The following is a 114,937-nucleotide window of genomic DNA, read 5'->3' as shown; positions in this document are numbered from 1 at the left end:
ATGAAAATGTAACAGAAAGCAATCAAATATGTGCGGTTGCTCATACTATTACATACTCGTTACAGAAAGAGATTGATAATTCGCGTCGCGAAAAATAGTCTATTCATTGTAGTCACTGAGGTTTTCTTGGCGCTACTTTTTTTATTTTTTTCGCTGTCCGCTTTTGTCGGCAGCATTTTTATGTCAAAGAGGATTAACATATGCGTACGTTTAGTGGCAAACGTAGTACGCTGGCGCTGGCTATCGCCGGTATCACAGCAATGTCGGGTTTTGTTGTCGCTCCCCAGGTACACGCTGAAGGATTTATTGATGACTCTACCTTAACCGGCGGCATCTACTACTGGCAGCGTGAGCGTGACCGTAAAGATGTGACCGATCACGACAAATACAAAACCAACCTTTCTCACTCCACCTGGAATGCTAACCTCGACTTCCAGTCCGGTTACGCGGCTGATATGTTTGGTATTGATATCGCAGCATTCACTGCTATTGAAATGAACGAAAGTAGTGAAAGCGGTCATCCAAACGAAATTGCCTTCTCTTCCAAAAATAAAGGCTATGACGAAGATTACTCCGGCGATAAGAGCGGGATTAGCCTTTATAAAGCAGCAGCTAAATTTAAATATGGTCCAGCCTGGGCGCGTGCCGGTTACATTCAACCAACCGGACAGACTTTGCTGGCTCCGCACTGGAGCTTTATGCCAGGTACCTATCAGGGTGCTGAAGCTGGCGCCAACTTCGACTATGGCGATGCTGGTGCGCTGAGCTTCTCCTATATGTGGGCCAATGAATATAAAGCACCGTGGCACACCGAAGTTGATAAATTCTATCAGGCCGATAAAAAAACCAGCGTAGATTACCTGCACTCAATCGGTGCGAAATATGATTTCAAAAATAACCTGCTACTGGAAGCGGCATTTGGCCAGTCAGAGGGCTACGTCGATCAGTACTTCGCCAAAGCCAGCTACAAATTCGATTTAGGGGGTAATCCGTTTACCACCAGCTATCAGTTCTACGGCGCACGTGACAAAGTTGACGATCGCACCGTGAACGATATTTATGACGGTACGGCCTGGCTGCAGGCGCTGACCTTCGGTTATAAAGTAGCGGAAGTGGTTGACCTGCGTCTGGAAGGTACCTGGGTTAAAGCGGACGGGCAGCAGGGCTACTTCCTGCAGCGTATGACCCCGACCTACGCTTCATCAAACGGTCGCCTGGATATCTGGTGGGATAACCGTTCTGACTTCAACGCCAACGGCGAAAAGGCAGTTTTCTTCGGCGCAATGTATGATCTGAAGAACTGGAACCTGCCTGGCTGGGCAGTGGGCGCGTCCTACGTTTACGCATGGGATGCCAAACCAGCGACCTGGCAGCTCAACCCGGATGCGTACTACGACAAAAACCGCACTATCGAAGAGTCCTCTTACAGCCTGGATGCGGTCTACACCCTGCAAGATGGTCGTGCGAAGGGCACTATGTTTAAACTGCACTTCACCCAGTACGACAACCATTCAGACATTCCGAGCTGGGGCGGTGGTTACGGCAACATCTTCCAGGATGAGCGCGACGTGAAGTTCATTGTTATCGCTCCATTCACCATCTTCTAATGCCAATAGCGGCAGGCCGGGCGCCTGCCGCCTCGTTGAGGAAAGTGCTATGAAAAAACTGATACTCATCGCCGTTATGGCATCAGGGCTGGTGGCTTGTACGCAATCCCCTGCACCGAAAGAAGACAGCCGCCTGAAAGAAGCCTACAGCGCGTGTATTAATACCGCGCAAGGATCGCCGGAAAAAATAGAAGCCTGCCAAAGCGTGTTGAATGTACTGAAGAAAGAAAAACAGCACCAGCAGTTTGCCAATGAAGAAAGCGTACGTGTGCTGGATTATCAGCAGTGTATCCAGGCCACGCGTACGGGGAACGATCAGGCCGTTAATGCTGATTGTGACAAAGTTTGGCAGGAAATTCGCAGCAAGAATGCCGCGCAGTAATTCAAAAAATGAAAAAGACAACGGGCGGAGATTTCTCCGCCCGTTTGCATTTCAGAGTTTATGTTCGAGCGGCTGATAACCCCGGCTCAACCGGATAAACAGCATTGCTGTAGCGGCGAGTCCGCAAAGTGCCGCACACATCAGCCACCATCCTGGTGAACTTTTATCCCCGGTTAGCTGGACCAGCGCTGTGGATATAACGGGTGTAAGGCCGCCAAAAATAGCTGTGGCAAGGCTGAATGCCAGTGAAAAACCCACTGTACGGACGTAGACAGGCATCACCTCGGTGAGTGCGGCAACCATTGCCCCGTTGTACATACCAAAAAAGAACGAAAACCAAAGCAGAACCAGTGTCATGCGCGTGAAATCTGGTGCGGCGGTGAGCCAGTGCATTACCGGCCAGGTGGTGATCAGAGCGAGTATGGTAATCCCCATTAACACCGGACGACGACCAATTCGGTCAGAAATGGCCCCGCCAATGGGCAGCCAGATAAAGTTAGAAATACCGACCAGCATGGTGACCACCAGGCTGTCGCGAGCGCTCAGGTGGAGTACAGCCCTGCCGTAGGTCGGGGTGTAGACGGTGATGAAGTAAAATGTCGTTGTGGTCATCGCCACCAGCAGCGTACCTGCAGCGATAAGACGCCAGTTTTTGACGATAGTGGTGAAAATTTCCCGAGTGTCGGGGCGGTGCGTGCGTTGTAAAAATGCGTCTGTTTCCTGCAGCGAGCGGCGGAGCACGAAGATCAAAGGAATAATCATGCAACCAATAAAGAAGGGAATGCGCCAGCCCCATTCCGAGATCTCATCATGTCCCAGGGTGGCGTTCAGGCCATAACCAATCAGCGCTGCCACCACAATGGCGACCTGTTGACTGGCGGACTGCCAGCTGGTGTAGAAGCCTTTATTGCCAGGCGTGGCGATTTCAGAAAGATAAACTGAGACGCCGCCTAACTCCACGCCTGCAGAAAATCCCTGTAATAATCGTCCTAGTAATACCAGCACGGGAGCCAGCAGACCAATACTGTGATAGCCGGGTACCAGGGCAATCAGCAGAGTACCGCAGCCCATAATCGCCAGCGTTACCATCAGACCTTTACGACGACCAATTCTGTCGATGTAAGCACCCAGTACAATGGCGCCAACGGGTCGCATTAAGAAACCCGAACCAAAAACGGCGAAAGTTAACATTAGCCCGGCAAATTCACTCTCCGCGGGAAAGAAGGTCTTTGCGATATAGGTGGCGTAAAACCCGAACAGAAAAAAGTCGAACTGTTCGAGGAAATTACCGCTGGTTACCCGCAGTATTGCGCCGAAAGTTCCGGCACGCGATAGATGTTGTGTCATTGGGTTTGCTCCACTGTCTTATCATAATATTTATAGAGGTAAGAGTGTGCGGGTTAGTTGTCTGTGATCCCCGCCTGTTTGCCGCGCCGTTTCTCAATCGCCCACTTGAGTAAGGCTGCGCAGCGGTAAAATCCATGGGCAAATTTTCCGTAAGGAATGGTCAGAAAGAGCGCCATGACCACGCCGAGGTGAATGGCGAGTAAAACAGCCATCCATGACGTGTCTCTTCCCGCCAGAAGCGCTAAACCGGTCAGACTGGTCAGCAGCAGCAGTAAAATAAAACCGCGATCCATCGGTTTTTGCCGTGCGTCGCCATGCAGCGGTGAACGCTTAACGTTCAGCCATAACAAACCCGCTGGGCCGATAATCAGGCCAATACCGCCTAATGTGCCCAATATTACCGGCACGCTGAGGAACGGATAGGGCGCTTCAATACCTGCGAAATAGTGATAGCCCGTCGCCACCACTGTGGCGGCAAAACAGAGCATAAAACCGTAGAAGGTAAAGTGATGGTAACGGCGGCGCATCAGGGTGAAGGCATCATCTGCTTCGTTACACCCTTTGCCGTGCCCACCATCGAGATATTTCAGCGTCAGCGCATTGTGTGAGGCTTCAGCAATGTCGGTGGAAAGCGGTATTCCCGGAGAAATTTCGCGCCAGAATCGGATAACGCCCGCCATCAGCAGAACGATTGCCAGAATAAAGACTGAACCAAACATCCAGGCCAGCAGGTTATGCGGGAAAATTTGATAGAAATCACCGGCCAGTGGAGGATGGAGTAACGAGCCCTTTAACCCCATGGCGAGAAGTAAAAACAGGATCAGACCGAAAACCAGTGCCAGCGTCACGGTGACGCCAGCACGACGATAAAGCGCACCAAAGGCGGCGGGTTGTGCGTAGTGCTGATAGGTTTCCAGCCGGACTTCCGCCATTGCCTTCGGCACGTTGATGGCAAATTCATGAGGCGGGGCATACTGACACGCGTGCAGGCAGGCGCCGCAGTTATGGCACAGGTTCGCCAGATAGTTGATATCCGCTTTACCGAATTCCAGACGCTGCGTCATTGCCGGGAACACGGCGCAAAATCCTTCACAATAGCGGCAGGCGTTACACACCTGCATCACACGTTCAACTTCAGCTTCCGACTCGGTGATGATTTGCGCGTCGATGATCAATTTCTCAAGCTGTTTCATAACGTACCTCCTTCTGTGCTGCCAGAGCAGCCTCCTTTCCGGCAATGCGGCCAAAAGTGGTGCCGATCGACATCCCCACGCCTGCGGTGTAGCCCTTGCCCAGCACATTGCCTGCCATCATCTCTCCGGCGACGAACAGGTTGCGGCTTGGAAGCCCTGCAAAGTGTACGGCAGCGCGTTCATTCACTTTCAATCCGAGATAGGTGAAGGTGATCCCTGGCCGCAGGGCATACCCGTAGTAAGGCGGCTGGTCCAGCGGTCGCGCCCAGTGTGTCTTTGCGGGGGCTAACGCTTTCGTCGTGCAGTTATCCAGAATGGTATGGTCGAAATGGCCTGGCTGGCAGGCGTTGTTATACTGCGTTACGGTGTGGGTAAAACGTTCAGCATTGAGACCCAACTGATGCGCCAGATCCGCCAGCGTATTGGCCTGTGCGCCAGGAAAGACCGGTGGCATGAAGTGGCCGATGGCCTTACTGTCGATAATGGAGTAACCAATCTGCCCTGGCTGTTGGGCGACCAGTCGTCCCCAGATGGCGTAGCGTTTGGGCCAGAAATCTTCGCCTTCATCATAAAAACGCTCAGCGTCACGGTTGACGACAATGCCAAGCGAAACGCAGTCCACGCGGGTGCATATTCCGCCGTCATATAATGGTGCTCTGGCATCAATGGCTACACAGTGTGACTGGGAGGGGTCGCCGATGATGTCCGCCCCGGCGTCGATCATAAATTTGAGCAGTACGCCCTGATTAAAGCGTGTGCCGCGAATCAGGAAGTTATCCGCAGGCCACTCACCGCGTTCATTTTCCCCCCAGGCTTCACGTAGCCATTCGCGGTTTGATTCAAACCCGCCAGCGGCAAGCACGCAGGATTTCGCTGTAATACGCTCTTTGCCCGCCAGCGCCGCCACGAATTCGCCGTTATGCAGTTCAAGCGCCTGTACCGGGGTGTTATAGCGGATTTGCACACCTAACTTTTCTGCGCTGCGATAATAGGCATTCACGAGGGCTTTCCCGCCGCCCATAAAAAAGGCGTTGGTTCGCGCCACGTGTAAAGCGCCAGAGAGGGGAGGTTGAAAATTCACGCCGTGTCGGCGCATCCAGTCGCGGCATTGTGAAGAGGTGCGGATCACCAGACGTGCCAAGGCTTCGTTGGTATTGCCCTCCGTGACGCGCTGCAGATCCTGCCAATACTCCTCTTCAGGGTAGCTTTCCACCAGCACATCCTGCGGCGCATCATGCATACAGCGCAGATTACGCGTGTGTTGGGAGTTTCCCCCGCGCCATTCCCGGGGGGCTGCTTCGAGCAGGAGTACCGAAGCTCCTTGCTCCCGGGCGGTTAGGGCAGCACATAACGCGGCATTGCCACCGCCAATCACCAGAACGTCAACCATCGTATACTCCATTACCATTTAACTAATTGTTAAATTTGTAATTGAAATGTATACGTGCAGCTTGTGCGGGCGCTATAACGCAGTGCTAAAGGGGGTTTTAGTTATTGTAAAGGATAGCGCCAGGCCAGCGTCCCGCTTCTACCAGTTGATGCATCACTTTCGTCAGCACCACGCGGGCTGCGAGCCCCGCCGGGGTGAGTTCATCGTCAGAGAGGCTGACCAGAAAGTTGGGGCGACTCAGTATTGGATTATGGACGCCGATCACTCTTAGCGTCTCTTTATCGAGATGGGAAATTGCCGCGCCGGGCTGGAGAGTAGCGCCGATCCCACTGCGAACGGCGCGCATTAGTAGCGCCAGACCATCAATTTCTGTTGCGATCTCAATGCGTAGCGCGTGTTCCTGACAAATCGCTTCCAGTCTGCCGCGCAGACCGTGGCCTGGGCTAGGCATTATCAATGGAATATGTGCCAATTGGGCTGGAGCAATATTGTCATCAGTAATATCAGCCAGTAAAGCATGAGTGCCAATTAAAAACAGCCGCTCTTCGAGAATCGGTCTGGCGCTCCAGCGCAGGAGCTTTTCTTTTTGAAACACAACGGCCAGGTCAATCTGACGAGTGCTGATCATTCGTTCCAGGTTACCAGAGAGGCTTTCCACCACATGCAGACGGACATCACTATAGGTCTCTCGCATGGCGTTGATAAAAGGCATGCCGAGAATGGAAGCGGTACTGGGGGCCATGCCGACGCTGACGTGTCCGGAAAGGCGGGATTCTCGTGCGGCGAGGATTGCATCGTCTGCGTGACGGAGCGCCAGCTGCGCCTGGGCGTAAAATGCCAGCCCGGCGCTGGTGGGCGTCACGCCACGCGAGGTGCGTTGCAGCAGGCGAATAGCAAGTTCATTTTCCAGGCGGGACATTTGCTGGCTGAGTGCCGAAACCCCAATATTGAGATCGAGCGCCGCACTACCCATGCTGCCAGTTTCGACAATGCGAACAAAATAACGTAGCTGGCGAAGTTCCATTTCGATTCTCCGGAAGGGACAATTGATTTTTACATTAAAGCAACACAAGAGTGGAGGGAAGGGGGGAACGGGCTGAAAACGTGCATAAAAAAAGCCAACCGGATGGTTGGCTTTTCAGAAAGCATCACATTACTTGCCGTCGTGCGCGTGCTCATCTTCGCGACAATCACCTTCGGCGCAGTGACCGTAAAGATACAGGCTATGGTTGGTTAAACGAATACCATGTTTAGCCGCAATCTCACGCTGGCGCGCTTCGATGGAATCATCGCTGAACTCGACCACTTTGCCGCAGTCGAGGCAAATGAGGTGATCGTGATGATGCTGTTGAGTCAGTTCGAAGACGGATTTACCACCTTCAAAATTATGGCGGGTCACGATACCGGCATCATCAAACTGGTTCAGCACGCGATACACGGTCGCCAGACCAATTTCTTCACCCATATCGATCAGGCGTTTGTACAAGTCTTCCGCACTGACGTGATGGTTATCCGGTTCCTGAAGAACTTCCAGAATTTTTAAACGAGGAAGCGTTACTTTCAGGCCAGCCTTCTTTAATGCGGTATTGTTGTCAGTCATGCGGAATCTGTCCTGTAGCTAAACGATTCACTTCATTAACAGAAGTGACAGAAATTGCACTTGAGATAATGCGATTCATTATAGAACTGCCATGGCTAAATGAAAACTGCAAGTCTCTGGCAAATATTGTTAATCAAAACGTGGTATCGCCGACAAACACACTGTGCAACACCCGATTGGCATCCAGCCATTGTACAGGGTCAGACGGAAAAGTTACAAATTTGTAGCAATTATTTTGATTGGTTTTATCTATTGATGCGGCGCAGATAGAAATCTACGCCGTACAAAATCAGGCATTGATGATTTCGTCGAGGTGCAGCTCTTCAGAGATCTGCTTAACCCATTTTTCTACGCGCTCTGCGGTCAGCTCAGGCTGACGGTCTTCATCGATAGCCAGCCCGACAAAGTGGTCGTCGTCAGCCAGACCTTTGGACGCTTCAAAGTGATAACCTGCAGTCGGCCAGTGACCAACGATGGTTGCGCCGCGCGGTTCGATGATGTCGCGAATGGTACCTAACGCGTCGCAGAAGTATTCTGCGTAATCTTCCTGGTCGCCGCAGCCGAACAATGCAACCAGTTTACCGTTAAAATCAATGTCTTCGAGGGTAGGGAAGAAATCGTCCCAGTCACACTGTGCTTCACCGTAGTACCAGGTTGGAATGCCAAGCAGCAGAATGTCATACCCTTCGAGATCTTCTTTGCTGCTTTTTGCAATGTCATGAACGTCGGCAACGTCTTTACCAAGCTGTTTTTGAATCATTTTTGCGATATTTTCGGTGTTACCGGTGTCGCTGCCGAAAAAGATGCCAGTGATTGCCATGAGTAAAATAACCTCTTGAAACTTATTGAAATGGTGGTGGCGCATTGCCCACGGATAAGGGCAATCATAGCAGAACAGTCAGGCATGCGGAAACAGCAAACACACAGGACTGCACTCTGTGCTACACGATTTATGATTTAGAGCAGAAATTCAGACTATGCCTGATCGCGCAACGCGCTGAGTTGGGTCATCAGCATCTCTTCGATGAGTTCACTGCGACTCATGTTGCGCGCCTCGGCCAGCTCGTTCAGAGCGTCAACGGCATCAGCGTTCAGTTTCAGTTCGACACGCTTAAGCCCGCGAACTTTATCGCGTTTAAGCTGATTACGTTTGTTAATACGTAACTGTTCATCACGCGAGAACGGATTAGTTTTGGGTCGTCCCGGGCGACGCTCCTGCGCGAACAGATCTAATGTCGTACGGTCCGTTTGTTCTTTGGCCATGATCTTGGTGACTTCGGGGAAACAATCAGCCAGGCGTCTGCCCGGATGGATAGCGCGCCATAATACATCAGCAGGGGAGACACGCCAACGTCCACGCGCGTAATCGCGCACAGACGCTGAGTTTTTAATCAGTTAGCCTGTTCATTCAGATAACGACGGATGGCGCGCAGCACCGCCTCCGGTTTTTCTGCATGCACCCAATGCCCGGCACCTGCTATAACGTGCGCCCGAGCCTGCGGGAATTGCGCCAGCAGTTGGTCACGATACGCTTCGGTAACATACGGTGAATTGCCACCCGGGATAAACAGCGCCGGGTGCTCCCATGCCGGAATGGTCTCCCAACCGACGATATGAGGATATTGATCCCACAGCACAGGAACATTAAAGCGCCACTCGCCGTCAACAAAGGATTTCAGCAGAAACTGGATCACACCTTCTTCATGCAGGTGCTGACGCATAACGCTCGCCGCCTGCTGACGCGAAGAGGATTGCGCGTCAGTTACCGCGTTAATGGCAGCAAAAATCTTATCGTGGCGGCGAACATGGTAGTCAACGGGAGCAATGTCGATGGCGACCAGCCGTTCGACACGTTCAGGGGCCAACGCGGTCAGCGCCATGACGGCTTTGCCACCCATCGAGTGACCAATAAAGATCGCTTTTTCGATCTGCCGATCGTCCAGTGTATCCAGCAGATCTTGCGCCATAGCCGGATAATTCATCTCAGGTGAACGAGGGGAGAGGCCATGATTTCGCATATCAACCTGGATGATATCGTGATCGGCCACTAGATCGCGTGCCAGGATCCCGAGGTTATCCAGACTGCCAAACAGGCCGTGAACCAGGACGATGGGAGAATTATTGTGCAGGTTTTGCGCAGATTGCGCTCGGATATTCAATTTCATGGCAAAGTTCTTTTTTTCACACTGACGGGTTAGGGTATCATGTTGACCATTCTGCCACATGGCTGCAACAACTACGGTTACTCCGAGTTTTGCGTGCCACCAGGCTTGACGCTATCCGCTGTTGGGATTTGCCTTTACACTACGCGTGTTGACCCAACAACTTGTATTCAGCTAAACACTGCACTGGATTAAGATGAAAACGATTGAAGTTGATGATGAACTCTATAGCTATATTGCCAGCCACACCAAGCATATCGGCGAGAGCGCATCCGACATTTTACGGCGTATGTTGAAATTTTCCGCCGCATCACAGCCTGTCATTCCGGTAGTAAAAGAAGTCCGCGCTGTGCAAGCTGTCGTGGAAGCCAAGCCGGTTAACCCCGTAAAAGATAAAGTGCGCGCGATGCGTGAACTGCTGCTGTCCGACGAATACGCTGAACAGAAGAAAGCAGTAAATCGCTTTATGCTGGTGCTGTCTACACTCTATTCACTGGATCACAACGCGTTCGCCGAAGCAACGGAATCGTTGCACGGACGTACGCGCGTTTATTTTGCAGCGGATGAACAGACGCTGTTGAAAAATGGTAATCAAACCAAACCGAAGCACGTGCCAGGCACGCCGTACTGGGTGATCACCAATACCAATACCGGCCGTAAATGCAGCATGGTTGAGCACATCATGCAGTCAATGCAATTCCCTGCGGAATTGATTGAAAAGGTTTGCGGAACAATTTAATCCTTGCATTAGAAGGACCAGGCAATGGCAATCCACAACCGTGCAGGTCAACCTGCACAACAGAGTGATTTGATTAACGTCGCCCAACTGACGGCACAGTACTACGTACTGAAACCAACAGCAGGGAACGCTGAGCACGCCGTCAAGTTCGGTACGTCCGGACATCGCGGCAGTGCAGGTCGTCATAGTTTTAACGAGCCGCATATTCTGGCTATCGCTCAGGCGATTGCTGAAGAGCGTGCGAAAAACGGGATTACTGGCCCGTGCTATGTGGGCAAGGACACCCACGCGTTGTCTGAACCGGCTTTCATCTCTGTACTGGAAGTGCTGGCGGCGAACGGCGTTGATGTCATCGTGCAGGAAAATAACGGCTTTACGCCAACGCCTGCCGTGTCGAATGCAATCCTGGTCCATAATAAAAAAGGCGGCCCGCTGGCTGATGGCATTGTGATCACGCCGTCTCACAACCCGCCGGAAGACGGCGGTATTAAGTACAATCCGCCTAACGGTGGTCCGGCTGATACTAATGTTACCAAAGTGGTTGAAGACAGAGCCAACGCGCTGCTGGCCGACGGTCTGCAAGGCGTGAAGCGCATGTCGCTGGATGCTGCGTTGGCATCCGGTCATGTTAAAGAACAGGATCTGGTGCAGCCTTTCGTGGAAGGACTGGCTGACATCGTCGACATGGCGGCGATTCAGAAAGCGGGCCTGACGCTGGGTGTCGATCCGCTGGGCGGTTCCGGTATCGAATACTGGAAGCGTATTGCGAAGCACTACAACCTCAACCTGACTATTGTTAACGATCACGTTGATCAGACTTTCCGCTTTATGCATCTCGACAAAGACGGTGCGATCCGTATGGACTGCTCCTCCGAGTGCGCGATGGCGGGCCTGCTGGCGCTGCGCGACAAGTTCGATCTCGCTTTTGCCAACGATCCGGATTACGACCGTCATGGCATCGTCACGCCCGCTGGTCTGATGAACCCGAACCACTACCTGGCGGTGGCGATTAACTACCTGTTCCAGCACCGTCCACAGTGGGGCAAAGACGTTGCCGTCGGTAAGACGCTGGTTTCTTCGGCGATGATTGACCGCGTGGTGAATGCTTTAGGGCGTAAACTGGTTGAAGTCCCGGTTGGCTTTAAATGGTTCGTTGACGGTCTGTTTGATGGCAGCTTTGGTTTTGGCGGTGAAGAGAGCGCGGGTGCCTCTTTCCTGCGTTTCGATGGTACACCGTGGTCAACGGATAAAGACGGCATCATCATGTGTCTGTTGGCGGCTGAAATTACCGCAGTGACCGGTAAAAACCCGCAAGAGCACTACAACGAGCTGGCTGCTCGTTTTGGCGCGCCGAGCTACAACCGCCTGCAGGCCAGCGCGACCTCTGCGCAGAAAGCGGCGCTGTCTAAGCTGTCTCCGGAAATGGTGAGTGCCAGCACACTTGCGGGTGACCCGATCACCGCACGTCTGACGTCGGCACCGGGTAACGGTGCTTCTATCGGTGGTCTGAAAGTGATGACCGACAACGGCTGGTTTGCCGCACGTCCTTCCGGTACAGAAGACGCTTACAAGATCTACTGCGAAAGCTTCCTCGGTGAAGAGCACCGCAAGCAGATCGAGAAAGAGGCGGTCGAGATTGTCAGCGAAGTGTTGAAAAACGCGTAAGTACTGTTCGCACTGACGCGTTTTATAGGCCCGGTAAGCTAGCGCTACCGGGCTTTTTTGTGCCGATATTTAACTATGTTTATTTTTCAGTTCAAAACGCGGTGAGACCAGACCATACAGCGTCCAGCCGAGGAAAGTCACGATAGAACCATACAGCATTGCTTCTTCGCCAGAGGAGTAGAGTGCATAGAAGCTGTATAATGCGCCAATAAACGCGACAAAGTTTGCTGGTTTCGCTTTTGACGATGGGACATTCGCCATCTTCTGAATAATAACCAGTGCGGCCATCGACAAGATATACGGGATGATATTCGTCACGACAGCCAGGTTGACCAGCACGTTGAACTGGCTGTTCAGCGACGGGCTGATGGTCATCAGCGATAAGCCACTCTGGATTATTACGATGGTCAGCATTCCCTGAACCGGCGCATCCACTTTAGTTACACGGGAGAAGATTTTCGGGAAGTAACCTTCATCAGCCGACGATTTAAAGACCTGAGCGATAGTAAACTGCCAGCCCAGCAGTGAACCACAGCAGGACATCACCATCAACGCCATGATCACTTTACCGACTTCCGGGGTGAACATCTGCGCAAAGGCCAAACCGAAAGGCGCAGTGGAGTTAGCCAGATCCATATTTGGCACAATCCCGGCGATCACATTGGTCGAAATGATGTAAATCACTGCCGCGCCCAACGTACCGCCCAGTACAGCGATGGGTACGTTGCGCTCCGGATTTTCAACCACTTCGGCGTTAGCGCAGGCCGATTCCAGACCGAGAAAAGCCCACAGGGTCATCGCAATCGAAGAACCGACCGCCGTGAAGAACGGGACGTGGTGTGGGTTCCAGGAGTTAGCGTACAGCGTCGGACTGAACCAGAACCAGCCGATGATGCACAAACCGACAACCGGAATAATAACGCCCCAGACGGTGATACTGCTGAGCTGCCCAGTAATACGTGCCCCGCCAAAGTTAGCGACGGTGCAGATCCACAGCACGCCGATAGTGGCCAGGCCAATCTGCACGGGTGTCAATGTGGCACCAAACAGTTCGGTACCGTAGCCCACGGCGGAGATAGCGATAGCCACGTTGGCAATTAACAGCGAAACGCCATAGGTGTAGTTCGCCATAAAGTTACCGGATTTGCCAAAGGCATATTCAGCATAACCGCCCATACCACCGGATTTACGACTGAACATACCGCATTTTGCGAAGGCCCACGCCAGTGCCATTGAACCGACAGCGGTCACCAGCCACGAGATGATCGAAATGGTGCCGACTTCTGCAAGTTTGGTAGGCAACATGATGATCCCTGAGCCCATCATATTGACCATGGTCAGGATGGTGAGCTGGACGACACCCATTTTGTTGGATTTGGCTTTGCTCATAACATTTCCCCTTTCAACAGATCGTCTTGCGCGTCTTTTGGCTTAATGACATAGCACCACACCTGTTTACGCCCGTCGTGTTCTTCGATGTAGACACCCTGAAGTTCAGGCGCAAAACCCGGCAGCAGATTGATTCCCTCTTCCAGCGCGCTAAAGTAACGCAATACTGAACCACCCCAGATTTCACCCGGAACCATACACAGCACGCCAGGAGGATAAGGCAACGCACCTTCCGCGGCGATTCGGCCTTCCGCGTCCGGTAGTCGCACCAACTCAACTTCACCGCGCAGATAGGCGTAGTTGGCCTCCTGGGGATTCATGCTGACGCGCGGGAAATGATCCTTACGGAACATCTCTTTCTGTAGCTGTTTCACGTTGTGACGGGCGTACAAATCGTGCATTTCCTGACACAGCTGACGCAGGGTATAACCGTCATAACGGGCTTCATGTTGTTTGTAGAGAGAGGGCAGAACCTCAGCCAGCGGGGCATCGGCTTCCAGCAGTTTTTCGAAACGCACCAGCAGGGCGACAAGTTGCTGCATCTTCGCCATATCTTCTGCCGGGGTCATCAGGAACAGGATGGAGTTAAGGTCGCATTTTTCGGGAACTACGCCATTTTCCCGCAGGAAGTTAGCCAGAATGGTGGCCGGAACGCCGAACGTGTCATATTCGCCGTTACGCGTTTTGATCCCCGGTGTGGTGAGCAGCAGTTTGCATGGATCCACAAAGTACTGGTGTTCGGCGTAGCCTTCAAAGGCATGCCAGTGTTCACCAGGAACAAAATGGAAGAAACGTAGATCGCTGGCAATTTCAGCGGTGGAATAAGCCTGCCACGGTTTACCTTCCACCATCTCAGGCACAAATGGCCGGATATGGTGGCAGTTTTCCAGGATCAATTTACGCGTATCAATTCCGTTGACGACGCAGTCCATCCACATGTTGCGCCCGCTGATGCCTTCATGCATTTTGGCGTTGATGTCGAGCGCGGCAAAGAGCGGATAGAACGGGCTGGTGGAGGCGTGCATCATGAACGCGTTATTCATTCGTTTATGGGGCACGTAGCGAGACTGGCCTTTAATATGGCTGTCTTTTTTGTGGATCTGCGATGTCTGGGAGAAACCCGCCTGCTGTTTGTGTACCGACTGGGTGACCAGAATACCAGGATCGTTTTCATTCAGATCCAGCAACAATGGAGAACAATCGGCCATCATCGGAATGAACTGCTCATAGCCCACCCACGCGGAGTCAAACAGGATGTAGTCGCACAGGTGACCGATGTTATCCACTACCTGACGCGCGTTATAGATGGTGCCATCGTAGGTACCTAACTGAATCAAGGCCAGTCGGAATGGACGGACATCATTTTTACGTTTTGGCGCGACTTCACCGATCCTTTCTCGCAGATAGCTTTCTTCAAAGCAGTGAGCGTCAATCCCGCCGATGAAGCCGTACGGGTTGCGTGCAGTCTCCAGATAGACCGGCGTGGCCCCGGCCTGTAATAACGCGCCGTGGTGGTTTGACTTGTGGTTGTTGCGGTCAAACAACACCAGATCGCCTGGGGTGAGCAGCGCGTTAAGCACCACTTTGTTTGATGATGAGGTTCCGTTCAGGACAAAGTAGGTCTTATCCGCGTTGAACACTTTGGCCGCATGCTGTTGGGCGATGCAAGGCGCACCTTCGTGGATCAACAAATCACCCATTGCCACATCGGCATTACACAAATCAGAGCGGAAAAGCGTTTCGCCGAAGTACTCCACAAACTGATTACCCGCAGGATGGCGACGGAAAAATTCGCCCCCCTGATGACCTGGACAATCAAATGCGCTGTTACCCTGATTGACGTAATCGACCAATGCGCGGAAGAACGGGGGACGTAGTTGCGTTTCGTAGTGGCTGGCGGCGGTTTCTAACTGACGACCATAAAATGCTGAGCGGGCTTCATTGCATTCGAATACGCCGGAGATCCGTGGCAGATACTCTGCTGGAACACGCTCTTCATTTTCGGTGGCGATAAAAACGGGAATGCCGTAGCCGGTGGCGTCAATTTCATCGAGTTTTCCTCGTTCAATATCATTGATGGATAACACGATGGCAGCAACATCAATGAAATTACTTTCATCGATATTTACGCAGGAGCGCTGCGTAGAAAAACAATCAGGACAGGAACGGCTTACGGCAATTTTTAATTCAGACATTTTCATCTCTTTATTTTAGGTAATAGCAGGTCCTCAATTTCTCAAATGAGAAATTGATAACTCCGGAAAAAAAGCAAAGTAATACCGCTGATAAATAAATCAGTAAATTGCTTTTTTGAAGATGCAATAAACCCTAACCGGTCCGGTCACAGGTAATACAGGGTTATGCAGGGAGAGCACTGTGGATACAGGCATTATACCCGTCGTCTTTCAAGCTGCATCTGTGTTGGCTTTACTCGCTTATCCCAGTCACGTACTGATGTACGCTCCCGGGCTTCGCTGCATCGCCGTCTTGATGCAACTCGAAATCTATTGGGTATATATCTGCGATACAGAGAGTCAGGATGACCTGTATACTGGAGTGCCCTTAGTCGGAAGACTAACGGGCATTAAAGAAATGAAAGTCGAAACTATTGCGGTGGGCAAACATCATAATATGCGTTGTTCGCCTTATATGTGGCATTGTACGGCTATTATTTTCCATTTTGGTTACCTTTACTGGATAAGTGGAAGGTGTGGGTATTTTATCCAGGAAATGGCTATGAACTGTGAAGAAGATCAATAAAAAATGATCGTTTCCAAAATATTTAGTCGCCGATTATGCATATCGTGAGATAAGATGCTGTTTTGTTGTTTATATGTTATTTATTTGTATTTTATTATTTTGAGTATAACCTTATCGGCTGCGTAATAAATATTATGCAGCCTTAAGGATAATAGATAATATATTTGTTATTTAATCAAAATAAATGAATAAAAATTCAAGGCATAAACCGATAACCAATTCCGGTCTCGGTCAGAAAATGACGCGGGCGGGCCGGGTCCAGTTCCAGCTTCTGGCGCAAGTGTCCCATATAAATGCGCAGATAGTGACTGTGTTCGACGGCGTTTGGTCCCCAAACCTGATTCAATAACTGACGTTGCGTCAGTACCTTCCCGGCATTATTCAGCAGTACCGCCAACAGGCGAAACTCAATCGGCGTCAAGTGAATTTCTTCATCACCTCGGTGTACGAGGCGAGCAGCGATATCCACTTTAACATTAGAAAAATGTACGACCGGTTCGGGAGACGTCCCACTGGCGTGGCGACGCAATGCCACGCGCAATCGCGCCTGTAGCTCGCCAATACCAAAAGGTTTGCTGAGATAGTCATCGGCTCCGGCATCCAGCGCGGCGATTTTATCGCTTTCCTCACTGCGGGCTGAAAGCACAATCACTGGAATCGCGCTCCATTGACGCAGGTCGCGAATAAAATCAATGCCGTCGCCATCCGGCAGGCCAAGATCGAGAATGATGAGATCGGGTTTTCGCGTGGCGGCTTCCAGCAGACCGCGTTGCAGCGTTTCCGCTTCAAATACACGTAGGCCATCGGCCTCCAGCGCGGTGCGCAGAAAGCGGCGAATGGCCTGTTCATCTTCAACAATCAGTACGTTCGTCACATATCCTCATGAAAATCTTCAAGTTGAGGGGGGATTTCCTGGGGCAGTGTAACACGAAAACATGCTCCTCCCTGCGCGCGATTGTGGACAGAAATAGTCCCGCCATGCACGTCCACAATGGCCTGACAAATTGCCAGCCCCAGCCCGACGCCTGGCACCGATGACTCTTTATTCCCTCGGGAGAACTTGTCAAAAACGCGCTGTTCCATACCCGACGGAACACCCGGCCCATTATCCCAGACGTCTAATTGCAGGTGTTCTCCATTGACGCTGGCATCAATACCGATCTGCGCCTGTGGACCCGCGTATTTGACGGCGTTTTCCAGCAGGTTAATCAGCACCCGTTCAAAGAGTGGGCCATCGACGTGAATCAATGTCAACGGTTCTGGTAACGACAGATTTATTGGGGCAGAGAGACCTGGCTCCAGCATCTGCAGGGCGCTACCCACCACCTCTTCCAGCGTTAACCACTCCTTCTTAAGATTAAAGCCGCCAGACTGAATTCGCGCCATATCCAGCAGGTTATTCACCAGTCGGGTCGTGTTCAGAACGTGCTGGCGAATCTCGCTGGCCTGGCGTGCGTGCGGCGATCCCTCGCTTGCCAGATCCAGCGTTAAGATTTCTGCCTGGCCGAACAACACCGTCAATGGCGTGCGCAAATCGTGGGACAGGGCTGCGAGCAGGGCGTTGCGAATACTTTCGCGCTCGCTGGCAAAGCGAGCCTGCTCTTCGCTGGCAGTCAGCGTCAGGCGCTCCAGCGCACTGGCGACCAGCAACGTGAAGGTTTCCAGCAGGCGTTGCTGTTCAGGGATCATCAGTTGGCGTAAATTTCCCGGTTCCACGATCAGCAATCCATGCGTTTTGTCGGCGCTTTTTAACGGTAAAATTTGATACGGCACGCCGGGTAACGTATCGGTGCCTGCGCCGGCGGGTTGCCCTTTATCAAAGCTCCATTGGGCAATGGCGTCATCCCACGGTGTCATGCCCTGTTGATGAGTGAGAGGGGCCAGCTTACCGTTTTCGCCGGGCAGTAAAACCTGGCTACGGGCCTGAAACGTTGAAGCGATAAACTGTTCGCTGGTGGCGGCGATATCCGTCTGACTGCGTCCGACGGCCAACGCTTTGGACATCTCATACAAATGACGCGTACGCTGTTCACGATAACGCGCTACCCGTGCCTGATACCGCACCCCGGCGGTCAGATTACCGATAACCAGCCCTACCGTGAGCATTACGGCAAAGGTAAGCAGGTACTGGACGTCGGAAACGGCCAGCGTCCCGCGCGGAGCAATAAAGAAGAGATCGAAGCTGGCGACGTTAATAAAAGTGGCCAGAACGGACGGCCAGCGTCCGTAAAAGAGTGCGATAACCACCACGCCCAATAAATAGATCATCACCAGGTTGGCGGCGTCAAACGCCATCAGCCACTGCATGGCGATTAGCGTAATGATGGCGCATAGCGCAACAGCGACCACGCACCCCTGAATTTGTACCCGCCATTTATCCTTAAAGGTACGGCTGTCTGCGGTTTGCAGCACTGGACGTGAAGGGGGCTCATCGAGGGCGACAATCATCAGGTCGAGATCGGGTGCGCGGTGGGCCAGTTTGTCGGCAAAGGAGTCGCTGCGCCACCAGCGTCGCGTCGTTGGACGCCCGAGCACAATTTTTCCCAGATTATGCTCGCGGGCATAGCGGATTACCGCTTTGTCTTCGGCGGGATCGGAAAGGGTGGCGGTTTCTGCGCCTAACTCCTGGGCCAGTCGCAGAGCGCTTAAAATCGCGCGGCGCTGTTTTTCGGGCAGTCGGTGCAGCGCTGGCGTTTCGACATACACCGCATGCCAGACGCTACCCAGACGCGCTGCCAGACGTGCGGCGGCACGTACCAGTTTTTCGCTGCCGGTGTTGTGCCCAATGCACAGTAAAATAGCGTCGCGGGTATGCCAGACTTTTTCTTCACCCGGACGTCCCCGCCAGGCGCGCATCTGATCGTCCACCCGATCGGCCGTACGGCGCAGGGCCAGTTCACGTAGTGCAATCAGATTACCTTTGCGAAAGAAATGCTCGATGGCTCTTTCCGCCTGGCCGGCGATGTAGACCTTGCCTTCGTTCAGACGCTGGCGTAAATCGTCGGGGGGAAGATCGACCAACACCACATCGTCGGCGGCATCGAAAAAAGGATCGGGGACGGTTTCGCGAACCTGAATGCCGGTAACGCCGCTGACCACATCATTGAGACTTTCCAGATGTTGCACGTTGACGGTAGTAAAAACGTCAATGCCAGCTTCCAGCAGCTCTTCAATGTCCTGCCAACGCTTAGGATGCCGTGAGCCTGGCGCATTACTGTGCGCCAGTTCATCCATCAAAATGAGCGCCGGACGGCGGGCCAGCGCAGCGTCGAGATCGAACTCGCTGATATGACGACCATGACGTGACTGCCGCTTGAGCGGCAGGATGCTGAGACCGTCCAGCAGCGCGGCGGTCTCTTTGCGCCCGTGGGTTTCCACCACGCCAATCAGCACATCTAACCCTTGCGCCCGCAGTCGCTGGGCCTCCGCCAGCATGGCCCAGGTTTTGCCGACGCCCGCGCAGGCACCGAAGAAAATTTTCAGTTTTCCCCGGTGCGGAGCGGTGGTCTGCTCCAGCAGGCGATCGGGGTCGGGGCGTAACGGTTCGTTATGCATGTCCTTTTTCTCAGTGCTTATCCAGCGCTAAATTAAGTTCCACCAGGTTCACCACCGGCTGGCCGATAAAACTGACCAACGGCTTTTGCGTATATTGTGCAACCAACCGCGTAACCTCTTCAACGCTGAGGTTGCGAGCCTGCGCCACACGGGGAATTTGCCAGGCTACTGCGGCTGGCGTCAGGTTGTTATCCAGTCCGCTGGAAGAAGCTGTTACCAGTTCAACCGGAACCGCAGGATTTGCCTGCGGGTTGGCGGCACGCAGCGCGGCAATCCGGCTTTGTAGCTGTTTATCCAGTTCCGGGTTGCTGGCTGCCAGATTACTGCCGCCTGAAGCCATTGGATTATAGGGCATTTCCGCTGTCGCTGAGGGGCGTCCCTGAAAATAACCGGCAGCGGTAAACTGTTGCCCAATAAGCTCAGAGCCGCGAACAGTCTCACCTTCGCGCAGAAGCGAACCGTTAGCCTGGTGGGGAAACCACCATTGCCCCAACGCAGTGGTCAGCAGCGGATAAGCACCACCGGTGATAAGCATCAGGAAAATCAATGTTGATAATGCAGGACGTAATCCACTCATCTGAAACCTCACACCAGACCCAGCAGGGTCAGCAGTAAATCAATCGCTTTGATACCGATAAACGGCACAACCAAACCGCCCAGACCATAGATCCACAAATTGCGGCGCAACATCGCGGATGCGGACAACGGTTTGTAGCTCACGCCTTTCAGCGCCAGTGGGATTAGAAAGACGATGACCAGCGCGTTAAAGATGACCGCGCTGAGGATCGCCGAGTCCGGCGAATGCAGCCCCATCACGTTCAGCGCGTTGAGCTGCGGGTAGGTGGCGGCGAATGCGGCCGGGATGATGGCAAAATACTTCGCTACGTCGTTGGCGATACTGAAGGTGGTCAGCGAACCGCGCGTCATCAGCATCTGTTTACCAATGTGCACCACTTCAATCAGTTTGGTGGGATTGGAGTCGAGGTCCACCATGTTGCCCGCTTCTTTCGCTGCCTGGGTTCCGGAGTTCATGGCAACGGCAACATCGGCCTGCGCAAGGGCTGGAGCATCGTTGGTTCCGTCGCCGGTCATCGCCACCAGACGACCTTCCGCCTGATACTGACGAATTAGCGCCAGCTTGGCTTCCGGTGTGGCTTCCGCTAAGAAGTCATCCACACCGGCTTCTGCGGCGATTGCTGCGGCGGTCAGGCGGTTGTCACCGGTGATCATCACCGTTTTGATCCCCATTTTACGCAGTTGGGCAAAACGTTCTTTAATTCCGCCTTTTACGATATCTTTCAGGGCAATCACACCCAGTACGTGAGAGCCTTCGGCCACCACCAGCGGCGTTGCGCCAAGACGAGCGACGTTTTCGACCTTCTGCTCCACATCGGCAGGAAAGTGGCCGCCGTTGGCTTCAACGTGACGACGAATGGCATCAACCGAGCCTTTGCGGATCATACGGTTGTCAATGTTGATGCCGCTCATCCGGCTTTGGGCGGTAAACGGCACAAAGGTGGCGTGCAGCGATTGCACGTCGCGAATACGCAGATTAAAGCGCTGTTTAGCCAGGACAACAATGCTGCGGCCTTCCGGTGTTTCATCGGCCAGGGATGAAAGCTGCGCGGCATCGGCCAGCGTTTTGACGTCTACACCCTGAGCGGGCAGAAAATCTGAAGCCTGACGATTACCCAGCGTAATAGTGCCTGTTTTATCCAGCAGTAGTACGTCCACATCACCTGCCGCCTCTACGGCACGTCCGCTGGTGGCGATGACGTTCGCGCCCAGCATACGGCTCATCCCGGCGACGCCAATCGCGGAGAGCAGCCCGCCTATCGTCGTAGGGATTAAACACACCAGCAGCGCAACCAACACCGTGACGCTGACTGCGCTTCCTCCCCAGGCGGAAAACGGCCATAGCGTGGCGGTCGCCAACAAAAAGATAATGGTCAGGGCAATCAGCAGGATTGTCAGGGCGATTTCATTGGGCGTTTTACGCCGCTGTGCGCCTTCAACCATGGCGATCATCCGGTCGAGGAACGTTTCACCGGGGTTTACGCTGCATTCGATAACCAGCCAGTCGGAGAGAATGCGGGTGCCGCCAGTGACGGAGGCGAAATCACCACCGGATTCACGAATCACAGGTGCGGATTCACCGGTAATGGCACTTTCATCTACCGACGCGCCGCCTTCGATCACCTCGCCGTCACACGGAATAATATCGCCAGCTTCCACCAGCACGATGTCGCCTTTACGTAGATCATCTGCGGGGACGTGATCCATCGCCGCGCCGTATTTCGGTTCGCGAAGTTTGCGGGCGAAGGCGGTTTTTTTGACGCCTTTCAGGCTGTTGGCCTGAGCTTTACTGCGTCCTTCCGCCAGCGCTTCAGCAAAATTGGCGAACAGAACGGTAATCCACAGCCACAGACTTATCGCGCCGGTAAACCTCGGGCTGCCCGGCATATGGCCTGTTGCCATCGCCACGGTTAACAGGGTCGTTAACAGACTGCCCAACCAGACGATAAACATCACCGGATTACGCCACTGGGTATGTGGGCTTAATTTTTTCACGGCGTCCATCAGCGCTTGTGCGACCAGAGAGGGTTCGAACAGCGCCAGTTGCTTGCGACTCATAGTAATGTGCTCCGCATCACTTAGTGTAATGACAGGTATTCTGCGACTGGGCCAAGCGCCAGGGCAGGAACAAAGGTGAGAGCGCCAACCAGTAACACCGTACCGATTAACAACCCAACAAACAGTGCGCCATGGGTAGGTAGCGTGCCGGGGCTTGCTGGCTGGATCTTTTTACTGACCAGCGATCCGGCAATCGCCATCACGGGAATGATCACGCCGAAGCGGCCGAAGAACATGCACAAGGCCAGCAGGCAGTTCCAGAACGGGCTATTGGCGCTTAATCCGGCGAATGCGCTACCGTTATTGTTCGAGGCAGACGACACGGCATACAGCACTTCGCTAAACCCGTGTGGACCCGGGTTTAGCATGGCGCTGCGGCCAGCTTCGGACATCATCGCTATCGCCGTACCGAGCAGAACCAGCGTAGGGGTGACCAGAATCGCCAACGCGGTCATTTTCATTTCGCGCACGTCGATTTTCTTACCCAGATATTCCGGCGTGCGGCCAATCATTAACCCAGCGATAAATACCGCCAGCAACACGAATAACAGCATGCCATACAGACCTGAACCCACACCGCCGAAGACCACTTCGCCAATCTGCATTAACCACATCGGTACCATGCCGCCCAGTGCAGTGAAGGAGTCATGCATCGCATCAACAGCACCGCAGGATGCGGCTGTCGTGACGACGGCAAACAGACTCGTGGCCAGCACGCCAAAGCGGTTCTCTTTACCTTCCATGTTGATATTGCTGTCTGCACCGAATGCCATCAGGTGCGGGTTGCCCTGAACTTCGGCCCACATCACGACGGCTACGCAGACCACAAAAATCAGTGACATGGCCCACAGTAGGGTCCGCCCCTGGCGGCGATCGCCCACCACATCACCAAAGGCAAAACACAAGGCGGTGGGAATTAAGAAAATGGCCAGCATTTGGACCAGGTTGGTCAGCGCGGTTGGGTTTTCAAACGGATGTGATGAGTTTGCATTAAAGAAACCACCGCCGTTTGTACCGAGCATCTTAATCGCTTCCTGTGAGGCGACCGGCCCCATTGGCAGCAGTTGTTTCACCCCTTCAAGGGTGGTAATGGGCTGATAAGGCAATAGATTTTGCAACGTACCTTGCTGAATGAAGAACAGAGCAATGATCAACGCGATGGGAACCAGGATCCACAGCGTAATGCGAATCAAATCGACCCAGGCGTTGCCCAGCGTATTCATACTCTGGCGCGTGAAGGCGCGAGTCAGGGCAAAAATCACCGCAATACCGGTCGCCGCAGACAGGAAGTTCTGCACGGTCAACCCGGCCATCTGGCTGAAATAGCTTAAGGTGGTTTCGCCAGCATAGGATTGCCAGTTGGTATTAGTGACAAAACTCACTGCGGTGTTGAGCGCCAGATCCCACGAAAGCCCTGGCAGTTGCTGTGGATTTAACGGCAGCAGGTTTTGCGCCATCAGCATCGAAAACAGGACCAACAGGCCAAGCACATTGAGCGCGAGGATAGCCAGCAAATACTGCCGCCAGTTCATCTCCTGCTGCGAGATGCCCAGACCGCGCCAGAGCAGATGCTCCACGCCAGCCAGACCCGGCAGGGATGTATTGTTGATCAGTCGAGCCAGCCCGAACCCTAACGGTCTGGCGATGACAAACAGCACCAGCAAGAAACTGGCAATAAGTAAGAATCCTTGGGCCGCCATCAGAACGCCTCCGCATTAATCAGGGCATACACCAGGTAACCTAATAATAAAAAGACCAGCACAATGCCGGTTATCACGCCTGCACTCACAGTGCACCTCCAGTGGCATAAATGTGATAACCAGAGCGTAGATTTTTACCTGCAAAGATTTCGCAAAAATCAGCGGGCGGGGTATAAAAAAAGTATAAAAATGGCAAAAACCATTATTTAACTAATGATTAGTATTAATTTAACTTTTATGTAACTTAATTACAGTTTTAAGCTAAACGGAGCATCAATAGATAAAAATAAGTGGTCGGATGAGTAGCAAAATTACACACAAAGCGGTATTATTTTCATCAGTTAACCAAATTTATTTTTCCGGTGCGATTCACCGAACAGATATATGGGAGAGGATTATGGACTTATATAAAGAGTATCCAGCACACATTGTTTTCTTACGCCGTACCTTTGCCGTTGTGGCGGGCGTGCTGGCGCTACCGGTCATGCTTTTCTGGAAAGACCGCGCCCGTTTTTACAGCTATCTGCATCGCGTATGGTCTAAAACCAGCGATAAACCGGTGTGGATGGAGCAGGCTGAAAAAGCCACCTGCGATTTCTACTAAGTTATCGTTCTTGCTCAAAAAAACCGCTCACAGCAATGTGGCGGTTTTTTTTTATGTGCAGATGTCTACACTTGTCGGTGTAATGAACAAAGCGTGGCAATGACTAATTTATATCCGGGAGTATTATGACCACCCATCTGGTCTGGTTTCGACGTGATTTACGTCTGCATGACAACCTCGCGTTAGCGGCAGCCTGTCGCGATCCTTCCGCGCAAGTTTTAGCGCTCTATATCTCTACTCCTGAGCAGTGGAAAGCCCACGAAATGGCCCCACGTCAGGCTGCGTTTGTGAATGCGCAGTTGAATGCCTTGCAGGCGGCGTTGACGGAAAAGGGCATCCCGCTCTTGTTTGATGAAGTTGCAGATTTCGCGGCCAGCGTAGAAACCGTCAAAAACGTCTGCGCACAGCATAACGTCAGCCGGTTATTTTATAACTATCAATACGAAATAAACGAACGTCAGCGTGATGCCGCCGTCGAGAAATCATTACTCCATGTGGTGTGCGAAGGTTTTGACGACAGCGTGATCCTGCCTCCGGGGTCAGTCATGACCGGCAATCATGAGATGTATAAAGTCTTTACACCGTTTAAAAATGCCTGGCTGAAGCGAGTTAAAGAGGGGGTTCCAGAATGCGTTAGCGCGCCGAAGGTGAGAGAAAGCGGTGCGCTTGATGTTCCGTTAACATCAATAACGCTGAGCTATTCGCAGCAAGATTTTGATGCGCAGCTATTTGCGGCAGAAGAGAAATTAGCGATCGCGCAATTACGTAAGTTTTGCCAGCAGGCCGCGGGAGAATATGAGCAACTACGTGATTTTCCGGCGGTTGACGGTACCAGCCGATTGTCCGCGAACCTGGCGACAGGCGGGCTTTCGCCGCGCCAGTGCCTGAATCGACTGATCGCGGAGCAGCCGCAGGCTCTGGAGGGCGGGGCGGGCAGCGTCTGGCTGAACGAACTTATTTGGCGTGAATTTTATCGTCATCTGATGGCTTATCATCCGGCGCTGTGCCGGCATCAGCCGTTCATCCGTTGGACCGATCGTGTGCAATGGCAGAATAACCCGACACATTTGCAGGCCTGGCAAACGGGGAATACCGGATACCCTATTGTCGATGCGGCGATGCGTCAGCTCAACGCTACAGGCTGGATGCATAATCGATTACGCATGATTACGGCCAGTTTTTTAGTCAAAGATCTGCTAATCGACTGGCGTAAAGGCGAGCAATATTTTATGTCGCAGCTGATCGATGGCGATCTGGCGGCCAATAACGGTGGCTGGCAGTGGGCTGCCTCAACCGGAACCGACGCTGCGCCGTATTTCCGTATCTTTAACCCTACAACTCAGGGCGAAAAATTTGACCGTGACGGCGAGTTTATCCGCCAATGGCTGCCGGAACTGCGTGAAGTGCCGGGGAAAGCCATTCATGACCCGTGGACGTGGGCTGAAAAAGCGCAGGTGTCGCTCAACTATCCTCGTCCGATTGTCGATCACAAACAGGCAAGGCTGGCAACGCTGGCGGCCTATGAGGCGGCACGTAAAGGATAGCGTAAACCATGTTGGAGCAGGGAATAGATCGCGAAATGGTAAAACTGGTGACAGGTGTTTCTGAAACGGATTTGGCTGTAAGCCATGCATAATCGCCAAAAAACAGGCCCGAATCTTATCACATCATCGGGCCTGTACATTCAGGACTCTACTGCCAGCGGACGGTTTCTGAATTTAAGCGACTGGTATAACCAAATCAGCAGCACCAGCACCACGCAGGCCAACGCGCCCCAGGTAATTTCGCTAAAGACATCAATATACGCATTGATCGAATAGTTGATCGCCCCCGCACTGTCAAACGAGCCTTGCGACGTCTGATCGGCGATAACGCCTGCCAGATAGTTGGCGATGGCGCCGGAAAGCAGCATATAAATGCCTGTTAATACGCCGGTCACCCCAGGGATCTCGATACGCGTAATTTGCGACATCGCCACCGGGTCGATAAACAGTTCGGCAAAGCCCATGACCGCCAGCCCCAATACCATCAGCGGCATGGAAGAGTGGCCGTAGGCTGCGGACCAGCGGGCGCTTAAGGTCAGAATGCAGAACCCTGCGCTCATTAAACCGAGGCCCAGGGCGAATTTACCCCAGATACGTACGGTTCGATTGCCGCCAACGCTTTCTTTGACTACCCAGGCCAGCAAGATACCGCACAGCATAACGGCAAAGGCGTTAACCGACTGGAACATCGCGGTCGGGACGGAATACCCCAAAATATCGCGATTAACGAAGCGGTCAATATACAGGCTAATCGAGCTGCCGCCCTGTTGAGAAAAGGCCCAGAACAGCAGGCTGAAGAAGGTCAGCGTCACGATAAGCCCCAATTCTTTGCGCTGCTTCTGGTTTTGCGCCTGACGGTAAATCTTCGCCAGAACCGCCAGACCAATAACCGTGGCAACGATCAGTGCGTAAACGGACCACTCTTTCCAGAACAGGACGGTAATCAGCAACGGTGCTGCAACCAGCAGAACTAACAGCCAGGCCCAGTTTGGCAGCATATACTTTTTCGCACACAGCACGGTTTTGTTGACGCCAGTGGTATGAGCGAAATGGCGATTACCGCATAAGAAAATCACCAACCCTGCCAGCATGCCAATCGCAGCCAGCGCAAAACCCATCGCCCAACTGTACTCTTCCTGCACGTAACCGCAGGCAATGGGCGCAATGATCGAACCGATGTTACCGGCTGCGTAGAGCAGAGAGAATCCACCGTCGCGGCGCGGATCTTCAGGCTGATACAATTCGCCCAGCAGGCAACTGATATTGGATTTAAACAGACCGTAGCCGCAGACAATAATCGCCAGCGACAAATAAAGGAACGCCGGAGCCATTTCACTGGCGCCCAGGACCAGATGTCCCACCGCCATTAAAAATGCGCCGATCATTACCGCCATACGATTGCCGAGCACCTTATCGGCCAGGTACCCCCCGAGAATAGGCGTGACGTAGACCAGAGAGCAATAGGCGCTGAACAGTTCATATGCGTGATTATCGTCGTACTTCAGCTGGTTGGTGAGATAGAGGATCAGCAGTGCACGCATGCCGTAAAAACTGAAGTATTCCCAGATTTGTAGCGCGACGACGTAGTAAATCGCCCGCGGTTGAGATGCTTGTTTATTCATTATTTTCTCGAAGTCAATGCCTCGCGACTGGCCTAACGTGCTGCGCGAGTGTGTTTCCTTAAAGTTGTAACTTTGATACAGATCTGATTATTTTTGCAATATGCTGTCTGATTGCATAAATATACATGAATTAGATCGCGTGAGGGGAAGCAAATTGCCTTCAAAGATGGTGTGATTGTTTCTTGATGTGTCAGTGAAATGGCTATCGACGAATGCTGGCGGGGACGCTATTTTAACCTAAGCTGTGATGCTGATTGGGCAGGCAGAACTAATGACTACGAGGACGACGATGAAAAACACCGAACTGGAACAACTGATCAACGACAAACTGAACAGCGCCGCCATTAGCGACTATGCGCCGAATGGTTTGCAGGTTGAGGGCAAAGAAACGGTGCATAAAATCGTGACCGGCGTGACCGCAAGTCAGGCGTTACTGGACGAGGCGGTACGCCTGCAGGCGGATGCGGTCATCGTTCATCATGGTTATTTCTGGAAAGGTGAATCCCCGGTAATTCGCGGCATGAAGCGCCATCGTCTGAAAACGCTGCTGGAAAATGATATCAACTTGTATGGCTGGCACCTGCCGCTGGACGCTCATCCCGAGCTGGGGAATAACGCGCAACTGGCCGCGCTGTTGGGGATTACTGTGATGGGGGAAATCGAGCCCCTGGTGCCATGGGGAGAACTCTCCATGCCGGTTCCGGGGCTGGAACTGGCATCGTGGATTGAAGCGCGTTTAGGCCGTAAACCGTTATGGTGCGGTGATACCGGGCCGGAAACCGTTCAGCGCGTCGCCTGGTGTACGGGAGGCGGTCAAAGTTTTATTGATAGCGCAGCCCGGTTTGGCGTCGACGCTTTCATCACCGGTGAAGTTTCAGAGCAAACCATTCATTCGGCCCGCGAACAAGGGCTGCATTTTTATGCTGCCGGCCACCATGCGACCGAACGTGGCGGCATTCGCGCATTAAGTGATTGGCTCAATGAAAATACCGATCTGGACGTGACCTTTATCGATATTCCTAATCCGGCGTAATAAAGAGGGACGAAAGTGCAGCGAGCGCGTTGTTATCTGTTAGGTGAAACAGCGGTGGTTCTAGAACTGGAACCGCCCATTACGCTGGCGACTCAGAAACGCATCTGGCGTCTGGCGCAGCGTCTGGTTGATGCCCCTAATGTACTGGAAGCTATTCCGGGTATGAACAATATCACGGTGACCTTGCGCGACCCGCAAACGCTGGCTCTGGATGCGATTGAACGCCTGCAGCGCTGGTGGGAAGAGAGTGAGGCGCTGGAGCCGGACTCACGCTTTATTGAAATACCCGTTACCTATGGCGGTGAGGCCGGCCCCGATCTGGCAGAGGTCGCCCGGCACAGCGGATTAAGCGACAAGCAGGTTGTTGAGCTTCATGCGTCGGTTGATTACGTGGTGTGGTTTATCGGATTCCAGCCCGGATTTCCCTATCTGGGGAGTTTACCTGAACAGCTCCATACACCCAGGCGTGCAGAACCGCGTCTGCTTGTTCCGGCAGGTTCTGTGGGTATTGGCGGATCCCAGACGGGGGTCTATCCGCTTTCCACGCCTGGCGGGTGGCAATTGATTGGCCGTACCTCCGTTGCATTATTTGATCCAAAACGGCAAGAGCCGATTCTGTTACGGGCTGGTGATACCGTGCGGTTTGTCCCGCAGAAGGAGGGGGTATGTTAAATATTATTCGCGCTGGCATGTATACCTCAGTCCAGGACGGGGGACGCCATAGTTTTCGTCAATCCGGAATCAGCCACTGCGGCGCGCTGGATAAACCGGCACTGAACGTTGCCAACCTGCTGGTGGGCAACGATGCGAATGCCGCTGCGCTGGAAATCACGCTGGGGCAGCTGGTGGTGGAATTTGAAGCCGATGGCTGGTTTGCCCTGACCGGTACGGGATGCGAAGCGCAGCTGGATCGTACTCCCGTATGGAGCGGATGGCGGCTACCGGTGAAAGCCGGGCAGCGCCTGACGCTAAAACGTCCGCATCACGGCATGCGCAGCTATCTGGCGGTAGCGGGCGGTTTTGATGTTCCCGAAGTTATGGGTTCGCGCAGTACCGATCTCAAAGTGGGCATTGGCGGGCTGGAAGGGCGCCTGCTATGTGATGGCGATCGGCTGGCAATTGGCACTTCAACCCGGCAATTCAGCGGGCCGCAGGGCGTAAAACAGCTGATGTGGGGAAACAATATTCGTGCGCTGCCCGGGCCTGAATATCAGGAGTTCGACGAGGTATCGCAGGCTTCTTTCTGGCGTTCGCCGTGGCAGCTCAGCCCACAAAGTAACCGGATGGGGTATCGTCTGCAAGGGCAGCCGCTGACGCGCACGACCGATCGCGAGCTGCTGTCACATGGTTTGCTTCCCGGTGTGGTGCAGGTTCCGCATAACGGCCAGCCGATCGTACTGATGAACGATGCGCAGACGACAGGCGGCTATCCGCGCATCGCCTGTATCATCGAGGCGGATATGTATCATCTGGCGCAGATCCCGCTCGGCCAGCCGATTCATTTTGTGCAGTGTTCGCTGGAGGAAGCGCTCAAGGCGCGCCAGGATCGGCAGCGTTATCTGGAACAATTAGCATGGAGACTAAACAATGAAAATTGATCTCAATGCAGACCTCGGCGAGGGATGCGCTAACGATGCCGCGTTGCTGCAACTGGTCTCTTCAGCCAACATTGCCTGTGGGTTTCACGCTGGTGATGCGCAGACAATGCTCTTAAGCGTGCGTGAAGCGCTAAAAAATGGCGTGGCGATAGGTGCGCATCCGAGCTTTCCGGATCGGGAAAATTTTGGCCGTAGCGCCATGACCTTGCCTGTGGAAACGGTGTATGCGCAAACGCTGTATCAAATTGGTGCGTTGGCTGCTATTACGCGGGCTGAGGGTGGCGCAATGCGTCATGTCAAACCGCACGGTATGCTGTATAACCAGGCCGCTAAAGATCCTCAGTTAGCCGATGCGATTGCCAAAGCGGTACATGCCTGCGATCCGTCGCTGGTTCTGGTGGGCCTTGCAGGCAGTGAGCTGATCCGTGCCGGAGAACACTATGGCCTGGTAACGCGCCAGGAAGTGTTTGCCGATCGGGGTTATCAGGCTGATGGCAGTCTTGTAGCGCGCAGCCAGCCAGGCGCACTGATTGAAGATGAAGAGCTGGCGCTGGCGCAAACGTTAGAAATGGTGCAATCCGGCAGAGTAAAAAGCCAGAGTGGAACATGGGCGAGCGTGACGGCCCAAACGGTATGCATTCATGGGGATGGCGAGCACGCACTCGCTTTTACCCGTCGCTTGCGTAGCGCCTTTGAAGCATGCAATATTCAAATTAACGCATAAAATTATTCATACAAAACAATAGCATATTACACAACAACATAAGGGATTTAATTATGGGAGAGGCTATTTCTCTCTGGCCATTGACGGGGATCGCCGTCATTGTGGTCGGATTTCTTTTACGGTTTAACCCGGTATTGGTGGTTATTATTGCCGGGATCGTCACGGGACTGGCGGCGCATATGCCTATCGCTACTATTCTCGAGAAACTGGGTGAAGGTTTTCTTAACACACGTAACCTGCCGTTTATCCTGCTGATCCCACTGGCGGTAATCGGTCTGCTGGAGCGTCACGGTCTGAAAGAACGTGCACAGACGTGGATCGCAAAAATTCGCAGCGCAACCAGCGGCCGTCTGCTGATTGTTTATTTGTTCATTCGCGAAGCGACCGCTGCGTTAGGGCTGACCAGTCTGGGGGGACATCCGCAAATGGTGCGTCCGCTGCTGGCGCCGATGGCGGAAGGAGCCGCTGAGAAAAATCACGGCGAGATACCTGGGGCGGTACGCTATCGACTGCGCGCCATGTCCGCTGCGACCGATAACGTCGGGCTGTTTTTCGGTGAAGATATCTTTGTTGCTTTCGGCGCCATCATCTTCATGCACAACTTTATGCTGGAGTCCGGCGGGATCCAGACTGAACCGTTACACATTGCCCTGTGGGGGATCCCGACGGCAATTTGTGCCTTCTTGATCCATGGCGCACGTCTGTGGCGTCTGGATAGCTATTTGCAACGTGAAGTGGCGAAAGCGAATGCCGTAGCGAAAGGGGAAGCACAATGAATTTTCAACAAAGCTACCTCTACTGGCTGGCGGGCGCGGTATTACTGATTGTGGCCGTCATGTCCTGGCAGGATAAAGCGAACCCGCGTCGTTTCACCACTGGTCTGTTTTGGGGCATATACGGCGTACTGTTTCTACTTGGTGACTGGACATACTCGCTGTTTGGCGACAAACGCGCGGTACATATTGCCGTCGGTGTTGCGGTGGTCGTCCTGGCGCTGATTGCCGGTTTTGGTGGCGTGAAGCTGGGAAGCTACCATCAACGTACACAACAACAGCGTGAAGAGAGCGCCAGCCGACTGGGTAACCGCTTGTTTTTCCCTGCGCTGGCTATCCCGGTGGTGACCGTTATCGGCGTGCTGATGTTTAATCACATTCCGGGCTTACAGGATGCGCTATTTGGGCCGGGCAATCACGCCACGCTGGTGACGCTGTTTTCGATGACCGCAGGTTCATTAATTGGTCTGGCAATGGCGGTTAAAATGACCCATGAGCGGGCGCATCAACCGATCCAGGAGGCGCGTCGCCTGCTGGATTCCATTGGCTGGGCTTTCATCTTGCCGCAGATTCTGGCTACGCTCGGACTGTTGTTTACGGCAGCGGGCGTAGGCAGCGGCATTTCATATCTGACGCAGGAATATCTGGCGGTAGACAGTCGTTTTATCGCGGTGGCAGTGTACACCATCGGCATGGCATTGCTGACGATGGTGATGGGTAATGCGTTTGCAGCTTTTCCGATCGTGACCGCCGGGATTGGTATTCCGATCCTCGTGCTGCAGCACGGCGGTAATCCGGCGGTAATGGCGGCAATTGGTATGTTCTCCGGTTATTGCGGGACATTGATGACACCGATGGCGGCGAATTTTAACATTGTCCCTGCTGCGCTACTTGAGCTACCGGACAAAAACGCGGTGATTAAGGCGCAGGTGCCAACCGGCATACTGCTGCTGCTGGTCAACGTGTTCCTGATGTATTTCCTGATGTTCTTGTAAGGTGACAGGATGAAAACAGTACTCATCACGGGATTTGAACCCTTTGGCGGCGAGTCAGTTAACCCTTCCTGGGAAGTGGTCTCGGGTCTCGACAATGCTATCATCGGTGGGTGTCGCGTCGTCGCCCGCCAGTTGCCGTGCGTCTTTGGCGAGGCTCTTGTCGTACTCAATGGCGCGATTGACGCGCTGTCGCCATCGCTGGTGCTCGCAGTCGGGCAGGCCGGGGGCCGCACGGATATCACCGTGGAACGCGTGGCAATCAACGTGGACGATGCGCGTATCGCGGACAATCAAGGTCAACAGCCGGTAGATGTGCCGATTGTGGCCGATGGTCCGGCGGCATGGTTTAGTACACTGCCGATCAAAGCGATGGTTGTGGCGATGCGCAACGCGGGAGTTCCGGCCTCGGTTTCCCAGACCGCTGGCACTTTCGTGTGTAACCACGTGATGTATGGCCTGCTGCATAAACTACGCGACGCACCGGCGGTGAAGGGCGGCTTTATTCATATCCCTTATTTGCCGCAACAGGCCGCACAGCATCCCGGGGCGCCAAGTATGGCGGCTGAAACAGTGCGCCGGGCGCTGGAAGTCGCAATTGCCACAGCATTGCAGGTGGAAAATGACATCGCAGTGACGGGCGGCGCAACACATTAACAAAGGACAGTATTATGCCTGAAGGCCCGGAGATCCGCCGCGCGGCGGATAACCTGGAGGCGGCAGTCAAAGGCAAACCCCTGACCGATGTCTGGTTTGCCTTTGAGCAGCTAAAACCGTATCAATCTCAACTGATTGGGCAGCGTGTTACTCAGCTTGAAACGCGGGGGAAAGCATTACTGACCCATTTCTCTAATGGTCTGACGCTGTACAGCCACAATCAGCTCTATGGTGTGTGGCGAGTGGTGGAGACGGGCAACATCCCGCAGACCTCACGGGTACTCCGTGTCAGTTTGCAAACACAAGACAAAACTATCCTGCTCTATAGCGCGTCTGATATCGAGATGCTGACGCCAGAACAACTTACCACCCATCCGTTCCTGCTGCGGGTTGGGCCGGACGTACTGGATCTACGTTTAACGCCAGATGACGTTAAAGCACGTCTGTTATCCCCGCGTTTTCGCAACCGGCAGTTTTCTGGCCTGCTGCTTGATCAGACATTTCTCGCCGGATTAGGTAACTACTTGCGGGTAGAGATTCTCTGGCAGGTAGGGTTGACCGGGCAGCATAAAGCGTCGCAGCTTGCCGATGAACAGTTGGATGCGTTGGCGCATGCGCTGCTTGATATTCCACGTCTGTCCTATAACACCCGCGGGCTGGTGGATGAGAACAAACATCACGGCGCGCTGTTTCGCTTTAAGGTCTTTCACCGCAATGGCGAAGTCTGTGAGCGCTGTGGTGGAATCATTGAGAAAACGACGCTCTCTTCGCGACCCTTTTACTGGTGTCCGGGATGTCAAAGATAGGTCTATACCGAAGCATAGGTTTTGCGATATTGCAGCGGCGTTTTACCCATGTTTTTGCGAAAGCTGGTAATAAACCAGGCATATTCGGAGAAGCCGACCTGGGCGGCGATATCGCGTACCGAGCCGTTGGTATGTAACAGCAGTTCGCAGGCCTGACGAATACGCCGCATCATCAGGTATTCCTGAATAGTGCCCCCGGTCTCTTCGTGAAAACGGCGCGAGGCATGACCTCGTGAACACCCCATTTCACTGGCGATATCTTCCAGCGAGCAGCGCTGATGAAAGTGTGTTTCGATCCAACGGATAATGCTTACCGAAAATGTATTTTGCCCCGTGGCCTGCGCCTGATGTGGCAGTAGGCTAATAAGTTGCATCACCAGGAATGCGCTGTCACTGATGCTAAAGGTCTGGCTTTTGATCTGTTCTTCAAACCGGCTCAGCAACGTTTCAATGACCGGCTGAACGTCGCCTACGTCAAATACCCTCGCTTTCTCTCCCCTGGCGCACAGCTGGCGCAGCAGCATTTGCTGTCGAGGAAAGTCCCGCAGGTACTGCTCAATCTGCGGGGCGTTAAAGTGCAGCGTTGTGCGGTGATAAATATTGCGTGCATTCTGTTCGACAAACACTTTATGCAACTTTCCTGGCGGGAAAATAAAGATTCGCCGTGCTTTACCGGTAATTTTATCTGCTATCGATCGTAACAGCGTTTATTTTGGCTCGCGTTTTCCCGATGCGGCATGTGAGGACGGGCGTTATCCAATTATTGATAATCAGGAATGGACTACCAGTTTCTGGACTGGCCAACTGTGGCTGGCATGGGAATGGACGCGTAATGATGCCTATCGTACGTTGGCCGAACAACATGTTCGTTCTTTTGGCGAACGTATTGCCAGACGGGATCATACTAATCACCACGATCTGGGTTTTCTGTACAGCCTTTCCTGCATAGCGGCTAATAAACTGACCGGCAATCGCGAGGCAGCTTATATCGCGCAGCAGGCAGCAGAAGTGCTGATGGAACGCTATCACGAGAAATGCGGCATTATTCAGGCGTGGGGCGAACTGGATAATCCAGAGCAGCAGGGCAGGATGATTATAGACTGCAATATGAATCTGCCATTACTGTATCAGGCCAGCGCCAGCACCGGCGATCCACGTTATGCAGAAGCGGCAAAAAATCATATTGAGCAGGCACGACGTTATATTGTGCGCGAGGACGGTTCGACGTTCCATACGTACTATATGGATGTTCACACCGGGGAACCGCGATTTGGCAATACTCATCAGGGTTTTTCTGATGATTCCTGCTGGTCGCGTGGGCAGGCATGGGGCGTTTATGGCTTTTTGCTGAATTATCTCTATACCGGAGATGAACGACTACTGGAACTGAGTCAGACGCTGGCAAATTACTTTATAAATCGTTTACCGGAAGATCTTATTTGTTATTGGGATTTGGCACTCACCGATCCCCATAGTGAAAGGGATAGCTCAGCCAGCGCAATACTTGCCTGCGCCTTGCTGGAGTTGGTTAAGCAGCTCCCGGCGACTCATCCAGATCGTGAAAGCTACGAAGCGCTGGCATTACGAATGATTGCGCGAATGCTTGATGACTATCTCAATACTGTGCATAAAGCAGGCGAAGGATTATTACAGCACTCTGTATATTATTTTAAAGGTAATGTTGGCGTCGATGAATGCTGTGCGTGGGGTGATTATTTTCTGATGGAAGCATTGACCCGCGCAACATCCTGCTGGAATAGCTACTGGTAATATACCGCTCCCCCAGTTTAATAAATATGCTATTGGTTTAGCAGGGGGAGCTTTTATCTCTGTACGGCGAGGAAAGTATAATGAAAAGCAATAATATTAAGAAGGCCATATTAATGGCTATATTGGTCATGCCCTCAACTGGCGCTTTGGCTGCGGAAAATAATACGACAACGGTCCCTCAGGTAAAATCAACTCCTTTTACGACGGTTTATTTTGCGCCGCGTACGCAGTATCGTACAGCCAGCAAAGGTTTTTTACAGCGACTGATGTTAACCGGCGTGGTACAGGATCCTGACTCAATTTTCAGCAAAATGTACTGGAGTTTTGAAACCGATGCCGATCTAGGAAAAAACATGGATCAGTGGAAAAGCAGCTATCAGGAAGCTGAGTTTAACAAACCTTTTGCGCTGGGTGAGAGTGACTTCTGGCTTGAGCCTGGCGTGGTGTTTCACTGGGAGTCTGCCGGTTCACGCGTTGATCCTTATATCGGGATTGGCTATCATTTTGATCCGACGCTGGGTGCGGTTTTACGCTATCGCTATAACCACCAAAACCATGACAGCGAAACATTGCAAGGCGACTGGGATGATTCTTCGGAACACCGTGTCGATATTTATTTAACCAAATATTTTACGCCAAACTTCTGGGTGCAATACAATCCGACGTATTACAGTAAAACTCATGGCGATAAATTTGAGTATGCTAATGGCAAGAATCATACCCTGCAGCATAACTTTGTATTTAATTTCCATGCTACGCCACGTTTTTATCCGTTTTTTGAATTAGGCTATCTTGATAAATATAAAGATGGTAATGATACAAAAAATGAATATCAAATCAGGGTAGGGTTTAAATATAACTTAAACTGATCCGGGTTTATGAGGGGAATTATTTTGGCGCATGCACCGAAATAAATCTCGCCACTGCCGGACCAGTCAATAATATACTGAATAGCCGCAGGGTTTGCATCGCCATGATCAGCGCCATATCGGCGTGGCTTCCTGCGGCAATCACCGCGACAGAATCCACACCACCTGGACTGGTCGCCAGATAGGCAGTGAGAAAATCAATCTGCATGTAATGCGCCAGTCCCCAGGCCATAGCGGCGCAGATCGCCATCAGTGAAAAAATGGACAACAGGATCTGCGGCAAAGGGCGCAGCGCCATTAAAAAGATCTGCTTATCAAAGCCGAGGCCGATTTGCCAGCCGATGGACATATAGGCTATTGCCAGTAGCCACTCCGGCAGCTCGATCACCATCACCCCACCGGCATTTAACAGTGCACCAGCCAGCATCGGGAGCAACATGACGCCAGAGGGAATGCGCAGTAAACGCCCGGCTATTCCGGCAATAGCAGCCAACAAGATGGTGCTGAACAGATTGCCGCTCAGCGGTGGGAACCAGACGATTTGCTCGCTGACCGTTTGGGCCTGTTCACCCATTACCAGTCGGGTGACCAGCGCCGCAGCGCCAACCACTAATAATACCCGCAGATACTGCATAAACGCCACCAGACGGATGTCGGCACCATAATCCTGCGCCATCGCGACCATGGCCGCTGCACCGCCCGGTGATGAGCCCCATGCACCGGTGTTCCCCGGTAGACTACTGTAGCGAACAAGCAGCCAGCCGATTACCGCGCTGCTGACAAGGGTTGCTATCAGGATAACCATCACCATCGGCCAGTGGGCCGCAAGGGTTGTAAAGATTGAGCCAGTCAGGTTTTGGGCAATCATGCAACCGAGGATCGCTTGGGCACCAAGAAACGTGAAGCGGGGAGGGCGCAATGAGATGCCGCGCAGACTGAAAATGATACCGACGATCATCGAACCGAGCAGCAAGGGTCCAGGAAGATGGATAAACAGAAAGAACAGGGAAAGAAGGAGTGATAGCAGAAACAACAGGCTCCACTGCAAAACAGGCATCCCGTGCTCCTGAGTAAAATGAGGGAAATCTCAGTAAATCATAGAGAAGGCGTGATGAGAATAAAATAATATGGATCAAGAAAAACAGGCCGGATTGTAGCTTTAACGCCTTGTCCGGCCAGGGGGAGCTGATTGTTGTAAGCCGGACAGGCGCTAACGCTATCCGGCAGACAATTAACGCTTAATTTCAGACTTAAAATCGCGCTTGTCGTAGCCGGTATACAGCTGACGTGGACGTGCGATCTTCATGCCGTCGGTGTGCATTTCGTTCCAGTGTGCAATCCAGCCAACGGTACGCGCCATGGCGAAAATAACGGTGAACATAGAAGACGGAATACCCATTGCTTTCAGAATGATGCCGGAGTAGAAGTCTACGTTCGGGTAGAGTTTCTTCTCAATGAAGTACGGGTCGTTGAGCGCAATGTGCTCAAGCTCCATAGCCACTTCCAGCAGATCATCTTTGGTGCCCAGTTCTTTCAGCACTTCGTGACAGGTTTCACGCATCACGGTGGCGCGTGGGTCATAGTTTTTATAAACACGGTGACCAAAGCCCATCAGGCGGAAAGAATCATTCTTGTCTTTCGCGCGGCGAACAAATTCTGGAATGTGTTTAACGGAGCTGATTTCTTCCAGCATTTTCAGTGCAGCTTCGTTTGCACCGCCGTGTGCCGGTCCCCACAGGGAAGCAATACCGGCTGCAATGCAGGCAAACGGGTTAGCGCCAGACGAACCCGCGGTACGTACGGTAGACGTCGAGGCGTTCTGTTCGTGGTCGGCGTGCAGGATCAAGATACGGTCCATTGCGCGTTCCAGAATCGGGTTTACTTCATATTTTTCGCACGGCGTGGAGAACATCATGTTCAGGAAGTTACCGGCGTAAGAGAGATCATTACGCGGGTACACGAACGGCTGTCCGATGGAGTATTTGTAGCACATCGCGGCCATGGTCGGCATTTTGGACAGCAGACGGAAAGCGGCGATTTCGCGGTGACGCGGATTATTCACATCCAGCGAATCGTGGTAGAACGCAGCCAGCGCACCAGTAACACCGCACATAACGGCCATCGGGTGAGAGTCGCGGCGGAAACCGTGGAACAGACGGGTGATCTGCTCGTGGATCATGGTATGGCGAGTGACCGTAGTTTTGAACCCGTCGTACTCTTCCTGCGTCGGTTTTTCGCCGTACAGCAGGATATAACACACTTCCAGATAGTTGGACTCGGTCGCCAACTGGTCAATCGGGAAGCCGCGATGCAGCAAAATACCTTCGTCACCATCGATGAACGTAATTTTGGATTCGCAGGATGCGGTAGAGGTAAAACCTGGATCAAAAGTGAACATCCCTTTTGATCCGAGACTACGAATATCAATAACATCTTGACCGAGCGTACCTTTCAGCACATCCAGTTCAATAGCAGTATCACCATTTAGAGTGATTTTTGCTTTAGTATCAGCCATTTACGGTCTCCTTAGCGCCTTATTGCTTAAGACTGCCGGAACTCACATTTGCTTTCGTACATCAATGAACCGTTACCAGTTTGTTATTTGGCTCGCCGCTCTGCGAAAGAGGGGATGACCTGGGTACAGAGCTATGGGCGCTTGCAGGTAAAACGGTCTTTTCATGGCGAATAAACTGCAAATCAAGAACTTAGCAATCCGAATTATTAAACCTGTCTATCACTAATAACTGTCCTGACGGTATTGGTCAATACTTCCACACTGTTGCATAACTAAATCTCCGGTGAAAGAGTGACCCCATAACTTTTACGCATTATATGCTTTTTCTGGTGTCGTTTGTAACAACTTTGTTTAATGATTGTCAAATCAGATGATTAAAAATTAAAATAATGTTGTTATCGTGACCTATGTCACTGTTCGGGATAAAACCCGACAAACTATATGTAGGTTAATTGTAATGATTTTGTGAACGTCCTATACTGCCGCCAGGTCTCCGGAATACCCTGCAATCCCGAGCCAACCAGCGTTGTAACGTGTCGTTTTAGCATCTGGAAGCAGTGTTTTATATGACGCGTAGTTATAGTAAGGACGCTGTCTGACCCGCACGCAGACCGGAGGAAGGAAATCCCGTCGTCTTTCAGGCTACAGGTGTCTTCATCTTCTGTACCCGAAGTCCAAAGGGAATAATAAGAACAGCATGTGGGCGTTATTCATGATAAGAAATGTGAAAAAACAAAGACCTGTCAATCTGGATCTGCAAACGATCCGGTTCCCAATCACGGCGATAGCGTCCATTCTCCATCGCGTATCCGGAGTGATCACCTTCGTGGCGGTCGGGATTCTGTTGTGGTTATTGGGTACCAGCCTTTCCTCCCCTGAAGGTTTCCTCGCGGCGTCATCCATTATGAATAACTTCTTTGTGGAGTTAATTCTGTGGGGGATCCTGATTGCGCTGGCATATCACGCCGTAATGGGCATTCGCCATCTGTTGATGGATTTTGGCTATATCGAAGAAACCCTCGAAGCAGGGACACGCTCCGCCAAAATTTGTTTCGTTATCATTGTCGTGCTTTCACTTCTCGCAGGAGTCCTCGTATGGTAAGCAACGCCTCCGCATTAGGACGCAACGGCGTACATGACTTCATTCTGGTTCGTGCTACCGCTATCGTTCTGACGTTATACATCATCTATATGGTCGGCTTCTTCGCCACCAGCGGCGAGCTGACGTTTGAAGTCTGGACCGGTTTCTTCTCATCGGCATTCACCAAAGTCTTCACCCTGCTGGCACTTTTTTCCATCTTGATTCATGCCTGGATCGGCATGTGGCAGGTGTTGACCGACTACGTTAAACCTCTGGCTGTGCGCCTGATTCTGCAACTGGCTATCGTCGTTGCGCTGGTGGTTTACGTCATTTATGGATTTGTTGTGGTGTGGGGTGTGTAATGAAACTGCCAGTCAGAGAATTTGATGCTGTTGTGATTGGTGCCGGCGGCGCAGGTATGCGCGCGGCGCTGCAAATTTCCCAGAGCGGTCAGACCTGTGCGCTGCTCTCCAAGGTGTTCCCAACCCGTTCCCATACCGTATCTGCGCAAGGTGGTATCACCGTTGCGCTCGGTAATACCCATGAAGATAACTGGGAATGGCACATGTACGACACCGTAAAAGGGTCGGACTACATTGGTGATCAGGACGCTATTGAATATATGTGTAAGACCGGTCCGGAAGCGATTCTGGAGCTGGATCACATGGGGCTGCCGTTCTCTCGCCTTGATAATGGCACCATTTATCAACGTCCGTTTGGCGGCCAGTCGAAGAACTTCGGCGGTGAGCAGGCGGCACGTACCGCAGCCGCGGCAGACCGTACCGGTCATGCGCTGTTGCACACGCTGTATCAGCAGAACCTGAAAAACCATACCACCATCTTCTCAGAATGGTATGCGCTGGATCTGGTTAAAAATGCCGATGGCGCGATTGTCGGTTGTACCGCGCTGTGTATCGAAACCGGTGAAGTCGTTTACTTCAAAGCTCGCGCAACCGTGCTGGCGACTGGTGGTGCTGGCCGTATTTATCAGTCCACTACTAATGCCCACATCAACACCGGTGACGGCGTTGGTATGGCTATCCGCGCCGGTGTTCCGGTGCAGGATATGGAGATGTGGCAGTTCCACCCAACCGGTATCGCCGGTGCGGGTGTTCTGGTCACAGAAGGCTGCCGTGGTGAAGGTGGCTACCTGCTGAATAAACACGGCGAGCGCTTTATGGAGCGTTATGCGCCAAATGCGAAAGACCTGGCGGGTCGTGACGTGGTGGCGCGTTCCATCATGATCGAAATCCGTGAAGGTCGCGGCTGCGACGGCCCATGGGGCCCGCACGCCAAGCTGAAACTTGACCACCTGGGTAAAGAAGTACTGGAATCCCGTCTGCCGGGCATTCTCGAGCTGTCTCGCACCTTCGCTCACGTTGATCCGGTGAAAGAGCCGATCCCGGTTATCCCAACCTGCCACTATATGATGGGCGGTATTCCGACCAAAGTAACCGGCCAGGCGTTGACCGTAAACGAGCAGGGCGAAGATGTGGTGATCCCTGGATTGTTTGCCGTTGGTGAAATTGCCTGTGTATCGGTTCATGGTGCAAACCGTCTGGGCGGCAACTCGCTGCTGGACCTGGTGGTGTTTGGTCGTGCGGTGGGGCTGCATCTGCAAGAGTCTATCGCCGAGCAGGGCGACCTGCTGGATGCGACCGAAGATGAAATCGATGCTTCTCTGGCGCGCCTGAATCGCTGGAACGGCAACCGCAACGGTGAAGACCCGGTGGCGATTCGCAAAGCGCTGCAGGAATGTATGCAGCACAACTTCTCGGTATTCCGCGAAGGCGATGCGATGGCGAAAGGTCTGGAAGAGCTGAAAGCGATTCGCGAGCGTCTGAAAAATGCCCGTCTGGACGATACCTCCAGCGAGTTCAACACCCAGCGTGTTGAGTGCCTGGAACTGGATAACCTGATGGAGACCGCGTACGCCACCGCAGTATCTGCAAACTTCCGTACCGAAAGCCGTGGCGCGCATAGCCGCTTCGACTTCCCGGAACGTGATGATGAAAACTGGCTGTGCCATTCCCTGTACCTGCCAGAGTCGGAATCCATGACGCGACGTCAAGTCAATATGGAACCGAAGCTGCGCCCGGCATTCCCGCCGAAGATTCGTACTTATTAATGCGGAGACAGGACAATGAAACTCGAGTTTTCAGTTTATCGCTATAACCCGGATGTTGACGACGCTCCGCGCATGCAGGATTACACCCTGGAGGCGGAAGAAGGGCGCGACATGATGCTGCTGGATGCGTTGATGCAGCTGAAAGAAAAAGACCCATCGCTGTCGTTCCGCCGCTCCTGCCGTGAAGGGGTCTGCGGCTCCGACGGTCTGAATATGAACGGCAAAAATGGACTGGCCTGTATCACACCTATTTCTGCGCTGAATCAGCCGGGCAAGAAAATTGTCATTCGCCCGCTGCCGGGCTTACCGGTTGTGCGCGATTTGGTGGTAGACATGGGGCAATTCTACGCACAGTATGAGAAGATTAAGCCTTACTTGTTGAATAATGGGAAAAATCCGCCGGCTCGTGAGCATTTACAAATGCCTGAGCAGCGTGAGAAGCTCGATGGGCTGTATGAATGTATTTTGTGTGCATGCTGCTCAACGTCCTGCCCATCGTTCTGGTGGAACCCGGACAAGTTTATTGGCCCGGCTGGCCTGCTGGCCGCGTATCGCTTCTTAATTGATAGCCGCGATACCGAGACCGACAGCCGCCTGGAAGGTTTAAGTGATGCTTTCAGCGTATTCCGCTGCCATAGCATCATGAACTGCGTCAGTGTATGTCCTAAAGGGCTGAACCCGACGCGTGCCATCGGCCATATTAAGTCGATGCTGCTCAAACGTAGTGCATAAATAGTTGTTGTTGCCGGGGAAGTGATTCCCCGGTAGTGCAGGAAACCTCTAAAAACTGCCACATTGATAGCAATAATCGCAGCCTGAACAGCGAAGATTATTAGACAGTTTTTAAAGGTTCCTTAGCGGACGCAGAAAACACGACAGTCCGCAACAAGTGAACCCCGGCACGCACATCGGTGTGCGTGGTAGTATCCACGGCGAAATACTCGTCATAGATCACGTTGCATGTGCGTTGGCTGCACTTGCTCACCCTGGTCACTTACTGGATGTAAGCTCCCAGGGATTCGCAAGCTTGCCGCCTTCCTGAAACGTGATCTATTTAGAGTATTAAATAAGCAGAAAAGATGCTTAAGGGATCACGATGCAGAACAGCGCTTTGAAAGCCTGGTTGGACTCTTCTTACCTCTCTGGTTCAAACCAGAGCTGGATAGAACAGCTCTATGAAGACTTCTTAACCGACCCTGACTCGGTAGATGCTAACTGGCGTTCGACGTTCCAGCAGTTACCTGGTACCGGAGTCAAACCGGATCAACTCCACTCAAAAACACGTGATTATTTCCGTCGGCAGGCGTTGATTACCCCACGTTACTCTTCTTCTATTTCCGATCCTGATGCCAATGTGAAGCAGGTTAAAGTCCTGCAGCTCATTAACGCCTACCGTTTCCGCGGTCATCAGCATGCGAATCTCGATCCGCTGGGACTGTGGCAGCAAGAAAATGTGGCCGATCTGGATCCGTCCTTCCACGATCTGACCGATGCGGATTTCCAGGAAAGCTTTAACGTAGGTTCTTTTGCCGGCGGCAAAGACACGATGAAGCTGAGCGACCTGGTTGTCGCGCTGAAACAAACCTACTGCGGCCCGATTGGCGCCGAGTATATGCACATTACCAGCACTGAAGAAAAACGCTGGCTTCAACAGCGTATCGAGTCTGGCCGCGCCGCGTTCAGTAGTGAAGAGAAGAAACGCTTCCTCAGCGAACTGACCGCTGCGGAAGGTCTGGAACGCTACCTGGGCGCGAAGTTCCCGGGAGCGAAACGCTTCTCGTTGGAAGGCGGGGATGCGTTAATCCCAATGCTCAAAGAGATGATCCGCCACGCCGGCAACAGTGGTACCCGTGAAGTGGTGCTGGGTATGGCGCACCGTGGCCGTCTGAACGTGCTGGTCAACGTGTTGGGTAAAAAACCGCAGGACCTGTTCGACGAGTTCGCTGGCAAACATAAAGAACACCTCGGTACCGGCGACGTGAAGTATCACATGGGCTTCTCGTCGGATATCGAAACCGAAGGCGGTCTGGTTCACCTGGCGCTGGCGTTTAACCCGTCGCACCTGGAAATCGTTAGCCCGGTGGTTATCGGTTCCGTGCGCGCGCGTCTGGATCGTCTGGACGAGCCAAGCAGCAACAAGGTACTGCCAATCACCATCCACGGCGATGCGGCGGTAACCGGGCAGGGCGTGGTTCAGGAAACCCTGAACATGTCGAAAGCGCGTGGTTACGAAGTGGGCGGTACCGTTCGCATCGTGATCAACAACCAGGTGGGCTTTACTACCTCTAACCCGCTGGATGCGCGTTCTACGCCGTACTGCACCGACATCGGTAAGATGGTTCAGGCGCCAATCTTCCACGTTAACGCGGATGACCCGGAAGCGGTCGCTTTCGTGACGCGTCTGGCGCTGGACTTCCGTAATACCTTCAAACGCGATGTGTTCATCGATCTGGTGTGCTACCGCCGTCATGGCCACAACGAAGCCGACGAGCCGAGTGCAACTCAGCCGCTGATGTATCAGAAAATCAAAAAGCATCCGACCCCGCGTAAAATCTACGCTGACAAGCTGGAAGCGGATAAAGTCGCCACGCTGGAAGATGCGACCGAAATGGTCAATCTGTATCGTGACGCGCTGGATGCTGGCGAATGCGTGGTGAAAGAGTGGCGTCCAATGAACATGCACTCCTTCACCTGGTCGCCGTACCTCAACCACGAGTGGGACGAAAGCTACCCGAACAAGGTAGAAATGAAGCGTCTGCAGGAGCTGGCAAAACGCATCAGTACCGTGCCTGAAGCCGTTGAAATGCAGTCGCGCGTTGCCAAAATTTACGGTGACCGTCAGGCCATGGCCGCAGGCGAGAAGCTGTTCGACTGGGGTGGGGCAGAGAATCTGGCTTATGCCACGCTGGTTGACGAAGGCATCCCAGTTCGTCTGTCGGGTGAAGACTCCGGTCGTGGAACCTTCTTCCACCGTCACGCAGTGATCCATAACCAGGCGAACGGTTCAACCTACACGCCGCTGCAGCATGTGCATAACGGCCAGGGCACGTTCCGCGTATGGGACTCCGTGCTGTCTGAAGAAGCCGTGCTGGCGTTCGAGTATGGTTATGCCACAGCAGAACCGCGTACGCTGACCATCTGGGAAGCGCAGTTTGGCGACTTTGCCAACGGTGCTCAGGTCGTTATCGACCAGTTCATCTCTTCCGGCGAGCAGAAGTGGGGCCGTATGTGCGGTCTGGTTATGCTGCTACCACACGGCTATGAAGGTCAGGGCCCGGAGCACTCCTCCGCACGTCTGGAACGTTATTTGCAACTTTGCGCTGAGCAAAACATGCAGGTTTGCGTCCCGTCCACCCCGGCACAGGTCTACCACATGCTGCGTCGTCAGGCACTGCGCGGGATGCGTCGTCCGCTGGTGGTGATGTCACCGAAGTCGCTGCTGCGGCATCCGCTGGCAGTGTCCACGCTGGACGAACTGGCAAATGGCACCTTCCTGCCAGCCATTGGCGAAGTAGATGAACTTGATCCGAAAGGCGTGAAGCGTGTCGTGATGTGTTCTGGTAAGGTTTATTACGACCTGCTGGAGCAACGCCGCAAGAACGACCAAAAAGATGTTGCCATTGTGCGCATCGAACAGCTCTATCCGTTCCCGCATAAAGCGGTGCAGGAAGCGCTGAAACCGTTTGCTCATGTACATGATTTTGTCTGGTGCCAGGAAGAGCCGCTCAACCAGGGCGCATGGTACTGCAGCCAGCATCATTTCCGTGAAGTAATTCCATTTGGGTCCGCTCTGCGTTATGCAGGTCGCCCGGCCTCTGCCTCCCCGGCAGTAGGATATATGTCTGTTCACCAGAAGCAGCAACAAGATCTGGTTAATGACGCGCTGAACGTCGATTAAATAAAGGATAAATAATGAGTAGCGTAGATATTCTTGTTCCCGACCTGCCTGAATCCGTAGCGGATGCAACGGTTGCAACCTGGCACAAAAAACCGGGCGATGCAGTACGTCGTGATGAAGTACTGGTAGAAATCGAAACTGACAAAGTGGTACTGGAAGTACCGGCATCAGCGGACGGTATTCTTGATGCGGTTCTGGAAGATGAAGGGACAACCGTCACTTCTCGCCAGATCCTTGGTCGCCTGCGTGAAGGCAACAGCACCGGTAAAGAGACCAGTGCCAAGTCTGAAGAGAAAGATTCTACTCCTGCACAGCGCCAACAGGCGTCTCTTGCTGAGCAGAACAACGATGCCCTGAGCCCGGCGATCCGTCGCCTGCTGGGTGAGCATAACCTCGAAGCCAACGCCATTAACGGCACCGGCGTCGGTGGTCGTATCACACGTGAAGATGTTGAAAAACATCTGGCCAAAGCACCGGCGGCGAAAGCAGAATCCAAAGCGCCAGCCGCTGCACCTGCGTCACAGGCTCAACTTGGCGCGCGTGGTGAAAAACGTGTTCCGATGACCCGTCTGCGCAAACGCGTGGCTGAGCGTCTGCTGGAAGCGAAAAATTCCACCGCGATGCTGACCACATTTAACGAAGTCAACATGAAGCCAATCATGGATCTGCGTAAGCAGTACGGTGACGCGTTTGAGAAACGCCACGGTATCCGTCTGGGCTTTATGTCTTTCTACGTGAAAGCGGTGGTTGAAGCGCTGAAACGCTATCCGGAAGTCAACGCGTCCATCGATGGTGATGACGTGGTATACCACAACTACTTTGATGTCAGCATGGCGGTCTCCACGCCACGTGGTCTGGTAACGCCGGTTCTGCGCGATGTGGATCTGCTGGGTATGGCGGACATCGAGAAAAATATTAAAGAACTGGCAGTTAAAGGTCGCGACGGCAAGCTGACGGTGGAAGATCTGACGGGCGGTAACTTCACCATTACTAACGGTGGTGTATTCGGTTCCCTGATGTCTACGCCGATCATCAACCCACCGCAGAGCGCCATCCTGGGTATGCATGCCATCAAAGATCGTCCGATGGCCGTAGACGGTAAGGTTGAAATCCTGCCGATGATGTATCTGGCGCTGTCTTATGACCACCGTCTGATCGATGGTCGTGAGTCAGTCGGCTTCCTGGTAACCATTAAAGAGTTGCTGGAAGATCCAACGCGTCTGCTGCTGGACGTGTAGTTAATAAGAGTATCACCTGCCCCGTAGGCCTGGACGCTTATCAGGCCTACGGGTAAAAGATAACGATTACCTGAAGGATGGACAGAACACATGAACTTACATGAATATCAGGCAAAACAACTTTTTGCCCGCTATGGCTTACCGGCACCGGTGGGTTATGCCTGTACTACTCCGCGTGAAGCAGAAGAAGCCGCTTCAAAAATCGGCGCTGGCCCGTGGGTAGTGAAATGTCAGGTTCACGCTGGTGGCCGCGGTAAAGCGGGCGGTGTGAAAGTTGTGAACAGCAAAGAAGACATTCGCGCTTTTGCTGAACACTGGCTGGGTAAACGTCTGGTCACTTACCAGACAGACGCCCATGGTCAACCGGTAAATCAGATTCTGGTTGAAGCAGCGACCGACATCGGTAAAGAACTTTACCTCGGCGCAGTGGTTGACCGTAGCTCCCGTCGCGTGGTCTTCATGGCCTCTACTGAAGGCGGTGTGGAAATTGAAAAAGTCGCGGAAGAAACCCCGCACCTGATCCACAAAGTGGCGCTCGATCCGCTGGCAGGGCCGATGCCTTACCAGGGACGTGAGCTGGCGTTCAAACTGGGTCTGGAAGGTAAACAGGTTCAGCAGTTCACCAAGATCTTCATGGGGCTGGCGACCATTTTCCTGGAGCGCGACCTGGCGCTGATCGAAATCAACCCGCTGGTTGTAACCAAGCAGGGTGACCTGATCTGCCTCGACGGCAAGCTGGGCGCTGACGGCAACGCGCTGTTCCGCCAGGCTGATCTGCGCGAAATGCGCGACCAGTCTCAGGAAGATCCGCGTGAAGCGCAGGCTGCACAGTGGGAACTGAACTACGTTGCGCTCGACGGCAATATCGGCTGTATGGTTAACGGTGCGGGCCTGGCAATGGGCACCATGGACATCGTTAAGCTGCACGGCGGCGAACCGGCTAACTTCCTCGACGTTGGCGGCGGTGCCACCAAAGAGCGCGTGACCGAAGCGTTCAAAATTATTCTCTCTGACGACAATGTTAAAGCCGTCCTGGTTAACATCTTCGGCGGTATCGTACGTTGCGATCTGATCGCCGACGGTATCATCGGCGCGGTTGCCGAAGTCGGCGTTAACGTCCCGGTTGTGGTGCGTCTGGAAGGCAACAACGCCGAACTCGGCGCGAAAAAACTGGCTGATAGCGGCCTGAATATTATTGCAGCGAAAAGTCTGACGGATGCAGCTCAGCAGGTTGTTGCCGCAGTGGAGGGGAAATAATGTCAGTTTTAATTAATAAAGATACCAAGGTTATCTGCCAGGGCTTCACCGGTAGCCAGGGGACATTCCACTCCGAACAAGCGATTGCTTACGGTACGCAGATGGTTGGCGGTGTAACGCCAGGTAAAGGTGGCACCACGCACCTGGGCCTGCCGGTGTTCAACACCGTGCGTGAAGCCGTGGAAGCGACGGGCGCAACCGCGACCGTTATTTACGTTCCGGCACCGTTCTGCAAAGACTCCATCCTGGAAGCGATTGATGCTGGCATCAAACTGATTATCACTATCACCGAAGGCATCCCGACCCTGGATATGCTGACCGTGAAAGTGAAGCTGGATGAAGCTGGCGTGCGCATGATTGGCCCGAACTGCCCGGGTGTTATCACCCCAGGCGAATGTAAAATCGGTATCATGCCGGGTCACATTCACAAGCCGGGTAAAGTGGGTATCGTTTCCCGTTCTGGCACCCTGACCTATGAAGCGGTTAAGCAGACCACCGACTACGGTTTCGGCCAGTCTACCTGTGTGGGCATCGGCGGCGACCCGATCCCGGGGTCTAACTTTATCGATATCCTGAAACTGTTCCAGGAAGATCCGCAGACTGAAGCGATCGTTATGATCGGTGAGATCGGCGGTAGCGCGGAAGAAGAAGCCGCGGCTTATATCAAAGATCATGTGACCAAGCCGGTTGTGGGTTACATCGCGGGTGTGACTGCGCCGAAAGGTAAGCGTATGGGTCACGCGGGTGCGATCATCGCGGGCGGTAAAGGTACTGCGGACGAGAAATTCGCGGCTCTTGAAGCTGCGGGCGTGAAAACCGTTCGTAGCCTGGCCGATATCGGCGAAGCACTGAAAACCGTTATTAAGTAAGCAATAAAAAATACAGCCCTGACTTTCTGCATGGTCAAGGGCTGGTCCCGTTTCGACATGGTTGGCCATCTGATGATGGCCTTTTTTTTTGCCAGTAATTTAACTTTCAGCCAGCGTTTTCAGCCAGCGAATACCGCTTTCCGGCGAGGTCATTACCGGCACAGGCGGGGAAGGGAGCTGTTGTAGAACGCGCGCCATCGAAGCCTGCGCCAGCATCACGACATCCGCTTGGGTAAAGGCGCTCTGTAACCCTTCGCTAACGATACGGTCATGGGTCTCCATATCTCCCGCCAGTAGCGCGTGGAATGCCTCCTCCATTAATACAGGCGTAATGGTTCGCGATTTACCGCTCTGTTGAACTTTGCGCTGGACGTAATCCAGCGTTGGCTTCAGCGTGGTTGCCACGGTCGCCAGGACGGCGATTCGCTCACCTTTTTCAATCGCCTCTTCCACCATCGCGCAGTCAATGCGCGCGAGCTGGAGTGGGGTCATAAACTGACATTGCTCCACCGCAGTACCAATTGAGGAACAGGCGGTAATAAAGATATCGCAGTCCGCCTTTTCAGCAATATGTACATAGTCGGCGATGCGGGCGGCAATATCTGGAGTCACTCCCTGGGCCTTCATTACCTGCTTGATCATGGATTCTTCAACCAGGTGCATAACTTCAACATCCGGCATAATGTCGGCGATCAGCTGTTGCATCATTGCAAGTGTGGCTGCGCTGGTATGTAGCATGGCGACCTTTTTCATTGGGCTATCTCCTTAAGTAACGTTTCCGCGACGGCCAGCGCCGCATCATGATCTTCCTGTGCGGATAAACCGCCTACCGCGACGGCTCCGAGGCATTTCCCCTGGCGCAGAATCGGGATCCCACCCGGCAGCGCCGTAAAACGCGGATCGGCAAAATAGCCAATATCCAGCTGCTCTTTCTGCAGACGCTGTAAAAATGCCTGCGTGGTGCAGCCCAGGCGGCTGCTGGTACGCGCTTTACGCTGGGTTAACTCGATGGTTAACAGTTTGGCGTTATCCATTCGTGCAAAGCTAAGCAGTTCTCCATTGGCATCGCATACGGCCACGCTTAACGGGCGATTTGCGTAACATGTTTCGGCGAGCTCGAGCGCACAGGTTACGGCGCGCTGGGCGTGTTCCAGAGTGAGAGTTGTCATCGTGATTATCCTTTCGACAGATTTTCGCAAGCGGGTTGAACGGGATCTTTGGCTGCGGCTGCCTGCGCCTGTCTGGCGTCTTTTTTGCGCCAGTAGTTGGCGAGCAGCGAGCCGCTAACGTTGCCCAGTGGTGTCATCACCGCTGATGCGAGGCCTACGGTTGCCAGTTTGCCCATCGCCGCGGCAAGCCCGGACGCCATACCGCCGTTTTGCAGGCCGACTTCAAAGGCCACGGTACGGGCAGACTGTACGTCCATGCGGAAGATCCAGCGGCTCATCAGGTAACCAATCAGGAAGCCGCCGAGGTTATGCATCAGCATGGCGAAACAGAGCAGGAAGCCGACCTGTACCAGGTTGTCGCGCCCGGCTGCGGCGGCGGTGGTGGTAAAGAAAATGATCCCCATCATTGAGATGGTTGGCATGACCTTCTTCACGCCCGCCACACGGCTATACAGCCAGTTGTAGAACAATGCCCACACGAGACCGCCTGCCACGAAGTTGAGGACCACCGCGTACATCTGTGCTTCGGCGCTGGCGTGATCAAACAGCGCGTCCCAGCCGCCGGCAATCATATACAGCAGCCAAAGCGCGCCGATCCCGGCCAGCATCTGGACGACACGGCGGCCGCGCACGCCGGCATAGGTTTTCAGATAGTCATGCAGAATTGCCGCGCCGATGGGAATTAATACGATTTTCACCACGTCCATCACCATCGCGGTGAGTTGGATATCGATCATCGAGCCCGCCAGCAGGTTGACCCACAGCGGCGTCATTACCGTTGCCGCCAGCGTTGAGACTGCGGCGATTGACACCGCCAGCGCGAGGTTAGCATTGGCGATGTAAACCATTACCGTAGATGAGAGACCGCTTGGGCAAGCGCCAATCAATAAAATGCCTACTGCGACTTCAGGCGGAAAATCAAAGATCAGGGTAATGCTCAGGCCGAGCAGGGGCATGATCACGAAATGGCAGAAGGTACCGATAAACACAGCCCACGGCATTTTGGCAACATCAATAAAATCCTGGATCGTTAGCTTCGTGCCCATGCTGAACATGGTGGCCTGAATCACGAGGAACACGATCCATTTATGGGTGATATTGAAACCGCCCCAGACGATCAGATCCGTAGACCAGGTCATGGCGGCCATAAAACCGGCGATGATCCACAATGTAAACTGATAGCTGCGTAAACCAGGCCAGTAGCCCGCACCGGTGGCGAATCCGGCGGTGAACATCACCAGCCCCGGCTGCCACAGCGCCGCGGACTGGATTAGTGCGCCGATAATCGCCAGCGCCGCGCCCGCAACGCTGAGGCCAAGTCCGGTTTTATGAATAACAGTGGTCATAGTCATGTTGAAATGTCCTTGCTGTTGTTATTGCTGCCGGGGGGGAATAGATAACATACGCCGTGCAATTTCCGGCGTGGCGACTTTTTTATCCATACTGCGAATGAGCGTAGCGAGTTTGGCGACTTGCTGATAATTATGCTGCGCTTTTTCTTCGGCGCTTAAATAATAACTATCTTCAAAGCCGATTCGTACTTCACTGGCACCCATAGCGACAGCCGCAGCGATAATATCGAAATTCTTTCTACCAAAATGGGTAATTCCCCATAAGGCATCGCGTGGAATCATGCTACGCAACGCAATTAATGCATCAATGGTTGCAGGCGTACTGCCGCGGTGGCCGAGAACGATATTAAAGAGCATGGGTTTTTGAAATTTTAATTTATCCTCAAGAGTCAGGATGTTATTAATCATGCCGATTTCAAAAACTTCAAACTCTGGGATGATATTGCGTTCGGTTATTTGCCGGGAACAATATTCCACGTCCGGAGCGGGATTAAAATACACCGCATCACCGAGGTTGACGGAACCGACGTTCAGCGAAGCCATCTCTACGCCGGGACAGGCGAGTGGTGCGCAGCGTTCGGCGATGGACATCGAAGAGACGCCGCCGGTAGAAGCCTGAATAATCAGGTCTGAATGGTGCATAACGCGGTCAATGGTAGCCTGAAAGTCGATAGTATCTGGCGTCAGGCGTCCCTGTTTATCACGAACGTGTAAATGCACGATGGACGCGCCATGTTCTACGCTGGCGAGTATTTCCTGCGCCAGTTCTTCGGGTATAACTCTGGGGCAATCCGCGGCAACGGGTGCCAGCGAAATAATAACAGTATCCGACATTTTTTCCTCCGATACAGAGATAGAGATATTAAAATTATAGGTAAGGTGTCATCCAGTTTAATGCGTCTGGCCCTGATGTTGACGGTTGATATTCACAGCCAATCCAGCCCTGGTAATTCATTTTTCTTATAAAATTAAATAACCATGTTTCATTTAACTCCCCGGTTCCCGGTTCATGACGATAAGGAACAGAAGCAATTTGAAAATGTTTAATAAGGGTAAAATAGTGTTCGATATTTTTCGCCACGTTGCCATGAATTTTCTGACAGTGGTAAATATCAAACTGTAAACCGATATTTTTCTTAGCAACTTCGTGAATAATTGATTCGGCCAACGGGAAGCTGTCAATAAAATAACCGGGCATATCTTGCGAATTTAATGGTTCAATCAGTACATCGATTTCCGCGTCTGCCATCACATCACAGGCGATGCGCAGCCGATTTGTCAGGAGATCGCGCTGGGCGTGCAGCGTCAGGTCGCCGCAGCGCAAGCCCGCCATAATGTGAACCCGGCGACAGCCCAGCGCCGTGGCATAATCGCGCGCCACGTTCAGGCTATGGTGAAATTCTTTGTCGCGACCGGGCTGTGCGGCCAGTCCTCGTTCACCTTGCGCCCAGTTGCCAGCCGGCGCGTTCATCAGCACTACCGGCAGGGATGTTTCCCGCTGAGCGGCTTGCAAATGTTCCAGCGGATGCTGCCAGAGAAATAGCCCTTCTACACCGCGAAAACCGGCCGTCTGCGCCGCCGCAAATCGCGCCGCTATCGGTAAATCTGTAAACAACCAGTCGAGATTAGCCGCTAACTTCAGCATGGCGCGCACCCTCCAGGCCATCAACCAGATGCAGCTTAACGCCCTGACTGGCAATCGTTTGTTGCGCGTCTTCCGGTAGCCGGTTATCAGAAATAATGTCGGTTAACTGCTGCAGACCACAGATGTGGAACATACCGTATTTGCCAAATTTACTGCTGTCGCAGACCAACACCCGACGCCGGGAGACGGTGAGTACCGCTTCTTTGACCGAGGCTTTCCCTTCACTCGGCGTCGACATACCGCGTTCGGTATCCCACGATGAGGAGCTTAGAAACGCTACGTCAATATTAATGGTGTGCAAAAAACTGGCGGCGCTTTTTCCAAGACATGAGCGGTTACGTTGATCTACAAGGCCACCGGTGTGATAGAGCGTAATGTGCGGCATATCCATCAAATAGTGGCTGATGGAAAAATCGTTGGTGACTACCGTCAGATTGAAACAGTGGCTGGCGGCAACGGCTTTCGCCACTTCAAACAACGACGTTCCTGCATCCAGATACAGCGTTTGTCCGGGCTCAATGAGCATGGCGGCAAGCTGGCCCATTTTACGCTTTACATCATGATTCAACTCGGCTTTTTCCCGCCATGGCAGTTCAGATTTCAACAGGTTATTGAGCTTCACGCCGCCGTTAATGGCGATAACTTTGCCTTCTTCTTCCAGCAATTGAATGTCGCGACGCACGGTCATATGCGACACGCTCATTAAATCTGCCAGTTCATTAAATGAGGCGGCATTTTTTTCGTGCACGTAGCGGTAGATAAAATCACGTCGTTGCTCGGGGATCATCATGTCACCTCACGCTTGCCGGGAATGTTCAAGTTCGGCCACCGCCTCTTCTGAGAGCGGAACATAGCCGAGCGGTTTTAACGTCAGCCAGATGCGAGCACTGTCTTCCAGCTCCTCGGCGTTAAATACTGCCTCACGCAGCGAGCGACCGCTTACTACCGGCCCATGATTGGCCAGCAGCGCTGCCGAATGGTCTGCTGCAATTTCACTCAGTGCGCTGGCAATACCTTCATGGCCGGGCTTGAAATAAGGTAGCAGCGGTAACTGCCCGACCCGCATCACGTAGTACGGCGTTAATGGCGGCAGACAGTTTTCCGGCGTGGCGCACGGCAGGCAGGAGAGTGCGGTCAGCCATGGAGAATGCAGGTGTACGACTGCACCGCAGGATGGCCGATGCCGATACCACGCCAGATGCATGGGAACCTCTTTTGAGGGTTTGTCACCGCTAAGATGAACGCCGTTGGCATCAAGCCGACTTAGCGTGGCCGGATCAAGTTCGCCCAGGCAGGAGTTGGTCGGGGTCACCAGATAGCCGCCATCCGGCAATTTGGCGCTGAGATTGCCGGAACCGCCGCTGCTGTAGCCGCGCACAAACAGGGAACGGCCATAATGGACGAGTAGTTCGCGCAGTTGGTGTTCACTCACCGGATTCATAATGCGTACTCCTGGGCAGTAAAAAAGAAATCTTCGTCACCAAAGTTGCCTGACTTCAGTGCCAGCGCCAGACCTGAAGAAAATACCCACGGCACGCCTGGCGCAATGGTTTTGCCAACGGACAAACGCTTCACCTGCAGGGCTTCCACAACGGTGCCGGACGTTTCACCGCCTGCGACGATAAATGTGTTTACACCTGCAACCTGTAGCTTTGCGCTCAGTCGGGAGAAAGCGTGTTCGATTGCCTGGCTGGCAGACTGTTCGCCGTACTCCTGTTGAATGCGTTTAAGTACTTCTGGCGGCTGAGTGGCGTAAATCATCGGCGCGAATGGGTCGCTGATATGCGTCATCGCCCAGGCACACAGTTCATCGGTGTAGCGTTCTGCATCAAACAGGCAGCGAGCCACATCGAGCACTCGAGATGCTGCCGCGGCTTTGTAACGAGTAACCTGGCGATTGCTCATTGCTGAACAGCTACCGGAGAACACCACGGTTTTTGCCGGCAGTGGAAAAGCGTCCGACTGCTGGGTTTGCCGACCGCCGGCGCAGGCGGCCAGCGCACCACCAAGCCCGGATCCCCCGGCTAACAGAGGGCTGGCATGGAGTGCCTGCGCCAGCGTGTTGAGATCTGCTTCATCCAGCGTATCGACAATAACGTGACGCGTACCTTCAGCCTGAAGTTGGGCCAAAGTATGAGTGACCGCTTCCACACCTTGACGCAGCGTTCTGAGGTTGATGCAGCCAACCGACCCCGGCGTTTGTGCGCTCAGCAGGCGCGGCAGGCTGGCATCGGTCATGGGATTGAGCGGATGCTTTTCCATTCCGGACTCGTTAAGCAGTACGCCATTTACAAAAAGATGGCCATGCACCACCGTGCGCCCGTTTTGCGGCAGGGCGGGGCAGTGGACGATCACGGGAGTCTGCAGGTCGTTCATCAACGCATCGCTGACTGGTCCAATGTTGCCTGTTGGCGTGGAGTCAAACGTCGAACAATATTTAAAATAGATCTGGCGGACACCTGCCTTTTGTTTCAGCCAGCGGGCACAGGACAGAGATTGTGCGACGGCCTGTTCTGAGGGTAATGAGCGGCTTTTCAGCGAGATGACGATAGCGTCAACCTCTTCATTCCAGCATTGAGCGGCATCAGGCATTCCGGGTAGTAGCGCAACGCGCCACCCCTGCTGCGCCATAAAGCTTGCAATGTCCGTTGCGCCGGTGAAATCGTCGGCGATAACGCCTGTGGTGACGGCCATGGATCAACTCCGTTCAGATTGTTTGCTAATTGAACATATTATTCAGGAGGGCCTTTCACATTCACATGATGATTATCACAAATAAGCACATCATTGATTCATGGTAAAAATGGGTAATCTATTGAAAAGAATGGAGATAGATTATGAGCGTTGCGAAAAGAGCCTCACAAGGAAGTGTGAAGATTCGTTAATCTTTGAGAAAGCAAAGTCAGTAGTGTGCAGCCGAGTATTATCGTGTCCGCTATAATTCTCTTGCTAATTGATCATAATAATCTGCGTAAATGAGATTATTTTTTGCGGTAAACATCATTTTTTCTTGAGACTAAATTTTGCATATTACCAGCTTTAATATAATTAATGCTGGGGGATAGCGTGCAGTTGAAAATCCAGAATGACTATTTACACCATTTTTTTTCTATCGCAGAACTCTTTTCCCGTGCCACTGGGTTAGCGTCGGTAGTCGTGGATATTAACGGTATACCATTGTCTAAATATCATAATTTTAATTCGTTCTGCACATTAATGCGGGCAGATGAACGTTATCGAGTGGGGTGTCAAAAGTGCGATAAGTACTGTGCTTTTGAAGCACTAAGACAGCTTAAACCCAGAATACTCACCTGTCATGCCGGGTTAAGCTTGTTTTCTATGCCATTAATTTGTGAAGGGCAACTTTACGGTTCTATTATCTGTGGGCAGGTCCGTGTAAAGTATCAGGAGTATAAAACTATCGCCATTGATAATGATAATTTATGGATGGGTAATATTGAATTAAAAGAACAATGGTATCAGGTTGCGGAAGCAGATAATAATTCACTGGTGGCGTCGGCAAATCTGTTAAATTTTATTGTTGATAATTTTGAGAAAGAGCAACCACAATTGGAAGAAGTTGTTATTCCACCGGTCGGTCATATTCAGAATTATTTCACAGAACCTTCCCGACACGAGAAAAAACTGCTGGCGGCACTGCGTTACATTGACGAGAATTTATATGGTGAATTGTCTTTGGAATCCGTTGCGGCTCATGTTTGCTTAAGTGCAAACTACTTCAGCCGATTTTTCAAAAAACGCCAGGGCGTTAATTTTAAAACCTGGGTGAGCCAGAAAAAGATGCAGAAAGCGGGGGAGTTATTACACGATCCGGTTCATTCAATAGACAGCATTGCCCGGAAACTGCAATATGCGCAAACCAGCTATTTTTGCCGCGTTTTCCGGGCGGCGCATCAAACGTCGCCCCAGTCTTTTCGTCATGCCAGACTTTCGCAGTAAAGGTTTTCCGGCAGCGAGATGGCTTCAGGTATAAAAGAGAGCCGATCGCTCAGGGTCACCACGTCACCAATGACAATCAGCGCGGGTGGAAGGATGTTCGCTTCCTGCGCTTTGCTCAGTAATGAACCGAGCGTACAGGTCAGGCGGCGTTGATTTTCTCGGGTCGCGGACATAATTAGCGCGGCGGGCGTGTCTGCTGCTTTCCCGCCCATCAATAGTTCTTCACAAATAAACGCCAGATTAGCGATACCCATGACGATGACCAGCGTACCGTTAAGTTTCGCCAGTTGACGCCAGTCCTGCTGCTGGTTGCCTTCGCGCGTATGGCCAGTGACTACGTGAAAGCCAGAGGCAAATTCGCGATGCGTCACCGGGATCCCAGCGTAGGTCAGACCGCCAATAGTAGAACTGATCCCTGGCACAACTTCAAAAGGGATCCCGGTCTCAACGAGATCCTCAACTTCTTCAGCCCCACGGCCAAAAACATACGGATCGCCCCCCTTCAGGCGCACAATGTTGTGATGCGTTTGGGCATACTGGACAAGTAGTGCGTTAATTTCATCCTGCGGGACGCAGTGGAAGCCCGGGTTTTTGCCAACATTGATAAGCAGACAATCAGGTAATGCCCATTCCAAAATTTTAGGATTGACCAGCCGATCGTAAATAATGACGTCTGCGTGTTTAATGCACATCATCGCTTTGAGGGTGAGTAATGAAATATCACCGGGACCTGCTCCAACGAGCCAGACCTTTCCGAAAGTTTTCACATTGCGTCCTTTATCACGTCTAACAAAAATGGCAGAAACTACATCAAGGAATGATAAAAAGCAGTCGTTTGCCCGTAAGTTATAACGTGAAATTATCCGGAATTATGGCATGGATAATATTGATTAATCTCGCAAAGTTTTTTCTGCAATAAACAAGATGACTTGAAAAATTATTAAGAACTTATTGGCACGTTTTACTTAGGTTTAACCTTATTTAAATTGTGTTTATTGTTGTGCTTGAGTATTATTGGTTAATATTTATCCGTCGTCAGTGTGAGTAAATCATGGATTGGATCAATGACATCAATGGATAAAATAAAATATAACTCTCGGTGCTTATCTGGGTGCCTTGAATTATTTTTTATAAATTAAACTATTTTTGTACGCTGCATATGGAAGAGGTTATGAGAGGAAAAATACCCAAGACGGAGTTGCTGGTAACTTTTGAAGTGGTTGCGCGTCACGAAAGTTATACCCGGGCAGCTGAAGAGCTGGCATTGACTCAAAGTGCTGTTTTCCGCCAGGTAAATGCACTAGAGGATTTTCTTAATACCGCACTATTTAATCATGCCAAAAAGCGCATATTTTTAAATGCTGCGGGCAAACACTATTTAGGTATCGTTAAAGAAACGTTAAATAAACTCGAGCGCGATACGACCACAATAATGACCTGGCAGCCGACCGTACAGGTTATTGAGCTGGCGGTGAATCCGACGTTCAGCACGCACTGGTTGATCCCAAACTTGCGCGAGTTTAACAAACTCAATCCAGATATTATTGTGAACATCCATTCGCTGGCGAATATCGGTGATTTTCTCAATCGCGAGTATGACGCAGCAATTATGCGTGAAGACTTTTACTCGCCGTGGTCAGAGGTTGAGTACCTGTTTGAAGAGGAAATCCTGCCGGTATGTAGTCGCTGTCTGCTGGCTGAGCCGGAACGGAAACTGACGGTTGATGAACTGCTAAATGAATACCCGCTGTTGCATCAAAGTACGCGTATCAAAGGCTGGCAGGAATGGTTTGCACTGTCTGATGTCAGCAGTCCGCTGGTGAATAAAGGACCGAGGTTTGATCTGTTGTCGATGCTGATTGCGGCGGTCCGCTCTAATTTGGGCGTTGCGCTGCTGCCCCGTTTTGCCATTCAGCACGATTTGGACAGTGGTGATATGGTTATTCCTTGCGATGTCCCGATGCGCACCGGGAACCGTTTTATCATGACGTGGCGTGAAGAGAAATCAGAGTCCGAACATTTACAGATTTTCCGTAGTTGGCTGTTGAATAAATCCGTGGTGTCGCCCATCTGATGGCCCCAGCGCTACGTTGAATTCGGCCTACGACTCTGTGAGCTGTAGGCCGTATGACTACCAGTCGATCCCAACCTGCGCCTGAATTCCTCGGTCAAACGCGTGCCTGACCGGGCGAATTTCACTGATCGTATCGGCCATTTCCAGCAATCGTGCGTGGCATCCGCGTCCAGTGACAATTACGCTCTGCTGGGCAGGGCGATTTTCGATGGCGTTGAGAACCTCCTGGGTATCCAGGTAGTGGTAAGCCAGCATGTAGGTGAGCTCATCCAGCACCACCAGATCGTAATGCGCATCAGCCAACATGCGCTTACTTTCCTGCCAGACTGTCGTTGCTGCCTCGATATCTGCCTGTCGATTCTGCGTTTCCCAGGTAAATCCAGTCCCCATAATATGGAATTCGACGCCGAGCGGTTGCAAAGTGTTGTACTCACCATTATCCCACTGGCCCTTAATGAACTGCGCGATGCCAACGGTTTTTCCGTGACCAACCGCGCGCGTTGCCGTACCAAAGGCTGCGGTGGATTTTCCTTTACCGTTACCGGTGAAGACTATCAGGATCCCTTTCTTCTCCGTTGCCGCCGCCACGCGGGTATCAACCTGCTCTTTCAGTTTCTGCTGACGCTGGCGGTGCCTGTCATTATTGGCTCGCGCTTCCATGGTGACTCCTTAGTGTCCTGCCGGACAAGTTGCGCAGCGATGCTGCTGCTCAAACTGGCTAAAGAAGTTATTGCCTTTGTCGTCTACTAATACGAACGCAGGCATATTTTTAACTTCCATCATCCACACCGCTTCCATTCCCAGCTCTGGATATTCAAGGCACTGCAGGCTCTTCACATACTGCTGGGCCAGTAGAGCCGCCGCGCCGCCAATGCTGCCGAGGCTAAATCCACCGTGTTTGTGACAGGCATCAGTGACCTGCTGACTGCGGTTACCCTTGGTGAGCATAATGAGACTTCCGCCTTGTGCCTGGAAAGCATCGACGTATCCATCCATGCGTCCGCCGGTTGTAGGACCCAATGAACCGCAGGCCTGGTTTTCGGGGGTTTTGGCGGGGCCGGCGTAATAAACGATATGTTTTTTCATGTATTCCGGCATCGGTTCGCCGTTATCCAGGCGCGCTTTGATGTTTGCGTGGGCGATATCTCGGGCAACAACAATTGGGCCGCTTAACGACAAACGAGTGCCGATCGGTAGGGCGGACAGGTCATGCAGAATTTCGCGTAACGGACGATTCAGATCCAGTTGAACGGTCTGGGCACCGTTTTCCACACGCTGTGAATCAGGGATAAATTTGCCCGGGTTATGCTCAAGTTTCTCCAGCCAGATACCGTGTTTGTTGATTTTGGCTTTGATGTTGCGATCGGCTGAGCAAGAGAGGGCCATGGCGATAGGGCAGGAGCCGCCGTGGCGTGGCAGGCGGATCACCCGGATATCGTGGGCAAAGTATTTGCCGCCAAACTGCGCGCCGATGCCAAACTCGCGGCTGGCATTGAGCAGTTCGGCTTCCAGCGCTGTATCGCGGAACGCCTGACCCAGCTCGTTCCCGCTGGTGGGCAGGTTATCGTAATATTTGGTTGATGCCAGTTTGGCTGTCTTCAGGGCCTGATCGGCGGACAAGCCTCCAACCACAAAAGCGATGTGATACGGCGGGCAAGCAGCGGTACCCAGTGATTTCATTTTTTCGATCAGGAAAGCAGTGAGCTTTTCCGGCTGCAGAATAGATTTAGTTTCCTGGAATAGCGCCGCCTTATTGGCAGAACCGCCGCCTTTGTTGACGAACAGGAATTTATATTCGTTACCCGGCGTGGCGCTGATGTCGATTTGCGCCGGCAGGTTAGTCTGGGTATTGATCTCGGTATACATGTCCAACGGGGCATTTTGCGAGTAACGCAGATTGTTTTCGGTGAAGGTGGTGTACACGCCTTTGCTTAAGGCTTCGGCGTCATCGCCGCCTGTCCAGACATGCTGTCCTTTGCTGGCCACAATGGTTGCCGTCCCGGTGTCCTGGCAGTTAGGCAGGACACCTTTGGCCGAAACTTCAGCGTTGCGCAGCAGTTGTAATGCGACGTACTTATCGTTACCGCTGGCCTGCGGGTCGTGCAAAATGCTGGCTATCTGTTTCAAATGTCCGGCGCGCAGAAAAAATGAAGCCTCATAAAATGCCTGCTGTGCTAATAAGGTTAACGCTTCGGGCGCCACCTTGATCACTTCCTCTCCGTCTAACTCCGTTACCGTTACGTGCTGGTTACTCAGTAATTCATACTCGGTACTATCTTTACTCTGAACAAAGAGCTCCTGCCAGACAAATGGTTTAGACATGTTTACTTCTCACCTCTTCATTTTTGCCGGATGACGGCGTAAATAAGCGCGCTAATCGTAGGCCGGATAGGCGAAACGCCATCCGGCATCGTGTTATTTTGCTAAAAAGACATTGGCCTGCGTCGCTTCGGCGACATATTCGATGGTTTGCTGGGCGCGAACGCTGTTGCCAGCCTCATCCAGCGGCGGAGAGTAGACGGCAATGGCATATTCGCCAGGAACAACGGCAACCATCCCGCCGCCGACACCACTTTTCGCCGGAATACCAACGGTGTACAGCCATTTACCGCTGCCGTCGTACAGTCCGGCAATCGCCATTTCCGCCAGCACCTGCGGAACATATTTTTCATTCAGCAACTGCTTGCCGTTGAACGGTGATTTCCCTTTGTTCGCCAGCACTGCACCCATTTTGGCCAGTTGCTCAACGGTGATATCCACCGAGCACTGACGGGTATAAATTTCGACGGCGTCGTCGGTGTTGCCATAGAAGCTGTTATAGGATTCCATCAGCTTCGCCAGCGCCTGATTGTGTTGGTTGGTTTCCATCTCGGATTTGAAGACCGGCTCATTAACCGTGAGCGTGGCGTCGGCCCAGACGTTCAGGTTGTCGAGGATTTTGTTCCAGCGATCGGTTTTATCTTTGGCTTCAATCAGGCTAACGGTGCTCATGGCTCCGGCGTTTACCAGCGGGTTCTCAGGCGCACCTTTGGTCAGTTCCACCGCTAAACCGGAGTTAAAAGGCATGCCAGTGGCATTTGCCCCGAGTTTATCCAGTACCACCTGAGGACCGTGTTGTTCCATGGCGAGCGCCATGGTGAAGACTTTACTCAGGGATTCCATGGGAAAGGGTTTGTTAACATCGCCAACCTGGTAGATCTTGCCATCCACCGTAGCAATAGTGATGGCAAAATTATTTGGGCTGTAGGTCGCCAGGGCAGGGATGTAGTCGGCGACTTTTCCATCGTTATTACTTTTGAACTTTTGATGCGCCTGTTCTATCAGTCTGGCGTAGTCCGGCGAGGTTTGCGCGAATGAGGTCGCGCTAAACAAGATGCTGAAAGAAAAGAGACTCACGCCGATAATTGTTTTATTCATTGTGCATTCCTGCTGATTTGATAACTATGTTGCCGGATAGCGGCGCAAGCGCCTTATCCGGCAATCGTGTTTTATCAGGACATCGCAACTTCAGACTGTTCAGTAACCGGGCGTTCCTGTTCCGGTGACTTCACTGGCGCAGTTCCACGGCAACCCTGGCCGAAGTGTTCGCCTTCCCAACGACCCACAATGGCAGCGCCCATGGCGTTACTCATGACGTTGGTGGCAGAACGACCCATATCGAGGAACGGATCGACGCCCATCAACAGGATCAAACCGGCTTCCGGAATGTTGAATTGGTTCAGGGTGGCGGCGATAACGACCATCGAGGCACGCGGTACGCCCGCCATTCCTTTAGAGGTCAGCATCAGAATTAACAGCATGGTAATTTGCTCGCCCATGCTCAGTTCGATATTGCAGGCCTGAGCAATAAAGACGGTGGCAAAGGAGCAATAGGCCATGGAACCGACCAGGTTAAAGGAGTAACCGATAGGCAGAACGAAGCTGGCAATTTTTGAGGAAACGCCGAATTTTTCCAGCTTATCCAGCGTGCCCGGGAAGGCGGCTTCAGAACTGGAGGTCGTAAAGGCCAGTAGTGCAGGCTCGAAGATTGATTTGGTCAAACGTGCGATACAAGGCCCGACTATCATGGTTGACAGGCCAATCAGGATTGCCCACAGCATACCCAGCGTCAGGTAGAATTCACCCATGAAGATCCCGGCGCTGACCATCACTCCCAGACCACGTTCGGCAATCAAACCTGAAATAGCGGCAAAAACGGTCAGCGGCGCAAACAGCATGACGTAACCCGTCAGCTTCAGCATCACGTGCACCAGAGAATCCAGAACCTTCACGATAGGCTCGGCTTTTTCACCAATGGCGGCCAGGCTGCAACCAAGGAAAATTGAGAACACCACGATCTGCAGAATTTCGTTCCGCGCCATCGCATCGACAATACTGGTCGGTACCGCGTGCGAGATGAACACTTTCAGCGTGAATGGCTCTGACTTAACCGCGGCAACGACCCCGGCGTCATGCGGCACGAAGTTGATACCTGCGCCTGGCTGGAAAATATTAACGATAACCAGACCCAGCGCGATTGACAGCAATGATGCGCAAATAAACAGGAAGAAGGTTTTTGAAAATATACGTCCCAGCGTTTTGGCATCGCCCATTTTGGCAATACCCACAACCAGAGTTGAAATAACCAATGGCGCGATAATCATTTTCACCATACGTAAGAATATAGTGGTGAAAATGGAAATATCTGCTGCATAAGATTTTGCTGTTTCAGCCGTGACCATATTATTGATGGCTACCCCGGCAATCATGCCGAGTATCAGACCTAATATGATCATCTTCGTTAAACTTATTTTCTTCATGTGTACTCCATCGGATAAAGGTTGGTAATTGGAATTGTGTAGGGTGGCGTGCGCCTGAGCCTGGACAGCAGCTTAGACGCACGCCTGTTGTGACCAACCGCATGAATAATTCGAAGCACTGTGATACAGCTGAATTCTGTGCCCCAATGGTTGTTATTGTGTTTTTTGTTACAAGTCGAACTCAATACTTAATAATGGTGCGTGTTGCTGCGCGCCATAAACATCATTGTCACCAACGTTGCCGGAAATAATATCGCGCGGCATGACGATTTTTACGGCATTCGCCGGGTCGAACCACACAATATTGTGAATAAAGTCAGGTTCAACGTTATATAAACCGGCAATAAGCTGCGGTGTTAATTGCTCGGAACGTTTTACGCGCTGATAATCTTCCCGGGTTTTAAATAAAATATCTAAAACCAGTTCGTACGGTCCGGCGTTTTTCGAGCGAATAACTTGCGCCAGTGAACAAATTGACTGTTTCATGCCTGAACTCCTTCTGGCGTCACCTGTTCAATGTGGAAATCAAAACGCAGCGCATCGCTTGCTTCAATCAGGTGATAGATCGAGAACTCATACACCGGTCCACTTTGAATATCAGATGGCGAGAACGGGAAGGCGAGGTTGCCCGCCGTCGCAATGCGATTCTCATAGCCGTAGTGCAGCAGGGTAGAGCGCACCAGCGAGCAAACGCTGTTGGCGATATCCTGCGTCGGCGCGACGACATCCAGTAAAATCCCCAGTTCGTGACCGGCGGTTTTCATCGGTTCATGGTTGCCCATCACGCCGTTCTTCCCGTAAAGGTGGAACGTCATACGGATGCTGTCGTCATTCAGGGAGAGGTTACGTGCTACGCTTGCCTGGACCTCTTCGAGAATGGTGTCAATTCCGGCAATCATAATCGGGTCACGCGTTCCGGCGATGGTCAGGCAGCGGAAGCCAACCTGACGCGCCCCTTCCAGTTTCAACGCATACGGTGTTTCTTCATGACGTGAACCGCTGACATACACTTCACCCTCGTTAACCTGGGTAAAGGTGCACGCTTTCAGGTTCAGCACACCGCCGGGACCCGGCAGGAAGTACGGATCGGACTTCTCATACAGGGTGTGCGCCGCAGCTGACGTTTCTGTGAACTTACGCTTGGGATTGAACGCCTTCAGCGTAAAGCCGTTGTCGTCGATAATCCCCATCGCACAATCGGAGCCGGAGCCGGGGGTGGCAGCAATGGCAGCACACTCAAGGATCTTACCGCAATGCAACGCCAGACCTTCATCAAAGCCCTGCATAATTGGCAGCGCGGCAAAGCAGGCCGGATCGTAGGCGCGTCCGCCCAGCACCACTTGCGCACCGGCTTTCAGTGCGCGCTGGAAAGGCTCGATACCCATCTGCGCGACGATGTAGGTACTCTCTTCGATCGCCTCGTGAGTCAGTTCCGGCACAAAGTCGAGTGCGGTGATTTTGCCGTTATCCAGCGCCTGATGAACGATTTCTTTGTCGACATCTGACGGGATTAGCGCCATTGAGAAGGTCAGTTTTTCTTCCTGTGCGATCTCATGGATAATCTGGCGACACCACTCCAGATGCGGAGCTGCGCCAGAACCACCGGCGGTGCCGATCACGACCGGGATGTTGTTCTTAACGCCCGCCACAATCATATAGCGCAGATCGCGTTTTACCCCGGCTCTGTCGGTAAAGGGTTTACCTGCCCCCAGGTAATGGGGGCCCGGATCGGAGGAACCCGCGTCAACGGCAATAAGATCGGGTGACTCTTCCATGGCTTTGCGAAAACTTTCTTCCGGGAAGCCATAACCCAGGATAGCCGTCGGCGATAAGATCTTAAATGTGCGAGCCATCTCTTAATCCTTAGTTTGCAACAACGCGATGGTGCGATTCATCTCGTTAAACACGATGTTGAGACCTTCATCGAATCCCATTCCTGGTTTGACCAGCATGCGCATCGGACGCGCGGCAAGCGCCACGTGTACGCAGGTGCGAGCACTGATCTCGGTTTCGTTACAGGTACCGCCCTGATAGGCTTCCATGGCGTGTTTGTTGCAGTACAGCACTGCATCAACAATGTTATGAATGCCGCCAAGATCAGGGGTTTTGATCTGTACCATGTGGCAGCTGCCCGCATCGGTAAAGTCCACGATATCCTGATAGGTGTTACACCATTCGTCGGCGACAATTTTCACGCCGGAGCCCAGACGGGTCAGTTCTTTGGTGATGGCGGTCAACATGCGGATCTGATCCGGCTTGTTACCCGCATCTACTGGCCCTTCGATATACAGCGGCAGGCCTTGAGCTTCGGCTTCCAGGCTGGCGATGTATTCGGCGCAGCGCACGGGATCCATATCGAAGATCAAACCGATCGTGCCGTACACATCAATATGCAGCGTCGGGTGATAACGTTCGCTGGTGCGCAGGCTTAAGATACGGTCGGACAACCAACGTACATACTCACGCAGTTTTTCGCCTTTAAAGCCCAGCTTCTCTTCGACGTTGTTGATCAGCGCATGCGGCAGGACGTCCACACCTTTGAGGATCATCTTATCAACGGCGATATAACGGTCGTCGCCGCTCTGGCCAAATAATGGAATAGCTTCCGGTACGCACGGCAGTTGCCATTCATCGCAAACCACTTCAGTTTTCAGACGACCGGTAGCCAGCGCCGCCGCATCGAGCAGCGCCTGAGACAGACCATAGCGGACGGCAGTATGCAGCAGATGACCGTCAATACGCAGTTGGTCAAAGAAACGGGCGTTTGGCAGGAACGCATCAACGTCACGGCCTTCCAGCAGCGGTTTGATGTGATCGTTGAGGAACGGAATGAAATTTTCTGCCAGGAAAAGCGGATCACGACCACCTGCGCCTGAATATTGAACCGCTGCGCAATCGCCCACCGCTACCGCGCCATTCTCCAGAATCAGTTGCACGGAAACGCATTCACCCGCCTGACGAACAGAGGTAAATCCTGGCGTTACCGGATCGCCGGTATAGATAAACCCGTCATGACCGGCGCCATTTTTGATGGCCTGCTGATCGTCAAAATAAAATGAGGAGTAGCCAGCGGTGAAAAGGGCCTTTTTGATTTTCATTATGGTCTTCCTATTAATTTACTGTGGGATACGGCGTTGATGTCATCAATGACCATCTGGAAAGAAGGCTTGCGGCCTTCAAAATGTGCGCGCTCTGCGACATAGTCGTGGTGCAGGGCGAGAATATCTTTCGGCAGTGGAACTGCACCGGCTTCGAGAATACGGATAGCGCCTGTGTTATCGCGAACAGGGAGGATCTTACCGGCGTTGCAAGCGGCAGGCGCGAACGGCACATCCAGTACGCCAGCTTCAAAGGCCAGCACCGTGCCACGCGCAATGTCGCCATTGCCCAGTTCGAAGACTTTTTTCAGCACTGCGCGGACTTCGCTCTTGATCAGATCAACTTCCTGCTCGACGGCAGCGCATTGCGGGAATTTCTGGTCACTGACCATGTTGAGCATCTGGCGTGACGCTTTCAGACCCTGGGCGTTGGCTGCTGCCGTTGGGATACCGAACGCTTCGTGCGGGCTTTTGGTGATCACTTTCGTGGCACCGGACATACCCGCAACCGCTGCCCCCCAGGCGATAACGGAGAAGGCTTTCGCTTCATCTTCCGGGAATCCGCCCATCCACTGGTGGAAAACGGTGCTCAGTTCGTAATCGTCGAATCCGTGGTTATGGAAGTATTCGTGGGACAGTTCGCGCAGCGCCTGAATAGCGGCGATATCCTGCGTCAGGCTACCGACCTGGCCGTAGCCGACGGTAATGGACTTCACGCCCTGTTCCAGCGCCAATAGACCTTCAATAATCGCCACCGAGTGGGACATAAACGGCGGGATTAGGGTGCCAGTTAGCGGGCCGAACGGTTCACGGTTAATACGAATACCGTTCTCTTCGTACAGGCCCATCAGGCGATCGCAGTACTGCCAGTCACGGATGGATTTTTCCAGGGTGACGCGCTTAGCGTAAGGAATGTTGTAGGAGATACCGCCGCCTTCGTAGCTGGTAAAACCACTGGCCATAGCGATTTCCGCCAGCAGGCGAGCATCTGGCGTTCCGTGGCGAACCTGGATCGGTTTTTCCAGCGATTCAGTCATCCGGCGGCAGGCAGCTACCCCGTGATTGACGACCGGTAAACCATTCAGTTTGGACGTCCCAGCTTCGATGGATTTCTGGATCCCGACAGCGGCTTCTTCATAGCGATTCAGACGGGTATAGGCATCGATGGTGCTTGGCAGGAGGTCGCACTCTTCCTGCAATGTTTTGAGCAGCGCAATATGCTCATCCATTAATGCTACGCCTGCGCGCGGCTGGCTCAGGGTCCTGCCTTCCTGATCGGCCTTCAGCAGAGCAAGGGAGAAGCGTTTGTTATCTGGAATTGATTGCTGGTACTTCACGCCATCTTCGAAGTTCTCAACGTCTTTGCCGGTTTCCCAGGTTTGTAACACCTGATGCCTTTCGGTCATGAATTCGTCGTGGGTTAATTTTTTATTTCGAAGTTCCATTCGTAGCTGCCTTAAGTTTTATAGGGTTAAACACTGAATGCTGGTGCGAGCAGCGGCTTGCGGGTACAGTCTGGCGACGTTTGCCAGTAGAGGGAGCAGGCCATTTGAATCGCGGTAATACTCAAACTGGTTCGGTAACAGAATTCTTTTGCCCTGGTCGTCCAGCTCCCGATATTTGAGCCAGTTATGGATATCGAACTGGCTGGCGCGAGAGAGCCATCCCCCTGAACCGACGACTTTGCGCACGGTGGTGAGATCGCGACCCATCTGTAAATCCACGTTACCCACGCAGGTACAAACCTGCTTTTTAGTGCCCGCGTGGCGCTCAGCGGCATAGCCCACGCATAAACCTGCCAGCAGGGTGTCGAAATATTTCTCTTCCTCGCTGAGTGGCAGGTAATCCGGTTGCCCAACCAGATGACGTAGGTAGCGGTAAAACGCTTCCTCGCGCTGTGGCTGTTGGGCGAAGATGACTTTCACCATATCCTGCGTGCTTTCTCCCACCACAACGGCGGAAACGCGCATACCCAGGTCACCTTCAACGGTACGTTTGACGAACGGTTCAGGAACACCATGCAAGACGGTGTCGGGGGAGAGGGTATTCGCGCTGGCCGAATAGACATCCGTGGTGGCTCCGCCCATATCAATCAGCATGAACTCCTTCCATGCGTTGTCGTAATCGCTAATGGCTTTGACTAACTCATAGACTGTCCATGGCGTCGGCATTGGCTCTTCGCCTGTTTCGCCGACAATGACGTCCAGACCTTTACCTTTGACAATGCGTGACAAGAACACATCGCAAATCGCCTGGCGTGCGGCAAACGGATTCGGGTGATCGAGGTCAGGTAGAATGTTGTCTACCGTGGTCAGATCTTTGTCTCCCAGAATCGTTTGAATTTCGTCCTGAATGTCCCGATTTCCGGCGTAGATAATGGCGCAATCAAGCTTTGAGCCTGCCAGAGCGCGCGCATTCGCCAGGCCGTAACTTTCTTCGCCGCCGTCTGTACCGCCGGTAAACAACAGAATGTCTGGTGGTGATGATTCCAGTTCCTGGATGTCATGACGGTTCAGTTTGTACGAATAATATTGCGCGATTTTCGCTCCTGCCGAATGGGCGGTAACTTTTGCCGATTCCAGCGTAATGGAAGGCACCAGCCCCATTGCTGCTACGGCGAGCCCACCTTTGGCCGAGGAGGAGTATTTCAACTGTACTTCACCACTTTTCAGTAACGGGCGAGCATCGGCAACATTCAGCACCTGATTCAGGCTGGCAAAAAAACCGTCTGCCAGATGATGTGTGGTGGTTGGGGTCAGGACATGGTTTACCAGGGTTAATTCCTCGCCTTCATGAGCAAAGAGGGCAGCCTTGGTCCATGTCGAGCCGATATCGACAGAAACTGTTTGCATCAGATGGCCTCTTCCAGACAACGCTGCTCGAGGCCATTGTGCTGGTGAATATCATTAGTGATAAGCGCGCAGACATCTTCCAGGTCGTGGCTCGGCGCGAAGACGCGGTTAAACCCCATCTCTTTAAATTTCACTTCTACATCGGCGAAGTCATGTTTCCCGACGACCAGATTGCCGCCGACGTACAGCAGAATGTCGCCGAGGCCACGCTCGATGCAGCGCTCACGTAATCCGAGGCAGTCAATATCACCATGACCGTAGATAGACGACACCACGATGGCATCGGCACCTGTTTCAATTGCGGCATCAATATATTCATCCTGGCTCACCATCACCCCGAGGTTTATTACGTGGAAATTATGAGCCGTGAAAACGCGATCCAGAACTTTATTACCTACTGCATGGCAGTCAGCACCGATGACGCCAATAACAAGTGTAGATTTCTTCATGGGTAATCCTCTGTAGGGCTGATGGTCAATAAGTGAAAATTGTTTTCTAATATTTAGAACATGGAGTGCGACAACCTTTTAATAGGGTTGGAGTTTCTGTGGAAGCGGAAAAGGAAGCAATTGATCTATTTTCAAAATATCCTGCGCAAAATGATTGTTATATTTCTTGGTTATAAAAAGTCATTAAAATCAATGTTTTGTTTTTGTTTCTTGTTTCTTTTTTTAATTTGTTAGGGAAATGAGTAATAAATGACTTGCCATGTTTGTGATCGAAATCTTATTTTGTTGCGATGCTCATTCATGCGACGATTTTTATAATTTCAAAAATTATTTCTGCTAAATAACTTGTGAACGGCATAACGTTTTTTTATTTTTTAATCTTATATGGCACAATTATCTTTTGTTAAATTTAAGATAAAAATGATAATGAATTGTTTGTATCAGATTTAATCTTATGTCACATAAAAAAGAGGGAGCAGGTACGATAACTTTCAGTGATGAGTGAAGCGAAGCGCCAACTTTCTGCGGTAAAACCTAAAATGCAATGAGGCGGTCAATGTCAGGCTCTTTCGCTTCTGATTGAGATAGTTACATTACGGTGTTAATCATAAGTAAAATTAAAATGAAAAAATTGTATGAAATAAATATTCACTGACTTGCTAAACAAAAAACTGTGAGCTACCAGCAATAGTGACTCTTTATCTGTTGGCAAATTTGTCCGTCTGGCCGGTTAAAAGATCGTGTACATTTAAATAAATATCCTATCATTTGTAGTAACGGCAATTACTCATTGAAAAACATGTCGTTAACATGTTGTTTACTAGTCACCTGACTGCTAAACACTATTAACATTGGTTTTGGAAATTGATTTAAATCAATATTTAAAACTTGGTAAACGATCTCAAAAGAGGTTAAATTGCTGCAGATCAAATTGGTCTGAAAGTGGTAAATTAGCTATAAATTGATCACTATCGAAAAATGCAAATTTACCTCGATAAAAACCTGTTTATTGTAAGGATTTTACGGCGTAATATAATTGCGGGATCAATTTGAGTGTTTTATTAACATGTTTGTAACCTATCGTCATTGTCCTTTCTTCAAACGAGAAGAAAGAGCTGCGGCGGAGGGGAGCAGATAAATTTGTATTGGGGCATGCGTGTGACCCTTTCTAACGGGGTTCACTCTCGGAGTCTTCATGCGATGAGCAAGGAGTCATGATGTTAGATATAGTCGAACTGTCGCGCTTACAGTTTGCCTTGACCGCGATGTACCACTTCCTGTTTGTGCCACTGACGCTTGGTATGGCGTTCTTGTTGGCCATCATGGAAACGGTCTACGTCCTTTCCGGCAAACAGATTTATAAAGATATGACCAAGTTCTGGGGCAAGTTGTTTGGTATCAACTTCGCTCTGGGTGTGGCAACCGGTCTGACCATGGAGTTCCAGTTCGGGACTAACTGGTCTTACTATTCCCACTATGTAGGGGATATTTTCGGTGCGCCGCTGGCGATCGAAGGTTTGATGGCCTTCTTCCTCGAATCCACCTTTGTAGGTCTGTTCTTCTTCGGCTGGGACCGTTTGGGTAAAGTCCAGCATATGTGCGTCACCTGGCTGGTGGCTTTAGGTTCAAACCTGTCCGCACTGTGGATTCTGGTTGCGAACGGCTGGATGCAAAACCCAATCGCCGCGGATTTCAACTTTGAAACCATGCGCATGGAGATGCTGAGCTTCTCTGAACTGGTGCTCAACCCGGTAGCACAGGTGAAATTTGTTCACACTGTCGCCTCTGGTTATGTAACAGGTGCGATGTTCATCCTTGGCATTAGTGCGTATTACATGCTGAAAGGCCGCGACTTCGCTTTCGCAAAACGCTCATTCGCGATTGCTGCCAGCTTCGGTATGGCTGCTGTACTTTCTGTTATCGTTCTGGGTGATGAGTCCGGATACGAAATGGGTGACGTACAGAAAACCAAACTGGCTGCGATCGAAGCCGAGTGGGAAACTCAACCTGCTCCTGCTGCGTTTACTTTGTTCGGTATTCCCGATCAGGATAAACAAGAAAACAAATTTGCGATTCAAATTCCTTATGCGCTGGGCATCATTGCCACCCGCTCTGTTGATACACCGGTCATTGGTCTGAAAGACCTGATGGTGCAACACGAAGAGCGCATCCGTAACGGTATGAAAGCCTATCAGTTGCTGGAAGAACTGCGTGCTGGTAGTACCGATCAGGCCGTTCGCGACCAGTTCAACAGTATGAAGAAAGACCTGGGTTATGGTCTGCTGCTGAAACGCTATACCGATAAAGTCACCGACGCGACGGAAGCGCAAATTCAGCAGGCAACAAAAGATTCTATCCCACGTGTTGCACCGCTTTACTTCGCTTTCCGTATCATGGTGGCGTGCGGCTTCTTGCTGCTGGCAATTATTGCGTTGTCCTTCTGGAGCGTAATTCGTAACCGTATCGGTGAGAAAAAATGGCTGCTGCGTGCGGCGCTTTACGGTATTCCACTGCCGTGGATTGCTGTAGAAGCAGGTTGGTTTGTTGCCGAATATGGTCGTCAGCCATGGGCGATCGGTGAGGTGTTACCAACGGCGGTTGCAAACTCATCGTTAACAGTAGGTGACCTATTGTTCTCCATGATCCTGATTTGTGGCCTGTATACCCTGTTCCTGGTGGCAGAATTGTTCTTAATGTTCAAGTTTGCACGCCTCGGCCCAAGCAGCCTGAAAACCGGTCGCTATCACTTTGAGCAGTCCAATGTGACTTCTCAGCCGGCACGCTAAGACAGGAGTCGTCAAATGATCGATTATGAAGTATTGCGTTTTGTCTGGTGGCTGCTGGTCGGCATTCTGCTGATTGGTTTTGCGGTCACTGATGGCTTCGACATGGGGGTGGGCATGCTCACCCGTTTCCTCGGTCGTAATGATACCGAGCGTCGAATTATGATTAACTCCATCGCCCCGCACTGGGATGGTAACCAGGTGTGGTTGATCACCGCGGGTGGCGCATTGTTCGCTGCCTGGCCGATGGTGTATGCCGCTGCATTCTCCGGTTTCTATGTGGCGATGGTTCTGGTGCTGGCGTCCTTGTTCTTTCGTCCGGTCGGTTTTGATTACCGTTCCAAGATTGAAGACACTCGTTGGCGTAACATGTGGGACTGGGGCATCTTTATTGGTAGCTTCGTTCCACCGTTGGTGATTGGTGTGGCGTTCGGTAACCTGCTGCAAGGGGTTCCGTTCCACATTGATGAGTACCTGCGCCTTTACTACACAGGTAACTTCTTCCAGTTGCTGAATCCGTTTGGTCTGCTGGCGGGTGTCGTGAGCGTTGGGATGATCATCACCCAGGGCGCGACTTATCTGCAGATGCGTACTGTGGGTGAGTTACATCTGCGTACCCGCACCACCGCTCAGGTAGCGGCGCTGGTGACTCTGGTCTGCTTCGCGCTGGCGGGTGTATGGGTGATGTACGGTATTGACGGTTATGTTGTGACTTCTGCAGTTGATCATCATGCGGCGTCTAACCCGCTGACCAAAGAAGTCGCGCGTGAAGCAGGCGCATGGTTGGTGAACTTTAATAATGCACCGATCCTGTGGTTGATTCCGGCACTGGGTGTGGTTCTGCCGCTGTTGACTATCCTGACCTCTCGTATGGAGAAAGGAGCATGGGCGTTCGTCTTCTCCTCACTGACGTTAGCCTGCATCATCCTGACTGCTGGTATTGCAATGTTCCCGTTTGTAATGCCATCCAGCACCATGATGAACGCGAGTCTGACCATGTGGGATGCAACGTCCAGCCAGCTGACGCTGAACGTGATGACCTATGTGGCATGTGTGTTCGTGCCAATTATTCTCCTCTACACCACATGGTGCTACTGGAAGATGTTTGGTCGTATCACCAAAGAAGATATTGAACGTAACACACACTCTCTGTACTAAGTAAGGAGCTTAAAATGTGGTATTTCGCATGGATTTTGGGAACGCTTCTTGCCTGTGCATTTGGGATAATCACAGCGCTGGCGCTTGAGCACGTTGAATCAGGCAAGGCCGGACAAGAAGATAGCTGATGACCAACATTATCGCGATAGTATATGCGGTAATGGACAAGCGCCCCTTGCGGGCGCTTTCCTTTGTGCTGGCAATCGTGTTGGCCGGCTGCATATTCTGGGAACCGTCACGTTTCGCGGCCAAAACCAGTACGCTTGAAATCTGGCATGGCTTTCTGCTGATGTGGGCGGTCTGCGCAGGCATCATTCATGGCGTTGGCTTTCGTCCTCGCGCCGTACACTGGCAGGGCATCTTCTGCCCGCTGATCGCAGATATCGTCCTCGTGGTTGGTCTGATTTTCTTCTTCTTTTGAATAAGAAACATCCTTAAATATTTATGGGCTTGCATAAGCCCATAATTTTTTACTCTCCGTTTACTTTCCCCCATTCCAAAGCACCATTCCCGCGCGTATAGTAGCGAAGTTTGAAAGCACTAACCTAATTGCATTACCGGGATGTAAAGTGAAGACAGCGCGATATACAACGACATTCTTGATGCATCGCGGCGGCAAGAACGCGAGTCACCAGGGGCTTACAAAGTTAAGCGACCGGTGTGAGTGGGCAAAGCCAACAAAGAGGCAGTAAGAATGAATAAGTATATTTTCCGATGGCCGGTTCGTGTCTATTATGAAGACACCGATGCCGGTGGGGTGGTTTATCACGCCAGTTACGTCGCTTTTTATGAAAGAGCACGCACAGAGATGCTGCGTCATCATCACTTCAGTCAGCAGGTTCTGTTGGCCGAACGTGTAGCCTTTGTGGTGCGCAAGATGACCCTTGAGTATTTTGCGCCTGCCCGGCTCGACGATATGCTCGAAGTCCAAACCGAAATTACGTCAATGCGTGGCACCTCATTGGTTTTCACGCAACGCATTGTCAACGCAGAGAACACCGTGCTGAATGAAGCCGAAGTTCTGATTGTTTGCGTTGATCCACTCAAAATGAAGCCTCGTGCGCTTCCCAAGTCTATTGTCGCGGAGTTTAAGCAGTGACTGACATGAATATCCTTGATTTGTTCCTGAAGGCAAGCCTTCTGGTTAAACTTATCATGTTGATTTTGATTGGTTTCTCAATCGCATCCTGGGCTATTATTATCCAGCGGACCCGTATTCTTAATGCTGCTTCACGTGAAGCCGAAGCATTTGAAGACAAGTTCTGGTCCGGCATTGAGTTGTCGCGCCTGTACCAGGAAAGTCAGGGGCGTCGTGATAATCTGGCGGGTTCAGAGCAAATTTTTTATAGCGGGTTCAAAGAATTTGCGCGTCTGCATAGGGCGAATAGCCATGCGCCTGAAGCGGTCGTTGAGGGGGCATCCCGTGCGATGCGTATCTCGATGAACCGTGAACTGGAAACGCTGGAAACGCATATTCCATTCCTCGGCACTGTCGGCTCCATCAGCCCGTATATCGGTCTGTTCGGTACCGTTTGGGGGATCATGCACGCCTTTATCGCGCTGGGCGCGGTAAAACAGGCGACGCTGCAAATGGTTGCGCCGGGTATCGCGGAAGCGTTGATTGCAACGGCTATCGGCCTGTTTGCGGCAATTCCGGCGGTTATGGCTTACAACCGACTGAATCAGCGCGTGAACAAGCTGGAACTGAATTACGACAACTTTATGGAAGAGTTCACCGCGATTCTGCACCGCCAGGCGTTTACCGTTAGCGAGAGCAACAAGGGGTAAACCATGGCCAGAACGCGTGGACGAGGTCGTCGCGAACTTAAGTCCGAAATCAATATTGTCCCGCTGCTCGACGTACTGCTGGTGCTGTTGCTGATCTTTATGGCAACCGCGCCGATCATTACGCAGAGTGTGGAAGTTGACCTGCCGGATGCGACCGAATCGCAAGCCGTCAGCAGTAACGACGAGCCACCGGTCATTATTGAAGTTTCCGGTATTGGGCAATACAGCGTGGTCGTTGAGAAAGACAGGATGGATCAACTGCCGCCGGAGCAGGTTATCGCGGAAGCGAAAAGCCGCCTGCAGACCAATCCGAAAACAGTATTTTTAATCGGTGGTGCGAAAGACGTGCCTTATGATGAAATAATTAAAGCGCTGAACTTGTTACACAGTGCAGGCGTAAAATCGGTTGGCCTGATGACGCAGCCAATCTGATGACTGCATATTGCTGGCTTGAAAGATAGCGCGTAACAGGCGAACAGTTTTTGGGAACCGAGAGTGTCAAAGGCAACCGAACAAAACGACAAGCTCAAAAGGGCGATAATTATTTCAGCGGTGCTGCATGTCATTTTATTTGCAGCGCTGATCTGGAGTTCGTTCGATGAGCACATTGATGCTTCAGCCGGCGGCGGCGGCGGTTCGTCTATCGACGCCGTTATGGTCGATCCTGGTGCCGTTGTTCAACAGTACGATCGCCAGCAGCAACAGCAGGCAAGTGCGAAACGTGCAGAAGAACAGCGCGAAAAACAGGCGCAACAGCAAGCAGAGGAACTTCGTGAGAAGCAAGCTGCTGAGCAAGAACGACTGAAGCAACTGGAAAAAGAACGTTTAGCTGCGCAGGAAAAAGTGCGCGAGCAGGCGGAACAGCAGAAGCAAGCAGAGGCCGCCGCCGCGAAAGCGCAAGAACAACAGAAACAGGCTGAAGAGGCTGCGGCGAAGGCTGCTGCAGACGCGAAGGCCAAGGCTGATGCTCAGGCGAAACAAGCGGCAGATGCCGCGAAGAAAGCTGCTGCGGACGCACAGAAAAAAGCTGAGGCAGAAGCCGCTAAAGCCGCTGCTGATGCGAAGAAAGCTGCCGAAGCACAAGCTGCTAAGGCTGCCGCAGATGCTGCGAAGAAAGCGCAGGCTGAAGCCGCTAAGCAAGCAGCAGCCGAGAAAGCTGCCGCTGAGAAAGCAGAAAAAGCCGCCGCCGCGAAAGCAGCCGCTGCTGAAAAGGCTGCCGCTGACAAAAAAGCAGCTGCTGAAAAAGCTGCGGCAGATAAAAAGGCTGCAGCTGAGAAAGCCGCTGCCGATAAGAAAGCTGCAGCAGATAAAGCTGCTGCTGCGAAAAAGGCTGCCGCCGAAAAAGCCGCCGCAGCATCTGGCGTTGACGACTTGTTGGGCGACCTAAGCTCCGGTAAGAATGCACCGAAATCGGGTGGTGGAGCGAAAGGAAACGGCCAACCGGCGAAAGATAGTGGTACAAGTGGTGCAAATGGCGGTGCATCTGGCGCTGATATCAGTGCTTACGCATCTCAAATTCGTAATGCGATTCAGAGCCGTCTGTATGGTGCCGATTTGTATGCGGGAAAATCCTGCGTATTACATATCAAGTTAGCGCCTGATGGTCTGTTACTGGATGTGACCGAAGAGGGCGGGGATCCGGCATTGTGCCAGGCTGCGCTGACGGCTGCGAAAACAGCCAGAATTCCTAAACCGCCTAGCCAGGCTGTTTATGAAAAAGTAAAAGATGCCAAACTGGACTTTAAACTGTAATAACGACCCCTGAGAAATCGGGGGAAACGGTCTAAGGTTGAGACAGTGTTCTGGTAGTTTTGTGTATTTGAGTTTGTTAACATTCTGCTAAATTATCGTGGGCTTTCCGTCCAGATAAGGGAGATATGATGAAGCAGGCATTACGAGTTGCATTTGGTTTTCTGATGCTGTGGGCAGCGGTGCTGCACGCAGAAGTACGTATCGAGATCACCCAAGGGGTGGACTCGGCACGCCCGATTGGTGTTGTCCCCTTCCAGTGGGCAGGACCGGGTGCTGCACCTGAAGATATCGGTGGTATCGTGGGTGCTGACCTGCGAAACAGCGGTAAATTTAACCCATTAGACCGTTCTCGCCTGCCGCAGCAGCCGGGTACCGCGCAGGAAGTTCAACCTGCCGCATGGTCTGCTCTGGGTATTGATGCCGTAGTGGTTGGCCAGGTCACACCGAATCCAGATGGTTCCTACAGTGTTGCTTATCAACTGGTTGATACCGGTGGCGCACCGGGTACCGTACTGGCACAGAACACGTATAAAGTGAACAAGCAGTGGTTGCGTTACGCAGGCCATACCGCAAGTGACGAAGTGTTTGAAAAACTGACCGGTATTAAAGGTGCATTCCGTACCCGTATCGCTTATGTTGTTCAGACTAACGGCGGTCAGTTCCCGTACGAGTTACGCGTGTCCGACTACGATGGCTACAACCAGTTTGTGGTACACCGTTCTCCGCAACCGCTGATGTCTCCGGCGTGGTCTCCGGACGGTTCAAAACTGGCGTACGTAACCTTCGAGAGCGGTCGTTCTGCACTGGTTATTCAGACATTGTCTAATGGCGCAGTTCGTCAGGTAGCGTCGTTCCCACGTCACAACGGTGCACCTGCGTTTTCTCCGGATGGCAGCAAGCTGGCGTTTGCCCTGTCTAAAACCGGTAGCCTGAACTTGTATGTCATGGACATTGGTTCCGGTCAGATTCGTCAGGTGACGGATGGTCGCAGCAACAACACGGAACCGACCTGGTTCCCGGACAGCCAAAACCTGGCCTTTACGTCTGACCAGGCTGGTCGTCCGCAGGTATACAAAGTTAACGTTAACGGCGGTGCTCCGCAGCGTATTACCTGGGAAGGTTCGCAAAACCAGGATGCGGATGTGAGCAGCGACGGTAAATTTATGGTAATGGTAAGCTCGGCAAATGGTCAGCAGCACATTGCCAAACAAGATCTGGTAGCGGGTGGCGTACAAGTTCTGTCGTCAACGTTCCTGGACGAAACGCCAAGTCTGGCACCTAACGGCACTATGGTAATCTACAGCTCTTCTCAGGGGATGGGATCCGTGCTGAATTTGGTTTCTACAGATGGGCGTTTCAAAGCGCGTCTTCCGGCAACTGATGGTCAGGTAAAATTCCCTGCCTGGTCGCCGTATCTGTGATAATAAATAATTGATTAATAAAGGAATCATTGAAATGCAACTGAACAAAGTGCTGAAAGGGCTGATGATTGCTCTGCCTGTTATGGCTATTGCGGCATGTTCTTCTAACAAGAACGCCAGCAATGACGGCAGCGAAGGCATGCTGGGTGCCGGCACTGGTATGGATGCAAACGGCAGCGGCAACATGTCTTCTGAAGAGCAAGCGCGTCTTCAGATGCAACAGCTGCAGCAGAACAACATCGTTTACTTCGATCTGGACAAGTACGATATCCGTTCTGACTTCGCTGCAATGCTGGATGCTCACGCTAACTTCCTGCGTAGCAACCCGTCTTACAAAGTCACCGTAGAAGGTCATGCGGACGAACGTGGTACTCCTGAGTACAACATCTCCTTGGGTGAGCGTCGTGCAAACGCCGTTAAGATGTACCTGCAGGGTAAAGGCGTTTCTGCTGACCAGATCTCCATCGTTTCTTACGGTAAAGAAAAACCTGCAGTACTGGGTCATGACGAAGCGGCTTACGCCAAAAACCGTCGCGCCGTACTGGTTTACTAAGAGAATTGCATGAGCAGTAACTTCAGACATCACGTGTTGAGTCTGTCGTTACTGGTTGGCATAGCGGCCCCTTGGGCCGCTTTTGCTCAGGCGCCAATCAGTAGTGTCGGCTCAGGCTCGGTCGAAGACCGTGTCACTCAACTCGAGCGTATTTCTAACGCTCACAGTCAGCTTTTAACCCAACTCCAGCAACAACTCTCCGATAATCAGTCCGATATTGATTCCCTGCGCGGTCAAATTCAGGAAAATCAGTACCAGCTGAATCAGGTTGTTGAGCGCCAGAAGCAAATATTGCTGCAGATGAATAATCTTGGCAGCGGTAGCGCGCCTGCTGCGCAATCTGCAGGTGGCGATCAGAGTGGGGCGGCAACCCCAGCACCTGATGCAGGCGCTGCGACAACGTCAGGGGCGCCCGCGCAAACTGGCGATGCGAATACCGATTACAATGCGGCAATTGCTCTGGTGCAGGATAAATCTCGCCAGGATGACGCGATTGAAGCATTTCAGAACTTCATCAAAAAATACCCGGACTCAACTTACCTGCCCAATGCGAATTATTGGCTGGGTCAGTTGAATTACAATAAGGGTAAAAAAGATGATGCAGCGTTCTATTTTGCTTCGGTAGTAAAAAACTTCCCGAAATCACCGAAGGCTGCAGACGCGATGTACAAAGTCGGCGTCATCATGCAGGACAAAGGTGACACAGCAAAAGCTAAAGCGGTTTATCAGCAGGTTATCACTAAATACCCTGGCACTGATGGCGCGAAACAAGCGCAAAAACGCCTTGGCGCGATGTAATGACCACGACACGACCAGAAATCGTGTTATTTCTGGTCGTGTCGTGTGATTCCTAAGCAGTTGAGTTATTTACATCGAAATTTTTGTTGCGCTAAAATCTGAAATCAGTAATATATGCCGCCGTTGCCAAGGGATATCAAACAAACCAAAAGCAGCGCAAAAGCGGGTCGTTAGCTCAGTTGGTAGAGCAGTTGACTTTTAATCAATTGGTCGCAGGTTCGAATCCTGCACGACCCACCAATCGCTAAGGTGGAACGCGATTGTAAAACGTGAAGGATAACGTTGCGTAAGCAACGGCCCGTAGGGCGAGACGAAGTCAAGTCATCCTGCACGACCCACCACTAACTCAGTTAGTAAGTAGTATCCAGCGTAGTATCGGGTGATTAGCTCAGCTGGGAGAGCACCTCCCTTACAAGGAGGGGGTCGGCGGTTCGATCCCGTCATCACCCACCACTCGGGGCGTTAGCTCAGTTGGTAGAGCAGTTGACTTTTAATCAATTGGTCGCAGGTTCGAATCCTGCACGCCCCACCAACTTTAACATCGTACTCAGATGTTAAACGTGAAGGATAACGTTGCGTAAGCAACGGCCCGTTAGGGCGAGACGAAGTCGAGTCATCCTGCACGCCCCACCAATTTATTGGTGGTACCGAGTAAAAATTTTCAGGTTATTCCCGAGCGGGTCGTTAGCTCAGTTGGTAGAGCAGTTGACTTTTAATCAATTGGTCGCAGGTTCGAATCCTGCACGACCCACCATCCTGGAAGTATAAAGAAGTAAACCCCATAAGGGGGCGTTAGCTCAGTTGGTAGAGCAGTTGACTTTTAATCAATTGGTCGCAGGTTCGAATCCTGCACGCCCCACCAGTGTAAAAAAGCGCCCTAAAGGCGCTTTTTTGCTATGCGCAGGATTTCATGATTCGAACCTGCAGCAGGTTCGGGTCGAACGAAGTGAGACAACGGAGCCGTTTACGGCGATGGCCCGAAGGGCGAGCGTAGCGAGTCATCCTGCACGCCCCACCAGTGTAAAAAAGCGCCCTAAAGGCGCTTTTTTGCTATCTGCGATTTAAAAGATTTGAACCTGCAGGCCCGCAGGTCGCCATCCGGCACTCATCACTCGCAATTATTGTGACTTTTCTGCGCGAATCCGCTATCTTGTTTAGCATATAAAACAATTCAAACCGAATATGGCGTGCGTCACGCTTTTAATCGGTTAATTCGTTAAGCCAGTAAAACGAGAAAGCAAGATGAGCGTGATGTTTGATCCAGAAGCAGCAATTTATCCGTTTCCGCCGAAGCCAGGGCCGCTGAGTGTGGATGAAAAGCAATTTTATCGTGAAAAAATCAAGCGCCTGTTGAAAGAGCGTGATGCCGTTATGGTCGCGCACTATTACACCGATCCTGAAATTCAGCAATTGGCCGAAGAGACCGGTGGCTGTATTTCTGATTCTCTGGAGATGGCGCGGTTCGGTGCAAAACACCCAGCTTCTACGCTGCTGGTTGCGGGCGTGAGGTTTATGGGAGAAACCGCCAAAATTCTCAGCCCGGAAAAGACTATCCTGATGCCAACTTTACAGGCGGAATGTTCATTAGATCTGGGCTGTCCGATAGACGCGTTCAGCGCATTCTGCGACGCGCATCCGGATCGTACCGTGGTGGTTTACGCCAATACTTCAGCCGCCGTTAAAGCTCGTGCTGACTGGGTCGTGACCTCCAGTATCGCGGTTGAACTTATTGAGCATCTTGATAGTTTAGGTGAAAAAATCATCTGGGCTCCGGACAGACATCTGGGTAACTACGTGCAGAAACAAACCGGCGCAGATGTGCTCTGCTGGCAGGGGGACTGTATTGTCCACGACGAGTTTAAAACCCAGGCTTTAACGCGCATGAAAGGACTGTACCCTGATGCTGCGGTGCTGGTGCACCCGGAGTCACCTCAGTCTATCGTTGATATGGCCGATGCGGTTGGCTCAACCAGTCAGCTCATCACCGCAGCTAAATCGTTACCGCATAAGCAGCTGATTGTGGCGACTGACCGGGGCATTTTTTACAAAATGCAGCAGGCCGTTCCGGATAAAGAGCTGCTTGAAGCTCCAACGGCTGGCGAGGGGGCAACCTGTCGTAGCTGCGCGCATTGTCCATGGATGGCGATGAACGGCCTCAAGGCGATTGCTGAGGGGCTGGAGCATGGCGGCGCGGCGCATGAAATACATGTTGATCACGCACTGCGAGAAGGGGCATTGTTGCCATTAAATCGTATGTTGGAATTTGCGGCTACACTACGAGCTTAATACTTTATTTTTGCTCTGGGGGAAAAGATGGACTTTTTTAGCACGCAGAACATTCTGGTACATATTCCGATTGGCGCAGGTGGTTACGATCTATCGTGGATCGAAGCCGTGGGGACGATCGCCGGGTTGCTGTGTATTGGCCTGGCGAGTCTTGAGAAAATCAGCAATTACGTTTTCGGTCTGATAAACGTCACGCTGTTTGCGATTATCTTCTTTCAGATCCAGCTTTATGCCAGCCTGTTGCTGCAAGTCTTTTTCTTTGCCGCCAACATCTACGGCTGGTATGCCTGGTCCCGGCAAACCAACCAGCATGAAGCGGAACTGAAAATTCGCTGGCTGCCGTTGCCAAAAGCGATCGGCTGGCTGGCGGCTTGTGTGGTGGCGATCGGCCTGATGTCGGTCTATATCGATCCGGTCTTTGCGTTGCTGACTCGTATTGCGGTCAACATAATGCAGGCATTGGGACTGCAGGTTGCTGTGCCTGAACTGCAACCCGATGCATTCCCGTTCTGGGACTCCTGCATGATGGTGCTTTCGATTGCGGCGATGATCCTGATGACGCGCAAATACGTTGAAAACTGGCTGCTGTGGGTGATCATCAACGTAATCAGCGTGGTGATCTTTGCCCTGCAAGGCGTATATGCCATGTCGCTGGAATATATGATCCTGACGGTTATCGCCCTCAACGGGAGCAGGATGTGGATCAACAGTGCGCGTGAGCGAGGTTCCCACGCGCTGTCTCATTAATGGTGATGATGTGAATGGCCGGACACGCCCTGATACAGGTGGCAGTCCGGTCCATTGCACGGCTGATACTCCATCTGAATCGTCGCGTGTTCAATCTGGTAATGATGGATAAGGAAATGCTGAATACGCTCCAGCAGCGCATCATGATCGTGCGGCGGGATCACCTGCACATGCAGCGTCATTACCGGCTTTTCTCCCACCATCCAGACGTGGACATGGTGCACATTGCGGACTTCGGGAATATCCCGGCTGAGATGGCGCTGCAGTGCGGCGATATCCAGCGCCAGCGGAGCCCCTTCCAGTAATTCGTTGACGCTATCTTTTAATAATCGCCAGGCGCTGCGCAGCACCAGTACGGATACCAAAATTGAGAGGATCGGGTCCGCAGGCGTCCAGCCCGTCCAGATAATAATCAACGCAGCGATGATTGCCCCGACCGAGCCGAGTAAATCGCCCATCACATGCAGCGCTGCGGCACGGACGTTCAAATTTTTCTCTTCGCTGCCGCGATGTAAAACCCAAAAAGCAAGCACGTTGGCCAGTAAACCCGCGACAGCAATAACCATCATCATGCCGCCCGCCACGGGACGAGGTGTCTGGAAGCGCTCAATCGCCTCCCAGACGATTAAAATGGTGATAACGACCAATGCGATGGCATTAACGAATGCGGCCAGCGTCGTGAGCCTCAGCCAGCCGAAGGTGTGGCGTATTGTAGGTGGGCGACGGGAAAACTGAACGGCCAACAGCGCGAAAAGCAGCGCTGCCGCATCCGTAAGCATATGCCCGGCGTCGGCCAGCAAGGCCAGTGAGCCTGAAAGTATTCCGCCCACCACTTCGACCAACATAAATCCGGCGGTAATGCAGAATGCGAACATCAGTCGGCGGGCGTTATTGTCTTTGGGTTGCTCAGAGGAAGTATGAGTATGTGCGTGCGCCATTATGCCATCCCTTTGTTATTCTCATCTTTACTGTATGCCATCATACCGTTTTTGGGACGATAAAATTAAAAAGGAGAGCTATTGCTCTCCCGTTATTAGCTTTATTTTCAGCGTTACTGCGTGGTGCCGTCAGTTTTGGTATCAACATCATTGTTGATGCCGTTTCCAGTCTCAACCTTCTTGTTCACATCAGGACAGCGACCGTCCTTACACATGGTGTTTTTGTGCATCTCGTCTTTGGTCATCCCCTCATGGTTCATTGATGAACCGTTCGGGTGCAGCATCGTGCCACCTGAATTCACGTTACTGTTGTCGACATTATTCGGCGCTACGTTTTCGCGAGCGTCTGGTGCGACCTGACCGGCATCTGCCGAGGAATTTGCCTGGCCATTATTGGACTGCGAGTTGGTTTCAGCGGCCAGCGCCGCACTGCTGGCGAGGCTGAGGGTAGCAGTAAGAAAGAGTGAAGCCAGCTTAGTCATATGCATAATATGCTCCTGTTAAGGTCGATATGTCGGATAACGTCTTCCAACAGTGCATGTGCCAGTTACATCATCAATACGTGGTTAATCGTTTTGCTTTGGAAATTAAAACCAGCATACAATCTTGAAATCTATGAAAATTTAAGATGTTACAGTTAGAAATTGTAGTCTGGATCTCATTTTTCGCTACATTATTGCGTTTTTTTACCAGATTCCAGGATTAATCCGTCCAAAGTGTAAAACCCCGTTTACACCTTATGACTGAAGATATAGATTGGATGGATTGCATTCATTTATATAAGTATGGCAACGCTGGAATAATCATGAATTATCAGAACGACGATTTACGCATCAAAGAGATCAACGAGTTATTACCGCCAGTCGCACTGCTGGAAAAATTCCCCGCTACTGAAAATGCCGCAAATACGGTGGCTCATGCCCGTAAGGCAATTCATAAAATTCTGAAAGGGAACGACGATCGCCTGTTAGTGGTGATTGGGCCGTGCTCTATTCATGATCCGGCTGCCGCCAAAGAGTACGCCACTCGCCTGCTGGCGCTGCGCGAAGAGTTAAAAGGCGAGCTTGAAATTGTCATGCGAGTCTATTTCGAAAAGCCGCGTACCACCGTCGGCTGGAAGGGGCTTATCAACGATCCGCACATGGACAATAGCTTCCAGATCAACGATGGACTGCGCATTGCGCGTAAACTGCTGTTGGATATCAACGACAGCGGATTGCCAGCTGCAGGTGAATTCCTCGATATGATCACGCCGCAATATCTTGCCGACCTGATGAGTTGGGGCGCTATTGGAGCACGTACCACTGAGTCTCAGGTGCACCGCGAACTGGCATCTGGTCTGTCCTGCCCGGTTGGCTTTAAAAACGGTACTGATGGCACGATCAAAGTTGCGATTGATGCAATCAACGCCGCAGGGGCACCACACTGCTTCCTGTCTGTGACCAAATGGGGTCATTCGGCGATCGTGAATACCAGCGGTAATGGTGATTGCCATATCATTCTGCGCGGTGGCAAAGAGCCGAACTACAGCGCTCAGCATGTTGCCGACGTGAAAGAAGGTCTGATTAAAGCAGGGCTCTCTGCGCAAGTGATGATCGACTTTAGCCATGCCAACTCCAGCAAGCAGTTCAAAAAGCAGATGGATGTTGCGAAAGATGTTTGCGGGCAAGTTGCTGGTGGTGAAAAAGCGATTATTGGCGTGATGATCGAAAGCCATCTGGTCGAGGGTAATCAGAACCCGGATAGCGGCGAACCGCTGACCTACGGTAAGAGCATCACCGACGCCTGCATTGGCTGGGAAGATACTGATGCGGTGTTACGTCAACTGGCGGATGCGGTAAAAGCGCGCCGCGGTTAAACGTTAGCCTACCAGAAAGATAAAAAAAGCGCGGATAGTCCGCGCTTTTTTATGCGACACGCAGAAATTACTTCGCTTTACCCTGGTTCGCAACGGCAGCTGCTTTTGCGGCGATCTCGTCAGCGTTACCCAGATAATAGTGTTTGATTGGTTTGAAGTTTTCGTCGAACTCATACACCAGTGGTACACCCGTCGGGATGTTCAGTTCGAGGATCTCATCTTCGCCCATGTTATCCAGGTATTTCACCAGCGCACGCAGGGAGTTACCGTGAGCGGCGATAATCACTCGCTCACCGCTTTTCATGCGCGGCAGGATGGTTTCATTCCAGTAAGGGATAACGCGATCGATGGTCAGCGCCAGGCTTTCGGTAACCGGTAACTCGTTGTCGGTCAGCGTCGCATAACGCGGATCATGACCCGGATAGCGTTCGTCATCTTTAGTCAGTTCCGGTGGGGTGACCGCAAAGCCGCGACGCCATTGCTTAACCTGCTCGTCACCGTATTTTTCCGCAGTTTCCGCTTTGTTCAGCCCCTGCAGCGCGCCGTAATGACGTTCATTCAGTTTCCAGGATTTCTCAACTGGCAGCCAGGCCTGATCCAGTTCATCCAGTACGTTCCACAGGGTGTGGATGGCACGTTTCAGCACAGAGGTATATGCAAAATCGAAGCTATAGCCTTCCTCTTTCAACAGTTTACCTGCTGCTTTCGCTTCGCCCACGCCTTTCTCGGACAGATCAACGTCATACCAACCGGTAAAACGGTTCTCCTTGTTCCACTGACTTTCACCGTGACGTACCAGAACCAGCTTAGTTACAGCCATACACTCACTCCTATAAATCATATTGAATGATAATAATTCTCATTATATTGCCGTAATGCGTCAGCGGCAATCCTTACGCATAACCATAGCGAAAATAGCGCCACAGTGTAAGGTTCTTGTGAACTCAAGGTTGCAATTTTGTCTTTGAACGGTGGGGATTTGAACGGTTCTACTGTGATAAACAAGCAACAGGCCCGATTCGTTACGTCATCGGGCCTGGGAGGGGGAACGATTAAGCTGGTATAAACCGGTATTCCGTCACGCTGGTGTACTCTTCGCCAGGACGCAGGAAGCAGTCTGGCTGCGGCCATTCCGGATGGTTCGGGCTGTCCGGCAGGAACTCGCTTTCCAGCGCCAGACCTTGCCAGTCGGCGTAGGCGTCAGGACCACGGGATGGCGTACCGCCGAGGAAATTTCCGGAATAAAACTGCAAAGCCGGGGCAGAGGTGTAGACCTCCATCTGCAGTTTTTCATCCTGTGACCACAGATTCGCGATCGGTTTGCGGCTATCGCCTTGCGCCTGTAGCAAGAAAGCGTGATCGTAACCTTTTACTTTCCGCTGATCGTCATCGGCCAAAAATTCGCTGTCGATAACTTTCGCCACACGGAAATCGAACGAGGTACCAGCCACCGGCTTCAGTCCGTCGTGTGGGATACCCATTTCATCCACCGGCAAGTACTCGTCAGCGAAGATCTGCAGCTTATGTTGACGGACATCGGTTGTATCACCGTCGAGGTTGAAATAAACGTGGTTGGTAAGATTCACCGGACAGGGCTTATCGACCGTGGCGCGGTAGGTGATCGAAATACGATTATCGTCAGTAAGGCGATACTGCGCGGTCGCGCAAAGATGGCCAGGAAAGCCCTGGTCGCCATCTTCAGACGTTAGGGCGAACAGCACCTGACGGTCATTCTGATTGACTATCTGCCAGCGACGTTTGTCGAAACCGTCCGGCCCGCCGTGCAGCTGGTTGTTGCCCTGGCTTGGTATTAATTCAACGGTTTCACCGGCAAAAGTATAGCGGCTGTTGGCGATACGGTTAGCGTAGCGACCAATCGACGCCCCCAGAAATGCAGCCTGTTCCGGATATTGTTCCGGGCTGGCGCACCCGAGTAATGCTTCGCGCACGCTACCATCACTCAGCGGAATACGCGCAGAGAGCAGGGTCGCGCCCCAGTCCATCAGCGTGACCACCATCCCTGCGTCATTGCGCAGGGTAATCAGGCGAAACGGCTGACCGTCCGGAGCCTGCACAGGGATTTCGTTTAACATTGTCCGGCTCCTTGTGAAGGTTTGCAGACGTAGAATGTTTCTTTGATACCGGTTTTTGCTTCGTATTGCTCAGCGACAGCTTGTTGCACGGCAGGCACCAAATCTTGCGGGATCAGCGCCACGATGCAGCCGCCGAAGCCGCCGCCAGTCATACGTACACCGCCTTTATCGCCGATGGTCGCTTTGACAATTTCAACCAGCGTATCAATTTGTGGCACGGTGATTTCAAAGTCATCGCGCATTGAGGCGTGAGATTCCGCCATCAATTGTCCCATACGCAGCAGGTCGCCTTTTTCCAACGCCTGCGCGGCTTCAACGGTACGCGCATTTTCCGTGATGACGTGGCGGACGCGTTTGGCGACAATCGGATCCAGCTCGTGGGCGACAGCGTTAAACGCTTCAAGACTGACATCACGCAGCGCCGGTTGCTGGAAGAAACGAGCGCCGGTTTCACACTGTTCGCGACGGGTGTTGTACTCGCTGCCGACCAACGTGCGTTTAAAGTTGCTATTGATGATCACCACCGCCACACCTTCCGGCATGGAGACAGCTTTGGTGCCCAACGTACGGCAGTCGATCAGTAGCGCATGATCTTTCTTGCCAAGCGCGGAGATCAGCTGATCCATAATGCCGCAGTTACAGCCGACAAACTGGTTTTCAGCTTCCTGGCCATTCAGGGCGATTTGTGCGCCGTCGAGCGGCAGGTGATAGAGCTGTTGGAATACCGTACCCACAGCGACTTCCAGCGAGGCGGAAGAGCTAAGACCTGCGCCTTGCGGGACATTACCGCTGATCACCAGATCCGCACCGCCAAAGGCGTTACTGCGTTTTTGTAGATGCTTCACCACGCCACGCACGTAGTTCGACCACTGCTGGCTGTCGTGGGCGATAATCGGCGCATCGAGAGAGAACTCATCAATCTGATTGTCGTAATCAGCGGCGATCACGCGAACTTTTCGATCGTCGCGCGCGGCACAACTGATGACAGTTTGATAGTCGATGGCGCAGGGCAGAACGAAGCCGTCATTATAATCGGTGTGTTCGCCGATCAGGTTTACGCGACCCGGTGCCTGAATAGTATGGGTGGCTGGGTAGCCAAACGTTTCTGCAAACAGAGATTGTGTTTTTTCTTTCAGACTCATTATTTAAACTCCGGATTCGCGAAAATGGATGTCGCTGACCGCACGCAGTCGTTCAGCCGCTTGTTCTGCCGTCAGGTCACGCTGGGTTTCCGCCAGCATTTCATAACCGACCATAAATTTACGCACGGTCGCGGAACGCAGCAGCGGCGGGTAAAAGTGCGCGTGTAACTGCCAGTGTTCGTTTTCTTCACCGTTGAACGGCGCGCCGTGCCAGCCCATAGAGTAGGGGAATGAGCACTGGAACAGGTTGTCGTAACGACTGGTCAGTTTTTTCAGCGCCAGCGCCAGGTCAGCACGCTGTTCATTGGTCAAATCAGTGATACGCAGCACATGCGCTTTCGGCAGCAGCAGCGTTTCGAACGGCCACGCGGCCCAGTAAGGCACAACCGCCAGCCAGTGCTCAGTTTCTACGACCGTACGACTGCCGTCCGCCAGTTCGCGCTGGACGTAATCAACGAGCATCGGTGCGCCCTGTTCAGCGAAGTACGCTTTCTGCAGGCGATCTTCACGTTCGGCTTCGTTGGGCAAAAAGCTGTTGGCCCAAATTTGACCGTGCGGGTGCGGGTTAGAGCAGCCCATCGCCGCGCCTTTATTCTCAAATACCTGCACCCAGGGATAGGTTTTTCCTAACTCTTCAGTCTGTTCCTGCCACGTCTGTACAATTTCTGTCAGCGCAGGGACGCTGAGTTCCGGCAGCGTTTTGCTGTGATCGGGCGAGAAGCAAATCACGCGACTGGTACCGCGTGCGCTCTGGCAACGCATCAACGGATCGTGACTGTCCGGCGCGTCCGGGGTATCTGACATGAGGGCCGCAAAGTCATTAGTGAAGACATAGGTCCCGGTGTAATCCGGGTTTTTGTCGCCGGTAACGCGCGTATTGCCAGCGCACAGAAAGCAGTCCGGGTCATGCACAGGCAGTACCTGCTTAGAAGGAGTTTCCTGCGCCCCTTGCCACGGACGTTTGGCGCGATGCGGTGAAACAAGGATCCACTGCCCGGTGAGCGGGTTAAAACGGCGATGTGGGTGATCGACAGGATTGAATTGCGTCATGATTGGTCCTTAATCCGAATATCCCTGTGGGTGGCGTGACTGCCAGTGCCATGTGTCTTGTGCCATTTCATCCAGCGTGCGGGTCACGCGCCAGTTGAGCTCGCGATCGGCTTTGCTGGCATCAGCCCAGTAGGCCGGAAGATCGCCATCACGGCGCGGGGCGAAATGGTAATTAATCGGTTTACCGCAGGCTTTGCTGAAGGCATTGACCACGTCCAGCACGCTGCTGCCGATGCCTGCGCCAAGGTTGTAAATATGCACACCCTGTTTGTCCGCCAGTTTTTCCATTGCGACAACGTGACCGTCGGCGAGATCCATCACGTGGATGTAGTCGCGAACGCCGGTGCCATCTTCAGTAGGATAGTCGTTGCCAAATACGGCAAGGGACTCGCGGCGACCCACGGCAACCTGTGCGATGTAAGGCATCAGGTTGTTGGGAATACCCTGAGGATCTTCCCCCATATCCCCTGATGGATGCGCGCCAACCGGGTTAAAGTAGCGCAACAAAGCAATGCTCCAGTCGGGTTGGGCTTTTTGCAGATCGGTCAGGATCTGTTCCACCATCAGCTTACTTTTGCCGTACGGACTCTGCGGCGTGCCGGTGGGGAAGCTTTCAACATAAGGAATTTGCGGCTGATCGCCATAGACGGTCGCGGAGGAGCTGAAAATGAAGTTTTTCACGTTGGCGGCGCGCATGGCGTTTACCAGACGCAGAGTTCCATTGACGTTGTTGTCATAGTACTCCAGCGGCTTGGCCACGGATTCTCCAACGGCTTTTAACCCGGCAAAATGGATGACCGTGTCAATGGCATGATCGTGCAGAATTTCGGTTATCAGCGCTTCGTTACGGATATCTCCTTCCACAAAAGTCGGATGCTTACCACCTAAACGCTCAATGACGGGCAGAACGCTGCGCTTGCTGTTGCAGAGATTATCCAGGATCACCACCTCGTGACCGTTTTTCAACAACTGCACGCAAGTGTGGCTTCCGATGTAACCGCTACCACCTGTAACCAATACTCTCATAATTCGCTCCGTTAAGCCTATGGTATGCAATAACCATAGCATAACAAAGATGCGAAAAGTGTGACATGGAATAAATTAGTGGAATCGTTTACACACTGGCGTTTTCACATATTTGCAGTGGTTATTTTATTTTAAATCATTACGTTAGGTTGTTATCTCAGCGTTTGTCTGAAAAAAAGACAGAAAAAAGGGCGTATTCAAACGCCCTGGTATGAAAATTAACGCAGTGATGTTTGTTGATAGGTGTAGATATCGCCCTCGGGCACAAACTCCAGACGGTGGGTAATGCAGGCTGGGGCATCTTCGGCGTGATGAGAGACGAACAACAGCTGAGTTTCGCCTTGACCGATCAGCACATCTACAAAACGACGAATCAGTTGGCGATTGAGCGGATCTAACCCTTGCAAAGGCTCGTCAAGAATCAACAAGGTAGGGTGTTTAACCAGCGCGCGAACAATCAGCGCCAGCCGCTGTTGACCCCAGGAAAGACTATGGAATGGCGCATCCGCAGTACGTTTATCGATGCCAAGGATCTCCAGCCACTGTTGTACCAGTTTGTGCTGCCTGTCGGAGACGGCCTGGTAAATGCCAATTGAATCAAAATAACCGGAGAGAATAACGTTGCGTACGGTCGTACTCACCCGATAATCCAGATGCAGACTGCTGCTGACGTAGCCGATGTGTTTTTTGATATCCCAGATAGTTTCACCGCTACCCCGACGGCGGCCAAACAGCGTCAGATCGTTACTGTAGCCCTGGGGATGATCGCCGGTGATTAAACTGAGCAGGGTTGATTTTCCCGCACCGTTGGGGCCGACGATTTGCCAGTGCTCGCCTGGGTTTACCTGCCAGCTCATATGATGAAGGATAGGGCGATCGTTATACGAGACGATGCCATTGTTAAGTACAATTCGTGGCTCGTTATCTGACAACGTGCGGCGCACCGAAGGTTCATCCGGTTCGGGTAACTGAATACCTTCCAGTCGTTCGCTATGGGCAAGTTGAGCGATTAATGCCTGTTGCAGAAGGTCGGCTTTCGCGCCGGTTTCTGTCAGCGTGCAATCGGCAAGCACGCCGGCAAACTGCACGAACTCGGGAATTTCATCAAAGCGGTTAAGCACCAATATTAACGTAAAGCCAGCCTGGTGCAGGTCAGCGAGCAGTTCTGCTAACTGGCAGCGGGATGCCACATCCAGCCCGTCAAAGGGCTCATCGAGGATCAGTAAATCCGGTGCGGACATTAACGCCTGGCAAAGCAGAGTTTTACGTGTTTCTCCGGTCGAAAGGTATTTGAAACGCCTGTTGAGAAGGGCAGAGATGCCAAACTGCTGAGCCAATGTAGCGCAGCGGGCGGGATCGCTGATCTCATCCTGAATGATTTCTGCGGTGGTGCGCCCGGTGTCATCTTCACCGGGGCTGAGAAGATCGGTGTTGTTTCGCTGCCACTCGTCGCTGACCAGCTTCTGGAGCTGTTCAAAGGAGAGTCGGGTGATACGCGTAAACTGACAGTGGCGCTCGCCTTTCAGCTGCGGTAATTCCCCTGCCAGCGCGCGGGCCAGCGCAGATTTCCCGCTACCGTTAGAGCCAACAAACGCCCAGCTATCACCCGCGTTTAACGTCAACGCATCTAACTGGAGCGTTTTTGTGTCGCTAAGACGAAACGTGCCTTGCGAAATTTGCAACGATGACATTTTGTATCCCATTATTTGCAGCGATTAATAACAGGGATACGTGTTCTTCAAGCTGATGTCAATCACTCAGCATAGTGTGGCGATAATCACCCTGTCAGCATTGAAAAAAGCAGTGACGTTCGCGCCTTCCTGCAGCGTCGCACTATTTTCTGTCGGAATGGTTGCACACAGTGTCTGGCCGTCTGGCAGCGTCATCAATACCTCGCACTGTTCTGCGCCGCGTTCGATATGGCTGATCGTGCCCTGCAGCTGGTTGTCGGCAGCCTGAGCGATAGCGTCATCCTGGGTAATTCCGACCCACGGCGCTTTCAGCAGAATCAACACCTCTTTGCCTTCATCAAGGCCCAGACGCTCGCCGCTTTGTGCCGTGATCGCCACCTTCAGGCGCGTTTCGCCATCGGCCAGCAGGACGTCGACATGCTGCTGTACCAGGGAGTGATCGCGGGCGGTAATCGTGCCAAACCACTGGTTACGGGCGCTGGTTTGCAGCGAAAAGCGAGAAATTGCCGCCAGCAGGCTGTTAAGTGGCAGCGCATCATCATCACTCAAAACATCAAAGGCTTTTTGTTGGATTTGCGCCAGCAAATCGTACAGCTGGATTAAACGTTGGCCGTAGCGGGTTAACACCGCGCCGCCGCCGCCTTTACCGCCTGTGGCACGCTCAACCAACGTCTGCTCGCTGAGCTGGTTCATTTCGTTAATTGCATCCCAGGCACTTTTGTAGCTGATGCCTGCATCCTTCGCGCCCTGACTGATGGAGCCGGAAAGCGCAATGTGCTTCAGCAGAGAAATGCGACGGGGATCGGCAAACAGTTTTTGCTGAAGTTTCAGCGTAAGAAGGATTTCGGCCTGCATCACAAGCTCCTGGCAAAAAAAGGTATTGTGACGGAAAACCATGCCTGAGCAAAGCCGACCGCACAAAAGGGGAGTGCTTTTCTGCGTTATGGGGTTAGAATACAGCTAAGGACTATATCTGGAGTTGACCATGTTAGAGTTATTGAAAAGTCTGGTATTCGCCGTAATCATGGTACCTGTGGTAATGGCCATTATTCTGGGTCTGATTTACGGACTGGGTGAAGTGTTCAACATTTTCTCCGGTATCGGTCAGAAAGACCAGCCCAGACAGAATCATTGATTCCCCAAACGCCCGCTCAGTCGGGCGTTTCTATTTTTTCGCCTTTCTGTTTGTTTTCTCTGACTGCCGTTTCTCAAGATCCTGCTTTCCCTGCCGATATTTTCTTTGTGTAACCTCTAATTGGTATCAATAACCTCTAGGAAAATCCTGGTTTACTCGTTATATTTGCGACTACATAACGAAACGCAAAGGAGTTACAGATGGCACGTACATGGTTACCCTTGTTTGCAGGGGCAACACTTTCTCTTACCGTTGCCGGGCATGTGCTGGCGGATGAAGGAAAAATTACCGTTTTCGCAGCGGCATCATTGACCAACGCGATGCAGGATATTGCAACGCAATACAAAAAAGAGAAGAACGTTGACGTCGTCTCCTCTTTTGCTTCTTCTTCCACACTGGCGCGCCAGATTGAAGCCGGTGCACCAGCCGATCTATTTATTTCTGCCGATCAGAAGTGGATGGACTACGCGGTAGACAAAAAGTCGATTGATAGCGCAACGCGTGCAACGTTGTTGGGTAACAGCCTGGTGGTTGTGGCACCGAAAGCGAGTGAGCAGAAAGCGTTTGCCATCGACAGCAAAACCAACTGGACCAGTTTGTTGAACGGTGGACGTCTGGCCGTTGGCGATCCAGAACATGTTCCAGCAGGCATTTATGCCAAAGAAGCGCTGCAAAAACTGGGTGCATGGGATACCCTTTCCCCAAAACTGGCGCCTGCTGAAGACGTACGGGGGGCGTTGGCGCTGGTTGAACGTAACGAAGCGCCGCTGGGGATTGTTTATGGTTCCGATGCCGTCGCCAGCAAGGGCGTAAAAGTAGTTGCGACTTTCCCGGAAGATTCGCACAAAAAAGTGGAATACCCTATCGCGATTGTTGATGGCCACTCCAACGCAACGGTTAGCGCGTTCTATGATTACCTGAAAGGACCGCAGGCTGCTGAAATCTTTAAACGTTATGGATTTACGACCAAGTAATGATACTGACCGATCCTGAATGGCAGGCCGTTATATTGAGCCTGAAAGTTTCTTCCCTGGCCGTGTTGTTTAGTCTGCCATTTGGGATCTTCTTTGCTTGGTTACTGGTGCGATGCAAATTCCCGGGCAAAGCGCTGCTCGATAGCGTGCTGCATTTACCGCTGGTACTGCCGCCTGTGGTGGTGGGGTATCTGCTGTTGGTCTCTATGGGACGGCGTGGATTCATCGGCGAATGGCTGTATGACTGGTTTGGCATCACCTTTGCCTTTAGCTGGCGTGGTGCCGTGCTGGCCGCTGCGGTGATGTCCTTCCCGCTCATGGTGCGGGCTATTCGTCTGGCGCTGGAAGGTGTCGACGTCAAGCTGGAGCAGGCCGCTCGTACGCTGGGCGCCGGACGCTGGCGCGTCTTTATGACTATAACGCTACCGCTGATGCTACCCGGCATTATTGTTGGTACGGTGTTGGCGTTCGCCCGCTCGCTTGGCGAGTTCGGTGCAACAATTACCTTTGTTTCCAATATACCTGGCGAAACCCGCACTATCCCTTCGGCGATGTATACCCTGATCCAGACTCCGGGCGGCGAAAGCGCGGCGGCAAGATTATGTATCATATCCATTGTATTAGCGCTGATTTCGCTGCTGATTTCTGAATGGCTGGCGCGTATTAGCCGTGAGCGGACGGGGCGATAATCATGTTGGAACTTAATTTCACACAGACGCTGGGGACGCACTGTCTGACGCTCAACGAAACGCTGCCCGCCAGTGGGATCACCGCGATTTTTGGCGTTTCAGGCGCGGGGAAAACCTCACTGATTAACGCCATCAGCGGTCTGACACAGCCGCAGTCCGGACGCATCGTGCTCAACGATCGGGTATTAAACGACGTTGAGAAGGGTATCTGCTTAACGCCTGAAAAACGCCGGGTGGGTTATGTTTTTCAGGATGCGCGTCTGTTCCCGCATTATAAGGTGCGCGGCAATCTGCGCTACGGCATGGCGAAAAGCATGGCCGGACAGTTTGATAAGCTGGTGGCGTTGTTGGGCATTGAACCGCTGCTTGATCGTCTGCCCGGCGGGCTTTCCGGTGGTGAAAAGCAGCGTGTCGCCATCGGTCGGGCGCTGCTGACCGCACCTGAGTTATTGCTGCTTGATGAGCCGCTCGCCTCGTTGGATATTCCGCGTAAGCGTGAACTGCTGCCTTACCTGCAACGTCTGGCACGCGAAATTAATATTCCGATGCTGTACGTCAGCCACTCGCTGGATGAAATTTTGCACCTGGCCGACAAAGTAATGGTGCTTGAAAGCGGGCAGGTCAAAGCGTTCGGTTCGCTGGAAGATGTCTGGGGCAGCAGCGTGATGCACCCGTGGCTGCCGAAGGAGCAGCAAAGCAGCATTCTGAAAGTCAGCGTACTGGAACATCATCCACACTATGCGATGACCGCGCTGGCGCTTGGCGATCAGCATTTGTGGGTCAATAAACTGGATCAACCACTGCAAACCGCGCTGCGTATTCGTATTCAGGCCTCTGATGTTTCGCTGGTGCTACAACCGCCGCAGCAGACCAGTATTCGTAACGTGCTGCGGGCGAAGGTCGCGCAGTGCTATGACGATAACGGTCAGGTGGAGGTTCAGCTTGAAGTGGGTGGTAAAACGCTGTGGGCGAGGATCAGCCCATGGGCCAGGGATGAACTGGGGATCAAACCCGGCCAGTGGCTGTATGCCCAAATTAAGAGCGTGTCGATTACTGCCTGATTACAGCAGGTGGGAATAGATAAATTTCGCGATGCTGTCGGTGGTGTTATCACCAATCACGATATTGGCGCGGGCTTTGACCGCGTCGTCCGCATTACCCATAGCCACGCTAGTGCCTGCGGCTTCCAGCATGCTGATATCGTTAAAGTTATCGCCAAAGGCAATGACGTTTTCCATTGACCCCCCCTGGGCTTCAATCCACTGGGTCAGGCGCCGTCCTTTGCTGTTGCCTTTACGGGCAATGTCGACCTGATCGTGCCAGGACCATTCACACTCCAGTCCCAGCTGTTGTTCAACATGCTTACCAAACTGTTGCAGTTTCGGAATATCTTCGTCGGTCAGGGCAAATTTCCAGACGGCGTTGACGTCATGCGCAGCCTTCGCCAGCGAAGGCACCTGGGTGAAGGTTGGGCGCTGCTCCGGCGGCAGGGTTTGCGCCCAGTTAGCGGTACGCACCACATGCCCGGTTGGGCGCTCATACAGCATGGCTTCATCCACATACATCAGCCCGTGGATCTGATGCTCATCCAGCATGTCGATCAGCTGTAATGCCTGGTCTACCGGGAGGGGATCGGATTCCAGTACCTTTTTTGCTTGATAATCATACAAGTAGGTGCCGTTGCAGCAAATTGCAGGTGTATCCAGCTCCAGTGCCTGATAAAAAGGATGAATAGCAACGTGATGGCGACCTGTGACAATGATAAGTTGGTAGCCTGCTTCTCTGGCGCGCGAGAGCGCTTCGAGAGAGGATGGCAGCAAGGTTTTTTTCGGGGTCAGCAACGTACCGTCTAAATCCAGGGCAATCACGCGTGCGGTCATAGGTTTTTCCAGATTAAGGTTGAGAATTTTGTCTGCTGGAATGGTACACCGAGACGGGAGCCGGACAAAATTCTGAGCCTTAATTAAGCATTCACCGTTAAAAGCGTCTACCTTAGGCGTGTGTCAGGCAATTGCTGCCACCTGCCAAAAAGCAAAGGAGTATTCATGAAGCAAACCGTTTATACCGCCAGCCCTGAAAGTCAGCAAATTCATGTCTGGAGCCTGAATCACGAGGGGGCGTTGACGCTGACGCAGGTGGTTGATGTGCCGGGTCAGGTACAACCGATGGTCGTCAGCCCGGATAAGCGCTATCTCTATGTTGGCGTGCGCCCGGAGTTTCGCGTGCTGGCTTATCGTATTGCGCCTGATGACGGTGCGCTAACCTTCGCGGCAGAGTCTGCGCTGCCGGGTAGCCCGACCCATATTTCTACCGATCATCAGGGGCGTTTCGTGTTTGTTGGCTCTTATAACGCGGGCAGCGTAAGTGTTACCCGCCTTGAGGATGGACTGCCGGTAGAGCTGGTTGATGTGGTTGAAGGTCTGGACGGTTGCCACTCGGCCAACATCTCACCGGATAACCGTACCCTGTGGGTTCCGGCGTTGAAACAGGATCGTATTTGCCTGTTTGACGTCAGCGATGATGGCCATCTGGTCGCGCAGGAACCGGCTGAAGTGACTACCGTGGAAGGCGCGGGCCCGCGTCATATGGCGTTCCATCCGAATAAGCAATATGCCTACTGTGTGAACGAGCTGAACAGCTCTGTTGATGTCTGGGAGCTGAAAGATCCGTACGGCAAGATTGAGTGCGTGCAGACGCTGGATATGATGCCTGCTGATTTCTCAGACACCCGTTGGGCGGCAGATATTCACATTACACCAAATGGTCGTCATCTGTACGCTTGCGATCGCACTGCCAGCCTGATTACGATCTTTAGCGTGTCAGAAGACGGTAGCGTGCTGACGAAAGAGGGTTTCCAGCCTACCGAAACTCAGCCGCGTGGTTTTAATATCGATCACAGCGGAAAATACCTGATTGCTGCCGGGCAAAAATCGCACCATATCGCGGTGTATGAGATTGCAGGTGAACAAGGACTGTTGACAGAGAAAGGTCGCTACGCGGTAGGGCAAGGTCCAATGTGGGTGGTGATTAACGCGTACTAAAACGCGCTGGCGTTACAAACGATCCGCAATCTGGTAAAGGTTGCGGATTTTTTTTTATTTAATGAGCGGTAGATTTTCCTGACATTCAGCAACGGATGTCCAAAGGCTATCTTTGTCATCTGACCATAAATTCAGCAGAAGGGAGAAAAATCGCTCAGCGGGAGGGGAGAGAATAGCGTCCTTACGGCGAATAATCCCCAGCGTACGTCTAATGACAGGCTCAACCAGGGGGATCCCTATCAGCGTTGGATGCGGCGTTTGCGGCATGGCAAGTCCTGGTAACGCGGAAACGCCCAATCCCGCCTCAACCAGGCCCAGCGAGGTGGACAGATGGCGGACTTCGTAAAACCAGTTCAACTTCCACGGTTTATCAGTTAAATATTGTTCAATCAATAATCGGTTACCGCTTGAGGAGCGAACGCCTATCAGTTTGTAATTCAGTAATTCTTGCCATTCTACCAACTGTTTATTGGCGAGCGGATGGTCGCGCCGACAGGCCAGAACAAACGGTTCATTAACCAGTGGAGTGAACTCGATAGAGGAATTTGTGATGTTGTTCATGTTTATCCCAAAATCAGCCTCGTTGCAAAGTACGGATTCCATACAATTATTCGTACCTTGTTCAATAATTCGCACTTTGATATTGGGATACAGCTCATTAAATTTCCCGATTGCCAATGGTAAGAAATAGAACACGGCGGTAGGAATACAAGACAATGTCACTATGCCATGATGGTGAGCATTCATTTCACTAATGCTAAAAATGGTTTCATCTAAGGCTCTAATTAATTCTCTGGCTTCAGGTAATAATCTTTCCCCCGCTTTTGTTAATGTAACTTTGCGAGTTGTTCTTTCAAAGAGTTGAGTGTGTAAATACTCTTCCATCTTTTTAATCCTGCGTGTTAATGCAGGTTGCGTAATATTAAGTAACTTGGCGGCATTGTTAAAAGAATCGGACTCTGCCAGTGTGACAAACGCCTTCATGCTTGATAATTCGTGTTTCATTCTGACTCCGGACTAAATCGGGGAAGCCCCTGCCTATGATGAAAGCGTCCAGTGTATCTGCAATTCTTAAATTTCAATTAATAAAAATAAATCATTAATCTCGTAAACAAAGTCATTAGCCACCCTATTCATGACATGCAACCATGTACTCAGTGGAAATAATATTGAGAGCATAATCATGAAAAAAATACCTTGCGTTATGATGCGCGGAGGAACCTCCAGAGGTGCATTTTTATTAGCACAAGATCTACCGGAAGAAGAAAAGCTGCGTGATGAAGTATTGATTAAAATTATGGGTTCTGGCAATGCGCTGGAAATAGACGGTATTGGCGGTGGCAATCCGTTAACCAGCAAAGTCGCGATTATTAGTCGTTCAAATGACCCGAAAGCTGATATCGATTATTTATTTGCGCAGGTATTGGTGCATGAGCAACGGGTCGATACCACGCCGAACTGCGGTAATATGCTTTCCGCCGTTGGCGCGTTTGCTATTGAAAAGGGACTAATTAATGCCGCAATGCCGACAACGCGCGTTCGTATTCGCAATGTAAACACCAACACGTTTATCGAAGCTGATATACAGACGCCGAACGGTGTTGTGGAGTATGAAGGAACATCAAAAATTGACGGTGTCCCGGGCACATCTGCCCCGATTGCGCTGACGTTCCTCAATGCCGCAGGTTCTAAAACTGGGCAAATCTTCCCGACAGGTCAGCAGATTGATTATATCGACTCCGTTCCCGTGACCTGTATGGATATGGCGACACCAGTGGTGATTATTCCTGCTGAATACCTGGGGAAAACGGGCTATGAATCCGCGCAAGATTTAGATGCAGACCGCGAATTATTATCGCGCATTGAGTCTATTCGTTTACAGGCCGGTGAGGCTATGGGTCTGGGGGATGTCAGCAATAAGGTTATCCCTAAACCTATTCTCATCTCGGCACCCCAGCACGGTGGCGCAATTAATGTTCGTTATTTTATGCCGCACTCTTGCCATAAAGCACTGGCAATTACCGGGGCGATAGCGATCGCCAGCAGTTGTGTCATTAACGGTACTGTTACGCTTCAGGTAACACCAGGCACGCATGACGGGAATATCACTATAGAACATCCTGGTGGGGCCCTTGATATTCATTTAACTAATGAAGGGGATGAACCTGCAACCCTCAGAGCTTCGGTTATTCGTACCGCCAGGAAAATATTCGCTGGTGACGTTTACCTTCCCTGACAGCATTGACCTCATTTTGCTGTGATTACGGAAAATCGAAAAGAATTCTGTACTTAATATACAGATTATCCAGGACTCAAAAATGAACGTTAAATCATTATGGAAGCTAATATTAATATTAGCCATCCCCTGTATTATCGGTTTCATTCCTGCCCCTGCGGGATTAAGTGAACTGGCATGGGTGCTTTTTGGTATTTATCTTGCTGCGATTGTCGGGCTGGTGATCAAACCGTTTCCTGAACCGGTGGTATTATTGATTGCCGTTGCCGCCTCAATGGTGGTTGTCGGAAATTTAGGCGGCGGCGTACTTAAAACCAGCAGCGTGCTGAGTGGCTATGCTTCCGGTACGACATGGCTGGTTTTCTCTGCGTTTACTTTAAGCGCTGCTTTTGTGACGACGGGGCTGGGTAAGCGCATTGCCTATATTCTGATCGGTAAAATAGGTAACACCACGCTTGGCCTGGGATACGTGACTGTGTTCCTTGACCTGGTATTAGCCCCGGCAACACCGTCAAATACGGCGCGCGCGGGTGGCATTGTATTACCCATCATCAATAGTGTTGCGGTGGCGTTAGGCTCTGAGCCGGACAAGAGCCCACGTCGCGTCGGTCATTACCTGATGATGACGGTGTATATGGTCACTAAAACAACCAGCTATATGTTTTTTACTGCGATGGCCGGAAACATTCTGGCATTAAAGATGATCAACGATATCTGTCACTTGCAGCTGAGCTGGGGGGGATGGGCGCTCGCGGCTGCGCTGCCTGGATTAATCATGCTGTTATTGACGCCATTAGTTATTTATTTTATGTATCCACCTGAAATTAAAAAGGTAGATAACAAAACTATTGCTAAGGCCGGGCTTGAGGATTTAGGGCCAATGAAAGGGCGCGAAAAAATGCTGCTGGGCATTTTCGTCCTCGCGCTATTAGGATGGATCTTTAGTAAAACTCTCGGTGTTGATGAATCTACGGTAGCGATTGTCGTAATGGGAACAATGCTCTTATTTGGCGTAGTTACCTGGGATGATGTGGTTAAAAATAAGGGCGGTTGGAATACCTTAATCTGGTATGGCGGTATAATCGGTTTGAGTTCTCTGTTATCAAAAGTGAAGTTTTTTGACTGGTTAGCTGAACTTTTCAAAAATAACCTCGACTTTGGTAACCACGGGAATATTGCGTTCTTTGTGATTCTTTTTTTGAGCATTATTGTTCGTTATTTCTTTGCCTCTGGTAGCGCCTATATTGTGGCCATGATGCCGGTATTTGCCATGTTGGCGAATGTATCCGGGGCTCCACTGATGTTAACTGCATTGGCATTGCTCTTTTCTAACTCTTACGGCGGTATGGTTACCCATTATGGCGGTGCTGCGGGACCGGTTATTTTTGGCGTCGGGTATAACGACATCAAATCGTGGTGGTTGGTTGGCGCAATGCTGACGTTTTTGACGTTCCTCGTCCATATTACGCTGGGTCTTTGGTGGTGGAATATGTTGATTGGCTGGGACATGCTCTAACTAAATCACATCGTTCATTGGTTGTCTGTGCTCAGGTGAGAATACAGCAATGTGGAGTATCTAATGATTAAATTATATGAGAAAGGGATTTATCTCTCCGGTAATAATGAAATTATCGCTGAGGATGAGGTGTCTGAGTCTATCTGTAAAGAAGAGGCGAAAAAAGGAACTATCGCGTGGTCGATTCTCTCAGCGCATAATACGTCCGGTGACATGAATAAGCTTAAAATTAAGTTTGATTCATTAGCTTCACACGATATTACCTTTGTCGGGATTATTCAGACCGCTAAAGCATCAGGGATGGAGCGCTTTCCATTACCGTACGTTCTGACCAACTGCCATAACTCATTATGCGCGGTAGGGGGAACCATTAACGGTGACGATCATATGTTTGGCCTGTCGGCGGCACAACGATACGGCGGAATCTTTGTGCCGCCACATATTGCTGTCATCCATCAGTACATGCGCGAAATGATGGCTGGTGGCGGCAAAATGATCCTCGGTTCAGACAGCCATACGCGTTACGGCGCATTAGGTTCGATGGCGGTGGGGGAAGGGGGCGGTGAGCTGGTTAAACAGCTGTTAAACGATACCTGGGATATTGATTATCCTGGCGTTGTGGCCGTTTATCTGACCGGCAAGCCTGTAGCGGGCGTAGGTCCCCAGGATGTGGCCTTAGCTATCATTGGCGCGGTATTTAAAAATGGCTACGTCAAAAATAAGGTCATGGAGTTTGTCGGCCCTGGCATTCGGCATCTTTCAACGGATTTTCGCAACAGCGTTGATGTGATGACCACCGAAACTACCTGTCTAAGCTCCGTCTGGCAAACGGATGATGACACTCGCAGTTGGCTGGCATTACACGGTCGCGAACAGGATTATCGCCCGCTCAAACCGCAGCCGATGGCCTGGTACGATGGGTGCATTTATGTCGATCTGAGTGCGATTAAGCCGATGATTGCGCTGCCATTTCATCCAAGTAATGTCTATGAGATTGCTACACTCAATGAAAATCTGACGGATATTCTCCGGGAGATTGAAGTTGAATCTGCGCGAATCGCGCAAGGTAAAGCCAGCCTGGCGTTACTGGATAAAGTGGAGAATGGACGCTTAAAAGTGCAGCAAGGTATCATTGCCGGATGCTCGGGAGGCAACTATGAAAATGTGATTGCTGCGGCACAGGCATTACGTGGTCAATCCTGTGGCAATGATGCTTTCTCGCTGGCAATCTATCCCTCTTCACAACCAGTGTTTATGGATTTAGCGCAGAAAGGCGTCGTTGCGGATTTGCTGGGGGCGGGAGCCGTCATCAGAACCGCGTTCTGTGGCCCATGCTTTGGTGCGGGCGATACGCCAATCAACAATGGTCTTAGTATCCGCCATACCACGCGTAACTTCCCCAACCGCGAAGGTTCGAAGCCGGGCAACGGGCAAATGTCCGCCGTTGCGCTGATGGATGCACGTTCGATAGCGGCAACGGCCGCCAACGGGGGATACCTCACTGCTGCAACGGAGCTGGACTGCTGGGATGCGTTGCCAGACTATGCGTTTAACCCTGCGCCTTATAAGAGCCGCGTATACCAGGGCTTTGTCAAAGGGGCCACGCAGCAGCCGCTCATTTATGGCCCGAATATTAAAGACTGGCCGGAGCTGGGCGCATTAACGGAAAATATTCTGCTGAAAGTGGCCTCAAAAATCCTTGATGATGTGACAACGACGGATGAGCTTATTCCGTCCGGAGAAACCTCTTCGTATCGTTCCAATCCTTTGGGATTGGCTGAATTTACACTTTCCCGACGCGATCCCGGCTATGTTGGCAGAAGCAAGGCGGTCGCTGAACGGGAAAAACAACGTCAGGCGGGTGACGTTAGCGAACTGGCGTCCGTTTTCGCACGCATCCAGCAGATTACTGGTCAGGAAAATATGCAACCATTGGAGACTGAGATTGGCAGCATGATTTATGCCGTCAAGCCTGGAGATGGTTCTGCACGCGAGCAGGCGGCAAGCTGTCAGCGAGTGATCGGTGGATTGGCAAATATCGCCCAGGAATATGCCACCAAACGTTACCGTTCCAATGTGATCAACTGGGGTATGTTACCGCTACAAATGGCAGAGAAACCCTCTTTTGAGGTCGGGGACTATATCTATATTCCTGGTATTCGCCGTGCGCTGGATGCGTGCAGCCGCGAGATAAAAGCGTACGTTCTTCATGATGATGGCGCAGTGAGTGAAATCAGCTTGTATATGGAAAGCCTGACCGCCGAGGAGCGTGAAATTATTAAAGCGGGGAGTTTGATTAACTTTAATAAATCGCGTTTGGTGTAACACCATAAAAAAGGTCGCCAGCGTCAATATGGCGACCTTTTTTTATTCAGGCATTACTGTTTCGGCTCGGCAACCACTTTGCTACCGATGCCGCGGTTGTTGTATTCCCACATGCGGTTGAAGTTGGTGTCGTTCAGGTTGCGCTGGATTTCACCTTTGTCATTTTCCGCACCGGTATTACCAGCAAATGGACGCTTCGCGATAACACTGTCACCCCATGGTTTGGCCATGTTGAAACCTTCGTTGATCACGCTGTCGCGGATAACGACCTGACCATTAGTGTTCGAATCGACATCCAGCGAACGGCCTAACTGTGCCACGCCATCGCCACTTGCCGTGAAGCGGCTATTAATCGCCAGGAAACCGTAATAGATGTTTGACAGAGTAGCCGGTGCAAACACATAGGCTTCCTTCTGTGTGCGGGAGTTCACTACGCGGAAATCGGTGTTCTCGAACACCACTGCGCCGCGACCGGAAACAATATCCACATCACCTTCAATGTAGCTGTTGGTTACCAGCGTACGTGGTTGACGATCGTTTTCCAGACGGTTTTGTACACCGCTGTTGGTCACGAAAAACGTATTCTGGCGGCCAAGAATGTTGACCTTGTTGATCTGCACTTTATCGCCATCGGTACGCAACGCAACGGCCGGGTGGTTACCCGCATCAACGCTGTCACCCAGATTGTTTTCGATGGTCAGATTCTGCAATTGCAGGCCGTTATTCTGCGACCAGACGACAGCAGAACACATCACGCCAATATTCGCGCCGCGTTTGTTCTGGCAATTATCAAACATATACCACGCCGGTTTGCCTGGCATATATTTACCGCCCGGGTTCACCGCATGGCGCCAGTCTGCAGGACTCATGTCACCGTCAATGGCCAGGCCAATTTTCACATCCAGTGGTTTTTCGCCCATGCCGTACAGCGTCAGGCTACCCGTTGCAGCCGGGATATAAACCGTACCCTGATATTCACCTGGCAAAATCGCGATGTACTGACGTTTGTTAGTACGTTTGATGATTGCCGCATCCACTGCCGCCTGAATGCTGGTATGGGTGATGCCCTGAGTCCCTGCCGGGCCGACAACAAAGTCAGGTTGCGCAGGCAGAGAAATAGCAGAAGGGCTCCACGGCTGAGTATTTGGCGTCAGCGCGGAAAAATAGTGTGCAGCGACGAAATTTTTCGCTTCATTGGCCGACAGAATCGGGCGCGAGGAGGTACCTGGCGCGCTCTGATCGGAAGGAATTTGATCGGGCGGTGTAGAGCTACAGGCGGTCAGCGTCACGCCAAAAGCCATTGCCAGCGCCAGACGGGAAACTGATGAAATATTCACAGGTTGCTCCGGGCTTTGAAAGTTATCCATTGAAGCCTGCTTTTTTATACTAAGTTGAGCGAAACGGAAAGGCGAAAAGGTAAAAAGTTGTTTTTTATAGCAGCAATAGCGGATGTGGAGCGTTCTGAAGTCACAATTAAATAACATTTATCGCCCTTCAGGTTGACAACATCCGCAGGATCTCAATAAATGTCTATACAACCTATGACAAGTGGTGAGTGGAATGCAGCAATTTTTCCCTGATGATGCCATCTGGCGTAATGTCCGCCTGGCGACCATGGTTCCTGAACGTAATACCCCGTATGGGCTGGTGGACGATCATGCGCTGATTATTCGTCAGGGCAAAATTCGCGCTATCGTGCCGGAATCCTCATTATACCGTACACATGACAATACCTTTGATATGCAGGGCAGATTGATTACGCCGGGTCTGATTGACTGCCATACACATCTGGTCTTTGGTGGAAACCGCGCAGGCGAGTGGGAACAACGGCTCAACGGGGCCTCTTACCAGCAGATAAGCGCCCAGGGCGGGGGGATCAATGCCACCGTATCAGCGACTCGCAGCGCCACGGACGAACAACTTTTACACGTTGCCCATCAGCGGATGGACCATCTGATCAACGAAGGCGTTACGTTGCTGGAAATTAAATCCGGTTACGGTCTGGATTTGCAGACAGAAGAGAAGATTTTACGCGTGGCGGCGGGGCTGGCGGCGGAAAATATCGTGGAAATAAGTCCGACGCTGTTGGCTGCGCATGCGACTCCAGCGGAATTCAGGGATGATCCTGACGGCTATATTACGCTGGTGTGCGAGACCATTTTGCCGCAGCTGTGGGAACAAGGTTTGTTTGAGACCGTCGATCTGTTCTGTGAAAGCGTCGGATTTAACCTCGCGCAGAGTGAACGGGTATTTCAGGCCGCACAGGCGTTGGGCATTCCGGTTAAGGGTCACGTTGAACAGTTGTCGCTGCTCGGTGGCGCGCAGTTGGTCAGCCGCTATTACGGGTTATCCGCCGATCATATTGAATATCTGGATGAAGCGGGCGTCGCGGCGATGAGCCAAAGCGGCACGGTCGGCGTGCTGCTGCCCGGCGCGTTCTATTTCCTCAAAGAACAGCAGCGCCCGCCGGTAGAACTGCTGCGTCAATATCAGGTCCCAATGGCGGTGGCGACGGATTTCAACCCCGGCACCAGCCCATTTATCAGCCTGCACTGGGCGATGAACATGGCCTGCGTCCAGTTTGGTTTAACGCCGGAGGAAGCATGGGCTGGCGTAACTCGCCATGCGGCCCGGGCGCTGGGGCGTCATGCCACTCACGGACAACTGAAGGCCGGGTTCGTGGCCGATTTTGTGGTGTGGGATGCGACTCTTCCTGTCGAGATCCTGTATGAGCCTGGGCGTAACCCACTCTACCAGCGCGTATTCCGAGGACAACCATCATGATGAACTGGCATCCCGCTTCTCCCGCGCTTTGGCAAGGTCGTGATGACCGCGCTGAATCGCCAACTGCGCTGCGCCTGTTTCAGACCATCACGCTCAGTGCAGCGTTTAGCCCTGAAAACTATCGCGAGCAGATAGCGCTATTGGGATTTGCCTGCGATGAAGGCGTGAAACGTAATCAGGGACGCACGGGCGCCGCCGGAGCCCCCGATGCACTGCGCAAAGCGCTGGCAAATTTAGCCAGTCACCACGGTCATGATCGGCTGGTGGATCTGGGTAATATTGTGGCGCAGGCTCCCGATCTCGAGGGCGCGCAGCAGGCGTTACGCCATGCTGTGCAACGCTGCCAGCAGGCTGAAATGCGCACCTTCGTGTTGGGTGGGGGGCATGAAACCGCCTTTGCCCACGGCGCGGGTGTGCTGGATGCTTTCCCGCGCTCAACCGTAGGTATCGTTAACCTCGATGCCCACCTGGATTTACGTCATGCTGACCAGGCGACTTCTGGTACGCCTTTTCGCCAGTTGGCTCAGCTCTGTGATGCACAGCAGCGTGAATTTCATTACGCCTGCTTTGGCGTTAACCGCGCCGCCAACACTCAGGCGTTGTGGGATGAAGCGCAGCAACGCAATGTTACCGTGGTGGAGGATCTGCACTGTCATAACGCGCAGGCGCAGATGGCGCAGTTCATATCAAGCGTCGACGTTATCTATCTGACTATCGATCTCGACGTTTTGCCGGTCTGGGAAATGCCTGCGGTGTCCGCTCCTGCCGCGCTGGGTGTACCGCTGTCTACATTGCTCAGGCTGATTGAGCCGCTTTGTCGCAGTGGTAAATTACAAGCGGTGGACATGGTTGAATTTAATCCCCGTTTTGACGATGATGGCAACGCGGCGCGCGTTGCGGCGCGGCTTGGCTGGCAAATCGCACACTGGTGGCACTGACGTGCCTGATAACGTTACGCTGCCATTTGGCAACTCTTATTCTCAGCTTAAGGAAGGCTTACGCATGCAACCATCCCGTTCTGCTCCAGCGCCTTTTTACGAAAAGGTCAAACAGGAGATCAGCGAAAAGATAGCCAGCGGTATCTGGCAAGCTCACGATCGCATTCCGTCTGAGGCAGAGCTGGTGGCGCAGTATGGTTTCAGCCGCATGACCATCAACCGGGCGCTGCGTGAGCTAACCGATGAAGGTTTACTGGTGCGTTTGCAGGGCGTAGGGACGTTTGTTGCCGAGCCAAAAGGGCAGTCCGCGCTGTTTGAAATTCGCAGCATCGCGGATGAAATCAACGCCCGTCAGCATCAGCACCGATGTGAGGTGCTGACCCTGGAGAGAACCCGGGCAAACGCGCAGCAGGCTTTGGAGTTAAACGTCAAAGAGGGCACCTCCATTTTTCACTCTGTCATGGTGCACTACGAGAACAACCTACCCGTGCAGATTGAAGATCGCTGCGTGAATGCCGAAATTGTGCCCGAGTATCTGGCGCAGGATTACAGCCAGACCACGCCGCACGCATACCTTTCACTGATAGCCCCCTTGACCGAAGGTGAGCATATCGTTGAGGCCGTTCGCGCCAGCGCCGAAGAGTGCGCGCTGCTGAACATCAAAGAACATGATCCCTGCCTGCTGATCCGCCGCAAGACCTGGTCCGCGTCATCCATTGTCTCTCATGCCCGTTTGCTGTTCCCGGGTTCCCGCTATCGTCTGCAGGGGCGTTTCATGTCCTGATCCAGGAGATGAAAACCGTGATTGCTGCCGCAGTATAATAAAATTGTATCTTAATTGTTAAATTGGACCTTGCGATAGCTTGTATAGACAAGTATATGTTACTTATCTGTCCGAACGTTCGCGAGGAGTGCTCTACCATGTCTCATAGCAAGTATCGTCAGCAGGATATTCGTGCCCCACGAGGCACCACCTTAACGGCCAAAAGCTGGCTGACCGAAGCGCCGCTGCGCATGTTAATGAACAATCTTGATCCCGATGTGGCAGAAAATCCGCATGAGCTGGTGGTTTACGGTGGGATCGGTCGTGCGGCGCGGGACTGGGAGTGCTATGACGCCATCGTCAACGCGTTGATCAAACTGGAGACCGATGAGACGCTGCTGGTCCAGTCCGGTAAACCGGTTGGCGTGTTCAAAACCCATGACAGCGCGCCGCGCGTGCTGATTGCCAACTCCAACCTGGTGCCACATTGGGCTACCTGGGAACACTTCAACGAGCTGGATGCCAAAGGACTGGCGATGTACGGTCAGATGACCGCCGGGAGCTGGATCTACATCGGCAGCCAGGGCATCGTGCAGGGGACGTATGAAACCTTCGTTGAAGCAGGTCGTCAGCATTATCAGGGTAACCTGAACGGACGCTGGGTACTGACCGCCGGGCTTGGTGGCATGGGCGGGGCGCAACCGTTAGCCGCTACGCTTGCAGGGGCGTGTTCGCTGAACATTGAATGCCAGCAGAGCCGGATCGATTTCCGTTTGCGTACCCGTTACGTGGACGAGCAGGCGACATCACTGGACGATGCGCTGGCGCGTATCGATAAGTACACCCGCGAGGGTAAAGCAGTCTCTATTGCGCTGTGCGCGAACGCCGCCGACGTTTTGCCGGAACTGGTGAAACGTGGTGTGCGCCCGGATATGGTCACCGACCAGACCAGCGCCCACGATCCGCTGCATGGTTATCTGCCGTCCGGCTGGAGCTGGGAAGAGTATCAGGCGAAAGCGGTGTCCGATCCGCAGGGCACGGTGCAGGCGGCGAAACGCTCCATGGCAACACACGTCGAGGCGATGCTGGCGTTTAGCAAAATGGGCGTGCCGACGTTTGATTACGGCAATAACATTCGCCAGATGGCCAAAGAGATGGGCGTGGAAAACGCTTTTGATTTCCCCGGCTTCGTACCAGCTTACATTCGACCGTTGTTCTGTCGCGGCATTGGCCCGTTCCGTTGGGTGGCGCTTTCCGGCGATCCGCAGGATATTTATAAAACCGATGCCAAAGTGAAAGAGATCGTGGCTGACGATACACACCTGCACCACTGGCTGGATATGGCGCGTGAGCGGATTAATTTCCAGGGTTTACCGGCGCGTATCTGCTGGGTCGGCCTGGAATGGCGGCAAAAACTGGGGCTGGCGTTTAACGAGATGGTGCGTAGCGGTGAAGTGTCCGCGCCGATTGTTATTGGCCGCGATCATCTGGACTCAGGCTCTGTTGCCAGCCCAAACCGCGAAACTGAAGCCATGCGCGACGGTTCTGACGCGGTATCCGACTGGCCGTTGTTGAATGCACTGCTTAATACAGCCAGTGGCGCGACCTGGGTATCACTGCACCACGGTGGCGGGGTAGGAATGGGCTTCTCCCAGCATGCCGGGATGGTGATTGTGTGTGATGGTACCGATGAAGCCGCTGCGCGTATCGCCCGGGTCTTACACAACGATCCGGCGACCGGGGTGATGCGTCACGCCGACGCCGGGTATGACATTGCGGTGGAATGCGCCGTCGAAGAAGGGCTGAATTTGCCGATGATTGCTGCGACGCAGGAGAAACACTGATATGAACACCATGACATTAACACCGGGTCATCTGAGCTTTGCGCAACTACGCGACATCTGGCAGCAGCCGGTCAAACTGAGCCTGGATGCTGCCGCGATTGATGCTATCAACGCCAGCGTCGCCTGCGTCAATAATATTGTCACTGAAGGCCGCACGGCGTATGGCATTAATACGGGGTTTGGCTTGCTGGCCCAGACCCGTATCGCCACGGAAGACTTGCAGAATTTGCAGCGCTCGCTGGTGCTTTCCCATGCGGCGGGCGTCGGCGAGGCGCTCGATGACGCCATGGTTCGCCTGATTATGGTGTTGAAAATCAACAGTCTGGCGCGCGGTTTTTCCGGTATTCGTCTGAGCGTGATCGATGCGCTGATCGCACTGGTGAATGCCGAAGTGTATCCGCTTATCCCGGCGAAAGGCTCGGTGGGAGCATCGGGCGACCTGGCGCCGCTTGCGCATATGTCTCTGACGCTGCTGGGCGAAGGTAAAGCGCGCTGGCAGGGGGAATGGTTTCCGGCAACTGAAGCGCTGAAAAAGGCCGGGCTGGAGCCAATTACGCTGGAGGCGAAAGAAGGGCTGGCGCTGCTCAATGGTACTCAGGCTTCCACCGCCTTTGCGCTGCGCGGACTAATTGAAGCTCAGGAGCTGTTCGCATCTGCAACGGTGTGCGGGGCGCTGACCACCGAAGCCGTGCTGGGTTCTCGTCGTCCGTTTGATGCCCGTATTCATGCCGCGCGAGGACAGCGTGGGCAGATTGATGCTGCGACGCTGTACCGTCACGTATTGACCGACACCAGCGCACTTTCACAGTCGCATCATAACTGTGAAAAAGTGCAGGATCCGTATTCTCTGCGCTGTCAGCCGCAGGTGATGGGGGCGTGTCTGACGCAAATGCGCCAGGCAATGGATGTTCTGCTGGTCGAAGCCAACGCGGTTTCCGACAATCCGCTGGTGTTCGCCGAAGAGGGGGATGTCATTTCTGGCGGCAACTTCCATGCTGAACCGGTGGCGATGGCGGCAGATAATCTGGCGCTGGCGATCGCGGAAATCGGGTCGTTATCAGAACGACGTATTGCGCTGATGATGGACAAACATATGTCGCAGTTGCCGCCGTTCCTGGTGAAAAACGGCGGAGTGAACTCCGGATTTATGATTGCTCAGGTAACCGCGGCCGCGCTGGCGAGCGAGAACAAAGCGCTGGCGCATCCGCACAGCGTGGACAGCCTGCCGACCTCCGCCAATCAGGAAGATCATGTCTCTATGGCGCCAGCGGCGGGCCGCAGACTATGGGAGATGGCGGCGAATACGCGCGGCGTGATTGCCGTAGAATGGCTGGCTGCGTGTCAGGGGATTGACCTGCGAGAAGGGTTAACCTCAAGCCCGCTGCTGGAGCAGGCGCGCCTGGCTTTGCGCGCGCAGGTTGCCCACTATACGCAGGATCGCTTTTTCGCCCCGGATATCGAGTGCGCGACCGAACTGCTAGCCCAGGGAACCTTGTTGAAACTGTTGCCTGAGTTTCTGTAACACAATGCCGGATACGCTGTCGCTTATCCGGCACAGAGGTTAACTAAACATCGCCGTAATCGAGGCGCTGGCGAGCGAGTGGAAATGGACATTAAATCCGACCATCGCGCCGCTGGCGCCCTCATCGACATCAAGACGCTCCACATCCAGCGCATGAACCGTAAAGATATAACGATGGGTTTCACCTTTCGGCGGCGCGGCGCCACCATAACCTGCTTTACCAAAATCCGTGCGTGTTTGCAGTACGCCTTCCGGCAACGCAACCAGCCCTGAGCCGTACCCTTGCGGTAAAACCCGGGTATCTGCAGGCAGGTTAACCACCAGCCAGTGCCACCAGCCGGAGCCGGTTGGCGCATCAGGATCGTAGCAGGTTACGACAAAGCTTTTGGTCCCAGCGGGTACGTCATCCCAGGCCAGATGCGGGGAAATGTTATCCCCGTCATACCCCATGCCGTTAAAGACGTGGCGATGAGGAAGCTTTTCGCCATCGCGCAAATCGTTACTGATTAGTTTCATGCTGACTCCTCTCGTTAGCCAAAAAGTGTAGTCAGAAACCGTAGAGCTTACCGCTGATTAATCGCTAAAAA

General features: G+C 52.3%; 110 protein-coding genes, 5 tRNA genes and 1 other RNA gene (1 of these 116 only partly in view). 60 read left to right on the top strand and 56 right to left on the bottom strand.

Going from position 1 to position 114,937, the window contains the following annotated elements; translation table 11 throughout:
- The first annotated feature begins 200 nt into the window (after positions 1-200).
- Both chiP and OGX99_RS12095 read left to right on the top strand, forming a co-directional pair.
- Positions 201-1,607: a chitoporin ChiP gene (gene chiP, locus OGX99_RS12100; protein ID WP_151219521.1), complete on the top strand. Its 1,407-nt coding sequence runs from the start codon at positions 201-203 to the stop codon at positions 1,605-1,607.
- Positions 1,608-1,656: 49 nt separating this feature from the next.
- Positions 1,657-1,989: a ChiQ/YbfN family lipoprotein gene (locus OGX99_RS12095; RefSeq protein ID WP_003022817.1), complete on the top strand. Its 333-nt coding sequence runs from the start codon at positions 1,657-1,659 to the stop codon at positions 1,987-1,989.
- A 51-nt stretch (positions 1,990-2,040) separates the two neighbouring features.
- Here OGX99_RS12095 and OGX99_RS12090 read toward each other — a convergent pair whose 3' ends face one another.
- The 9 genes from OGX99_RS12090 to ybfF all read right to left on the bottom strand — a co-directional run bounded on the left by OGX99_RS12090 (position 2,041) and on the right by ybfF (position 9,684).
- Complete coding sequence (locus OGX99_RS12090; protein WP_286543663.1) at positions 2,041-3,336, bottom strand: MFS transporter; 1,296 nt, start codon at positions 3,334-3,336, stop codon at positions 2,041-2,043.
- 53 nt (positions 3,337-3,389) lie between these two features.
- The gene (tcuB, locus tag OGX99_RS12085; RefSeq protein WP_151219522.1) at positions 3,390-4,529 is read right to left on the bottom strand and encodes a tricarballylate utilization 4Fe-4S protein TcuB; all 1,140 of its coding nucleotides are present in this window, start codon (positions 4,527-4,529) and stop codon (positions 3,390-3,392) included.
- Entirely contained in the window at positions 4,516-5,919 is a 1,404-nt protein-coding gene (gene tcuA, locus OGX99_RS12080; RefSeq protein WP_210904824.1) for an FAD-dependent tricarballylate dehydrogenase TcuA, read from the bottom strand. Before tcuA ends, tcuB begins: the two co-directional genes overlap by 14 nt.
- A gap of 97 nt (positions 5,920-6,016) precedes the next feature.
- Positions 6,017-6,943 (bottom strand): tricarballylate utilization LysR family transcriptional regulator TcuR, encoded by a 927-nt coding sequence (tcuR, locus tag OGX99_RS12075; RefSeq protein WP_151219523.1) that lies wholly within the window; start codon positions 6,941-6,943, stop codon positions 6,017-6,019.
- A 129-nt stretch (positions 6,944-7,072) separates the two neighbouring features.
- Positions 7,073-7,519 (bottom strand): ferric iron uptake transcriptional regulator, encoded by a 447-nt coding sequence (gene fur, locus OGX99_RS12070; RefSeq protein ID WP_003022836.1) that lies wholly within the window; start codon positions 7,517-7,519, stop codon positions 7,073-7,075.
- A complete protein-coding gene (locus OGX99_RS12065) occupies positions 7,512-7,598 on the bottom strand; it encodes a ryhB-regulated fur leader peptide (RefSeq protein WP_049259739.1) in 87 nt (28 codons plus the stop codon). The genes fur and OGX99_RS12065 overlap by 8 nt, the downstream gene beginning before the upstream one ends.
- A 210-nt stretch (positions 7,599-7,808) precedes the next feature.
- The gene (gene fldA, locus OGX99_RS12060; protein ID WP_003022839.1) at positions 7,809-8,339 is read right to left on the bottom strand and encodes a flavodoxin FldA; all 531 of its coding nucleotides are present in this window, start codon (positions 8,337-8,339) and stop codon (positions 7,809-7,811) included.
- Between the two features lie 155 nt (positions 8,340-8,494).
- On the bottom strand, positions 8,495-8,782 hold the full coding sequence (ybfE, locus tag OGX99_RS12055) for a LexA regulated protein (protein ID WP_151219688.1): 288 nt from the start codon (positions 8,780-8,782) through the stop codon (positions 8,495-8,497).
- 128 nt (positions 8,783-8,910) lie between these two features.
- Positions 8,911-9,684, bottom strand: a complete 774-nt coding sequence (gene ybfF / locus OGX99_RS12050) for an esterase (protein WP_286543660.1) — start codon at positions 9,682-9,684, stop codon at positions 8,911-8,913.
- Between the two features lie 193 nt (positions 9,685-9,877).
- Between ybfF and seqA the strand changes: the two genes are divergently transcribed.
- Positions 9,878-10,420: a replication initiation negative regulator SeqA gene (seqA, locus tag OGX99_RS12045; protein ID WP_151219526.1), complete on the top strand. Its 543-nt coding sequence runs from the start codon at positions 9,878-9,880 to the stop codon at positions 10,418-10,420.
- Between the two features lie 24 nt (positions 10,421-10,444).
- Positions 10,445-12,085 carry a phosphoglucomutase (alpha-D-glucose-1,6-bisphosphate-dependent) gene (pgm, locus tag OGX99_RS12040; RefSeq protein WP_187252807.1) on the top strand — a complete coding sequence of 547 codons (1,641 nt, stop codon included), beginning with the start codon at positions 10,445-10,447 and terminating at the stop codon, positions 12,083-12,085.
- A gap of 69 nt (positions 12,086-12,154) precedes the next feature.
- Here the strand turns inward: pgm and potE are convergent, their stop codons facing one another.
- The 9 genes from potE to kdpF all read right to left on the bottom strand — a co-directional run bounded on the left by potE (position 12,155) and on the right by kdpF (position 24,212).
- Entirely contained in the window at positions 12,155-13,474 is a 1,320-nt protein-coding gene (gene potE, locus OGX99_RS12035) for a putrescine-ornithine antiporter (RefSeq protein WP_151219527.1), read from the bottom strand.
- Positions 13,471-15,669 carry an ornithine decarboxylase SpeF gene (gene speF / locus OGX99_RS12030; protein ID WP_286543658.1) on the bottom strand — a complete coding sequence of 733 codons (2,199 nt, stop codon included), beginning with the start codon at positions 15,667-15,669 and terminating at the stop codon, positions 13,471-13,473. Before speF ends, potE begins: the two co-directional genes overlap by 4 nt.
- 379 nt (positions 15,670-16,048) lie before the next feature.
- Positions 16,049-16,153, bottom strand: coding sequence for a leader peptide SpeFL (speFL, locus tag OGX99_RS12025; RefSeq protein WP_114149115.1), 105 nt, complete (start codon positions 16,151-16,153; stop codon positions 16,049-16,051).
- A gap of 277 nt (positions 16,154-16,430) precedes the next feature.
- Positions 16,431-17,108, bottom strand: coding sequence for a two-component system response regulator KdpE (kdpE, locus tag OGX99_RS12020; protein WP_005121396.1), 678 nt, complete (start codon positions 17,106-17,108; stop codon positions 16,431-16,433).
- Complete coding sequence (gene kdpD, locus OGX99_RS12015; protein WP_210904826.1) at positions 17,105-19,789, bottom strand: two-component system sensor histidine kinase KdpD; 2,685 nt, start codon at positions 19,787-19,789, stop codon at positions 17,105-17,107. Before kdpD ends, kdpE begins: the two co-directional genes overlap by 4 nt.
- 10 nt (positions 19,790-19,799) lie before the next feature.
- Entirely contained in the window at positions 19,800-20,366 is a 567-nt protein-coding gene (gene kdpC / locus OGX99_RS12010) for a potassium-transporting ATPase subunit KdpC (protein ID WP_286543656.1), read from the bottom strand.
- An 8-nt stretch (positions 20,367-20,374) separates the two neighbouring features.
- Entirely contained in the window at positions 20,375-22,423 is a 2,049-nt protein-coding gene (gene kdpB / locus OGX99_RS12005) for a potassium-transporting ATPase subunit KdpB (RefSeq protein WP_151219531.1), read from the bottom strand.
- Between the two features lie 20 nt (positions 22,424-22,443).
- Positions 22,444-24,123, bottom strand: a complete 1,680-nt coding sequence (gene kdpA, locus OGX99_RS12000) for a potassium-transporting ATPase subunit KdpA (protein WP_286543654.1) — start codon at positions 24,121-24,123, stop codon at positions 22,444-22,446.
- A complete protein-coding gene (gene kdpF / locus OGX99_RS11995; RefSeq protein WP_001670793.1) occupies positions 24,123-24,212 on the bottom strand; it encodes a K(+)-transporting ATPase subunit F in 90 nt (29 codons plus the stop codon). The genes kdpA and kdpF overlap by 1 nt, the downstream gene beginning before the upstream one ends.
- 308 nt (positions 24,213-24,520) lie before the next feature.
- On the opposite strand from kdpF, the gene OGX99_RS11990 reads away from it, so the two are divergent.
- From OGX99_RS11990 to OGX99_RS23895, 3 genes are all read left to right on the top strand, one after another.
- Positions 24,521-24,727: a YbfA family protein gene (locus OGX99_RS11990; protein WP_151219533.1), complete on the top strand. Its 207-nt coding sequence runs from the start codon at positions 24,521-24,523 to the stop codon at positions 24,725-24,727.
- A gap of 125 nt (positions 24,728-24,852) precedes the next feature.
- On the top strand, positions 24,853-26,271 hold the full coding sequence (phrB, locus tag OGX99_RS11985) for a deoxyribodipyrimidine photo-lyase (protein ID WP_151219534.1): 1,419 nt from the start codon (positions 24,853-24,855) through the stop codon (positions 26,269-26,271).
- Between the two features lie 8 nt (positions 26,272-26,279).
- On the top strand, positions 26,280-26,363 hold the full coding sequence (locus OGX99_RS23895; protein ID WP_497496740.1) for an Rpn/YhgA-type helix-turn-helix domain-containing protein: 84 nt from the start codon (positions 26,280-26,282) through the stop codon (positions 26,361-26,363).
- Positions 26,364-26,411: 48 nt separating this feature from the next.
- Here OGX99_RS23895 and dtpD read toward each other — a convergent pair whose 3' ends face one another.
- The gene (gene dtpD / locus OGX99_RS11980; RefSeq protein ID WP_286543652.1) at positions 26,412-27,893 is read right to left on the bottom strand and encodes a dipeptide permease DtpD; all 1,482 of its coding nucleotides are present in this window, start codon (positions 27,891-27,893) and stop codon (positions 26,412-26,414) included.
- A gap of 289 nt (positions 27,894-28,182) precedes the next feature.
- Here dtpD and ybgI point away from each other — a divergent pair, with 289 nt between their 5' ends.
- From ybgI to nei, 8 genes are read left to right on the top strand one after another with little or no spacing between them, the layout of a single operon-like run.
- Positions 28,183-28,926: a radiation resistance protein YbgI gene (gene ybgI / locus OGX99_RS11975; protein WP_071696195.1), complete on the top strand. Its 744-nt coding sequence runs from the start codon at positions 28,183-28,185 to the stop codon at positions 28,924-28,926.
- 15 nt (positions 28,927-28,941) lie between these two features.
- Complete coding sequence (gene pxpB, locus OGX99_RS11970; protein ID WP_151219536.1) at positions 28,942-29,598, top strand: 5-oxoprolinase subunit PxpB; 657 nt, start codon at positions 28,942-28,944, stop codon at positions 29,596-29,598.
- Positions 29,592-30,524 carry a 5-oxoprolinase subunit PxpC gene (gene pxpC, locus OGX99_RS11965; protein WP_252838010.1) on the top strand — a complete coding sequence of 311 codons (933 nt, stop codon included), beginning with the start codon at positions 29,592-29,594 and terminating at the stop codon, positions 30,522-30,524. The genes pxpB and pxpC overlap by 7 nt, the downstream gene beginning before the upstream one ends.
- Positions 30,514-31,248: a 5-oxoprolinase subunit PxpA gene (pxpA, locus tag OGX99_RS11960; RefSeq protein WP_252838011.1), complete on the top strand. Its 735-nt coding sequence runs from the start codon at positions 30,514-30,516 to the stop codon at positions 31,246-31,248. Before pxpC ends, pxpA begins: the two co-directional genes overlap by 11 nt.
- A 53-nt stretch (positions 31,249-31,301) precedes the next feature.
- Positions 31,302-32,024: a DUF969 domain-containing protein gene (locus OGX99_RS11955; protein ID WP_151219539.1), complete on the top strand. Its 723-nt coding sequence runs from the start codon at positions 31,302-31,304 to the stop codon at positions 32,022-32,024.
- Entirely contained in the window at positions 32,021-33,016 is a 996-nt protein-coding gene (locus OGX99_RS11950; RefSeq protein WP_187259439.1) for a DUF979 domain-containing protein, read from the top strand. The genes OGX99_RS11955 and OGX99_RS11950 overlap by 4 nt, the downstream gene beginning before the upstream one ends.
- Positions 33,017-33,025: 9 nt before the next feature.
- Positions 33,026-33,670 (top strand): pyroglutamyl-peptidase I, encoded by a 645-nt coding sequence (gene pcp / locus OGX99_RS11945; RefSeq protein ID WP_151219540.1) that lies wholly within the window; start codon positions 33,026-33,028, stop codon positions 33,668-33,670.
- 14 nt (positions 33,671-33,684) lie between these two features.
- Positions 33,685-34,476 (top strand): endonuclease VIII, encoded by a 792-nt coding sequence (gene nei / locus OGX99_RS11940; protein ID WP_187252800.1) that lies wholly within the window; start codon positions 33,685-33,687, stop codon positions 34,474-34,476.
- 2 nt (positions 34,477-34,478) lie between these two features.
- Here the strand turns inward: nei and OGX99_RS11935 are convergent, their stop codons facing one another.
- A complete protein-coding gene (locus tag OGX99_RS11935; RefSeq protein ID WP_286543649.1) occupies positions 34,479-35,102 on the bottom strand; it encodes an AraC family transcriptional regulator in 624 nt (207 codons plus the stop codon).
- Between the two features lie 25 nt (positions 35,103-35,127).
- On the opposite strand from OGX99_RS11935, the gene OGX99_RS11930 reads away from it, so the two are divergent.
- On the top strand, positions 35,128-36,246 hold the full coding sequence (locus OGX99_RS11930; protein ID WP_286543669.1) for a glycoside hydrolase family 88 protein: 1,119 nt from the start codon (positions 35,128-35,130) through the stop codon (positions 36,244-36,246).
- A gap of 80 nt (positions 36,247-36,326) precedes the next feature.
- Positions 36,327-37,115, top strand: coding sequence for an oligogalacturonate-specific porin KdgM family protein (locus OGX99_RS11925; RefSeq protein WP_151219546.1), 789 nt, complete (start codon positions 36,327-36,329; stop codon positions 37,113-37,115).
- Positions 37,116-37,134: 19 nt separating this feature from the next.
- Here OGX99_RS11925 and OGX99_RS11920 read toward each other — a convergent pair whose 3' ends face one another.
- The 3 genes from OGX99_RS11920 to OGX99_RS23890 all read right to left on the bottom strand — a co-directional run bounded on the left by OGX99_RS11920 (position 37,135) and on the right by OGX99_RS23890 (position 39,890).
- Positions 37,135-38,172 carry an AbrB family transcriptional regulator gene (locus OGX99_RS11920; protein WP_151219547.1) on the bottom strand — a complete coding sequence of 346 codons (1,038 nt, stop codon included), beginning with the start codon at positions 38,170-38,172 and terminating at the stop codon, positions 37,135-37,137.
- A 174-nt stretch (positions 38,173-38,346) separates the two neighbouring features.
- The gene (locus OGX99_RS11915; protein ID WP_151219548.1) at positions 38,347-39,630 is read right to left on the bottom strand and encodes a citrate synthase; all 1,284 of its coding nucleotides are present in this window, start codon (positions 39,628-39,630) and stop codon (positions 38,347-38,349) included.
- Positions 39,631-39,836: 206 nt separating this feature from the next.
- The gene (locus OGX99_RS23890; protein WP_418135082.1) at positions 39,837-39,890 is read right to left on the bottom strand and encodes a hypothetical protein; all 54 of its coding nucleotides are present in this window, start codon (positions 39,888-39,890) and stop codon (positions 39,837-39,839) included.
- Positions 39,891-40,327: 437 nt separating this feature from the next.
- On the opposite strand from OGX99_RS23890, the gene sdhC reads away from it, so the two are divergent.
- From sdhC to sucD, 8 genes are all read left to right on the top strand, one after another.
- Positions 40,328-40,732, top strand: coding sequence for a succinate dehydrogenase cytochrome b556 subunit (gene sdhC, locus OGX99_RS11910; RefSeq protein ID WP_016152282.1), 405 nt, complete (start codon positions 40,328-40,330; stop codon positions 40,730-40,732).
- Positions 40,726-41,073 (top strand): succinate dehydrogenase membrane anchor subunit, encoded by a 348-nt coding sequence (gene sdhD, locus OGX99_RS11905; RefSeq protein WP_005122550.1) that lies wholly within the window; start codon positions 40,726-40,728, stop codon positions 41,071-41,073. Before sdhC ends, sdhD begins: the two co-directional genes overlap by 7 nt.
- Entirely contained in the window at positions 41,073-42,839 is a 1,767-nt protein-coding gene (gene sdhA / locus OGX99_RS11900) for a succinate dehydrogenase flavoprotein subunit (protein WP_003022919.1), read from the top strand. The genes sdhD and sdhA overlap by 1 nt, the downstream gene beginning before the upstream one ends.
- 15 nt (positions 42,840-42,854) lie before the next feature.
- Positions 42,855-43,571, top strand: coding sequence for a succinate dehydrogenase iron-sulfur subunit SdhB (gene sdhB / locus OGX99_RS11895; RefSeq protein ID WP_003022921.1), 717 nt, complete (start codon positions 42,855-42,857; stop codon positions 43,569-43,571).
- Positions 43,572-43,935: 364 nt separating this feature from the next.
- Positions 43,936-46,737 (top strand): 2-oxoglutarate dehydrogenase E1 component, encoded by a 2,802-nt coding sequence (sucA, locus tag OGX99_RS11890; protein WP_151224956.1) that lies wholly within the window; start codon positions 43,936-43,938, stop codon positions 46,735-46,737.
- Between the two features lie 14 nt (positions 46,738-46,751).
- A complete protein-coding gene (gene odhB, locus OGX99_RS11885) occupies positions 46,752-47,975 on the top strand; it encodes a 2-oxoglutarate dehydrogenase complex dihydrolipoyllysine-residue succinyltransferase (RefSeq protein ID WP_210904835.1) in 1,224 nt (407 codons plus the stop codon).
- Between the two features lie 90 nt (positions 47,976-48,065).
- A complete protein-coding gene (gene sucC, locus OGX99_RS11880) occupies positions 48,066-49,232 on the top strand; it encodes an ADP-forming succinate--CoA ligase subunit beta (protein ID WP_003022927.1) in 1,167 nt (388 codons plus the stop codon).
- Positions 49,232-50,101, top strand: coding sequence for a succinate--CoA ligase subunit alpha (gene sucD / locus OGX99_RS11875; protein ID WP_003022929.1), 870 nt, complete (start codon positions 49,232-49,234; stop codon positions 50,099-50,101). Before sucC ends, sucD begins: the two co-directional genes overlap by 1 nt.
- Positions 50,102-50,200: 99 nt before the next feature.
- On the opposite strand, the gene OGX99_RS11870 is transcribed toward sucD, so the two are convergent.
- From OGX99_RS11870 to otnK, 8 genes are read right to left on the bottom strand one after another with little or no spacing between them, the layout of a single operon-like run.
- Positions 50,201-50,854, bottom strand: a complete 654-nt coding sequence (locus OGX99_RS11870) for an aspartate/glutamate racemase family protein (RefSeq protein ID WP_151219549.1) — start codon at positions 50,852-50,854, stop codon at positions 50,201-50,203.
- Positions 50,851-51,270, bottom strand: a complete 420-nt coding sequence (locus tag OGX99_RS11865; protein WP_151219689.1) for a GlcG/HbpS family heme-binding protein — start codon at positions 51,268-51,270, stop codon at positions 50,851-50,853. Before OGX99_RS11865 ends, OGX99_RS11870 begins: the two co-directional genes overlap by 4 nt.
- A gap of 5 nt (positions 51,271-51,275) precedes the next feature.
- Positions 51,276-52,622: a bile acid:sodium symporter family protein gene (locus OGX99_RS11860; RefSeq protein WP_286543648.1), complete on the bottom strand. Its 1,347-nt coding sequence runs from the start codon at positions 52,620-52,622 to the stop codon at positions 51,276-51,278.
- Between the two features lie 21 nt (positions 52,623-52,643).
- Positions 52,644-53,456 carry a beta-keto acid cleavage family enzyme gene (locus OGX99_RS11855; RefSeq protein ID WP_286543647.1) on the bottom strand — a complete coding sequence of 271 codons (813 nt, stop codon included), beginning with the start codon at positions 53,454-53,456 and terminating at the stop codon, positions 52,644-52,646.
- A gap of 34 nt (positions 53,457-53,490) precedes the next feature.
- Positions 53,491-54,267, bottom strand: a complete 777-nt coding sequence (locus tag OGX99_RS11850) for a hydroxypyruvate isomerase family protein (RefSeq protein WP_151219550.1) — start codon at positions 54,265-54,267, stop codon at positions 53,491-53,493.
- Complete coding sequence (locus OGX99_RS11845; protein WP_187252788.1) at positions 54,248-55,057, bottom strand: DeoR/GlpR family DNA-binding transcription regulator; 810 nt, start codon at positions 55,055-55,057, stop codon at positions 54,248-54,250. The genes OGX99_RS11850 and OGX99_RS11845 overlap by 20 nt, the downstream gene beginning before the upstream one ends.
- A gap of 6 nt (positions 55,058-55,063) precedes the next feature.
- Positions 55,064-55,708 carry a 3-oxo-tetronate 4-phosphate decarboxylase gene (gene otnC, locus OGX99_RS11840; protein ID WP_151219551.1) on the bottom strand — a complete coding sequence of 215 codons (645 nt, stop codon included), beginning with the start codon at positions 55,706-55,708 and terminating at the stop codon, positions 55,064-55,066.
- On the bottom strand, positions 55,705-56,961 hold the full coding sequence (gene otnK / locus OGX99_RS11835; protein ID WP_151224961.1) for a 3-oxo-tetronate kinase: 1,257 nt from the start codon (positions 56,959-56,961) through the stop codon (positions 55,705-55,707). The genes otnC and otnK overlap by 4 nt, the downstream gene beginning before the upstream one ends.
- A gap of 372 nt (positions 56,962-57,333) precedes the next feature.
- Between otnK and OGX99_RS11830 the strand changes: the two genes are divergently transcribed.
- Positions 57,334-58,227 (top strand): PocR ligand-binding domain-containing protein, encoded by an 894-nt coding sequence (locus tag OGX99_RS11830; RefSeq protein ID WP_252838015.1) that lies wholly within the window; start codon positions 57,334-57,336, stop codon positions 58,225-58,227.
- Here OGX99_RS11830 and cobA read toward each other — a convergent pair.
- Positions 58,206-58,994 carry a uroporphyrinogen-III C-methyltransferase gene (gene cobA, locus OGX99_RS11825; protein ID WP_151219553.1) on the bottom strand — a complete coding sequence of 263 codons (789 nt, stop codon included), beginning with the start codon at positions 58,992-58,994 and terminating at the stop codon, positions 58,206-58,208. The genes OGX99_RS11830 and cobA overlap by 22 nt on opposite strands.
- Before the next feature lie 404 nt (positions 58,995-59,398).
- Between cobA and OGX99_RS11820 the strand changes: the two genes are divergently transcribed.
- Positions 59,399-60,301, top strand: coding sequence for a LysR substrate-binding domain-containing protein (locus OGX99_RS11820; protein WP_151219554.1), 903 nt, complete (start codon positions 59,399-59,401; stop codon positions 60,299-60,301).
- Between the two features lie 57 nt (positions 60,302-60,358).
- Here the strand turns inward: OGX99_RS11820 and cobO are convergent, their stop codons facing one another.
- The 10 genes from cobO to glmS form a co-directional block, all read right to left on the bottom strand.
- A complete protein-coding gene (gene cobO, locus OGX99_RS11815) occupies positions 60,359-60,961 on the bottom strand; it encodes a cob(I)yrinic acid a,c-diamide adenosyltransferase (protein ID WP_187252785.1) in 603 nt (200 codons plus the stop codon).
- A gap of 9 nt (positions 60,962-60,970) precedes the next feature.
- Complete coding sequence (locus OGX99_RS11810; protein ID WP_151224962.1) at positions 60,971-62,623, bottom strand: class I fumarate hydratase; 1,653 nt, start codon at positions 62,621-62,623, stop codon at positions 60,971-60,973.
- A 93-nt stretch (positions 62,624-62,716) separates the two neighbouring features.
- Entirely contained in the window at positions 62,717-63,718 is a 1,002-nt protein-coding gene (gene glsA, locus OGX99_RS11805; RefSeq protein WP_151224963.1) for a glutaminase A, read from the bottom strand.
- Positions 63,719-63,792: 74 nt separating this feature from the next.
- Positions 63,793-65,100 (bottom strand): dicarboxylate/amino acid:cation symporter, encoded by a 1,308-nt coding sequence (locus tag OGX99_RS11800; protein WP_151219558.1) that lies wholly within the window; start codon positions 65,098-65,100, stop codon positions 63,793-63,795.
- 168 nt (positions 65,101-65,268) lie between these two features.
- Positions 65,269-65,586, bottom strand: a complete 318-nt coding sequence (locus tag OGX99_RS11795) for a DUF4387 domain-containing protein (protein WP_005122536.1) — start codon at positions 65,584-65,586, stop codon at positions 65,269-65,271.
- Complete coding sequence (locus tag OGX99_RS11790; protein WP_252838017.1) at positions 65,583-66,953, bottom strand: acyclic terpene utilization AtuA family protein; 1,371 nt, start codon at positions 66,951-66,953, stop codon at positions 65,583-65,585. Before OGX99_RS11790 ends, OGX99_RS11795 begins: the two co-directional genes overlap by 4 nt.
- Positions 66,954-66,956: 3 nt before the next feature.
- Positions 66,957-68,198, bottom strand: a complete 1,242-nt coding sequence (locus tag OGX99_RS11785; protein ID WP_005122534.1) for a methylaspartate ammonia-lyase — start codon at positions 68,196-68,198, stop codon at positions 66,957-66,959.
- The gene (locus OGX99_RS11780) at positions 68,198-69,643 is read right to left on the bottom strand and encodes a methylaspartate mutase subunit E (RefSeq protein ID WP_151219559.1); all 1,446 of its coding nucleotides are present in this window, start codon (positions 69,641-69,643) and stop codon (positions 68,198-68,200) included. Before OGX99_RS11780 ends, OGX99_RS11785 begins: the two co-directional genes overlap by 1 nt.
- Positions 69,644-69,661: 18 nt before the next feature.
- Positions 69,662-71,050, bottom strand: a complete 1,389-nt coding sequence (gene glmL, locus OGX99_RS11775; protein ID WP_187252783.1) for a methylaspartate mutase accessory protein GlmL — start codon at positions 71,048-71,050, stop codon at positions 69,662-69,664.
- Positions 71,050-71,499 (bottom strand): methylaspartate mutase subunit S, encoded by a 450-nt coding sequence (gene glmS, locus OGX99_RS11770; RefSeq protein WP_151219560.1) that lies wholly within the window; start codon positions 71,497-71,499, stop codon positions 71,050-71,052. The genes glmL and glmS overlap by 1 nt, the downstream gene beginning before the upstream one ends.
- A gap of 1,217 nt (positions 71,500-72,716) precedes the next feature.
- Here glmS and cydA point away from each other — a divergent pair.
- From cydA to pnuC, 19 genes are all read left to right on the top strand, one after another.
- A complete protein-coding gene (gene cydA / locus OGX99_RS11765) occupies positions 72,717-74,285 on the top strand; it encodes a cytochrome ubiquinol oxidase subunit I (RefSeq protein ID WP_151219691.1) in 1,569 nt (522 codons plus the stop codon).
- Positions 74,286-74,300: 15 nt separating this feature from the next.
- Positions 74,301-75,440, top strand: coding sequence for a cytochrome d ubiquinol oxidase subunit II (cydB, locus tag OGX99_RS11760; RefSeq protein ID WP_151219561.1), 1,140 nt, complete (start codon positions 74,301-74,303; stop codon positions 75,438-75,440).
- Between the two features lie 14 nt (positions 75,441-75,454).
- Positions 75,455-75,568, top strand: coding sequence for a cytochrome bd-I oxidase subunit CydX (gene cydX, locus OGX99_RS11755; RefSeq protein ID WP_003022970.1), 114 nt, complete (start codon positions 75,455-75,457; stop codon positions 75,566-75,568).
- Complete coding sequence (ybgE, locus tag OGX99_RS11750) at positions 75,568-75,861, top strand: cyd operon protein YbgE (protein ID WP_151219562.1); 294 nt, start codon at positions 75,568-75,570, stop codon at positions 75,859-75,861. Before cydX ends, ybgE begins: the two co-directional genes overlap by 1 nt.
- Before the next feature lie 273 nt (positions 75,862-76,134).
- Positions 76,135-76,539, top strand: coding sequence for a tol-pal system-associated acyl-CoA thioesterase (ybgC, locus tag OGX99_RS11745; RefSeq protein WP_045441116.1), 405 nt, complete (start codon positions 76,135-76,137; stop codon positions 76,537-76,539).
- On the top strand, positions 76,536-77,228 hold the full coding sequence (gene tolQ, locus OGX99_RS11740; RefSeq protein WP_003022976.1) for a Tol-Pal system protein TolQ: 693 nt from the start codon (positions 76,536-76,538) through the stop codon (positions 77,226-77,228). Before ybgC ends, tolQ begins: the two co-directional genes overlap by 4 nt.
- 3 nt (positions 77,229-77,231) lie before the next feature.
- Entirely contained in the window at positions 77,232-77,660 is a 429-nt protein-coding gene (tolR, locus tag OGX99_RS11735; RefSeq protein ID WP_003022978.1) for a colicin uptake protein TolR, read from the top strand.
- A gap of 63 nt (positions 77,661-77,723) precedes the next feature.
- Positions 77,724-78,980, top strand: a complete 1,257-nt coding sequence (gene tolA, locus OGX99_RS11730) for a cell envelope integrity protein TolA (protein WP_008784157.1) — start codon at positions 77,724-77,726, stop codon at positions 78,978-78,980.
- A gap of 128 nt (positions 78,981-79,108) precedes the next feature.
- Entirely contained in the window at positions 79,109-80,401 is a 1,293-nt protein-coding gene (gene tolB / locus OGX99_RS11725; RefSeq protein WP_003022981.1) for a Tol-Pal system beta propeller repeat protein TolB, read from the top strand.
- Between the two features lie 34 nt (positions 80,402-80,435).
- The gene (gene pal / locus OGX99_RS11720) at positions 80,436-80,954 is read left to right on the top strand and encodes a peptidoglycan-associated lipoprotein Pal (RefSeq protein WP_003022983.1); all 519 of its coding nucleotides are present in this window, start codon (positions 80,436-80,438) and stop codon (positions 80,952-80,954) included.
- A gap of 9 nt (positions 80,955-80,963) precedes the next feature.
- Positions 80,964-81,752, top strand: a complete 789-nt coding sequence (gene cpoB / locus OGX99_RS11715; RefSeq protein WP_151219564.1) for a cell division protein CpoB — start codon at positions 80,964-80,966, stop codon at positions 81,750-81,752.
- A 164-nt stretch (positions 81,753-81,916) separates the two neighbouring features.
- Positions 81,917-81,992 (top strand) — tRNA-Lys (locus tag OGX99_RS11710).
- 137 nt (positions 81,993-82,129) lie between these two features.
- Positions 82,130-82,205, top strand: a tRNA-Val gene (locus OGX99_RS11705).
- A 3-nt stretch (positions 82,206-82,208) separates the two neighbouring features.
- Positions 82,209-82,284: transfer RNA gene (locus OGX99_RS11700), tRNA-Lys, on the top strand.
- A gap of 146 nt (positions 82,285-82,430) precedes the next feature.
- Positions 82,431-82,506, top strand: a tRNA-Lys gene (locus tag OGX99_RS11695).
- Positions 82,507-82,538: 32 nt separating this feature from the next.
- A tRNA-Lys gene (locus OGX99_RS11690) sits at positions 82,539-82,614 on the top strand.
- Between the two features lie 22 nt (positions 82,615-82,636).
- Positions 82,637-82,770: non-coding RNA, RtT sRNA (locus OGX99_RS11685), on the top strand.
- 224 nt (positions 82,771-82,994) lie between these two features.
- Complete coding sequence (gene nadA, locus OGX99_RS11680) at positions 82,995-84,038, top strand: quinolinate synthase NadA (RefSeq protein ID WP_286543641.1); 1,044 nt, start codon at positions 82,995-82,997, stop codon at positions 84,036-84,038.
- A 27-nt stretch (positions 84,039-84,065) separates the two neighbouring features.
- On the top strand, positions 84,066-84,785 hold the full coding sequence (pnuC, locus tag OGX99_RS11675; RefSeq protein ID WP_151219566.1) for a nicotinamide riboside transporter PnuC: 720 nt from the start codon (positions 84,066-84,068) through the stop codon (positions 84,783-84,785).
- Here pnuC and zitB read toward each other — a convergent pair.
- Complete coding sequence (zitB, locus tag OGX99_RS11670; protein WP_151224966.1) at positions 84,782-85,723, bottom strand: CDF family zinc transporter ZitB; 942 nt, start codon at positions 85,721-85,723, stop codon at positions 84,782-84,784. The two genes, pnuC and zitB, sit on opposite strands and share 4 nt — an antisense overlap.
- 113 nt (positions 85,724-85,836) lie before the next feature.
- On the bottom strand, positions 85,837-86,211 hold the full coding sequence (locus OGX99_RS11665; protein ID WP_286538033.1) for a YbgS-like family protein: 375 nt from the start codon (positions 86,209-86,211) through the stop codon (positions 85,837-85,839).
- Between the two features lie 317 nt (positions 86,212-86,528).
- On the opposite strand from OGX99_RS11665, the gene aroG reads away from it, so the two are divergent.
- Positions 86,529-87,581, top strand: a complete 1,053-nt coding sequence (gene aroG, locus OGX99_RS11660; RefSeq protein WP_187252779.1) for a 3-deoxy-7-phosphoheptulonate synthase AroG — start codon at positions 86,529-86,531, stop codon at positions 87,579-87,581.
- A gap of 67 nt (positions 87,582-87,648) precedes the next feature.
- Here aroG and gpmA read toward each other — a convergent pair whose 3' ends face one another.
- From gpmA to modE, 7 genes are all read right to left on the bottom strand, one after another.
- Positions 87,649-88,401, bottom strand: coding sequence for a 2,3-diphosphoglycerate-dependent phosphoglycerate mutase (gene gpmA, locus OGX99_RS11655; RefSeq protein WP_151219570.1), 753 nt, complete (start codon positions 88,399-88,401; stop codon positions 87,649-87,651).
- Between the two features lie 232 nt (positions 88,402-88,633).
- On the bottom strand, positions 88,634-89,674 hold the full coding sequence (gene galM / locus OGX99_RS11650; protein ID WP_151219571.1) for a galactose-1-epimerase: 1,041 nt from the start codon (positions 89,672-89,674) through the stop codon (positions 88,634-88,636).
- Positions 89,668-90,816, bottom strand: a complete 1,149-nt coding sequence (gene galK / locus OGX99_RS11645; RefSeq protein ID WP_151219572.1) for a galactokinase — start codon at positions 90,814-90,816, stop codon at positions 89,668-89,670. The genes galM and galK overlap by 7 nt, the downstream gene beginning before the upstream one ends.
- A gap of 3 nt (positions 90,817-90,819) precedes the next feature.
- The gene (gene galT / locus OGX99_RS11640; protein ID WP_286543639.1) at positions 90,820-91,866 is read right to left on the bottom strand and encodes a galactose-1-phosphate uridylyltransferase; all 1,047 of its coding nucleotides are present in this window, start codon (positions 91,864-91,866) and stop codon (positions 90,820-90,822) included.
- 9 nt (positions 91,867-91,875) lie between these two features.
- On the bottom strand, positions 91,876-92,892 hold the full coding sequence (gene galE / locus OGX99_RS11635) for a UDP-glucose 4-epimerase GalE (protein ID WP_151219574.1): 1,017 nt from the start codon (positions 92,890-92,892) through the stop codon (positions 91,876-91,878).
- Between the two features lie 218 nt (positions 92,893-93,110).
- Positions 93,111-94,583 (bottom strand): molybdate ABC transporter ATP-binding protein ModF, encoded by a 1,473-nt coding sequence (gene modF / locus OGX99_RS11630; RefSeq protein WP_151219575.1) that lies wholly within the window; start codon positions 94,581-94,583, stop codon positions 93,111-93,113.
- Positions 94,584-94,649: 66 nt separating this feature from the next.
- Positions 94,650-95,438, bottom strand: coding sequence for a molybdenum-dependent transcriptional regulator (gene modE, locus OGX99_RS11625; protein WP_151219576.1), 789 nt, complete (start codon positions 95,436-95,438; stop codon positions 94,650-94,652).
- Between the two features lie 130 nt (positions 95,439-95,568).
- On the opposite strand from modE, the gene OGX99_RS11620 reads away from it, so the two are divergent.
- The 4 genes from OGX99_RS11620 (at position 95,569) to modC (ending at position 98,442) form a co-directional block, all read left to right on the top strand.
- The gene (locus tag OGX99_RS11620) at positions 95,569-95,718 is read left to right on the top strand and encodes an AcrZ family multidrug efflux pump-associated protein (RefSeq protein ID WP_286543638.1); all 150 of its coding nucleotides are present in this window, start codon (positions 95,569-95,571) and stop codon (positions 95,716-95,718) included.
- A 200-nt stretch (positions 95,719-95,918) separates the two neighbouring features.
- The gene (gene modA / locus OGX99_RS11615; protein ID WP_187259455.1) at positions 95,919-96,692 is read left to right on the top strand and encodes a molybdate ABC transporter substrate-binding protein; all 774 of its coding nucleotides are present in this window, start codon (positions 95,919-95,921) and stop codon (positions 96,690-96,692) included.
- Positions 96,692-97,381 (top strand): molybdate ABC transporter permease subunit, encoded by a 690-nt coding sequence (gene modB / locus OGX99_RS11610; RefSeq protein ID WP_003023032.1) that lies wholly within the window; start codon positions 96,692-96,694, stop codon positions 97,379-97,381. The genes modA and modB overlap by 1 nt, the downstream gene beginning before the upstream one ends.
- 2 nt (positions 97,382-97,383) lie before the next feature.
- Positions 97,384-98,442, top strand: a complete 1,059-nt coding sequence (gene modC, locus OGX99_RS11605) for a molybdenum ABC transporter ATP-binding protein ModC (protein WP_151219577.1) — start codon at positions 97,384-97,386, stop codon at positions 98,440-98,442.
- Here modC and OGX99_RS11600 read toward each other — a convergent pair whose 3' ends face one another.
- Positions 98,443-99,261, bottom strand: a complete 819-nt coding sequence (locus tag OGX99_RS11600) for a pyridoxal phosphatase (protein ID WP_286543635.1) — start codon at positions 99,259-99,261, stop codon at positions 98,443-98,445.
- A 165-nt stretch (positions 99,262-99,426) separates the two neighbouring features.
- On the opposite strand from OGX99_RS11600, the gene pgl reads away from it, so the two are divergent.
- Positions 99,427-100,422: a 6-phosphogluconolactonase gene (gene pgl / locus OGX99_RS11595; RefSeq protein ID WP_187252774.1), complete on the top strand. Its 996-nt coding sequence runs from the start codon at positions 99,427-99,429 to the stop codon at positions 100,420-100,422.
- Between the two features lie 54 nt (positions 100,423-100,476).
- On the opposite strand, the gene OGX99_RS11590 is transcribed toward pgl, so the two are convergent.
- Entirely contained in the window at positions 100,477-101,427 is a 951-nt protein-coding gene (locus tag OGX99_RS11590; protein WP_187260168.1) for a LysR family transcriptional regulator, read from the bottom strand.
- A 178-nt stretch (positions 101,428-101,605) separates the two neighbouring features.
- Here OGX99_RS11590 and OGX99_RS11585 point away from each other — a divergent pair, with 178 nt between their 5' ends.
- The 3 genes from OGX99_RS11585 (at position 101,606) to OGX99_RS11575 (ending at position 106,499) form a co-directional block, all read left to right on the top strand.
- Positions 101,606-102,658 carry a 4-oxalomesaconate tautomerase gene (locus tag OGX99_RS11585; protein WP_286543632.1) on the top strand — a complete coding sequence of 351 codons (1,053 nt, stop codon included), beginning with the start codon at positions 101,606-101,608 and terminating at the stop codon, positions 102,656-102,658.
- Positions 102,659-102,740: 82 nt separating this feature from the next.
- Positions 102,741-104,174, top strand: a complete 1,434-nt coding sequence (locus OGX99_RS11580; protein ID WP_286543628.1) for an anion permease — start codon at positions 102,741-102,743, stop codon at positions 104,172-104,174.
- A gap of 63 nt (positions 104,175-104,237) precedes the next feature.
- On the top strand, positions 104,238-106,499 hold the full coding sequence (locus tag OGX99_RS11575; protein ID WP_151219582.1) for a hydratase: 2,262 nt from the start codon (positions 104,238-104,240) through the stop codon (positions 106,497-106,499).
- Positions 106,500-106,552: 53 nt separating this feature from the next.
- On the opposite strand, the gene OGX99_RS11570 is transcribed toward OGX99_RS11575, so the two are convergent.
- The gene (locus tag OGX99_RS11570) at positions 106,553-107,836 is read right to left on the bottom strand and encodes a putative acyl-CoA thioester hydrolase (RefSeq protein ID WP_286543624.1); all 1,284 of its coding nucleotides are present in this window, start codon (positions 107,834-107,836) and stop codon (positions 106,553-106,555) included.
- Positions 107,837-108,059: 223 nt separating this feature from the next.
- Here OGX99_RS11570 and hutI point away from each other — a divergent pair, with 223 nt between their 5' ends.
- The 5 genes from hutI (at position 108,060) to hutH (ending at position 114,350) form a co-directional block, all read left to right on the top strand.
- A complete protein-coding gene (gene hutI, locus OGX99_RS11565; RefSeq protein ID WP_286543622.1) occupies positions 108,060-109,283 on the top strand; it encodes an imidazolonepropionase in 1,224 nt (407 codons plus the stop codon).
- A complete protein-coding gene (gene hutG / locus OGX99_RS11560) occupies positions 109,280-110,221 on the top strand; it encodes a formimidoylglutamase (RefSeq protein WP_286543619.1) in 942 nt (313 codons plus the stop codon). Before hutI ends, hutG begins: the two co-directional genes overlap by 4 nt.
- 64 nt (positions 110,222-110,285) lie before the next feature.
- Complete coding sequence (locus tag OGX99_RS11555) at positions 110,286-111,005, top strand: histidine utilization repressor (RefSeq protein ID WP_187252766.1); 720 nt, start codon at positions 110,286-110,288, stop codon at positions 111,003-111,005.
- A 137-nt stretch (positions 111,006-111,142) separates the two neighbouring features.
- Positions 111,143-112,828, top strand: a complete 1,686-nt coding sequence (hutU, locus tag OGX99_RS11550) for a urocanate hydratase (protein WP_286543616.1) — start codon at positions 111,143-111,145, stop codon at positions 112,826-112,828.
- 1 nt (position 112,829) lies between these two features.
- Positions 112,830-114,350, top strand: coding sequence for a histidine ammonia-lyase (gene hutH / locus OGX99_RS11545; protein ID WP_278238553.1), 1,521 nt, complete (start codon positions 112,830-112,832; stop codon positions 114,348-114,350).
- A gap of 39 nt (positions 114,351-114,389) precedes the next feature.
- Here hutH and OGX99_RS11540 read toward each other — a convergent pair whose 3' ends face one another.
- Positions 114,390-114,866, bottom strand: coding sequence for a kinase inhibitor (locus OGX99_RS11540; protein WP_151219588.1), 477 nt, complete (start codon positions 114,864-114,866; stop codon positions 114,390-114,392).
- Positions 114,867-114,923: 57 nt separating this feature from the next.
- Positions 114,924-114,937 carry the 3' end of an adenosylmethionine--8-amino-7-oxononanoate transaminase gene (gene bioA, locus OGX99_RS11535; RefSeq protein WP_286543611.1) on the bottom strand. 1,276 nt of this gene lie beyond the right edge of the window, so the window shows 14 of its 1,290 coding nt (coding positions 1,277-1,290); its start codon lies off the right edge, out of view; it ends in the stop codon at positions 114,924-114,926.

The organism is Citrobacter sp. Cu096 (genome assembly GCF_030332285.1).
GTDB classification, from domain to species: domain Bacteria; phylum Pseudomonadota; class Gammaproteobacteria; order Enterobacterales; family Enterobacteriaceae; genus Citrobacter; species Citrobacter meridianamericanus.
The sequence above is the reverse complement of the archived record's forward strand: the minus strand, read 5'-3'. Positions and strand labels throughout refer to the sequence as shown.

What these genes read in the sequence shown, in the direction of transcription:
- ybgC (WP_045441116.1), top strand. Translation starts at nt 76,135, where the DNA reads ATGAATAAGTATATTTTCCGATGGCCGGTTCGTGTCTATTATGAAGAC.
- sdhB (WP_003022921.1), top strand. Translation starts at nt 42,855, where the DNA reads ATGAAACTCGAGTTTTCAGTTTATCGCTATAACCCGGATGTTGACGAC.
- gpmA (WP_151219570.1), bottom strand. Translation starts at nt 88,401, where the DNA reads ATGGCTGTAACTAAGCTGGTTCTGGTACGTCACGGTGAAAGTCAGTGG.
- OGX99_RS11795 (WP_005122536.1), bottom strand. Translation starts at nt 65,586, where the DNA reads ATGAAACAGTCAATTTGTTCACTGGCGCAAGTTATTCGCTCGAAAAAC.
- OGX99_RS11780 (WP_151219559.1), bottom strand. Translation starts at nt 69,643, where the DNA reads ATGGAACTTCGAAATAAAAAATTAACCCACGACGAATTCATGACCGAA.
- OGX99_RS11790 (WP_252838017.1), bottom strand. Translation starts at nt 66,953, where the DNA reads ATGGCTCGCACATTTAAGATCTTATCGCCGACGGCTATCCTGGGTTAT.
- phrB (WP_151219534.1), top strand. Translation starts at nt 24,853, where the DNA reads ATGACCACCCATCTGGTCTGGTTTCGACGTGATTTACGTCTGCATGAC.
- OGX99_RS11915 (WP_151219548.1), bottom strand. Translation starts at nt 39,630, where the DNA reads ATGGCTGATACTAAAGCAAAAATCACTCTAAATGGTGATACTGCTATT.
- kdpB (WP_151219531.1), bottom strand. Translation starts at nt 22,423, where the DNA reads ATGAGTCGCAAGCAACTGGCGCTGTTCGAACCCTCTCTGGTCGCACAA.
- OGX99_RS12095 (WP_003022817.1), top strand. Translation starts at nt 1,657, where the DNA reads ATGAAAAAACTGATACTCATCGCCGTTATGGCATCAGGGCTGGTGGCT.
- kdpA (WP_286543654.1), bottom strand. Translation starts at nt 24,123, where the DNA reads ATGGCGGCCCAAGGATTCTTACTTATTGCCAGTTTCTTGCTGGTGCTG.
- modB (WP_003023032.1), top strand. Translation starts at nt 96,692, where the DNA reads ATGATACTGACCGATCCTGAATGGCAGGCCGTTATATTGAGCCTGAAA.
- cpoB (WP_151219564.1), top strand. Translation starts at nt 80,964, where the DNA reads ATGAGCAGTAACTTCAGACATCACGTGTTGAGTCTGTCGTTACTGGTT.
- hutG (WP_286543619.1), top strand. Translation starts at nt 109,280, where the DNA reads ATGATGAACTGGCATCCCGCTTCTCCCGCGCTTTGGCAAGGTCGTGAT.
- OGX99_RS12090 (WP_286543663.1), bottom strand. Translation starts at nt 3,336, where the DNA reads ATGACACAACATCTATCGCGTGCCGGAACTTTCGGCGCAATACTGCGG.
- modA (WP_187259455.1), top strand. Translation starts at nt 95,919, where the DNA reads ATGGCACGTACATGGTTACCCTTGTTTGCAGGGGCAACACTTTCTCTT.
- dtpD (WP_286543652.1), bottom strand. Translation starts at nt 27,893, where the DNA reads ATGAATAAACAAGCATCTCAACCGCGGGCGATTTACTACGTCGTCGCG.
- seqA (WP_151219526.1), top strand. Translation starts at nt 9,878, where the DNA reads ATGAAAACGATTGAAGTTGATGATGAACTCTATAGCTATATTGCCAGC.
- OGX99_RS11590 (WP_187260168.1), bottom strand. Translation starts at nt 101,427, where the DNA reads ATGAAACACGAATTATCAAGCATGAAGGCGTTTGTCACACTGGCAGAG.
- zitB (WP_151224966.1), bottom strand. Translation starts at nt 85,723, where the DNA reads ATGGCGCACGCACATACTCATACTTCCTCTGAGCAACCCAAAGACAAT.
- OGX99_RS11585 (WP_286543632.1), top strand. Translation starts at nt 101,606, where the DNA reads ATGAAAAAAATACCTTGCGTTATGATGCGCGGAGGAACCTCCAGAGGT.
- fur (WP_003022836.1), bottom strand. Translation starts at nt 7,519, where the DNA reads ATGACTGACAACAATACCGCATTAAAGAAGGCTGGCCTGAAAGTAACG.
- hutH (WP_278238553.1), top strand. Translation starts at nt 112,830, where the DNA reads ATGAACACCATGACATTAACACCGGGTCATCTGAGCTTTGCGCAACTA.
- OGX99_RS11580 (WP_286543628.1), top strand. Translation starts at nt 102,741, where the DNA reads ATGAACGTTAAATCATTATGGAAGCTAATATTAATATTAGCCATCCCC.
- galE (WP_151219574.1), bottom strand. Translation starts at nt 92,892, where the DNA reads ATGAGAGTATTGGTTACAGGTGGTAGCGGTTACATCGGAAGCCACACT.
- OGX99_RS11990 (WP_151219533.1), top strand. Translation starts at nt 24,521, where the DNA reads ATGGACTTATATAAAGAGTATCCAGCACACATTGTTTTCTTACGCCGT.
- sucA (WP_151224956.1), top strand. Translation starts at nt 43,936, where the DNA reads ATGCAGAACAGCGCTTTGAAAGCCTGGTTGGACTCTTCTTACCTCTCT.
- tolR (WP_003022978.1), top strand. Translation starts at nt 77,232, where the DNA reads ATGGCCAGAACGCGTGGACGAGGTCGTCGCGAACTTAAGTCCGAAATC.
- otnC (WP_151219551.1), bottom strand. Translation starts at nt 55,708, where the DNA reads ATGAATCCGGTGAGTGAACACCAACTGCGCGAACTACTCGTCCATTAT.
- OGX99_RS11575 (WP_151219582.1), top strand. Translation starts at nt 104,238, where the DNA reads ATGATTAAATTATATGAGAAAGGGATTTATCTCTCCGGTAATAATGAA.
- tolB (WP_003022981.1), top strand. Translation starts at nt 79,109, where the DNA reads ATGAAGCAGGCATTACGAGTTGCATTTGGTTTTCTGATGCTGTGGGCA.
- pnuC (WP_151219566.1), top strand. Translation starts at nt 84,066, where the DNA reads ATGGACTTTTTTAGCACGCAGAACATTCTGGTACATATTCCGATTGGC.
- pal (WP_003022983.1), top strand. Translation starts at nt 80,436, where the DNA reads ATGCAACTGAACAAAGTGCTGAAAGGGCTGATGATTGCTCTGCCTGTT.
- OGX99_RS11555 (WP_187252766.1), top strand. Translation starts at nt 110,286, where the DNA reads ATGCAACCATCCCGTTCTGCTCCAGCGCCTTTTTACGAAAAGGTCAAA.
- OGX99_RS11920 (WP_151219547.1), bottom strand. Translation starts at nt 38,172, where the DNA reads ATGCCTGTTTTGCAGTGGAGCCTGTTGTTTCTGCTATCACTCCTTCTT.
- ybfE (WP_151219688.1), bottom strand. Translation starts at nt 8,782, where the DNA reads ATGGCCAAAGAACAAACGGACCGTACGACATTAGATCTGTTCGCGCAG.
- ybgE (WP_151219562.1), top strand. Translation starts at nt 75,568, where the DNA reads ATGACCAACATTATCGCGATAGTATATGCGGTAATGGACAAGCGCCCC.
- sucD (WP_003022929.1), top strand. Translation starts at nt 49,232, where the DNA reads ATGTCAGTTTTAATTAATAAAGATACCAAGGTTATCTGCCAGGGCTTC.
- tcuB (WP_151219522.1), bottom strand. Translation starts at nt 4,529, where the DNA reads ATGAAACAGCTTGAGAAATTGATCATCGACGCGCAAATCATCACCGAG.
- hutU (WP_286543616.1), top strand. Translation starts at nt 111,143, where the DNA reads ATGTCTCATAGCAAGTATCGTCAGCAGGATATTCGTGCCCCACGAGGC.
- OGX99_RS11820 (WP_151219554.1), top strand. Translation starts at nt 59,399, where the DNA reads ATGAGAGGAAAAATACCCAAGACGGAGTTGCTGGTAACTTTTGAAGTG.
- OGX99_RS11955 (WP_151219539.1), top strand. Translation starts at nt 31,302, where the DNA reads ATGGGAGAGGCTATTTCTCTCTGGCCATTGACGGGGATCGCCGTCATT.
- kdpC (WP_286543656.1), bottom strand. Translation starts at nt 20,366, where the DNA reads ATGAGTGGATTACGTCCTGCATTATCAACATTGATTTTCCTGATGCTT.
- sdhC (WP_016152282.1), top strand. Translation starts at nt 40,328, where the DNA reads ATGTGGGCGTTATTCATGATAAGAAATGTGAAAAAACAAAGACCTGTC.
- pcp (WP_151219540.1), top strand. Translation starts at nt 33,026, where the DNA reads ATGAAAACAGTACTCATCACGGGATTTGAACCCTTTGGCGGCGAGTCA.
- modF (WP_151219575.1), bottom strand. Translation starts at nt 94,583, where the DNA reads ATGTCATCGTTGCAAATTTCGCAAGGCACGTTTCGTCTTAGCGACACA.
- cydA (WP_151219691.1), top strand. Translation starts at nt 72,717, where the DNA reads ATGTTAGATATAGTCGAACTGTCGCGCTTACAGTTTGCCTTGACCGCG.
- pxpA (WP_252838011.1), top strand. Translation starts at nt 30,514, where the DNA reads ATGAAAATTGATCTCAATGCAGACCTCGGCGAGGGATGCGCTAACGAT.
- speF (WP_286543658.1), bottom strand. Translation starts at nt 15,669, where the DNA reads ATGTCTGAATTAAAAATTGCCGTAAGCCGTTCCTGTCCTGATTGTTTT.
- aroG (WP_187252779.1), top strand. Translation starts at nt 86,529, where the DNA reads ATGAATTATCAGAACGACGATTTACGCATCAAAGAGATCAACGAGTTA.
- OGX99_RS11865 (WP_151219689.1), bottom strand. Translation starts at nt 51,270, where the DNA reads ATGACAACTCTCACTCTGGAACACGCCCAGCGCGCCGTAACCTGTGCG.
- odhB (WP_210904835.1), top strand. Translation starts at nt 46,752, where the DNA reads ATGAGTAGCGTAGATATTCTTGTTCCCGACCTGCCTGAATCCGTAGCG.
- glsA (WP_151224963.1), bottom strand. Translation starts at nt 63,718, where the DNA reads ATGAATAAAACAATTATCGGCGTGAGTCTCTTTTCTTTCAGCATCTTG.
- galT (WP_286543639.1), bottom strand. Translation starts at nt 91,866, where the DNA reads ATGACGCAATTCAATCCTGTCGATCACCCACATCGCCGTTTTAACCCG.
- cobO (WP_187252785.1), bottom strand. Translation starts at nt 60,961, where the DNA reads ATGGAAGCGCGAGCCAATAATGACAGGCACCGCCAGCGTCAGCAGAAA.
- tcuR (WP_151219523.1), bottom strand. Translation starts at nt 6,943, where the DNA reads ATGGAACTTCGCCAGCTACGTTATTTTGTTCGCATTGTCGAAACTGGC.
- kdpD (WP_210904826.1), bottom strand. Translation starts at nt 19,789, where the DNA reads ATGCATAACGAACCGTTACGCCCCGACCCCGATCGCCTGCTGGAGCAG.
- pxpC (WP_252838010.1), top strand. Translation starts at nt 29,592, where the DNA reads ATGTTAAATATTATTCGCGCTGGCATGTATACCTCAGTCCAGGACGGG.
- OGX99_RS11845 (WP_187252788.1), bottom strand. Translation starts at nt 55,057, where the DNA reads ATGATGATCCCCGAGCAACGACGTGATTTTATCTACCGCTACGTGCAC.
- tcuA (WP_210904824.1), bottom strand. Translation starts at nt 5,919, where the DNA reads ATGGTTGACGTTCTGGTGATTGGCGGTGGCAATGCCGCGTTATGTGCT.
- OGX99_RS11850 (WP_151219550.1), bottom strand. Translation starts at nt 54,267, where the DNA reads ATGCTGAAGTTAGCGGCTAATCTCGACTGGTTGTTTACAGATTTACCG.
- OGX99_RS11600 (WP_286543635.1), bottom strand. Translation starts at nt 99,261, where the DNA reads ATGACCGCACGCGTGATTGCCCTGGATTTAGACGGTACGTTGCTGACC.
- modC (WP_151219577.1), top strand. Translation starts at nt 97,384, where the DNA reads ATGTTGGAACTTAATTTCACACAGACGCTGGGGACGCACTGTCTGACG.
- modE (WP_151219576.1), bottom strand. Translation starts at nt 95,438, where the DNA reads ATGCAGGCCGAAATCCTTCTTACGCTGAAACTTCAGCAAAAACTGTTT.
- nei (WP_187252800.1), top strand. Translation starts at nt 33,685, where the DNA reads ATGCCTGAAGGCCCGGAGATCCGCCGCGCGGCGGATAACCTGGAGGCG.
- OGX99_RS23895 (WP_497496740.1), top strand. Translation starts at nt 26,280, where the DNA reads ATGTTGGAGCAGGGAATAGATCGCGAAATGGTAAAACTGGTGACAGGT.
- OGX99_RS11860 (WP_286543648.1), bottom strand. Translation starts at nt 52,622, where the DNA reads ATGACTATGACCACTGTTATTCATAAAACCGGACTTGGCCTCAGCGTT.
- speFL (WP_114149115.1), bottom strand. Translation starts at nt 16,153, where the DNA reads ATGGAAAATAATAGCCGTACAATGCCACATATAAGGCGAACAACGCAT.
- cydB (WP_151219561.1), top strand. Translation starts at nt 74,301, where the DNA reads ATGATCGATTATGAAGTATTGCGTTTTGTCTGGTGGCTGCTGGTCGGC.
- chiP (WP_151219521.1), top strand. Translation starts at nt 201, where the DNA reads ATGCGTACGTTTAGTGGCAAACGTAGTACGCTGGCGCTGGCTATCGCC.
- ybfF (WP_286543660.1), bottom strand. Translation starts at nt 9,684, where the DNA reads ATGAAATTGAATATCCGAGCGCAATCTGCGCAAAACCTGCACAATAAT.
- cydX (WP_003022970.1), top strand. Translation starts at nt 75,455, where the DNA reads ATGTGGTATTTCGCATGGATTTTGGGAACGCTTCTTGCCTGTGCATTT.
- pgm (WP_187252807.1), top strand. Translation starts at nt 10,445, where the DNA reads ATGGCAATCCACAACCGTGCAGGTCAACCTGCACAACAGAGTGATTTG.
- OGX99_RS11855 (WP_286543647.1), bottom strand. Translation starts at nt 53,456, where the DNA reads ATGTCGGATACTGTTATTATTTCGCTGGCACCCGTTGCCGCGGATTGC.
- galM (WP_151219571.1), bottom strand. Translation starts at nt 89,674, where the DNA reads ATGTTAAACGAAATCCCTGTGCAGGCTCCGGACGGTCAGCCGTTTCGC.
- OGX99_RS11810 (WP_151224962.1), bottom strand. Translation starts at nt 62,623, where the DNA reads ATGTCTAAACCATTTGTCTGGCAGGAGCTCTTTGTTCAGAGTAAAGAT.
- OGX99_RS11785 (WP_005122534.1), bottom strand. Translation starts at nt 68,198, where the DNA reads ATGAAAATCAAAAAGGCCCTTTTCACCGCTGGCTACTCCTCATTTTAT.
- otnK (WP_151224961.1), bottom strand. Translation starts at nt 56,961, where the DNA reads ATGGCCGTCACCACAGGCGTTATCGCCGACGATTTCACCGGCGCAACG.
- OGX99_RS11925 (WP_151219546.1), top strand. Translation starts at nt 36,327, where the DNA reads ATGAAAAGCAATAATATTAAGAAGGCCATATTAATGGCTATATTGGTC.
- sucC (WP_003022927.1), top strand. Translation starts at nt 48,066, where the DNA reads ATGAACTTACATGAATATCAGGCAAAACAACTTTTTGCCCGCTATGGC.
- OGX99_RS11620 (WP_286543638.1), top strand. Translation starts at nt 95,569, where the DNA reads ATGTTAGAGTTATTGAAAAGTCTGGTATTCGCCGTAATCATGGTACCT.
- OGX99_RS11870 (WP_151219549.1), bottom strand. Translation starts at nt 50,854, where the DNA reads ATGAAAAAGGTCGCCATGCTACATACCAGCGCAGCCACACTTGCAATG.
- OGX99_RS11800 (WP_151219558.1), bottom strand. Translation starts at nt 65,100, where the DNA reads ATGAAGAAAATAAGTTTAACGAAGATGATCATATTAGGTCTGATACTC.
- nadA (WP_286543641.1), top strand. Translation starts at nt 82,995, where the DNA reads ATGAGCGTGATGTTTGATCCAGAAGCAGCAATTTATCCGTTTCCGCCG.
- sdhD (WP_005122550.1), top strand. Translation starts at nt 40,726, where the DNA reads ATGGTAAGCAACGCCTCCGCATTAGGACGCAACGGCGTACATGACTTC.
- glmL (WP_187252783.1), bottom strand. Translation starts at nt 71,050, where the DNA reads ATGCAAACAGTTTCTGTCGATATCGGCTCGACATGGACCAAGGCTGCC.
- sdhA (WP_003022919.1), top strand. Translation starts at nt 41,073, where the DNA reads ATGAAACTGCCAGTCAGAGAATTTGATGCTGTTGTGATTGGTGCCGGC.
- OGX99_RS12065 (WP_049259739.1), bottom strand. Translation starts at nt 7,598, where the DNA reads ATGAATCGCATTATCTCAAGTGCAATTTCTGTCACTTCTGTTAATGAA.
- pgl (WP_187252774.1), top strand. Translation starts at nt 99,427, where the DNA reads ATGAAGCAAACCGTTTATACCGCCAGCCCTGAAAGTCAGCAAATTCAT.
- hutI (WP_286543622.1), top strand. Translation starts at nt 108,060, where the DNA reads ATGCAGCAATTTTTCCCTGATGATGCCATCTGGCGTAATGTCCGCCTG.
- potE (WP_151219527.1), bottom strand. Translation starts at nt 13,474, where the DNA reads ATGAGCAAAGCCAAATCCAACAAAATGGGTGTCGTCCAGCTCACCATC.
- fldA (WP_003022839.1), bottom strand. Translation starts at nt 8,339, where the DNA reads ATGGCAATCACTGGCATCTTTTTCGGCAGCGACACCGGTAACACCGAA.
- galK (WP_151219572.1), bottom strand. Translation starts at nt 90,816, where the DNA reads ATGAGTCTGAAAGAAAAAACACAATCTCTGTTTGCAGAAACGTTTGGC.
- OGX99_RS11665 (WP_286538033.1), bottom strand. Translation starts at nt 86,211, where the DNA reads ATGCATATGACTAAGCTGGCTTCACTCTTTCTTACTGCTACCCTCAGC.
- OGX99_RS11540 (WP_151219588.1), bottom strand. Translation starts at nt 114,866, where the DNA reads ATGAAACTAATCAGTAACGATTTGCGCGATGGCGAAAAGCTTCCTCAT.
- ybgI (WP_071696195.1), top strand. Translation starts at nt 28,183, where the DNA reads ATGAAAAACACCGAACTGGAACAACTGATCAACGACAAACTGAACAGC.
- glmS (WP_151219560.1), bottom strand. Translation starts at nt 71,499, where the DNA reads ATGAAGAAATCTACACTTGTTATTGGCGTCATCGGTGCTGACTGCCAT.
- OGX99_RS11950 (WP_187259439.1), top strand. Translation starts at nt 32,021, where the DNA reads ATGAATTTTCAACAAAGCTACCTCTACTGGCTGGCGGGCGCGGTATTA.